At 45.6% G+C, this 115,343-nt stretch carries 98 protein-coding genes, 1 pseudogene and 1 riboswitch (1 of these 100 running past the window's edge); of the genes and pseudogenes, 74 read left to right on the top strand and 25 right to left on the bottom strand.

Annotation, left to right across the window (positions count from 1 at the left end):
- Positions 1–130: 130 nt before the first annotated feature.
- Positions 131–514: a hypothetical protein gene (locus C792_RS0103495; RefSeq protein WP_017548059.1), complete on the bottom strand. Its 384-nt coding sequence runs from the start codon at positions 512–514 to the stop codon at positions 131–133.
- An 87-nt stretch (positions 515–601) separates the two neighbouring features.
- On the opposite strand from C792_RS0103495, the gene C792_RS0103500 reads away from it, so the two are divergent.
- The 4 genes from C792_RS0103500 to galU are packed head-to-tail and all read left to right on the top strand — an operon-like array spanning position 602 to position 4,934.
- Positions 602–1,387 carry a gluconate 2-dehydrogenase subunit 3 family protein gene (locus tag C792_RS0103500; protein WP_017548060.1) on the top strand — a complete coding sequence of 262 codons (786 nt, stop codon included), beginning with the start codon at positions 602–604 and terminating at the stop codon, positions 1,385–1,387.
- Positions 1,388–1,390: 3 nt separating this feature from the next.
- Entirely contained in the window at positions 1,391–3,115 is a 1,725-nt protein-coding gene (locus tag C792_RS0103505) for a GMC family oxidoreductase (RefSeq protein ID WP_017548061.1), read from the top strand.
- A gap of 15 nt (positions 3,116–3,130) precedes the next feature.
- Positions 3,131–3,955: a twin-arginine translocase subunit TatC gene (tatC, locus tag C792_RS0103510; RefSeq protein ID WP_017548062.1), complete on the top strand. Its 825-nt coding sequence runs from the start codon at positions 3,131–3,133 to the stop codon at positions 3,953–3,955.
- A gap of 55 nt (positions 3,956–4,010) precedes the next feature.
- Positions 4,011–4,934: a UTP--glucose-1-phosphate uridylyltransferase GalU gene (galU, locus tag C792_RS0103515; RefSeq protein WP_017548063.1), complete on the top strand. Its 924-nt coding sequence runs from the start codon at positions 4,011–4,013 to the stop codon at positions 4,932–4,934.
- A 207-nt stretch (positions 4,935–5,141) separates the two neighbouring features.
- Here galU and tatC (C792_RS0103520) read toward each other — a convergent pair whose 3' ends face one another.
- On the bottom strand, positions 5,142–5,957 hold the full coding sequence (gene tatC, locus C792_RS0103520; RefSeq protein ID WP_017548064.1) for a twin-arginine translocase subunit TatC: 816 nt from the start codon (positions 5,955–5,957) through the stop codon (positions 5,142–5,144).
- A 290-nt stretch (positions 5,958–6,247) separates the two neighbouring features.
- Here tatC (C792_RS0103520) and C792_RS0103525 point away from each other — a divergent pair, with 290 nt between their 5' ends.
- Positions 6,248–7,240, top strand: coding sequence for a nuclease-related domain-containing protein (locus C792_RS0103525; RefSeq protein WP_017548065.1), 993 nt, complete (start codon positions 6,248–6,250; stop codon positions 7,238–7,240).
- Positions 7,241–7,375: 135 nt separating this feature from the next.
- Here C792_RS0103525 and C792_RS0103530 read toward each other — a convergent pair whose 3' ends face one another.
- Positions 7,376–8,659 (bottom strand): MFS transporter, encoded by a 1,284-nt coding sequence (locus tag C792_RS0103530; RefSeq protein ID WP_245537516.1) that lies wholly within the window; start codon positions 8,657–8,659, stop codon positions 7,376–7,378.
- Between the two features lie 133 nt (positions 8,660–8,792).
- On the opposite strand from C792_RS0103530, the gene C792_RS0103535 reads away from it, so the two are divergent.
- The 7 genes from C792_RS0103535 to C792_RS0103565 all read left to right on the top strand — a co-directional run bounded on the left by C792_RS0103535 (position 8,793) and on the right by C792_RS0103565 (position 17,383).
- Positions 8,793–10,286, top strand: coding sequence for a UDP-N-acetylmuramoyl-L-alanyl-D-glutamate--2,6-diaminopimelate ligase (locus tag C792_RS0103535; RefSeq protein ID WP_017548067.1), 1,494 nt, complete (start codon positions 8,793–8,795; stop codon positions 10,284–10,286).
- Complete coding sequence (locus C792_RS0103540) at positions 10,267–10,500, top strand: YueH family protein (protein ID WP_017548068.1); 234 nt, start codon at positions 10,267–10,269, stop codon at positions 10,498–10,500. The genes C792_RS0103535 and C792_RS0103540 overlap by 20 nt, the downstream gene beginning before the upstream one ends.
- 10 nt (positions 10,501–10,510) lie before the next feature.
- A complete protein-coding gene (locus C792_RS0103545; RefSeq protein ID WP_017548069.1) occupies positions 10,511–12,073 on the top strand; it encodes a peptide chain release factor 3 in 1,563 nt (520 codons plus the stop codon).
- A gap of 274 nt (positions 12,074–12,347) precedes the next feature.
- Positions 12,348–13,136, top strand: a complete 789-nt coding sequence (locus C792_RS0103550) for a TerC family protein (RefSeq protein ID WP_017548070.1) — start codon at positions 12,348–12,350, stop codon at positions 13,134–13,136.
- Between the two features lie 49 nt (positions 13,137–13,185).
- Positions 13,186–14,865 (top strand): S1C family serine protease, encoded by a 1,680-nt coding sequence (locus C792_RS0103555; RefSeq protein WP_017548071.1) that lies wholly within the window; start codon positions 13,186–13,188, stop codon positions 14,863–14,865.
- Between the two features lie 170 nt (positions 14,866–15,035).
- A complete protein-coding gene (locus C792_RS0103560; RefSeq protein WP_017548072.1) occupies positions 15,036–16,391 on the top strand; it encodes a TrkH family potassium uptake protein in 1,356 nt (451 codons plus the stop codon).
- A gap of 77 nt (positions 16,392–16,468) precedes the next feature.
- The gene (locus tag C792_RS0103565) at positions 16,469–17,383 is read left to right on the top strand and encodes a bifunctional UDP-sugar hydrolase/5'-nucleotidase (RefSeq protein WP_017548073.1); all 915 of its coding nucleotides are present in this window, start codon (positions 16,469–16,471) and stop codon (positions 17,381–17,383) included.
- A 428-nt stretch (positions 17,384–17,811) separates the two neighbouring features.
- Here C792_RS0103565 and C792_RS0103570 read toward each other — a convergent pair whose 3' ends face one another.
- The 3 genes from C792_RS0103570 to C792_RS0103580 all read right to left on the bottom strand — a co-directional run bounded on the left by C792_RS0103570 (position 17,812) and on the right by C792_RS0103580 (position 20,027).
- The gene (locus tag C792_RS0103570; RefSeq protein WP_017548074.1) at positions 17,812–18,855 is read right to left on the bottom strand and encodes a nuclease-related domain-containing protein; all 1,044 of its coding nucleotides are present in this window, start codon (positions 18,853–18,855) and stop codon (positions 17,812–17,814) included.
- 237 nt (positions 18,856–19,092) lie between these two features.
- Positions 19,093–19,290 carry a YkvS family protein gene (locus tag C792_RS0103575; protein ID WP_017548075.1) on the bottom strand — a complete coding sequence of 66 codons (198 nt, stop codon included), beginning with the start codon at positions 19,288–19,290 and terminating at the stop codon, positions 19,093–19,095.
- A gap of 152 nt (positions 19,291–19,442) precedes the next feature.
- A complete protein-coding gene (locus C792_RS0103580) occupies positions 19,443–20,027 on the bottom strand; it encodes a sigma-70 family RNA polymerase sigma factor (RefSeq protein WP_017548076.1) in 585 nt (194 codons plus the stop codon).
- Positions 20,028–20,197: 170 nt separating this feature from the next.
- On the opposite strand from C792_RS0103580, the gene C792_RS0103585 reads away from it, so the two are divergent.
- From C792_RS0103585 to C792_RS0103645, 13 genes are all read left to right on the top strand, one after another.
- A complete protein-coding gene (locus tag C792_RS0103585; protein WP_017548077.1) occupies positions 20,198–20,698 on the top strand; it encodes a competence protein ComK in 501 nt (166 codons plus the stop codon).
- 99 nt (positions 20,699–20,797) lie between these two features.
- The gene (locus C792_RS0103590) at positions 20,798–22,360 is read left to right on the top strand and encodes a hypothetical protein (RefSeq protein WP_017548078.1); all 1,563 of its coding nucleotides are present in this window, start codon (positions 20,798–20,800) and stop codon (positions 22,358–22,360) included.
- Positions 22,350–23,150: a hypothetical protein gene (locus tag C792_RS0103595; protein WP_017548079.1), complete on the top strand. Its 801-nt coding sequence runs from the start codon at positions 22,350–22,352 to the stop codon at positions 23,148–23,150. The genes C792_RS0103590 and C792_RS0103595 overlap by 11 nt, the downstream gene beginning before the upstream one ends.
- A 113-nt stretch (positions 23,151–23,263) precedes the next feature.
- Positions 23,264–23,683, top strand: coding sequence for a MarR family winged helix-turn-helix transcriptional regulator (locus C792_RS0103600; RefSeq protein ID WP_017548080.1), 420 nt, complete (start codon positions 23,264–23,266; stop codon positions 23,681–23,683).
- 183 nt (positions 23,684–23,866) lie between these two features.
- A complete protein-coding gene (locus C792_RS0103605; protein ID WP_017548081.1) occupies positions 23,867–24,847 on the top strand; it encodes an acyltransferase family protein in 981 nt (326 codons plus the stop codon).
- Positions 24,848–24,964: 117 nt separating this feature from the next.
- The gene (locus tag C792_RS0103610; RefSeq protein WP_017548082.1) at positions 24,965–25,774 is read left to right on the top strand and encodes an ABC transporter permease; all 810 of its coding nucleotides are present in this window, start codon (positions 24,965–24,967) and stop codon (positions 25,772–25,774) included.
- A 13-nt stretch (positions 25,775–25,787) separates the two neighbouring features.
- A complete protein-coding gene (locus C792_RS0103615) occupies positions 25,788–26,936 on the top strand; it encodes a glycosyltransferase family 4 protein (RefSeq protein ID WP_017548083.1) in 1,149 nt (382 codons plus the stop codon).
- The gene (locus C792_RS0103620) at positions 26,923–27,300 is read left to right on the top strand and encodes a hypothetical protein (protein WP_017548084.1); all 378 of its coding nucleotides are present in this window, start codon (positions 26,923–26,925) and stop codon (positions 27,298–27,300) included. The genes C792_RS0103615 and C792_RS0103620 overlap by 14 nt, the downstream gene beginning before the upstream one ends.
- Entirely contained in the window at positions 27,297–27,920 is a 624-nt protein-coding gene (locus tag C792_RS0103625; protein ID WP_017548085.1) for a hypothetical protein, read from the top strand. The genes C792_RS0103620 and C792_RS0103625 overlap by 4 nt, the downstream gene beginning before the upstream one ends.
- The gene (locus C792_RS14615) at positions 27,921–29,996 is read left to right on the top strand and encodes a hypothetical protein (protein WP_017548086.1); all 2,076 of its coding nucleotides are present in this window, start codon (positions 27,921–27,923) and stop codon (positions 29,994–29,996) included.
- Positions 29,997–30,011: 15 nt separating this feature from the next.
- Positions 30,012–30,920, top strand: a complete 909-nt coding sequence (locus C792_RS0103635; protein WP_017548087.1) for an ABC transporter ATP-binding protein — start codon at positions 30,012–30,014, stop codon at positions 30,918–30,920.
- 122 nt (positions 30,921–31,042) lie between these two features.
- Complete coding sequence (locus tag C792_RS0103640; RefSeq protein WP_017548088.1) at positions 31,043–31,252, top strand: hypothetical protein; 210 nt, start codon at positions 31,043–31,045, stop codon at positions 31,250–31,252.
- Between the two features lie 7 nt (positions 31,253–31,259).
- Positions 31,260–33,425, top strand: a complete 2,166-nt coding sequence (locus C792_RS0103645; RefSeq protein ID WP_017548089.1) for a glycosyltransferase — start codon at positions 31,260–31,262, stop codon at positions 33,423–33,425.
- Between the two features lie 19 nt (positions 33,426–33,444).
- Here C792_RS0103645 and C792_RS0103650 read toward each other — a convergent pair whose 3' ends face one another.
- From C792_RS0103650 to C792_RS14185, 3 genes are read right to left on the bottom strand one after another with little or no spacing between them, the layout of a single operon-like run.
- Entirely contained in the window at positions 33,445–33,867 is a 423-nt protein-coding gene (locus tag C792_RS0103650) for a GNAT family N-acetyltransferase (protein ID WP_017548090.1), read from the bottom strand.
- Between the two features lie 10 nt (positions 33,868–33,877).
- Entirely contained in the window at positions 33,878–34,345 is a 468-nt protein-coding gene (locus C792_RS0103655) for a DUF2538 family protein (protein ID WP_017548091.1), read from the bottom strand.
- Between the two features lie 12 nt (positions 34,346–34,357).
- Positions 34,358–35,737, bottom strand: a complete 1,380-nt coding sequence (locus C792_RS14185; protein ID WP_017548092.1) for an LCP family protein — start codon at positions 35,735–35,737, stop codon at positions 34,358–34,360.
- Between the two features lie 212 nt (positions 35,738–35,949).
- On the opposite strand from C792_RS14185, the gene C792_RS0103665 reads away from it, so the two are divergent.
- The 3 genes from C792_RS0103665 (at position 35,950) to C792_RS0103675 (ending at position 40,180) form a co-directional block, all read left to right on the top strand.
- Entirely contained in the window at positions 35,950–37,116 is a 1,167-nt protein-coding gene (locus C792_RS0103665) for a glycosyltransferase family 4 protein (RefSeq protein ID WP_017548093.1), read from the top strand.
- Positions 37,117–37,154: 38 nt separating this feature from the next.
- A complete protein-coding gene (locus tag C792_RS0103670; protein ID WP_017548094.1) occupies positions 37,155–38,336 on the top strand; it encodes a hypothetical protein in 1,182 nt (393 codons plus the stop codon).
- Positions 38,337–38,449: 113 nt separating this feature from the next.
- Positions 38,450–40,180, top strand: coding sequence for a hypothetical protein (locus C792_RS0103675; protein WP_245537511.1), 1,731 nt, complete (start codon positions 38,450–38,452; stop codon positions 40,178–40,180).
- A gap of 47 nt (positions 40,181–40,227) precedes the next feature.
- Here the strand turns inward: C792_RS0103675 and C792_RS0103680 are convergent, their stop codons facing one another.
- On the bottom strand, positions 40,228–43,362 hold the full coding sequence (locus C792_RS0103680; RefSeq protein WP_017548096.1) for a GW dipeptide domain-containing protein: 3,135 nt from the start codon (positions 43,360–43,362) through the stop codon (positions 40,228–40,230).
- 242 nt (positions 43,363–43,604) lie between these two features.
- Between C792_RS0103680 and C792_RS0103685 the strand changes: the two genes are divergently transcribed.
- From C792_RS0103685 to C792_RS0103695, 3 genes are all read left to right on the top strand, one after another.
- Positions 43,605–44,414 (top strand): ABC transporter permease, encoded by an 810-nt coding sequence (locus C792_RS0103685; RefSeq protein ID WP_017548097.1) that lies wholly within the window; start codon positions 43,605–43,607, stop codon positions 44,412–44,414.
- Between the two features lie 114 nt (positions 44,415–44,528).
- Positions 44,529–45,437 carry an ABC transporter ATP-binding protein gene (locus C792_RS14190; protein WP_017548098.1) on the top strand — a complete coding sequence of 303 codons (909 nt, stop codon included), beginning with the start codon at positions 44,529–44,531 and terminating at the stop codon, positions 45,435–45,437.
- A 26-nt stretch (positions 45,438–45,463) separates the two neighbouring features.
- A complete protein-coding gene (locus C792_RS0103695) occupies positions 45,464–46,639 on the top strand; it encodes a glycosyltransferase family 4 protein (protein ID WP_017548099.1) in 1,176 nt (391 codons plus the stop codon).
- Between the two features lie 71 nt (positions 46,640–46,710).
- Here C792_RS0103695 and C792_RS0103700 read toward each other — a convergent pair whose 3' ends face one another.
- Positions 46,711–47,871, bottom strand: a complete 1,161-nt coding sequence (locus tag C792_RS0103700; RefSeq protein ID WP_017548100.1) for an ATP-grasp domain-containing protein — start codon at positions 47,869–47,871, stop codon at positions 46,711–46,713.
- A 307-nt stretch (positions 47,872–48,178) separates the two neighbouring features.
- Here C792_RS0103700 and C792_RS0103705 point away from each other — a divergent pair, with 307 nt between their 5' ends.
- A complete protein-coding gene (locus tag C792_RS0103705) occupies positions 48,179–50,818 on the top strand; it encodes a glycosyltransferase family 4 protein (RefSeq protein ID WP_245537512.1) in 2,640 nt (879 codons plus the stop codon).
- A 7-nt stretch (positions 50,819–50,825) separates the two neighbouring features.
- On the opposite strand, the gene C792_RS0103710 is transcribed toward C792_RS0103705, so the two are convergent.
- Positions 50,826–52,028, bottom strand: a complete 1,203-nt coding sequence (locus tag C792_RS0103710; RefSeq protein ID WP_017548102.1) for a DUF6270 domain-containing protein — start codon at positions 52,026–52,028, stop codon at positions 50,826–50,828.
- 90 nt (positions 52,029–52,118) lie between these two features.
- Between C792_RS0103710 and C792_RS0103715 the strand changes: the two genes are divergently transcribed.
- From C792_RS0103715 to C792_RS0103785, 13 genes are all read left to right on the top strand, one after another.
- Positions 52,119–52,637: a hypothetical protein gene (locus C792_RS0103715; RefSeq protein ID WP_017548103.1), complete on the top strand. Its 519-nt coding sequence runs from the start codon at positions 52,119–52,121 to the stop codon at positions 52,635–52,637.
- An 11-nt stretch (positions 52,638–52,648) separates the two neighbouring features.
- Positions 52,649–53,287 carry an AAA family ATPase gene (locus C792_RS0103720; protein WP_017548104.1) on the top strand — a complete coding sequence of 213 codons (639 nt, stop codon included), beginning with the start codon at positions 52,649–52,651 and terminating at the stop codon, positions 53,285–53,287.
- A gap of 25 nt (positions 53,288–53,312) precedes the next feature.
- Entirely contained in the window at positions 53,313–54,566 is a 1,254-nt protein-coding gene (locus tag C792_RS0103725) for a nucleotide sugar dehydrogenase (RefSeq protein ID WP_026090209.1), read from the top strand.
- A gap of 42 nt (positions 54,567–54,608) precedes the next feature.
- Positions 54,609–56,348 (top strand): heparinase II/III domain-containing protein, encoded by a 1,740-nt coding sequence (locus C792_RS0103730; RefSeq protein ID WP_017548106.1) that lies wholly within the window; start codon positions 54,609–54,611, stop codon positions 56,346–56,348.
- Positions 56,349–56,377: 29 nt separating this feature from the next.
- The gene (locus tag C792_RS0103735) at positions 56,378–57,478 is read left to right on the top strand and encodes a coiled-coil domain-containing protein (protein ID WP_017548107.1); all 1,101 of its coding nucleotides are present in this window, start codon (positions 56,378–56,380) and stop codon (positions 57,476–57,478) included.
- Positions 57,479–57,529: 51 nt separating this feature from the next.
- Positions 57,530–60,151: a glycosyltransferase gene (locus C792_RS0103740; protein ID WP_017548108.1), complete on the top strand. Its 2,622-nt coding sequence runs from the start codon at positions 57,530–57,532 to the stop codon at positions 60,149–60,151.
- A gap of 635 nt (positions 60,152–60,786) precedes the next feature.
- Positions 60,787–63,276: a glycosyltransferase family protein gene (locus C792_RS0103750; RefSeq protein ID WP_017548109.1), complete on the top strand. Its 2,490-nt coding sequence runs from the start codon at positions 60,787–60,789 to the stop codon at positions 63,274–63,276.
- A gap of 34 nt (positions 63,277–63,310) precedes the next feature.
- The gene (locus C792_RS0103755) at positions 63,311–64,018 is read left to right on the top strand and encodes a hypothetical protein (protein ID WP_017548110.1); all 708 of its coding nucleotides are present in this window, start codon (positions 63,311–63,313) and stop codon (positions 64,016–64,018) included.
- A 30-nt stretch (positions 64,019–64,048) separates the two neighbouring features.
- Positions 64,049–65,608 (top strand): glycosyltransferase family 2 protein, encoded by a 1,560-nt coding sequence (locus C792_RS0103760; protein ID WP_017548111.1) that lies wholly within the window; start codon positions 64,049–64,051, stop codon positions 65,606–65,608.
- Positions 65,609–65,661: 53 nt separating this feature from the next.
- Positions 65,662–67,134, top strand: coding sequence for a hypothetical protein (locus C792_RS0103765; protein WP_017548112.1), 1,473 nt, complete (start codon positions 65,662–65,664; stop codon positions 67,132–67,134).
- Positions 67,135–67,187: 53 nt separating this feature from the next.
- Complete coding sequence (locus C792_RS14195) at positions 67,188–68,363, top strand: ATP-grasp domain-containing protein (protein WP_245537517.1); 1,176 nt, start codon at positions 67,188–67,190, stop codon at positions 68,361–68,363.
- A 941-nt stretch (positions 68,364–69,304) separates the two neighbouring features.
- On the top strand, positions 69,305–69,766 hold the full coding sequence (locus tag C792_RS0103780; RefSeq protein ID WP_017548115.1) for a hypothetical protein: 462 nt from the start codon (positions 69,305–69,307) through the stop codon (positions 69,764–69,766).
- A 72-nt stretch (positions 69,767–69,838) separates the two neighbouring features.
- On the top strand, positions 69,839–72,190 hold the full coding sequence (locus tag C792_RS0103785) for an acyltransferase family protein (protein WP_017548116.1): 2,352 nt from the start codon (positions 69,839–69,841) through the stop codon (positions 72,188–72,190).
- Positions 72,191–72,365: 175 nt separating this feature from the next.
- Here C792_RS0103785 and C792_RS0103790 read toward each other — a convergent pair whose 3' ends face one another.
- Positions 72,366–73,448: a glycosyltransferase family 4 protein gene (locus C792_RS0103790; protein ID WP_017548117.1), complete on the bottom strand. Its 1,083-nt coding sequence runs from the start codon at positions 73,446–73,448 to the stop codon at positions 72,366–72,368.
- A 118-nt stretch (positions 73,449–73,566) separates the two neighbouring features.
- Here C792_RS0103790 and C792_RS14200 point away from each other — a divergent pair, with 118 nt between their 5' ends.
- The 5 genes from C792_RS14200 (at position 73,567) to C792_RS0103815 (ending at position 78,021) form a co-directional block, all read left to right on the top strand.
- Positions 73,567–73,944 carry a hypothetical protein gene (locus C792_RS14200; RefSeq protein WP_017548118.1) on the top strand — a complete coding sequence of 126 codons (378 nt, stop codon included), beginning with the start codon at positions 73,567–73,569 and terminating at the stop codon, positions 73,942–73,944.
- Entirely contained in the window at positions 73,925–74,269 is a 345-nt protein-coding gene (locus C792_RS0103800; RefSeq protein WP_017548119.1) for an amidohydrolase family protein, read from the top strand. Before C792_RS14200 ends, C792_RS0103800 begins: the two co-directional genes overlap by 20 nt.
- Before the next feature lie 243 nt (positions 74,270–74,512).
- A complete protein-coding gene (bioB, locus tag C792_RS0103805; protein WP_017548120.1) occupies positions 74,513–75,502 on the top strand; it encodes a biotin synthase BioB in 990 nt (329 codons plus the stop codon).
- Between the two features lie 130 nt (positions 75,503–75,632).
- Positions 75,633–75,735, top strand: a riboswitch (TPP riboswitch).
- Positions 75,736–75,877: 142 nt separating this feature from the next.
- Entirely contained in the window at positions 75,878–76,630 is a 753-nt protein-coding gene (locus tag C792_RS0103810) for a 3-oxoacyl-ACP reductase (RefSeq protein WP_017548121.1), read from the top strand.
- A gap of 71 nt (positions 76,631–76,701) precedes the next feature.
- Positions 76,702–78,021, top strand: coding sequence for an LLM class flavin-dependent oxidoreductase (locus tag C792_RS0103815; protein ID WP_017548122.1), 1,320 nt, complete (start codon positions 76,702–76,704; stop codon positions 78,019–78,021).
- An 87-nt stretch (positions 78,022–78,108) separates the two neighbouring features.
- Here C792_RS0103815 and C792_RS14205 read toward each other — a convergent pair whose 3' ends face one another.
- Together C792_RS14205 and C792_RS0103825 are read right to left on the bottom strand one after the other, a co-directional pair.
- Positions 78,109–78,942: a hypothetical protein gene (locus tag C792_RS14205; RefSeq protein ID WP_017548123.1), complete on the bottom strand. Its 834-nt coding sequence runs from the start codon at positions 78,940–78,942 to the stop codon at positions 78,109–78,111.
- Between the two features lie 117 nt (positions 78,943–79,059).
- Positions 79,060–79,941: a hypothetical protein gene (locus C792_RS0103825; RefSeq protein WP_017548124.1), complete on the bottom strand. Its 882-nt coding sequence runs from the start codon at positions 79,939–79,941 to the stop codon at positions 79,060–79,062.
- A 214-nt stretch (positions 79,942–80,155) separates the two neighbouring features.
- Between C792_RS0103825 and C792_RS0103830 the strand changes: the two genes are divergently transcribed.
- On the top strand, positions 80,156–80,584 hold the full coding sequence (locus tag C792_RS0103830; protein WP_017548125.1) for a hypothetical protein: 429 nt from the start codon (positions 80,156–80,158) through the stop codon (positions 80,582–80,584).
- Between the two features lie 220 nt (positions 80,585–80,804).
- Here the strand turns inward: C792_RS0103830 and C792_RS0103840 are convergent, their stop codons facing one another.
- The gene (locus tag C792_RS0103840) at positions 80,805–81,284 is read right to left on the bottom strand and encodes a pyrimidine dimer DNA glycosylase/endonuclease V (protein WP_017548127.1); all 480 of its coding nucleotides are present in this window, start codon (positions 81,282–81,284) and stop codon (positions 80,805–80,807) included.
- A gap of 137 nt (positions 81,285–81,421) precedes the next feature.
- On the opposite strand from C792_RS0103840, the gene C792_RS0103845 reads away from it, so the two are divergent.
- The 4 genes from C792_RS0103845 (at position 81,422) to C792_RS0103860 (ending at position 85,013) form a co-directional block, all read left to right on the top strand.
- Positions 81,422–82,156 carry an MBL fold metallo-hydrolase gene (locus C792_RS0103845; protein ID WP_017548128.1) on the top strand — a complete coding sequence of 245 codons (735 nt, stop codon included), beginning with the start codon at positions 81,422–81,424 and terminating at the stop codon, positions 82,154–82,156.
- A 24-nt stretch (positions 82,157–82,180) separates the two neighbouring features.
- Complete coding sequence (locus C792_RS0103850; RefSeq protein WP_017548129.1) at positions 82,181–82,834, top strand: hypothetical protein; 654 nt, start codon at positions 82,181–82,183, stop codon at positions 82,832–82,834.
- A 146-nt stretch (positions 82,835–82,980) separates the two neighbouring features.
- Entirely contained in the window at positions 82,981–84,168 is a 1,188-nt protein-coding gene (locus C792_RS0103855) for a Bcr/CflA family efflux MFS transporter (protein WP_026090210.1), read from the top strand.
- A gap of 104 nt (positions 84,169–84,272) precedes the next feature.
- Positions 84,273–85,013 carry a tyrosine-protein phosphatase gene (locus C792_RS0103860; protein ID WP_017548131.1) on the top strand — a complete coding sequence of 247 codons (741 nt, stop codon included), beginning with the start codon at positions 84,273–84,275 and terminating at the stop codon, positions 85,011–85,013.
- A 670-nt stretch (positions 85,014–85,683) separates the two neighbouring features.
- Here C792_RS0103860 and C792_RS0103865 read toward each other — a convergent pair.
- The 4 genes from C792_RS0103865 to C792_RS0103880 are packed head-to-tail and all read right to left on the bottom strand — an operon-like array spanning position 85,684 to position 89,956.
- The gene (locus C792_RS0103865; protein ID WP_245537513.1) at positions 85,684–86,511 is read right to left on the bottom strand and encodes a WecB/TagA/CpsF family glycosyltransferase; all 828 of its coding nucleotides are present in this window, start codon (positions 86,509–86,511) and stop codon (positions 85,684–85,686) included.
- 46 nt (positions 86,512–86,557) lie between these two features.
- The gene (gene tagH / locus C792_RS15125; protein ID WP_017548133.1) at positions 86,558–87,904 is read right to left on the bottom strand and encodes a teichoic acids export ABC transporter ATP-binding subunit TagH; all 1,347 of its coding nucleotides are present in this window, start codon (positions 87,902–87,904) and stop codon (positions 86,558–86,560) included.
- A gap of 12 nt (positions 87,905–87,916) precedes the next feature.
- A complete protein-coding gene (locus C792_RS0103875) occupies positions 87,917–88,738 on the bottom strand; it encodes an ABC transporter permease (protein ID WP_017548134.1) in 822 nt (273 codons plus the stop codon).
- Between the two features lie 36 nt (positions 88,739–88,774).
- On the bottom strand, positions 88,775–89,956 hold the full coding sequence (locus tag C792_RS0103880) for a CDP-glycerol glycerophosphotransferase family protein (protein WP_017548135.1): 1,182 nt from the start codon (positions 89,954–89,956) through the stop codon (positions 88,775–88,777).
- A 172-nt stretch (positions 89,957–90,128) separates the two neighbouring features.
- Between C792_RS0103880 and tagD the strand changes: the two genes are divergently transcribed.
- Complete coding sequence (tagD, locus tag C792_RS0103885) at positions 90,129–90,533, top strand: glycerol-3-phosphate cytidylyltransferase (RefSeq protein WP_017548136.1); 405 nt, start codon at positions 90,129–90,131, stop codon at positions 90,531–90,533.
- Entirely contained in the window at positions 90,526–91,689 is a 1,164-nt protein-coding gene (locus C792_RS0103890) for a CDP-glycerol glycerophosphotransferase family protein (RefSeq protein ID WP_017548137.1), read from the top strand. The genes tagD and C792_RS0103890 overlap by 8 nt, the downstream gene beginning before the upstream one ends.
- Before the next feature lie 204 nt (positions 91,690–91,893).
- Here the strand turns inward: C792_RS0103890 and C792_RS15150 are convergent.
- Positions 91,894–92,226, bottom strand: a pseudogene (locus C792_RS15150) (CHAP domain-containing protein); the annotation flags it as partial.
- 2,415 nt (positions 92,227–94,641) lie between these two features.
- Here C792_RS15150 and C792_RS14230 point away from each other — a divergent pair.
- Both C792_RS14230 and C792_RS0103905 read left to right on the top strand, forming a co-directional pair.
- Entirely contained in the window at positions 94,642–94,923 is a 282-nt protein-coding gene (locus C792_RS14230; protein ID WP_017548139.1) for a helix-turn-helix transcriptional regulator, read from the top strand.
- Complete coding sequence (locus C792_RS0103905; RefSeq protein WP_017548140.1) at positions 94,907–95,122, top strand: hypothetical protein; 216 nt, start codon at positions 94,907–94,909, stop codon at positions 95,120–95,122. Before C792_RS14230 ends, C792_RS0103905 begins: the two co-directional genes overlap by 17 nt.
- A gap of 142 nt (positions 95,123–95,264) precedes the next feature.
- On the opposite strand, the gene C792_RS14235 is transcribed toward C792_RS0103905, so the two are convergent.
- Positions 95,265–95,645: a type II toxin-antitoxin system HicB family antitoxin gene (locus C792_RS14235; RefSeq protein WP_017548141.1), complete on the bottom strand. Its 381-nt coding sequence runs from the start codon at positions 95,643–95,645 to the stop codon at positions 95,265–95,267.
- Positions 95,629–95,898 carry a hypothetical protein gene (locus tag C792_RS14240; RefSeq protein ID WP_017548142.1) on the bottom strand — a complete coding sequence of 90 codons (270 nt, stop codon included), beginning with the start codon at positions 95,896–95,898 and terminating at the stop codon, positions 95,629–95,631. The genes C792_RS14235 and C792_RS14240 overlap by 17 nt, the downstream gene beginning before the upstream one ends.
- Positions 95,899–96,084: 186 nt before the next feature.
- Between C792_RS14240 and C792_RS0103920 the strand changes: the two genes are divergently transcribed.
- On the top strand, positions 96,085–98,208 hold the full coding sequence (locus C792_RS0103920; RefSeq protein WP_017548143.1) for an AAA family ATPase: 2,124 nt from the start codon (positions 96,085–96,087) through the stop codon (positions 98,206–98,208).
- Positions 98,209–98,361: 153 nt separating this feature from the next.
- Here C792_RS0103920 and C792_RS14245 read toward each other — a convergent pair whose 3' ends face one another.
- Entirely contained in the window at positions 98,362–99,087 is a 726-nt protein-coding gene (locus C792_RS14245) for a YkvI family membrane protein (protein WP_051021704.1), read from the bottom strand.
- Positions 99,088–99,100: 13 nt separating this feature from the next.
- Positions 99,101–99,295, bottom strand: a complete 195-nt coding sequence (locus C792_RS15055; protein WP_051021705.1) for a hypothetical protein — start codon at positions 99,293–99,295, stop codon at positions 99,101–99,103.
- A gap of 300 nt (positions 99,296–99,595) precedes the next feature.
- Between C792_RS15055 and C792_RS0103930 the strand changes: the two genes are divergently transcribed.
- The 14 genes from C792_RS0103930 to C792_RS0103995 all read left to right on the top strand — a co-directional run.
- Positions 99,596–100,711 carry an O-antigen ligase domain-containing protein gene (locus C792_RS0103930; protein WP_156811637.1) on the top strand — a complete coding sequence of 372 codons (1,116 nt, stop codon included), beginning with the start codon at positions 99,596–99,598 and terminating at the stop codon, positions 100,709–100,711.
- A 416-nt stretch (positions 100,712–101,127) separates the two neighbouring features.
- The gene (locus tag C792_RS0103935) at positions 101,128–101,805 is read left to right on the top strand and encodes a YveK family protein (protein WP_017548145.1); all 678 of its coding nucleotides are present in this window, start codon (positions 101,128–101,130) and stop codon (positions 101,803–101,805) included.
- An 18-nt stretch (positions 101,806–101,823) separates the two neighbouring features.
- Positions 101,824–102,537 carry a CpsD/CapB family tyrosine-protein kinase gene (locus tag C792_RS0103940; RefSeq protein WP_017548146.1) on the top strand — a complete coding sequence of 238 codons (714 nt, stop codon included), beginning with the start codon at positions 101,824–101,826 and terminating at the stop codon, positions 102,535–102,537.
- Positions 102,537–103,325: a tyrosine-protein phosphatase gene (locus C792_RS0103945; protein WP_017548147.1), complete on the top strand. Its 789-nt coding sequence runs from the start codon at positions 102,537–102,539 to the stop codon at positions 103,323–103,325. The genes C792_RS0103940 and C792_RS0103945 overlap by 1 nt, the downstream gene beginning before the upstream one ends.
- A gap of 21 nt (positions 103,326–103,346) precedes the next feature.
- Positions 103,347–105,140, top strand: coding sequence for a polysaccharide biosynthesis protein (locus C792_RS0103950; RefSeq protein WP_017548148.1), 1,794 nt, complete (start codon positions 103,347–103,349; stop codon positions 105,138–105,140).
- Between the two features lie 16 nt (positions 105,141–105,156).
- Positions 105,157–106,386, top strand: coding sequence for an oligosaccharide flippase family protein (locus C792_RS0103955; protein WP_017548149.1), 1,230 nt, complete (start codon positions 105,157–105,159; stop codon positions 106,384–106,386).
- Complete coding sequence (locus C792_RS0103960) at positions 106,383–107,720, top strand: O-antigen polymerase (protein WP_017548150.1); 1,338 nt, start codon at positions 106,383–106,385, stop codon at positions 107,718–107,720. The genes C792_RS0103955 and C792_RS0103960 overlap by 4 nt, the downstream gene beginning before the upstream one ends.
- A 24-nt stretch (positions 107,721–107,744) precedes the next feature.
- Positions 107,745–108,839 (top strand): glycosyltransferase family protein, encoded by a 1,095-nt coding sequence (locus tag C792_RS0103965; protein ID WP_017548151.1) that lies wholly within the window; start codon positions 107,745–107,747, stop codon positions 108,837–108,839.
- On the top strand, positions 108,839–110,935 hold the full coding sequence (locus C792_RS0103970; RefSeq protein WP_017548152.1) for a bi-domain-containing oxidoreductase: 2,097 nt from the start codon (positions 108,839–108,841) through the stop codon (positions 110,933–110,935). Before C792_RS0103965 ends, C792_RS0103970 begins: the two co-directional genes overlap by 1 nt.
- 4 nt (positions 110,936–110,939) lie before the next feature.
- Positions 110,940–112,874, top strand: coding sequence for an alginate lyase family protein (locus C792_RS14250; protein ID WP_017548153.1), 1,935 nt, complete (start codon positions 110,940–110,942; stop codon positions 112,872–112,874).
- An 8-nt stretch (positions 112,875–112,882) separates the two neighbouring features.
- The gene (locus C792_RS0103980; RefSeq protein ID WP_017548154.1) at positions 112,883–114,127 is read left to right on the top strand and encodes a glycosyltransferase family 4 protein; all 1,245 of its coding nucleotides are present in this window, start codon (positions 112,883–112,885) and stop codon (positions 114,125–114,127) included.
- Positions 114,108–114,716: a sugar transferase gene (locus C792_RS0103985; protein ID WP_017548155.1), complete on the top strand. Its 609-nt coding sequence runs from the start codon at positions 114,108–114,110 to the stop codon at positions 114,714–114,716. Before C792_RS0103980 ends, C792_RS0103985 begins: the two co-directional genes overlap by 20 nt.
- Positions 114,713–115,339 (top strand): acetyltransferase, encoded by a 627-nt coding sequence (locus tag C792_RS0103990; protein ID WP_017548156.1) that lies wholly within the window; start codon positions 114,713–114,715, stop codon positions 115,337–115,339. The genes C792_RS0103985 and C792_RS0103990 overlap by 4 nt, the downstream gene beginning before the upstream one ends.
- A 2-nt stretch (positions 115,340–115,341) precedes the next feature.
- Positions 115,342–115,343: a 2-nt sliver of a DegT/DnrJ/EryC1/StrS family aminotransferase gene (locus tag C792_RS0103995; protein WP_017548157.1), read on the top strand. It continues 1,141 nt past the right edge of the window; only 2 of the gene's 1,143 nt are visible here; its start codon straddles the right edge of the window (only 2 of its three bases are visible, at positions 115,342–115,343); its stop codon lies off the right edge, out of view.

Here is a 115,343-nt window from a genome sequence, read left to right on the forward strand (position 1 = left end):
GCTGATTTCGCCGTGTCCGGTATCCCGCTTTGACGGACACCGTCATTTTCGCCGTGTCCGGTGTACATCCCCGAAAAAGAAGACAAAAAACCGCTGCACCCGGTATGCCGGGCGCAGCGGTTTTCAATTTCTAATATCCGCCGAGCTGCTGATCCATCTTGTAGAGGAGTCTGTTGATCTCGACCTGGTTGATGGCTTCGACCACGAAATAGGCGAAGATGGTGAAGACGAAAATGCCGCCGAGGAGCAGAACGTTATCCTGGAATACGCTGATCAGGATGGCCGGCAGGAAGACGAAGACCATGTAGAGGATCAGCATGATAAGCCGGTTGCCGTTGATGGAACGCTGGGCGTCCCTCAGCGCGTCACGGTACTCTTTGTTGACGGCTTCCATGTCGACTTCGGGGCCGTCTTCATAGACTTTTGTAATGGTGGGTTTTGCATCATACTTGTTTTCTGTGTACCGGAGATCCATGTGCCTGTTGTCCCAGACGAGATACTTGAAAAAAGCCAAATGAATCACATCCCCTTCTTTAATATTCCAAATATTATGATATCATTATATAATGAAAGTATATTTTATTCAAAGGGGGAGTATCAGATGGCTGACAAAGATCAGAAAGAAAAGAAGTTTTCAAGGCGTGATTTCCTGAAGACGACCGGTGCGGCCACCGGGGGAATCATAGGTGGTTCGCTCCTCGGCGGATCGATCGGCATGAATTTCGGTTCGGACATGTCCACTGAAGAGGAAGAATCACAGCAGACCGGAGAGAGCGGCGGAGAGGAGTCCGGCGGGACGGAAAACCCCGGCAGGATCTTCTTCCATAATGATGCGGATTTCGAGACGATTTCCCAGGCGATGGAACGGATATTCCCCGAGGATGACCACGGCCCGGGCGCCATCAAGCTCGGTGTCCCGTATTTCCTTGACATGCAGCTTGCGGGTGCCTACGGCAACAACTCGAAGGAGTACATGCAGGGGCCGTTCCGCGAAGGAGAGGCGACGCAGGGCTATCAGTCCCGTCTGACACGTGCGGAGCTGTTCACGATCGGCATCGAGGCGCTGAACAGCGAATCGCAGAATGATTACGACAATGGTTTCGCAGACCTCGAAGACGATCAGAAGGATGAGATCCTTACCAAATTCGAGGGTGGGGATGCGGATTTCGGCATTCCGAGGGCGGCCGGCAAACCGGAGGATTTTTTCGGGCTGCTGCGCTCCGCCACTCTGCAGGGGGCGTATGCGGACCCGATGTACCGCGGAAACCGCGGCATGGAAGGCTGGAAGATGAAGGGTTTCCCGGGCCACCAGCACGCATACATCCAGCAGATCGATACGGACAGCTTCCAGGAAATAGAGCCACAATCACTTTACGGGGGGAAATAGCATATGGTAACAGAGTTGGATAAGGTAGATGTTGTAACCGTCGGCGTCGGCTGGACCGGCGGGATCATTGCCGCAGAGGCGGCGAAGGCGGGCCTCAAGGTGATGGGGCTTGAACGCGGCCATGAACGCGGGACGGATGACTACCAGAATGTGCACGATGAATACAAATACGCCATCCGCTATGAACTGATGCAGGATATGTCGAAGGAGACCATCACTTTCAGGAACACGCGTGACCAGAGGGCGCTGCCGATGCGCGAGATGGGCTCGTTCCTGCTCGGGGACAACCTCGGGGGTGCGGGGACGCACTGGAACGGACAGACGTGGCGCTTCCTGCCGTATGACTTCGAAATCCGTTCGATGACGGAAGAACGCTACGGTGCTGAAAAACTGAAGGATGATGAGGGCTACCGGATACAGGACTGGGGCATCACATACGATGAGCTTGAACCTTACTTCGACAAATTCGAGAAGACCGCCGGCATCTCCGGTGAGCCAAACCCGCTCGGGGGCGACCGTTCCGATGACTATCCGACCCCGCCGATGATCAAGACAAGGTCGCTCAAGATGTTCGAGGATGCAGCGAACTCACTCGGTTACAGCCCGATCATGATGCCTTCGGCCAACCTGAGCGAAGCGTTCGAGAATCCGGACGGGCAGACGATCCAGGCATGCCAGTACTGTGCATTCTGTGAACGTTTCGGCTGTGAATACGGTGCAAAGTCCTCGCCTGAGGTGACCGTCATCCCCGCCGCCCGCGACACCGGAAACTTCGAGGTGCGTCCGCATTCCAACGTCGTCGAGGTCATGAAGGACGATGATGACGACAGCAAGGTGACGGGCGTGCGCTTCATCGATACACGGAGCGGCGAGGAGTTCATCCAGCCGGCGGATGTCGTCGTGCTCACGAGCTATCTGTTCAACAACTACAAGCTGCTCAGAGTGTCCGAAATCGGCGAGCAGTACGATCCGGAGACCGAAGAGGGCACGCTCGGCCGCAACTACTGCTACCAGGTCTTCGGCGGCGCGGTCGGGTTCTTCGATGAGCAGTTCAATACATTCATGGGGGCGGGCGCACTCGGCATGGCGTTTGATGACTTCAACGGCGACAACTACGACCATTCCGATCTCGACTTCCTCCACGGCGGCAACATGGCGATCACCCAGACCGGTGCGCGTCCGATTGCGACCAATACGACACGCGAAGGGACACCGTCATGGGGCGCCCGGTTCAAGAAGGAATCCATAGAAAACTATACACGCACGCTGCGCGTCCAGGCACAGTGTGCAACACTGCCGCACCGGGACAACTACCTGGACCTCGACGAAGAGTATACCGATGCATACGATGTTCCGCTCGTGCAGCTGACATACAACTTCACCGACCAGGACAGGAACGTGCAGGGATATACCATCGACCGCGCGGCTGAAGTGGTCGAGGAGATGGGCGCGGGCGAAGTCAAGAAGGACACCGTTGTCGAAGACTACGACATCGTGCCGTACCAGTCCACCCACAACACCGGCGGCACCATCATGGGCGACGATCCCGAGACGAGTGTCGTGAACAACTACCTGCAGCACTGGGACCGTGACAATCTTTTCGTTGTCGGCGCAGGGAATTTCGCGCATAATGGAGGCTACAATCCGACAGCAACCGTCGGTGCGCTTGCCTACCGCTGCGCAGAAGGCGTCATCGAGTATGCGGAGGACAACAGGCGTCTTGAATAGGAACAGGTGATTTAAATGGATCCATTGCAGAAGCGGAATTCCGGATTTGGGGATGAAGACCCGGCGGCCGGCCAAAAGGGTGCCGCCCCAAAAGGGGGCGGGAAGCCGGGGAGCCCGTCAGAGGATCCGTTCGAACCGCTCGAGGACCAGCTCCTGGCTGTGCGCAGCCTGCTGATCAAGTCGGCTGTTGCGGCAGCCCTCTGGTTCATCATCATCTTCTTCACTGTTGAATGGTGGTTCTCGTTCGTTTCGAAAGGCTTTGAAATCGTCGTGATGGGGCCGTTCGAAGTCATCCGCTTCTATGTGCGGACCTCGGCGGCCATTGCGCTCGGCCTGTCGGTGCCGTTCATACTGTATTTCCTGTGGCAGTACGTACAGAAGGTGATGGGGCTCCGCGGCGTGAACGTCTCCATGCTGCGCGGCATGGTGCCCCTCATGATCGGGCTGTTCTTTCTGGGGCTCGTCTTCGGCTATTTCGTCGTGCACCCCGTGAGCTATTACTTCCTGATCCAGATGGGCGAGCAGAACTTCGATGTGCTGGTGACGGCGGACGAATACATGTCGTTCCTCCTGATGTCATCCATCCCGATGGGGCTCATCTTCCAGCTGCCGATGGCGGTTCTATTCCTCAATCACATTGAACTGCTGGATGCGGCGCTGATGGTGAAAGCACGCAAGTATTCCTATTTCGCACTCATCGTGCTCACCGCGCTGATTGCACCGCCGGACCTGTTTTCACACCTCATCGTGCTTGCGCCGATGATCGTGCTGTATGAGGTCAGCATCCATATTGTAAAAAGGAAAGAAAAAAAAGAGGCAGGACTCGGGGGCCGGGAGTAGATTCCGGCCCTCTTTTTGTTATAGTGGAACTTATAGATCAGTAGGAGGAGAATTTATGCAGAAAGTGAAGAAAGCAGTCATTCCGGCGGCGGGCCTCGGCACCCGCTTTCTGCCTGCCACGAAAGCGATGCCGAAGGAGATGCTGCCGATTTTGGACAAGCCGACGATCCAGTATATCGTGGAGGAGGCCGTCGCGGCGGGCATAGAGGACATCATCATCGTCACCGGCAAGCACAAGCGGGCAATCGAGGACCATTTCGACCAGTCGATGGAACTCGAAACCATCCTTGAGAACAAGGGGCAGGATGACCTTCTCGAAAAAGTCGAGCATGCCACCGGCCTCGCCAATATTTTCTACGTCAGGCAGAAGAAGCCGAAGGGGCTCGGCCATGCGATACATACAGCCAGGCAGTTCATCGGGGACGAGCCGTTTGCGGTGCTGCTCGGCGATGACATCGTCGACAACGGGGACGGCCCGCCCGCAATCGGCCAGCTGATCGAGCACTATGAAAGGCACCACAGTTCGGTCGTCGGCGTAAAAAGCGTGCCGGCGGATGCCACCTCGAGGTATGGCATCGTCGAATACGACAGCCACGAGGGCAACTGCTACCATCTCAACAACATGTATGAAAAACCGGCGCCGGGCGTGACCGATTCGCGGCTTGCCATCATGGGACGCTATGTGCTGACGCCGTCGGTGTTCAGCCACCTCGCCAGGGGCGAGGTCGGGGCCGGCGGCGAAATCCAGCTGACCGACGCCATCCGCGGCATCGCCCGATCCGGAGAGGACGTCTATGCAGTCGATTTCGAAGGCCGCCGGCATGACGTGGGCGCCAAACGCGGATTCGTGAAGACGACGATCGAATACGCCCTGAAGTCGGACATGAAAGAAGAGCTCCTCGATTTCATGGAAGAGCTGACCCGCAGGCACCGCAAAGAACCGGAAGATGGAGCGGAGACGGACGGGAAAATCAAATAGAGTATCTTTACACCTCCTGTCATTGATGTATAAGGGGTTGTGTGTCGCCGGTATTATGTTACACCATTTAAAAAATCAGATCGGCGATATTCATCCATATATAGTGAAGGAGGTTTTTTTAATGTTTTCTTCGCATATAAAAGCACCCCTGAAGTTGAATTTTGGAGTTCAACTTCAGGGGTGCATCACAAAGGATCCGGGGTCATCTTATTCGGCCGCTTTTTTGGCCCGCTTCGCCGCACGCCGTTCACGGATCCTCACGATGTAGATGCTGATCTCGTACAGCACGATCATCGGGCTGATGGTGATGAGGTGTGTGAAGAAGTCGGGCGGGGCGATCAGCGCGGTGATCACCAGCAGTGCGAAATAGACGTATTTGCGCACTTTTCTCATAAGCGCCGCATCCAGCAGTTCGATATGGTGCAGAAACAGCACGATGACCGGCAGCTGGAAGATGAGTCCCATCGGCATCGTCGATATCAGCAGGAACGACATGTATTCATCCGCCGTCACCAGTACGTCGAAGTTCTGCTCGCCCATCTGGATCAGGAAATAATAGCTCACGGGGTGCACGACGAAATAGCCGAATGACAATCCGCCGAGGAAGAGCAGGAACATCAGCGGGAAATAGGATTTCAAAAACTGTGTCTCCTTGTCGACGAGCCCCGGCCTCATGAACTGCCACAGGAACCGGCAGATGAACGGCAGGCTGAGGCCGATGCCGAGCGCTCCGGCAGTCCGTATGTAGAAGCGGATGACTTCGAACGGCCCCCGCACGATCAGGTCATGGCCCTTCGACAGATAGGGGAACCAGTACTGGATGGTCAGGAATATGAGCATGAAGAAAATTACGAACACGACCGCCGACTTTATCAGCATGCCGCGCAGATCATCCAGGTGCTCGACAAGCGTCGCATCCGGATCCTCTACCGTCACCCTGCTCCGCTTTGTCTCTTCATATCCGTCGTCGCTGATGGCTTTTATCGTATCTTTTCTGTCATTGTCATTGTCATTCGATGCCATCACGTTCACCTTCTTTTTCCGTTGATCCGCCAAAAGACATACACGGAAAATTTTCGTATATGTCCCACTATACACTATTTTCTGCCACCAAATAAAGTTAAGCGCCAGCAAGCGCGCCCGAACCATTTCGAAGACCGGCTCTGCGAAGAATTCCAAACAGAATATTCAGAGTGAATCTACACCTACCGCTGCTGATATGAAAGGCTTTGGGTGCGCCCGATTTCCTTTTACACTATTTTGTAAAATCAAATCGGCGCATTTTAAGCATATACAGTATAGGAGGTGTTTTTATGTTTCTGAACATACGGCAGAAACCGCAGGAACTGATCTATCATGAAGCATTGTCAAACCGTTCCATACTGTCGGATAAAGAGCAGCGGAAGCTTGCGGCGCTCTCCAGCGGTCATGCGGGCGAGTGCGAGTATGACAGGCTGTTCGATGCCGCCGGCCACGGGGGTTTATTAATCTACCGGGATATTTGGATGAAAGTCGATGAAGCCGTCATTCAGGCAGACAGCCTAATCGTCGCCGATGGAGTGGTTGCTGTGGATGAAGTGAAGAATTTCAGCGGGGACTACAAGTATGCAGGCGGCGAGTGGACAGTCCGCGGCCGTCCGGGCTATGAAGATCCGCTCGCCCAGGTCTCACGCACCGCCGGCAGACTGGTGCGGCTCGGCGGCAGGATGCCGTACCGTTTCGATGTGCAAAAAAAGGTGGTATTTGTAAATCCTGACATGAATCTAGAATTCAATTCGGAAGAGAATCAGCGTTTCATCGTCGGGCGGTCCCGGCTCCGGGACCATTTCAAAGCGCTCGGGCGGCTCAGTGCCGGACCCGCCGCCCATGAAAACGCCCGGGCGTTCCGCAGATTCTTCATCCGTAATCCGATGCCGCTGCCCGTGACGGATTTCAAACGGATACGGATGGGAAACTATTGTTATGCGTGTGGTGTGTTTGATCTTCATGTGGGGAAGTATAAAGTGGTGTGCCGCAGATGCGGCTATACGGAGACGACCGAGCGGATGTTCGTGCGTTCACTCATCGATTTCTCCGTGCTGTTTCATGATCGCAAGATGACCAGCGCCGGGATGTCTTTATTTGTCAGCCACGTGCTGAAGCCGCGGACGGTGCGCAAGTATTTAAGTAAGTATTGCCATGTGAGAGGGAGCAACAGGGCGACATATTATGTCATAAAGTCAATCCATCTGAAAAAGTTATTATCAGAGAATGGTTATGCATCAAAATATGAAACGGATGAGCGGTTTAGAGCGGCCGATGTTTGAGCCCGTGCCATGAAACTCATTTGGTGGCACCCGTTCAGCGCACCTGTGCCATGAAACACGTTTGGTGGCACCCTCGCACAAAGAGCACCCCCGCACAAAAAACCCGGAATCCCGTCAAAACGGGGGTTCCGGGTTTTACGCGCGGCGCCATCTGAACGCGAACAGCACGGCGTAATAGGCGAACAGCACGACGAAGATCAGGCCGCTCGCAAGCAGCGTGGCGTCGACGGTGCCGAACAGGTCGGCCGTCAGCCCGCCCAGGGCGGGGCCGATCATCGCGCCGATGCCCTGCACGGAGCTGATGACGCCCCATGATTCGGCGCGGCGGCCCTCCGCAATCGTGCCGGCGAGGTATTTATTCCACGCGGGCAGCATGATGCCGTAGGACAGCCCGATGAAGCTGGCGATCGCGAAGATGAGCCAGATCGTCTCGAGTGTCGAGAACCATATGATGCCGGCGGCATAGATGAAGAAACCGGCGCAGATGACGGCGGCCGTCAGCCGCATCGAATACGTATCGAGGCCGCGGCTCAGCACGGTCATGCTGAAAGCGACGAGGCCGAACACGATGAGGATGAAGAATGTGTACTGGAAATAGTTCAATGACAGCCCGGATGTGATATATGTCGGCAGCACGGGCAGCAGCATGCCGACGCCGAGCCCCTGCAGCATGATTCCCGGCATGTTCTTCATGTGGCGTTTCAGTATATGCCATGTATCACGGAGCGGCAGCCGCTTCTTCACGCCGCTCCTGTCGCGCCGCTTCGAGGACGACCCGCCCGCCTCACCTGTACTGTACACTTCCCGGCCGACCTTCTCCCCGACGGTCTCGGGGTCGCCGCCGACCGCGTCAACCAGCTCTTTCCGGTTGCCCGGCAGCACAAGGAAGGCCATCAGGTTCACGATGAACACGCCGGCCATCGCAAACACGGACTCCTCTGCGAATATCCCGATCAGGAAGTTCATCGCGACCATGCCGGCGCCGAGGCCGCTCAGCCACGAGAAGAACACGAGCCCCATGTCGCGGCCGCGGTTCTTCTCCTCGATGTTCGAGAGCGCCATGATCCATATCGGACAGACGCTTACACCGAGCAGGCAGGATGCAGCCGCGAGCGTCCAGAAGCTCTGGTCGAAGCCGACCGCCACCATTGCGCCGATGCCCAGAAGGTAGCTCAGCAGCATCGTCCACACCTCGCCGATCTTGCGTATCAGGAACCCGAGCCAGACATTGGTCACCGCATCGAGCACGTAGTGCATCGTGATCACAATCGAGCTCAGACCGATCGAAATCAGGCCGATCGTCGGCAGGGCGGGCAGATAGCTCAGTATGAACATCCCCCGGACCATCTCGGTCAGGAATAATATGAGAGCGAGTTTCCAAAATCGCTTCTTCTTCAAGTCATTTGTCATCATTTTCACCTTCGCCAATCAGAATCGACACCTAGGTCAGAACATGTATAACCATACTTTCCATAAAGTGCCACTGTCAATTATCTCTGTCAAACACTCCATTATTATTGTATAATATAAAAGTTGAAAGGTGGCAGGAAACATGAATTCGAGGACGCTGATTTCCCAGCTGAAAATAAAAACCGCATATGGCAATTTCCCGGAAAATGTTACGGATATCACGACGGATTCGCGCGAAGCGGGGCCCGCGTCCGTGTTCGTCGCGCTGCGCGGGCACCAGGTCGACGGGTACAGCTTCATCCCGCAGGCAGTCGAAGCGGGATGCCGGTTCATCGTCACGGACCGCTACATCGAACTCCCGGAAGACGCGGGGCTGCTCATCGTCAAAGACCCTTCCAAAGTGGCGTCGCTGTTCTCAGGGTACATATACGATTTCCCGCACGACAGCCAGACGATGATCGGTGTGACCGGCACCAACGGCAAGACGACGGTCGCGACGATGATCCACAACCTGAGCCGTTCTCTCGGCAAGAACAGCGCCTATCTCGGGACGAACGGATTCATGATCAATGAAGACCGCTACGACAGCATCAATACGACACCGGAGACGACGAAGCTCCACAAGCGGCTGAAAGAGGCGAACGATGCCGAGACGGAAGTCTTCACGATGGAAGTGTCATCCCACGCGCTGAAGCTCGGACGGACATTCGGCATCGACTATGACATAACGATATTCACGAATCTCACCCAGGACCATCTCGACTTCCATAACACGATGGATGAATACGGCTATGTCAAGGGGCTCCTGTTCTCTCAGATGGGCCAGGATGTGCGTGACCGTAAATACATCGTGCTGAACAACGATGATGGGTGGTCACAGCGCTACAGCGGCATGACGCCGCACGAGGTCATCACATACGGTTTCGACGCTACGGCGGATTTCTGGCCGTCGGACATCGAGGGGACGCTCGAAGGGTTCAACTTTACACTCAATACCCCGGACGGCCCTTTCCGAATCAATTCACCGTTCATCGGGTACTTCAACATACAGAACCTGATGTGCGCCATCATCAGCGAGTGGCTGCAGGGCTACAGCCTGGAACGCATTGCCGCCGCCGTATCCGCCATGGAACCGGTCGAGGGCAGGCTCGAAGTGCTCGATCCGCACCTCCCGGTCGACATCATCATCGATTTCGCCCATACACCGGACGCGCTCGAAAAGATCATCGATACTGTCGAGCCGTTCGTCACCGGACGGATGATCTTCCTGGTCGGTATGACCGGGGAGCGTGATATGACGAAAGCGGCCGAGATGGGGCGGATCTCAACCCGCGCGGACTACGCGATATTCACCCCCGACAATCCGGCCAACGACGATCCGCGGATGCTTGTCGAGGCACTCGAACAGGGGGCCTCACATGAAAATCACCGTTCATTCATCGACCGGGCCGAAGGCATCCAGCACGCCGTCGACATCTCGCGTCCCGGCGATACGATCGTGCTCGCATGCAAGGGCCGCGAACCATACCAGATCATGGCGGATTACGTCAAAGTGCCGCACCGCGACGACCTGCTCGCACTCGATGCCGCATACCGCAAGTACAGGAGCGAAGAATATGATTACGACGGGGATTGACGTCGGGGAACACACTGCCACAGCCTATATATACGACACCGGGACCGCATACATCATCAGCATCCCGTACATCAACTTCAGCCTGGAGCTCGATTGCTCCCTGCCGGCAGAAGACAGGGAGGATGAGATCATCGCCCATCTCTTCCACATGATGGACGAGGCGGGATGTGCCCGGGTCGCCCGCAGGATCACGGAAGCAACAGATAAACAGTAAGGAGATTTTTATGAATCTGACACAGGAAATAGAGAAAAGGAAGACGTTCGCCATCATCTCCCACCCGGACGCAGGGAAGACGACGCTCACCGAGAAGCTGCTGCTCTTCGGCGGCGCCATCCGCGAGGCGGGTACCGTCAAGGGTAAGAAATCGAGCAAATTCGCCACATCCGACTGGATGAAAGTCGAGCAGGAGCGCGGCATCAGCGTGACGAGCTCCGTCATGCAGTTCGACTTCGACGGCTACAAGATCAACATACTCGATACCCCGGGGCACGAGGACTTCTCCGAGGATACCTACCGTACACTCATGGCCGTCGACTCCGCCGTCATGGTCATCGATGCCGCGAAGGGCATCGAACCGCAGACACTCAAACTCTTCAAGGTGTGCCGCATGCGGGGCATCCCGATCTTCACGTTCATCAACAAACTCGACCGCGTCGGCAAAGAGCCGTTCGAACTGCTCGAGGAGATCGAATCCACACTCGAGATCGAAACATATCCGATGACGTGGCCCGTGGGCATGGGCCAGAGCTTCTTCGGCATCATCAACCGCAAGGACCGCACCATAAACCCCTACAGGGAAGAAGAAAGGCTCCAGTTGACGGATGACTACGAACTCAGGGACAATCATCCTATCGAAGCGGACGAAGCATTCCAGACAGCGGTCGAGGAGTTCATGCTCGTCGAGGAGGCGGGCGACGACTTCGACCGTGAGAAGATCGCAACAGGCGACCTCACACCGGTGTTCTTCGGCTCCGCACTGTCCACGTTCGGCATCGAGGAGTTCCTTGACACATATGTCGACTTCGCACCGATGCCGACATCGAGGCGGGCGACGGACGGCACGGAAATCGAGCCGACCGATGACGCCTTCCGCGGCTTCATCTTCAAGATCCAGGCCAACATGGACCCGCGACACCGCGACCGCCTGGCCTTCATGAGGGTCGTGTCGGGGAAATTCACGCGCGGCATGGATGCAACACTCGCCCGGACCGGCAGGAAGTCGAAAGTCACGCGCGCCACGATGTTCATGGCCGATGATACCGAGACGGTGAACGAAGCCTATGCCGGCGACATCATCGGCCTCTACGATACGGGCACCTACCAGATCGGCGACACGCTGCACAGTCCGGATGCCAGGAAGTTCGAGTTCGAGGCGCTGCCGCAGTTCACGCCCGAACTGTTCATGAAAGTGTCCGCCAGGAACGTCATGAAGCAGAAGCACTTCTACAAGGGCATCGAGCAGCTGGTGCAGGAGGGGACGATCCAGTACTACAAGACAACCCACACCAACCAGCCGATCCTGGGCGCCGTCGGGCAGCTCCAGTTCGAAGTGTTCGAACACCGCATGAAGAACGAGTACAACACGGACGTCATCATGGAGCCGATCGGCAAGAAGATCGCCCGCTGGATCGAAAACGAGGAGGACATCACGGAAGCGATGAACTCGCCGAGATCCAATCTGGTGCTGGACCGCTACGGCCGGAAGGTGTTTTTATTCGAAAATGAGTTTGCCACCAGATGGTTCACGGACAAATTCCCGGAAATAAGGCTTTACAGCATGCTGTAAGGATCCGCTTTACTTTTCCGGCCGGATGCTTTATATTTAATGATGACTTATGAAAAGAATGCTGCCTTTCCCGGCCCCCAGAGGCGGCCGAAGCGGAAAAGGGGAGTAACGAATGGGGCGACCCATCAATGCATCGTCACTACGGAGAAATCCCGGTGCATTGAGCAATGGCATCACATTGTATCGTGAGACCTTGACCGGATCTGTGTGCGTCACGGATCCTGGATCGGGGTCTCTTTTTGTTTTGTCAAAACAAACTTCAGGAGGAATTTTTATGGATTTTGCTGTTTTGCTCGAGTACTCATGGGTGCTCATCGTACTCATCGTGCTCGAAGGCCTGCTTGCAGCCGACAACGCTGTCGTGCTCGCAGTCATGGTCAAACACCTTGACCCGAAGAGGCGCAAGAGGGCGCTCTTCTACGGTCTGCTCGGCGCATTCGTCTTCCGCATGATCGCCATCCTGCTGCTCGTCTTCCTCGTCCAGTGGTGGTGGATGCAGGCGCTTGGTGCAATATACCTCTTCTACGTGTCGATTTCGCACCTCATCAAGATAAGGCAGGGGCAGAGCGAGGAGGAGGACCTGGAAAAGATGGAGAAGAAGCAGAAGGGCAGCGGCTTCTGGATGACGGTATTCAAAGTCGAGCTGGCCGACATCGCGTTTGCCATCGACTCGATACTCGCAGCGGCCGCAATCGCGCTCGCACTGCCTGAGATCGGCGGCGACTTCTTCGGTGTCAATGCCGGACAGTATACAGTGATGCTCATCGGCGGCCTGATCGGCGTCATCATCATGCGGTTCTTCGCGACGTGGTTCGTCGAGATCCTCCAGCAGAAGCCGGGACTCGAAGTGGCGGCTTTCGTCATCGTCGGCTGGGTCGGCGTAAAACTCGCCGTACTCACGCTTGCACACGACCAGATCGGCGTCATTCCGCACGAGTTCCCGCATTCGACAACATGGAAACTGATCTTCTGGGCAGTCATGGTCGTGGTCATCCTCATCGGCTGGTTCTCCAGTAAAAACACGGATGGACACGGCGGCAAAAGAGTGGAAAGCAACTATTAAAATCTCTATAATATAGTATAAGTTCATTTTTTGACAGGAGGCGTCGCACTTGGATAAGGGAGAGAAACATATCATTCCGAGGGAACAGTACCGCCGCAAACGCAGAGTCTTTTCGTCGGAAGACAGTGGCAGCAGGCGTGAATTTGCGCCTGATTCCGCGCGTCAGCAGGCAGAGCGCCAGCAGGAGGCAGAGCGCACACGTGAATTCCAGAACGGCCCCGAAGCCCGGCGGGCATCGTCCGGCGGGCATCCTCCGGAGTCCCACACCGATCCCGGCCTGAATCCGGACCAGAATCCCGCGCCGGCCGCGGCCGAAGATTCCGGCCGCGGCGCGGGCACAGACCCGGCGGAAAATGCTGCGCCGACACCGGCACCGAACCAGCCGGCCGGGGAACAGAAGGAAGATGCTGCGCCGGAGCGGGACCATCACCCGGGCGGAGGCGGCAGCACCGGTCCGGACGAACCGGACAGCCGTGGCGGCCCGCCCGGTGATGACGGTGGCCGGAAGGGGCGCGGGTGCCTGTTCTGGCTGGTGCCCCTCATCATGGGCGCAATCGGCGCCCTGGCCATGCTCCTCCTCTTCAGCGTCTTCGGAAATGATGACGAAGGCACCGGCATCCAGGAAGGCGAAGAGACGGCGGTCGAATCGGACCAGGAGGCCGTGCCGGAGGATGCCCGCAATGAGCTTGAAGACATCAAGCAGCAGCTCGAGGAAAACAGCGGGAACTCCGCAGAAGGCATCACCGATACGACCGCAGCCATCCAGAAGGCCAAAAAATCCGTAGTATCCGTCATCAACCTGCAGAAGGCGGAATCATTCATGCCGGGTACGGTAGAGAGCCCGGAAGCGGAACCTGAGGAAGCGGGCACCGGTTCCGGTGTCATCTACAAGCTGACGGACGACAAGGCATACATCGTCACGAACAACCACGTCGTGGAAGGGGCCGAAGAGCTCCAGATAAATCTTGAGTCCGGTGAACAGCTCACAGCCTCCATCGTCGGTGCGGATGTCTGGACCGACCTTGCCGTGCTTGAAGTCGACCGGGGTGACATCGGCAGTGCCATCGAATTTGCCGACAGCGATGAGCTGCTCGTCGGCGAGACGGCAATCGCCATCGGTTCACCGCTAGGGGAAGCATTCTCCGGCTCCGTGTCGCGCGGCATCGTCTCCGGCCTCGACCGCAGCGTGCCTGTCGACATCGACGGCGACGGGAACTACGACTGGGAATCCAATGTCATCCAGACTGATGCCGCCATCAACCCGGGCAATTCCGGGGGCGCACTCGTCAACGCGTCAGGCAACCTGATCGGCATCAACTCCATGAAGATCAGCATGCCGACCGTTGAAGGCATCGGCTTTGCAATACCGGCGAACGAAGTCAGGGAAATCGTGACACAGCTCGAGGAGAACGGCGAAGTCACAAGGCCATACCTCGGCATCCAGCTGCAGGACCTCTACACGGTGCCGACCGAAATACTGACCAGTGAGATGAACCTGCCGGAAGATGTCACAGAGGGCGTCATCGTCAGCAATGTGCAGCAGGGCACACCGGCTGCGGACGGCGGCCTCGAGCAGTACGACGTCATCGTGTCCCTCGACGGCGAGCCGATCCGGAACATGCTCGAGCTGCGCCAGTACCTGTACTATGAAAAGGAACAGGGCGAAGAGATGACAGTGGAATTCTACAGAAACGGCGAATCCCGGGAGACGACAGTCACCCTGGAGTAGCATTTTTGCCGGCCTTACGGGCCGGCTTTTTCTTTTGGGGATGAAAGTCTTATCCCCTCCTGAAAACGGGTATGGATGATGGCACGCGGATGTCCATGCGTATACAAAAAATGGGATGCCAACTGAAATGATTTTTTGTATACTGGTAGTAATTGAAAGAAGGTGCATTGATGCTTAGATGGCTGAAAGATTTTTTACACAAAATGAGTCCACAGCGTTGGATATTCGTCTACTACCTGCTGGCATTGTCCATTGCGACACTGCTGCTCAGCTTTCCTCTGTTCTACCGGGGAGACAAGGAAATACCGTTGATCGACGTGATATTCGTCGCCGCCTCAGCGCTGTCGGTCACCGGCCTCACACCGGTCGGCATTGCAGAGACGTTCAACACGGGCGGCTATATCATGATCATGCTGATCATGAACCTCGGCGGCATCGGCATCATGGCCCTCGGCACACTGGTCTGGGTGTTTTTCGGGTTCCGGATCGGCCTCCGCGAGCGCATGCAGATCATGGTGGACAACAACCAGACCAAGCTGTCCGGCGTCGTCCGTCTCGTCGTCGAAATTTTCAAGACGCTGATAGTCATAGAAATCGTCGGTGCATTCATATATATCATCTATTTCATGGCACAGGGCGGCAGCATCAGCCATTCGCTCATGACGGGAATCTTCCTGTCCGTCTCAGCGACGACAAATGCGGGGATGGACCTGTTCGGCAACTCGCTGCTTGACTACACGGAGAGCTATTTTCTGCAGTTCGTGGTCATGCTGCAGATCATGCTCGGGGCCATCGGCTTCCCGGTGCTGCTGGAAGCCCGCGACTATCTGAGCCGGCGGGAGAAGAATTTCCGCTTCTCGCTGTTCACCAAAGTGACGACATCGACCTACGGACTCCTGCTCGCAGTCGGCACATTCTTCATATTCGTCATGGAGTCCCAGAACTATTTCAGGAATGACACGTGGTTCAAGACGCTCTCGAACAGTTTCTTCGCATCTTCGACCACGCGGAGCGGCGGGCTCACCACCGTCGACCCCGCACAATTTGCCGACGGTACACAGGTTGTCATGAGCGGCCTCATGTTCATCGGCGCGAGCCCAAGTTCAGCAGGCGGCGGCATCCGGACGACGACACTCGCGCTCGTCATACTGTTCCTAGTCGCATTCAGCCGCGGGCGTGACCGGGTCAACGTCTTCAACCGCGAAATCGTGCGGGAGGACCTGTACCGGGCATTTGCCGTCATTTCGCTCGCCGTCGTGCTGGTATTTTCCGGCATCGTATCGATCACCGTTATCGAGGATAGCCGCTTCGACCTGCTCGACATCATATTCGAAGTGACCAGCGCCTTCGGCACATGCGGCCTGTCGACCGGAATCACGGATGATCTGAGTGCCCCGAGCAAAGTCATCATCATGATGTTCATGTTCATCGGACGCATCGGTTTCATCTCGTTCCTGTTCAGTATCGGCGGGCGCCATCAGGAGCTGCCATACCGCTTCCCGAAAGAGCGTCTGCTGATCGGCTAGGGGTTTTTATCCGCACGGTCCGTTTGAAGTTGAATTTCGTCTGATTTGATAGATTTTCGGAAAGGAAGGGGAATTCCATGCAGGAGTTTTTCAGCATCAGTCTCATCATCACCCAGCATCTGAACCGGTCGCTCGGCGGGCGGGCGGGGGTCAGCCTGTCGAAGGTGTCCAAATACAAGCGCGGGCTGTCGCTTGAGGAGAACACGCACATTCTGCTGTCGGACCTCGGCGGCTCGATGGGCATCGATCAGGATTTCTCGCAGCCGCGCAATCCGGCAATCACATGCATGAACTACATGCTGTATGATTTCGGCGTCTTCAACCACCAGGATCTTTCCAACGTGTCGAAACTGCGCCGTGCGCTGAGCTTTTCGAATTTCCCGTGGATGAACTGCAACGTCACCCATCCGATGACAAAGGAGCCGTTCTTCGGCGAGCCGTACCAGGTGTTTAAGATCAACGGCATGAAGCTCGTCGTTGTGAGCGGCTACGGCGGGGACTTCATCCCCGAGGAGGGCGACCGGGATTCGACACTTTACATCTCGGGGCTCGGCAGCTCGGTGAAACGCTGGCTGCGCTATATATACGATTCCGTCGACCCCGATTACGTCATCGTCTGCATCTCCGACTGGGACGATGAAGCAGCCGCCGTCCTCCAGGATATGGAAGGTGTCGGGCTGGTCGTCACCGGCAGCCCCGAGCAGGAGGCAGGTGACGGTGAGGCGGATGGAGCGGATGCGGGCAGTGCCAGCGCCGTTCTGGGGCCGCGCATTTCAGACTCGAAATACGAGACGTTCAGTGTGCCGGAAGACGGCCGCGTGCCGATGTACCATCACCACCACAACAGCCAGGTGATGCACATCTCCCTGAACTTCAAAACCCGCACCAGCACATACGAATATCTCGGCCACTCGGTCGCCTGTATCGATCAGGAAGTCTCCCGGCTCAGCGAAGACTACAACCTCCTGGATCTGGTGCACTATCATCTGTAAGACACCCCCGCCGGGGTGTCTTTTTGTTAATAAAAGCCGGGCGGCGGGGGGCCGCTCTTATCATCGATTGCGGATCGGGAATAAGCGACGGTCCGCTCTTATCATCGATCGCGGATCGGGAACAAGCGGCGGTCCGCTCTTATCATCGATCGCAGATCGGGAACAAGCAACGGGCCGGCTCTTATCGTCGATCGCGGATCGAGAACAAGCGACGGGCCGGCTCTTATCGTCGATCGCGGATCGAGAACAAGCGACGGTCCGCTCTTATCATCGATTGCGGATCGGGAATAAGCAAACGCCGGCTCTTATCATCGTTTTCGGATCGAGAACAAGCGGCGGCCGGCTCTTATCATCGATTCCAAAACAACAATAAGCAAACGCCGGCTCTTATCATCGATTCCAAAACAACAATAAGCAAACGCCGCCTCTTACAGATAATTCGCCTGCAGTTTATGCCTCCTTGGATGCGTTTCAAACATAAATTCCGGATCGTGTTCGTAATGTGAAGAATAGCCTCCGGCTTTTAAAGTTTTGACTGGATTATTATCAGCTATCCGGTAGTGGGTACGGGAACTGTTTGGGACAATGGGGAAATACTTTTTCATCAGCCGCTGGACCCTCTGCAGATCCACTGATCCATCGAGAAAGTCGGAAATCTTCTTTTTCGTCACCTCCTCACCCGGGAACAGCACTGCGAAATCGACCACGGTGCGGACGACCAGCCTTTCGACGGTCTCGGCATAGCCGCATCCGCGGCATATGGACACGAACCGTTTCATCTCCACGTCGAAACTTCCGCACCTAAAGCAGTTCACGCCCAGTCTGAGCCGCCCGTAATCAGTTTCCGGAACCGGATAGGGATCGGCGATGATGCGCCCCGCTATCTCCTCTGACAGGACTTTTGCGGAACGGCCGGATGTATGGTTGCCGAGGCTGCGGAAGTACTGCTTCAGACGGTTCCGCATGATGAAATGCCTGGAGCCGCCGGCACCATCACTATCCCCACCCTCACCACCCCCGAAAATGAAATACGGATTGATGAAGACGATCTCCTTCTCAATATCGAATGGGAACCCCGACTCATTGCGGAGTTTCACAAGTTTCCCGGCAGCGCGGCTGAGCTGACTGACGGGATCCTCGGAAATCTGCTGGCCGCGCACCCTCCAGACCCCGTTCTCATACGAATAATTGCCGCTGTAATTTTTGATCTCATTCACGGCCAAAACATTATCCGCCACGATCAGCGCATCGAACTGGACCTCACCGCCGCCGATCCGCAGCCATATATCCCGGAAAACGAAAAGATTGTCATGCCCGACCGCATCAAGCACCGCATCATATTCACACTCGCCCGAATATCCCGACCGGTGCCGCCTGAGGTCTGCCGACTCCTTCCTATCAAGCTCCGCACGTCCCGACAAAGTTTCAAAGTATACATGGTGCTTCGACCTGTTTCTCTCAGTAACGAACATATCTGCCTCCAAACTTCATGATAAAAAGCTCTTCACCCTATATATGCCTGAAAACGGCCGGTTTGATCTTTTCAGAATTAAAAAGGCAGATTTCGCAAAACCGGCACCGTTTCACTCCCATATCCCCGAATAATAGAAAAAATTGCCAAAACACACCGGAAATCCACCCTTGACACGAAAAAAATCCCGGCACCCTCACAACAGAGGGGCCGGGTCTCAACGCCAATATAAGAAATACTATTCTTCTATGATCGTGTACCGTTTGTGGTTGACCACCGTCTTCTCGAACATCTCATGCTCGTCGAAGCTGTCGTTGATCGTGATGTCGACAATGACGGAATTGTCATTCACCTTCTCAACCTTGCCTTTCATGCCGTCAAACGATACGATGTTGCCGACTTTCGCCGCAACTACTTCTTCATCTACATCTGCCATGCGTCATACCTCCACAACAATGATGTAAGACATTATACTACTTTTTGCAGCGTTTGTAATCAACATTCCGTCCGATTTACAAAATAATTGTTAACCGCTTACACCAATCCGGCGGGATGAAAACCCGCATCCGCTCGAAATACCGCCACCTGTCACCCGCGCAGCGCACCAAGCTTCGCCCGGGCACTCCGGCGCCAGTTCTTCACGCTCGACACGCTGAACCCGGAGGCTGCTGCTATTTCGACAACGGTGTAGCCGTCAAGTGTCAGCAGCAGCCACTGCCGTTCGCGCAAATCGAGCGTGCCCAGCATGTCGCGGAGTTCGCCGAGGAGCACCGCCTCATTCCCGGATGCACCCGTATTCTCCATCAGGACGTCGTCATCGGTCGCACTGACGTTGTTCGTATAGCGCGACACGCGGCGGATCTCATCGATCATCCGCTGGTAGATGCGGGTGTAGACGAACTGCGACTCGGTTGCGCCGCGGGCGGCGATGTCGTCAAAAGTGGATAATGCGTTGTACACCGCGAGCCGCCCGACCTGCATGTAGTCGTCCTGGTCGAAGCGGACATTCAGCCGTCCGATGATGCTCTGGATCATGGGTTCATACTCCATGATGCGCCGGTCGAACGCGCGGTCGTCCGCATCCATGTATTCTATGCCTTTATTATCAAAATCTGTCATCACAATCTCCTGTGATGTATCGATACATCTGAAAGTATTTCCGGATGCACCCATCATAGCGCCGCCGGACGCCGGAAACGAATGTCACAGCCGTCCGGAATGGTCCCCCGGATGCTAATGAGTTAACTATTTAAAATATTTTGTTAATTATATGTTAAATAACTTGGAGTTGGGTTATAATTATCCTGAGTAACGGGCTAGACATAATAACATTGAGGTGAACCATGAATCCTGAAAATCCGCTGAATGCCGGCGTGTTCTACATCGAACCGGTGCAGCATCCCGAGTTCCTCTGTCACATGGTATACAAGAACGGCCGCACACTGCCTTCGGCCAAACCGTCCGAATCACTGATCGATGCACTGCTGCTCCATACATACGGCTCGACCATCAAGGCGCGCCGCACCCACCTGAAAAAGGCGCATGAAATCCACAGGCAGGGGCCGATCATCCTCGATGAACAGCTGCAGTTCGTCCTGTTCCCGATTACGGTGAGCCGGCAGAGAAATCAGTTCTGGGTGAACCTGTACCACTTCCTGCGCTTCACGCCGGGGTCAGCCCCCGGCACGACCGTCATCCATTTCAGTGACGGGACGCGTGTGGACGTGCATGCGGATTTCGCATTTTGCGAGAAGCAGTACAGCAAGGCGCTTGTCGTCAACGACCGGCTGATCAAGATCAAGGAGCAGAACGCGATGTACGCCATCCGGCGAAGCTATACATGAAGCTGCCCCGAAGTCACGAAACTTTCTGTAAATTATGGGCAATCGCTTTTATTTTCACGGCCAGTTTAGGATAATGGGTACAGGTGAGGGGGTGGCGCGATGAAGATACTGGCGGCCGGCGGCATTTATATCGATATGGAAAACACGGACCACATCGAAACTGCCGGCGGATTCAAGATTGCATCACTCATCGGGCGATACTCCCGCAACGAAACTCATATACATACGAATTTCAGCACTGAAGAGACGAAGATCACAGGCGCCGTAAAGAAATCGCTGCATGCGGACGGTGTCGATACGCGGCGGGCCGGCAAGGTGTCGGCGGCATACGGACGCCTGTATGACAGCGGGTTTGACGCCGGCAGCAACAATTACGAAACGGTGAAGTCGGACCGGCGGTACGGCCACTGGTTCCGGGATGCCGATGTGTTCGTGCTGTCGACGGACATCGCCGAGCGGGATTTCCGGGTACTCATGGCCGTCGCAAACAACAACGATATCGAAACACATGTCTTCACATGCGGCGAGTACCCGGTCACAGGCCGGCGGGGAAATGTCCATATCCATGCGCTTGACGGCACGGAACACAAGAAACCGGACTACCACAACCAGCTCGACGCCATAATGGCCGTTCTGGCAGGTGCCGGCATCATCGGCCGGACCCCCGTTGAACGCGGCCCGGACGACATGCCGGGCACAGCGCTCCATGACGCGGGCCGCTTCTTTCTGCAGATTGTGTCCCTCGCCGTAGCCGCCGCCCTCGTCATACTCAGCGGGATGATGCTGCTCGAGCTGGGCGGGCCGGGGGAAGAATATGAAACCGACATTGACTGGCAGCAGCCGGTGGAGCATGCGGACTGTGCAACCATAGAAGAATGTAAGGAGACCGGCGACCGGTACCTGGATGATCTGTCGGAGTACATCGACATCGATGAGGAGCCGCATATCTTCATCGAGAACAGAAGCCGCACAGACTACATCACATACAGAGTGGACGACGAGCTGAGACTCGCGGATCCGGCGCATGAAAACACCCTGCCTGTCGGCACAGAGGAGGAATTCCGGGAGATCTGGGACATGTTCACGGCGATCATTCCGCCGGAACGCCTGGCCACGGTCACGGGCTTCGACCTGTTCTCGGACGGCGAGGGCAACACGCTCGCCTACGTCGACATACAAACAGACGGCACGACGCTCGGCGTCGATATCCGGGACAACACCAGCCGGGCGGCCCAGTACCGTACGCTGATCCATGAGTACGGGCATATCCATTCGCTCCCGGCCGGGGATTTCACGGACGGCTGCGGCACGGAACTAGACTGCCTGGAGCGGGACGCACTGCTCGGTGCCTACATCGAACGCTTCTGGAGCCAGTACGACGAAAAGTGGCTTGAGAACAAATACAAGTCGGATCCCGAAAAAGAGGCATTCTTCAACAACAACGCAGAAGACTTCTACGTGCCGTACCAGGCGCTGAACCCGAAAGAGGACTATGCAGTGACATTCACGGCATTCATCACAGGGACCATGCCGGAGACATCCCGGCCCGCGGACGTCAAAGTCCGGTCATTCTATGAAGACCCGGATCTCGCGGCGCTCCGGGTCGACATACTCAAAAACCTGTTAGCATACGAGGAAGAGAGGGCATCAGATGAAACTTAAAGTGAAGATCAGAGACACGAAGCTCACGATAGAGAAAGTGACCATCGGCACGGACAGTACAGTGGATGCACTCATCACGGCACTCGCCCGGAAAAATCTCGTGAACGAAAGTTTCACCGGCGGTCTCAGAGTGAAGGGGGCGGAGGATGAAGATCTCATGTCCGTGACCCTGCACCACCTGTTCGGGGAAAGTGGGCGGGCCGAGATATACAACTCGGATATGTCGATTACACTGACCGAGAGCCGGGCGGAAGAGAATAACCTTGCCGGCCGCAAGCTTCTGGACTACTCCATGTTCATGGAGACGGTGGACAGGTTCCATGAACTCACCCGGACGACATCCGTGGGGCCGGGGACCCTGTTCTACGTCCAGCAGCAGCAGAGGCAGTACTTCGTGCGTATGGATGGCACCGGGCTCGAGTTCTTCCATTTCAGGAACCAGTATGAGGATGCCTTCCGGAAATCGGACAGGCGGCCGTTCCTTGCGGTCGAACTGAAGACGCGTGAAGCACTGTCGCCGGATGAGCTCAGGTGGATCCGCTCCATCACTTTTCCGGCGAAGGAGAAGAAAAATCCGGTGATCCATTTTGACCCGGAGCGACTGAGCCAGGAAGTCATCGATGACATCAATGTGCTCATCCACCGGATTGTCGTCATCATCGGCCGTTTCAGGACCCGCGGCGAGGCGCTGGATGCTGCAACACCCCATATCCCCGCCTATGTGCAGGTCGGGGAGGAATGTTCGGTGGGCTATATCCCAAAGGCGCAGCTTGAGCAGATCAGGAAGTGAAAGAATTCAAAAATTCAAATCATTTTTCCCTAAAATGTTTTTTTGTGCATACAGGTTGTGTATAATGATAGTAGAGTTATCACGAGTAAAATGTAAAGAAAGTCGGGAAGCCTATGGACGTTACTATCGACACACGTAATCTGTGCAGATACATCTATCTGCTCAATGCGAAAATTGACCATCTTGCAGAGTTTGAAACCGACAGGGGAAACATCTCAAGGGATCAGCTGTACATCATAGAGATGATTTCAGAAGAACCTGGTATCACCCAGAAAAAGCTTGTGGAATGCTTCAAGAAGAAACAGACTTCCGTTTCCCGGGCGATTACGAGACTCACAGAGCGTGGTTTCATCGAGAAAGAGTCCAATCCACAGGACAAGCGTGCCACACACCTCAATCTGACGGGTCTGGGAAAAAGGACGCTTGAAAATCTCGAGGGGGAAATATGCAAGCTGTCCGACCGTATCGTCGAAGACCTCGATGATGAGGAGAAGGCGGCCTTCATCAGGGCGCTTAAGAAGATCCATATATAGGGAGCGGGAAAAGACTCCGGGGACTGTGTTCCCGGAGTCTTCTGATTCCGGAGCGATTGTAAAGATTACGTAAAGAAGCGCGTTCCGGCCGGCTTTTAAATGACAGCCGGTGATGAAAGATGGTAAGATTTATCAAGTCGAAAGTAAAAATAATTCATCATCTGGATGGGCGGGGTGAAGCGCATGGCGTCAAAAAGGATAGAGTGGCTGGACATCGCAAAGGCGCTCTCCATCATACTCGTCGTGCTGGGGCATGCAGGCCACCAGTACCTGGATGTCTATCTGGGATGGTTCAGGATCCCGCTGTTCTTCTTCCTGTCGGGCGTACTGTTCAAGCCGGTCTGGATCCGTGACTTCTTCAGCTGGGCTGCAGCCAAGATGCGCCGGCTGATGGTGCCCTATTTCGCATACGGCATACTCATATTCGCCGTATTCAACCTACATAACATGGACATGATATTCGAGCATATCGCCACGCTCCTCTACGGGGGCCGGGTGCTGCAGGGCCCTTACGGCGTGTTCTGGTTCATCACCGTGCTGCTCATGACGCAGCTGCTCCTGGGCCTCATGAGCCCGCTCAGAAGAGGGGTGCAGGTGGCGCTCATCCTGGCGCTGTTCATCATCGGGCACACTCCGGTGCTTTCATCCTACGACTTCTTCTGGAACGTGGACACTGTGCCGGTTGCGGTCTTTTATTATTCGCTCGGGTATTATGCGAAGGATTTCATCGTCAAATACAACAATTCCTTCTGGCTGGCGGTGTCATCCGCACTCATTGCGGCATTTTTCATCGTGCTTGATGCGAACGGCTTCATGACCCACGAAATGAATCTGAAGATGGGCCGGCTCAACAATGTGTTCATGGACATCATCATTCCGCTTTCGTTCTTCATGCCGGTCATCTATGTAAGCACGGTCCTGACCCGCTACAGGATCAAAGAGGTGTTCGAGACCGTGGGCAGATATTCCATCGTCATCATGTATCTGCACCTGCCGGTCAACATATTCTTCCGTACGGTGCTCGGCTACGATGTGACGGTGTTCGAATTCACGTGCTTCGGCGTGGTCATCCCGGTGATGCTCGGCATGCTGATGTCGCGTACGGGCGTCACGAGGAGACTGCTGCTCGGGGAGAAAAACAGAGTGCCGGAAACTGCGGGCTGAAGCGGAGGACCCGCTTTTGTCCGCTTTGTTCTGACGGCCCTGCCCTTTGGCACGCATCGATGGCAATTATGTAATATAATGATGGTTAATCATAAAAATACGCTTTGAGGGAATACAATGAATCATGTACTGAAGTTATTGAATGAGCAATACAGAAGCCTCCACCTGATATGGAAGCTGTCCCTTTACAACATCAAAAGTGAATACTCGAACCATTATCTCGGCTTGTTCTGGAACATACTCCAGCCGCTGATGCAGGCGGCGATATACTACATGATATTCGGCCTCGGGCTGCGCGGTGCCACGGCGCCGGATGCGGATATCCCGTTCATCGTCTACCTGATTTCGGGGCTATTCCCGTGGCTGTTCATCTCCCAGGCGATCAACATCGGCTCGAACGCGATCTATGCCCAGCTCGGGCTGGTGACCAAGATGCGGTTCCCGTCGAGTGTACTGCTGTCGATTTCCTACACGAACAGCCTGATCAACCTGTTCTTCATGACGGTCATCATCGGGCTGATCTCGCTTGCCGGCCAGTACAGCAACCCGCTCTATTTCCTGGGACTGCTCTATTTCCTGGTGGCATCATTTGCGCTGATCTTTGCGATCACGCTTGTGATGAGTACGCTCATCATACTGGTGCGCGACTTCAGGAATGTGCTGCAGAACCTCATCCGGATGGGCTTCTTCCTCACGCCGATCTTCTGGCAGGCGGGGGAGCGCGGCGGACTGCTGCAGGTGGTGTCGGATCTCAATCCGTTCGCCTATCTCGTCCAGACGTTCCGCAACGCTCTCATCTATGACGACGGGTTCCTATACGGCGACGGCATCGACCATCTGTATTTCTGGAGCATGACGTTCTTCCTGCTCATCATAGGGAGCTATCTGCATATGAAATTCAGATATAAACTGATCGATTACTTATAAAGGTGGTATTTTCATGCAGAAATATCTGCTGATCTGCAATGCATATCCGACTGTGGAAAAAGTCTATGCCAACGGCTTCCTCCACAGGCGCGTCAAGTCCTACCAGAGGGCGGGGCTTGACGTCGATGTCATCGTCATCACGACGAAGGTGCTGAAGGATAAGTTCTACGACGGCGTCCACATAAAATACATGGATGAATACCAGATTGCATCACATATGAAAGAGAATCACTACGGCACGGTGCTGTTCCATTTCATCAACCCGAAAATGTTTTACGGCGTGAGTGAGCTGCCGGAAGGGCAGCGGCCGAACATCGTCGTCTGGCTGCACGGCTTCGAAGCGGAAGCATGGCACCGGCGGTACTACAATTTCCTTGAGGACATCAAAAAGCTCGACACCCAGCTCGAAAAGAAGGATACGGCCTATGAGGCGCAGCGGCAATTCCTGCGTGAGATCATGACAGGCGGCTACAACATCAAATTCGTCTATGTATCCCGGGCATTCAAGGAGCTGTACGCCGATCCGTTTACAGGTGTCGTGCCGGAGCGCTTCTACATCATCCCGAACATCGTGGATGAGACACTGTTCCCGTATCACCGGAAGGAAAAGCGGGACCGGCTCAACATATGCAGCATACGGCCGTACACCGCACGGAACTACGCCAACGACCTGACGGCTGAATTCATACAGAAGATCAGCAGCAAGCGCTATTTCAAGAAGCTGACGTTCAACCTGTACGGCGACGGGCCTTTATTCGACAGGATCAACCAGCCGCTTAAAAAATACGATAATGTCCATCTGCACAAACGGTTCGTGCCGCAGGGCGAAATCCCTGAAATCCACCGGGCGCACGGCGTCTTCCTCGGCCCGTCCCGGCATGACTCCCAGGGGGTATCGATCGGGGAGGCGATGAGTAGCGGCCTCGTGCCGATCTCAAATGCCATCGGCGGCATCCCCGAATTCGTGGATCACGATAAGACCGGCATGCTTGCCGGGCGGGATGATGTAGACGCGATGGTCGCATACTACGACAGGCTGTACAGGGACCCGAAGAGATTTTTGAACATGTCAAAAAGGGCCTCTGCCGAAATAAAGCGGCAGGCGGGGGCTGATACAGTGATCAGAAAGGAACTGGAGGTGATTACAAGTGACTGGAGTTGACTGGGAAAAAGCATACCGGGACCTTGAAAGCCATATCGGACAGATCATGGAGGAGACGAGTGCGCTTGTAAACAACGCATCGCCGAAACTCCGCATCAACGACGTCCATGTCAGGGATGCGGGAGGCACGCTCGAAGTGATCATCGACGCCACCGGCAACCGGATGACCTACGCGGTCTATGTGACCGACCGCAAGGGCAGGATGGAGACGCTCAAACTGCCGTACCAGCTGTCCAACACATTCAACCTGGATGTGCCAAAAGGCAGGTATACCGTGCAGGGCTTTGCCCGCCAGCATGAGAACGACCTTGATATCGTGAGCGAAAAGGTGAGCATCAATTTCAAAAAGGATGATGGATCATGAGCAGACTGATCCGGGTCACGGACCTTGAAGGCGGCGGCACACGCCATATACTGGAAGCCGACAATGCGGCAACTTTCTGCAAAGATGTAAACTTGGCACTCGGCGAAGCGGACATGCTCCATGTCGATGTGGACAATCTTACCCACGGGGAGATCGGGGCAGCCATGGAGCAGATTCCACCGGAAGAGAGAGTGCGCATAAGGATCATGATCAGTCCGGATCACCTCAGTGAAGCCCTGCTCGAGTCGCTTGGGGCAGGTGACATCGCGGTGGAGGGCGGACGGTTCATCCTCGGAACCGGTACAGCCGGCCCGGACGTGAAAGAACGCTTCAGGATACTCTCACACAACCTCAGGCTCAAAAGCAGGACGTATGAGATGGAAATCATAGAGAGCCTGCTGAGTGATGCGGATGCTGAAACCCGGAAATATCAGGAACTGAAGTCGCGGTACGACAATCTGAAGGCTGTCTCGGGCATCAAACAGGATGAGGATCTCGCCAGCCGCTATCTGAATGTGATGGATAAGTACAAACAGGCGCTCGACCGCCTGGACCGGCTCCGCAAGTCGAAGCTCGGCCGCCTGCAGATGGCGTATTGGAACAGAAAGGGGAGGCATTAGATGAAGATTGATTTCAAGATTAACATGCAGGATGTCAACTCCGACTATATCAACAAAGAAATCGAGGCCTTCGGTGCCCCCCTCCCCCCCGGCGTCTCCGTCATCCAGCAGGTGGACGGGTGGAATGCATCTCTTGCGCATAATGTCAGCAGGGCGTCAGGCGATGTCCAGCTCATCGTCGCGTCAACAGATGACGAAGTGCTCGCAGGCGTCCCGGCGGATGACAACGTCATCCCCGTCAAGGGGACGGTGGAGGATGCAAAGCTTTATGTGAAGTTTTCGCACTTCATCATACTTGATGGGCATCAGACGCTCCGTTTCGAGGACGGGGGCACGGAATGGAAGCAGACGGACATCATACTGTGCGGCCTGAGCGACCCGAAATCCGTCGACGGTAAAATCTACAGGCATTTCCATCAGACGTTCGACCGGAGGGAGACGGCTGATGATTTCGGCGTCTATGACAAGCTGATCCGGGAGAACACCCTGCTGCTGCCGTCAAGGAAGCTGTTCGTCCACGAATTCGATCGGACCCTGAGTTTCCGCATGAACGCATGGCTCCAGCAGATCTTTGCCATTTCAACGTTCAGAGGCGAACTGAAGCGGACGGAGCGGGTCAGTATCCACGGCGAACCGGCCAGGGGCTTTCCGGACTCCGCCGATGCGCTGCTCACGGTCATCAGCCACATAGACCGGGCACTCGGGAAACGGTATGACACCTCGGCCACTGCGATGCTCGGGCATTTCAACGAACAGTTCACGGTGCCGCTTAAAAATATGCTGGACCGGGGTGAAATCGGCAAGGATGCGCTCATCGGCAGGATGAGGCAGATCGGCATCAAAAACATCCACTACAAGGCACTCAACAAAGGGGACGCCAAAAAACTGGTGCTCGCCTACTGCTTCCCGCCCTACAATGATACGAGCGGCAACGTCATGGCAAAACGCATCCATGAATCGGGCGAAATCGTGGACATCATCTCCAACAATATGGACCGCATACGTACGCGCGATGAAAAACTGCTCAACCTGGTATCCGGACTGCTCGATTCCCAGTTCATGCTGGACGGCCCCCAGGCCTTCAGCAGCTGGGGCAGCATCGAGAGCTATGTGCATGACGGTTACCGGCAGTTCATGAACCATCGCGAAAAGTACGGGGAAATCTATTCCCGGGCGATGTTCACGCAGTCCCATTTCCTGGGCTACGAGATCAAGCGGCACAACCCGGGCATCAAATGGGTGGCGGAGTTCTCGGACCCGCTCCACAAGGACGTGAATGCACTTCAGAGATACGCGCCAATCGAGGATGATGAGTATATAGAGAACCTGAAGCGGGATGTGGCCCCGGAATATCACGGGCTGCTGAGCGACAACGTCTTCAACCTGTGTGAAGTGCTGCCGTTCCTCTACGCCGACGAGCTGATCTTCACGAACACCCATCAGCTCAGATATATGATGGAACGCTTCGATCCGGAACTTCAGGAACGGATCAGAAAGAAGGCCACGGTAAGCCAGCATCCGACACCGCCTGCGGCACTCTACAGTCTGGTGCAGTCGTATTATGCTTTGGATGACACGGTGATCAACCTGGCGTACTTCGGCAACTTCTACGATACCCGCGGATTCAGGCAGATCGAGCTCGTGGCCAGGCAGCTGTATGATAAAGGCATCAACAATTTCAGGATCCACGTGTTCACGAACCTGAACGGCAAAACGATGCAGTTCCACAAAAGCAGCGACTTCAGGGATTACATCGTGCTGAACCCGTATGTGTCGTACTTCGAGTTCCTGAACCTTTCAGGCAGGCTCGATATACTGATGATCTTCGATGCACAGACGATCGGCATCAAGCCGTTCAATCCCTATGTGCCGTCGAAGCTCAGCGACTACCGGGGCAGTTCAAGCTTCGTGTGGGCATTCACGGAACCGGGCAGTGTGCTGGACCAGACAGTCGATGGCAATATTGCCATCACCCGTCAGCATGACTATCACGAATATGCGCAGGCGTTCGGAAATCTTGCCGGAAGGCTCGGCAAAGAGCTGTACAGGGCGGACATGATCACCTGCTCTAAATGACATGGATGTGAGAATATGGAATACAAAGTGCGTGTAGAGAATGTATCAAAAGTCTACAACGTAACCAAGAACAAAAAGAAGCTGTGGAATATGATCCTGCCGTTCATGGAGAAGAAGACGGAGTACTATCAGGCATTGAAAGATGTCTCCTTCGATGTGGAGCCCGGGGATTCCGTCGGCATCGTCGGCCTCAACGGCTCGGGCAAATCCACGCTGTCGAACCTGCTCGGCGGGGTGTCGGAACCTTCGACCGGCAGCATCGAAGTGAACGGGGAGGCATCGCTCATCGCGATTTCGGCAGGGCTCAACATGGAGCTGACCGGCAGGGAGAACATCCGCATGAAATGCCTGATGCACGGCATGAGCGAGCGGGAAATCGACGGGAAGTATGAAGACATTGTAGAATTCAGCGAGCTCGGGGACTTCATGGAGCGGCCGATCAAGAACTATTCGAGCGGCATGCAGTCGCGGCTCGGCTTCTCCATAGCCGTCCACACCGACCCGGATGTGCTCATCGTCGATGAGGCGCTCTCAGTCGGTGACGATACATTTGCGAACAAATGCATACGGCGCATGGAACAGTTCCGCGAAGAGGGCAGGACGATCTTCTTCGTCAGCCACTCCATCGGGCAGATCCAGAAGATGTGCAACAAGGCGCTCTGGATCCATTACGGTGAAGTGCGCGAATACGGCAACTGCATCCCCGTTGTCGGATTGTATGCGAGGTTCGTGCGCGGCTACAACCAGAAGCCCAAACATATCCAGCAGCGGTACAAGAAGGCCATGATCGAAGGGCAGCGGATATTCGAGTTCGAGACGCTGAAGGATGATACGAAATTCGGAATATGGAACAGCCTGGTCCTGGGCGGCGTGACGGTCAGCATGATTGTTGCTGCCTATTTTCAGATCATCGGGCATCTTTAGGCGGAATTTTTCATAATTTTCCCGGATTGACCGGGAATTTTAATCGAATATTAATGTACGTGTATTATACTGAATCTGCAATACGGTACCCGGGTGCCAAAAAAGGATGGAAGTGAGTCAATATGGACCAGTTGAGTTATGAAGAATTGAAGAAGATTGCCCTCGAAAGCCTGGAGCAGGAGGAGCGCGTACTCAGTGAGTTCAAAATAATTGACCAGGAAATGTCGGCCCTGAAGAATGACAATGCCCGATTGAACCGCGAACTCCAGAAATACAAGGAGTTCCTGCCGATAAAAGCCGCTCTGAAGGCGAAAAAGATGATGAAGAAGTAGGGATAAAATGGCTGAACTTAACATTCGAAAGAGATTGCAGGAAATTGAGGAACAAAAACGTGCCATCACTCTGGGGAAAAAAACGGCAGGCCGCCCCGAAAGCCATGAACTCCCTTTATCCGAAGGCATCAGTGTCATCATCCCCGTCCACCGCGGCGAGGAATACATCGAGCGGCTGATCGGCTCGCTCGAGGCACAGACGCTTGAGCGTGAGCAGTTCGAGGTCATCATCATCTTCAACGGGGAATACGTCCGGACCGAGGAGATATTCAACTCTCTCGAAACAAAGAAGCAGTACAGAGTGATCTATACAGAACAGGGCGTGAGCCGGGCGAGGAACGCAGGCATCGATAATGCATCCTATTCCAACATCGCCTTCCTGGATTCGGACGATACGATATCGGCCGACTACCTGGAGAAATCCCTCGAAGCGTGCGAGCCGTTCACCATACTGCTCAACCGGCTGTATGACGTGAAAGGGCAGAAACCGGACGGCGGTGCCAACCATATCAACCGGGAACTTACGGGCCGGGATACCTATCCGGAAAGCTACTACAGTGTCGTCAAAAACCTGTCATTGAACGGCGGCAAGGTGCTTCCGACGCACCTTCTGAAAAAGACGAAGTTCGACGAGACACTGAACAACGGCGAGGACGTGCTGCTCTATATGCAGCTCATCTCAGAGCACAAGCCCATCGTCAAGGTGAATCCGGACGAAGCCGTATACTACAGGCATCTGGTCGACAACTCGCTCTCCCGCACGAAATCCAATTACGAGTTCAGCATCACGGACCGCATTGCGGTACTCGGACGCCTCCAGGACATCCTCAAAGTCGAGGATGATGAGGAAGTGCGGACACTCATCATCGACCGCATGCGTGCCCAGGCCGGCTTCATGAACCGCTATCTGAAAGAGCACATGGAGGACTACGCACTTGTCGCAGGCGAAGTGGCGCACTACACGGATGAATACTTCCCGTATGCACGCATGAACGAGGATCTGGCAAAGCGGCTGTACATCAGCTACTGCTTCCCGCCGTACTCGGATACAAGCGGCATCGTCATGGCCAAGCGCATCGTCGAAAGAGGGGAGCCGTGCGACGTCATCCACAACAACATGTACGACGTGCGCAGCATGGATCTCACACTCGAGCGCCTGGCCGGCCCCTTCATAGCCAGCCGCCGGGAGATAAACACTACATCCTCATTCACCAACAGCAAGTACATCAGCCTGTTCGTCGAACGTGCGATGGAGAAGCTCGATATATACAGATACAGGGAGATCTATTCGAGGGCGCTCTGGCCGGCGTCACATGTCCTTGCCTACGAGATCTTCAAGGAGAGCCGGAATATCAGGTGGATCGCCGAATTCTCGGATCCGCTGTACCGGGATATAAAGAACAACATCCGCCAGGCGGGCTTCTATACAAAGAAGGACATCAAGGAGATAAAGAGGCACACCGCCTCCAACTACCAGAAATATCTCGATGGCAACCTGTTCAACATGGCCGAAGTCATCCCGTTCCTCTTTGCCGAAGAGCTGGTATTCACAAACGAACTGCAGCTTGAGTCGATGATCGAGCGCTTCGATGAGGATTTCAAGGAGATGGTCAGGCAAAAGTCGGTCATCGACCGGCATCCGACGCTTGCACCGGAGTACTACAACTATCAGAAGAACTATGTGGCGCTTGATAAAGACAAGATCAACATCGGCTATTTCGGCAATTTCTACGAGACGCGGAACGCAGAAGAGATCATGAACATCGCGCGCATCATCAAGGCGGAGTCGCTCGATGTGAAAATCCATGTCTTCACCAACAGTACCCGGCAGGTGAAGAGCCAGATATTCTCGAACGGCCTGAAGGACATCGTTGAGGTGAACCCGTACCTCAGATACTTCGAATTCCTGAGTGCATCAAAGGAATTCGACTACCTCATGCTGAGTGATGCACGGACGGGCGGATACAAGAGGCGGAACCCGTATCTGCCGTCGAAGTTCAGTGACTACCTGGGCTCCGGCACGAAAATATGGGTGCAGTATGAGCCCGGGAGCACCCTTGCTTCCATATGCAGTGAGAAAAGCGACAGCATCATCTGCAACCCGCTCAATGACCACGGGGCGATAAAAGAGAATCTGAAGAGAATCACACAAAAAGAGGAGAACCCGGTATAGGCGGGTTCTCCTCTTTTTCTCATAAACTGCGTTCCATATATACGTGCGGAATGCCCGCATCCTCGAATTCATCGGATACTATTTCGTATCCCAGCTTTTCGTAGAAGTCGGCGGCATGGGTCTGTGCACCGAGCCGCGCCTTCTCATAACCGTAGTGGCGGGCGTGTTCATGGACGAATTCCATGAGCCTGCGCCCAAGCTTCATGCCGCGGGCCTCCGGCAGGACGGCCATGCGTTCGACCTTGATGGTCTCCTTGGACAACGGGCGGTACCTGACGGTGCCGAGCGGCGTGTCATCCCGCAAAAGTATATGCGTTGAGAAATCTTCATGTTCATCGATCTCGAGGTCAAGGGGTACATCCTGTTCCTCGACGAATACGCGCTTGCGGATTGCCAGGCACTGTTCGTAAAGCTCTTTTGATTCTGCAACTGTGATTTCCATTGTGTCACCTCTACATTGCATTTTTGCGGCGGATCGCCGTGAACTGCCAGAATGTCTTCAGCTGCGCGATGTTCCAGTAGTTGAGGCCAAGGGACAGGGCGGGCTGTGTGTTGAAGCGGATGTTGCTCGCTTCCGCCGCAGCAAGCGCAATGTACTGCATGTGGGGCTTCAGCTGCTTGAATGAGTCAGAGAGCCTGCCCTCTGAATTCTTCACCCAGTCCATCGGGAACGTCAGCTCGAAGATGTCGACATTTTTGTAGATCTCCGGAATGGCCAGGATATAGCATGCCCCGTCCACTTCGGGATTCACGAGCGACTCGCTGAAATACCCCTTGATGGAGAGGTACATCTCCTTGTGTTCATGGTTGAGATAGAAATACTCATCCTCGATCTTCGGACGGCCGCTGTTTTTAATCTGATCTTCAAGGTAGTCGAACATCTCGTTGATGTTCGTCTCCTTGTCATACGTCTTTCTCATAGCAATCAGCTCCTAAACTCCGTTATAAGAACGACTTCCGCCTTCGAATCCGCCTGTACCCCCATTATACTCTTCTGTCGCCGGCTGTTCATCAAATTGAGCGCCCTGGCCGTCATCCTGGCCTGAGCCGTCATCGTAATATTCCTCGGAAGACTGTTCAGGCTGGGTTTCCCCGGCCGGTTCCCGAGGAACGTCCTCCCCGCCGGATTCCTCATTCTGTGGCTGCTCTTCGGGGCTGGTTTCGATATCCCCCTCTCCCTCTATGCTCTCTTCCGGATTGGATTCAGGGATGTCGAAGCCGTCACCGAACTGCGGCTCGTAGCCTTCCTGCATGAAGTACGGCGGCTGTTCCGGTTCGAATTCCTCGAGGTAATAGTCATCGAGGTACTGATACGGCGTGATGTAGTCCATCAGGCGGACGTTTATCATGTCGTATGGTTCCGGTTCCTCGAGGCCGAGTGTCTCCCGCAGTGTGCTTGAGATCGTATAGAGATGCTCCTCGTTCGCCCAGTAGAAGTAGGCGCCGTTGCCAGGGTTCCAGTAGTCGCTGCCGCGCAGCTGCGTGGAATTGAACTCCAGCTCGTTCGTCGAATAGTAGGCCGCAAGGCTCCGGATCGTCCCGGCTTCCATGTTGTGCTTCGTATTGTCCGCAACCACCTTGATCAGGTCATCGAGCTTTGTCAGTGCACCGGTCGATTTTGCCTTGCTGAGTATCGATTCGACCATCTCGAGCTGTCTCTGTCCGCGCCCGAGGTCTGTATCCACACGGCGGCTCCGGACGACGGCCAGCGCCTCCTCGCCGTTCAGGGTCTGTTTGCCGGCGTCCAGCCTGGTACGGCCGTCATCGTTCAGGTTCGGCTCGTTCATGTCGAACGGTACATCGAACTCCACGCCGCCGAGCGAGTCAACCACATCGACGACCGCCGACATGTTCACCCTCACGTAGAAGTCGACCGGTACATTGAGCAGCGATTCCACCGCCGCCATCGAGTTGTCCGGCCCGCCTTCGCGGTGGGCGTGTGTAATCTTGTCGAAGTAATTCTGTTCGGGGAAGTAGGTGAGCGTATCCCTCGGGATGCCGGTCAGCTTCACTTCATCCGCTTCCTTGTCGAACGTCGCGAGCATCATGGTGTCGGTGCGGAAATCATCAGTATCCATGTTGTTCTTTTCACTGCGGGCATCATTCTCATCTACACCGAGGATGAGCACCGTGAAGCTGTCCATCGAAGGATCGATATCCTCCTCGCGCAGCTCGGAGCCTTCCCGGTCCGTCCCTTCGTACGAACTGTCTACACCGCTCTGGAAAGCGTTGAACAGGTTGAACAGGTAGACACCGATGACAACCAGGGCGATGACCAGAAGGATGATCGCACCGTATAGAAATTTTTTCATAAATGAGTAACCTACTTTGATTGGATTTAGATGTAATGACTTTATACATAACTTTCATTATAATATGAGATAAAGGTAAAATGAAATATTAATGGATGCCAATTACATTTATTTTTGAAAACTGTTGTCCATGATACCGAAAACTGCGGTGAATCACAAGGAATTGTATGTTTACAGTTATGAATTTTTTATGAAAGCGATAGAGGTGCAGTATGAAGCAGATAACGATGTTCGTCTGGAACAACTTTGTAAACGATGCGCGCGTGCTGAGGGAAGCCGCCGCGCTCACCGAAATGGGGTATACAGTCACAGTCATCGCCAAAAAGGAGATGGACGAACGGCAACTCCCGTCGGCCGAAACAATCTCCCCCGGAGTAATCGTCAACCGGCCCCTGAAACTTGAACTGCCCGGGTTCATGCAGAGGAAGATGAAATCCGGTGTCCTGGACAAACACATCCCCAACATGCTCACGATGCTGAAGATGATGGCGCTCGGCAGGCGCCAGGATGCGGACATCTACCATTCCCATGATCTGAACACACTGCTGCAGGGAATCGCCGGTGCGAAACTGAGGCTGGACCGGAAGCCGCTGATCTATGACTCCCACGAAGTGCAGACCAGCCGGACGCACTACAGCTTTGAGAAGATATACAGGATAGAGAAATTCCTGCTCAAGTTCGCCGACCACGTCATCGTCGAGAACGGCACACGGGCCGACTACCACAGGAGGCTGTACAAAAAGCGCCCGACACCGGTACACAACTATTCGGAGTACTATGACATAGATGAAGTGGAAGCCTATCCGATCAGGCAGGAATTCGATATACCTGAAAGTGAGAAAATCGTCCTCTACCAGGGCGGCATGCAGGAGGGCAGGGGACTTTTCAAACTGCTCGATGCCTTCAAGGATACAGAAGGCGCCAGACTCATCATGATCGGCGACGGCAAGGAAAGGCTAAACCTCATCAATTACCATAAGGAGATCGGGCTCGGGCACAAAGTCCATTTCATCCAGAGGGTTCCCTATAAAGAACTCAGGCGCTATACAAAAGCCGCCGACCTCGGCATCCAGTTCCTGGAGAACACGAACTTCAACCATTATTCCGCCTCCAGCAACAAACTGTTCGAGTACATCATGGCGCATGTACCCGTCATCGGATCCAGGCTGCCCGAGATAGAGGCCGTCATCGAAGGGGAGCAGGTCGGGCTCACGGTCGAGCCCGAGAGCACCGGGCAGCTGGAAGAAGCCATCCAGACGCTTGTGGACGACGACGCACTGCGACAAAAATTCCGCGAAAACGCAAAACAGGCAAAAGAGAAGTATAACTGGGATAATGAGAAGGAAGTGTTGAAGCGGGTGTACAGGAAGTTCAGGTAAGACGTTTAGTAAAAGAGAGACAAAGGTGGAACGCTATAATGAAAAGCAGTGATCTGGAGTATCTGTTCAACAATATTCCATATACGGAAAGAAACATGTATCCGCAGGATATCGAAATTGAAAATGTAGCAATGTATAAGGATTATATGAAGAATAACGGATTTCATTATGAATATGAAAGACTGGGCACAGGATTCATGTCGGCGAACCTGTTGAGGCAGGACAATTCGAAGATTGCAGGAGTGAAGAATCCCTACTATCCGACCAATTCGAGACTGAGTTTCAGTATCGCAAGGAATAAGTTCGAGACAGAGAAGTATTTGAAGGCTGCCGGAGTGCCGACTACGAACTCAAAGAAATATACATTGGATCAGCTGGCAACAGCTAAAAGGGAAGCGGCTTCCTTCGCAGGCGATATTGTCATTAAACCGCTTAATCTCGCACTCAGCAAAGGTGTATATTCCAATGTGACTGCGGATACTTTTGAACATTATTGGAAGTTGTGTTCAAATATCATCAAAAAGAGTAAACGCAAAGGAAAACATATTCTTGTACAGGAATACATAGAAGGTTTCGAGGCCAGAGTGACTATACTCGAAGGCAAGGCCGTTTCAGTCATGACCAGGCTTCCCGGTAATGTCACCGGTGATGGACAGAGTACCATAGAAGAATTGATTGACGAGAAAAATGAACAGAAGAAACAGTGCGGATTCATGAGTAAATACCCGATCAAAAAAACCAAAGTGATTGAATCATTTTTAGAGAAGTCCGGGTACAGCTACGATAGTGTACCGGCGAAAAATGAACATGTACTGCTGCTTTCAGTTTCCAACTTGGTAAACGGCGGGGAAATTGTGGATATTTCCGACCTGGTTTCTGAGGAAATCAAAGAAACAGCATTGGATGCTTTGGCAGCGCTGCCAGGAATGAACTGCGGCGGGATTGATATCATGATCAAAGGGTTCGATGATACAACACCTAAAATCATCGAAGTCAATGCGTTTCCCCTGTTATCGCTGACGAAGTATCCGACATACGGAAAGCCTTCAAAGGCCATTGAATATTTCATTGATGCGACAATAGTGCGTGATCAATATTTGAACAACACCGATAATGGCTATGAAATTGTGAATAAAGAGGAGATCCTATCGAACTATTTCAATTTTTTTGAACGAAAACAAAGATTGGCAGTAAATCAGTTCATGGAAAACCGCAAATAACGACTTCAAGGAGATGTACTGACATTATGATTTTCAAATCCAACAATTACAGGAAAGGGTACTTACTAGTCCCTGATGATCTTCAAGTGCAAAGTGTTGAAAATGCTGCGCAAATGGAAATAGGAGAATATCAGTTTTACTTTTCCAACGAATTAACAGTTCATACAAAGTCTGTTGATTCCGGTACTGCGATATTGGCAGGATATGCTTTTGATATCAGGAACCCGAATCTTGCCGAACATGAAATTTTGAACAATATACTGACGTCAGTTGATGTGGTGGAGGAATTAGAGTACATAAATGGCCGGTATTTCGTTGTTATTCATAATACGGAGGGGACACAACTGTATTCAGATGCATCACAGTTGAGGCCACTTGTGTACCATGCAGCGTCAAAAGTGCTTGCCTCTCATGATGCAATGGTCCGGGACCTTCTGTCGGACCATGGGATTCATTTGGACAGAAGATCGAAGTTCAATCATAATGAGCTGGACTTTACAAGATTCCATGATGTTTTCAAATTCAATCCCAGTCTCTCGTTAGAGTTGAGCACTTTTGAATTTGAAAGGATATATCCAAGAACCGAATTAAAAGAAAGAACTCCAGGATACACATTCAGTGAAATGAAAGACTATCTGGACAACAGTATAAAATGGCTTAAGCAAAACCAGCAATATAAATTCTTAAGTATGACCGGTGGTGTGGATTCCCGGGTGTCAGCTGCGCTGACCAGGGAACTGAGCGATGACATCGAATATATGACATATACAAGGTCTCAAAGGAAGCTTAAAACCGAACTGGCAAAATTGATATATTCAAATGATGATAAAATTACTGGTCAGATGCAGAAGAATCTGGCTTGGAATCATACCATCTTCAATCTGGACGAATTTGAACCGGATGAACGTTTCATCGAAGAAAATGAAAAAGCACTCTATTCCAATCATTCCTATAAATTAGCCAACTATTACAGAAACCACAGGAAATTTGATGATGCACTTCATATCAAATCGACTGTGTTCGGTATGGGGAAGGCGGATTTCCCGGAAGATCTGGATAACAAAAGTGACGACTTAAAATTTTATGAGAAATGTATCCATGGGCTTTCTGTAGCATTCAAAAAGCTTTATAAACTTGATGAGGAAGCACCAAAGTATTTTGAAAGGAACCTGGTTACTGAGGGAGTAACCCTCAACCGCCACTATTTCGACCTGTTCCACCTGGAATCCAGGATGGGAAACTGGCACAGTGCACTGACATTGGAGACTGATCCGGAGACTGAGGAATTCATATTCACGAATTCGAGAAAAATGATCGATCTTATACAACAGCCATCCCTCAGGGAAAGGAAAGAGTTCATACTCTATAAGCTGATCATTGATAATTACTGGCCGCTGCTTCTCCATTTCGGCATAAACAAATACCATGACATCGGCCTGGAATTCCTTAAAGATATCAAAGACAGTATAGAAGTGAGAAAAAATATTTTTGTAGAATACAATCCAAGCGAAGCTGTTGTTGAAAGGCAGAAGGGGAAGTTTTATCTGCAGCCGTCTGATGAAAAGGCGTTTGCATCAAAAAACTACGAGTTCATCATCTCAAATGACAGTGAGCAGGGTAGGCTCGGATTGAAAAGCACCTATTCTAATGAAAATGGCCGGGGAAGGATTAAAGTGGTCATACGAGGACATGGATTTTACAAGGAGTATGATGTCCTGGATATGAATAAGGAAATTCTGCTGGATATTTCAGAAAGCCCTTTACTGATCAATATCACTTACGATAAGGATTATAAAAATACTTCCTGGCAATCCGCCGCAGGGTTATATTGTACTTTCAAGTAAAGAGCCATGGGGCGTATCAAAATGATACGCCCCATGGCTTTTCAATCTTAGAAAATGTGTTTTGTGTAGTATTGTCCGCGTATGCCGAGCTGCCTGTAGTAGTTTCTTAAGTTCTGTGCAGTAGCATATGCCCAGTTCACATCAGTGGCATATTGGTAAGTGCCCGGGTTTACCGGATTCCATCTCATGGAATAGAGAGTGGTCTGGCCTCTGTTGAAGTAACTTTGGGAGATGAATCGTGCCCCGCCGACTATTGCCTTAGCAGGTGTATCCCAGCCCATCTGCTGAGCATATCGTGCCCCTGCCAGTACAGCATTGTGATCATATGCGGCAATCCCGTACATATTGTAATATTTCTTGCCGCTTGAGGAGATGTTGCCATTGGAATCAAGTCTGACACCCTGGGCAAGTGTACTTGTGCCATTTCCAGTTTCATGCAAAGCATGGGAAATCAGGTAGACTTCGTTGATGCCATGTGTTTTTGAGGCATTCAGGAATGCACTGCCCTGTTGATTCAGAGTGCCTTTTCCATTTAGCAATTTACTGTTGATGGTTGAGCTCGCAATGTTCTGTGAACGATCAAGGTCAAGGAAAGTGTACATCCAGGTTTCTGAAGTTTGGTGGGATGTATCAAGGAAGTTTGCAACTTCACTTCTTGTCGCATTTCTCCAGCCACCGCCGGAAACCCATGCCTGGGGTTTGGATCTTAAGTTCATTTGAGTGTTCAGGACCTGGTTGAATGACTGATTATATTTTACTGTTTTGACGGAAGGGGATGGCGCAACCGGTGTGTATTCCTTCAGTCTGTTATCCTGGATCCATCCATAATCATTCCCGATCTTACCGTAATGGAAAGTCAGGAGCCCCAATTTTAATGATTTCTGTGCCTGGAATACCTGATTGCCGTATTTGCTCAGTTGTGAAACTCTTTGATATGACGTTCCCCATGGGTTAGTCAAAAGATAGTCGTTCTTTCTTGCGACAGTATATTTTTTGGTGTGATTGGTTGGATTCGTCAGTCTGTATAGAGTAAGGTCTTTTTCCTTAATCCATCCCTGCATGGCACCACCAAGATTTGAATGGACACGGTAGAATGTTGTTCCGTTGTATGTCGCCTTTTGGGTGATGTACAGTGTCTGATCTTCTATGACACCCATTTTTTTACTTGTTTTGCTGGTTACAGGACTGTAAATTCCGGAGTTATTCCCATCATCCACTCTAGCAGCAAACCTTGCAGATGTTACTACAGGAGTAGCATCTTTGATCCTTGTTTCTTCCAACCATCCATAGTCATTGCCAATTTTACCGTAATAGTAGGTCAGGACCCCAAGGTCCAGTTCTTTTTCAGCCTTGAATAGTGAGTTTCCGTAGGCGGACAGTTTTTTGACCGTCTGGGTTGAAGAGCCCCATGGATTTGTCAGCAGATATTCATTTTTACGGGCGATTGAATACTCTTTCCTGTGTGTTTTCGGTTCTCCGAGACTCCACAGATCCAGATCTTCCTTCTGAATCCAACCCTGCATTGCACCATCATAGTTCTGGTGGACGCGATAGAATATTGTGCCGTTATAGTCTGCTTTTTGTGTAATATACAAAGTTTTGTCCTTCAGGAAGTTGAGGCTGTGCGATTCTCTGCTGGTGACAGGGCTGTAGAGCCCGGAATTTTTGTTTGTATTAAGTTTCGCTGCATAGTTTTCCCTGGTAACTTTTGGTGAGGAAGCAGCTTTCAGCCTGGAATCAGCCAGCCAGCCGTAATCATCACCGATTTTACCGTAGTAGAAAGTCAGGGCCCCGAGGTTCAGAGTATCTTCTGCCCTGAAGAGTCTCGTATCATATTTATCAAGGCGTTTGACCATCTGTTCATCAGTTCCCCATGGATTAGTCAATAGGTATTCGTTGTCTCTGCTCACAGCATAGTCCTTGGTATGCTTTCTGGAATCCGAAAGATGGAACAATCTGAGGTCTTTCTCTTTAACCCATCCCTGCATTGCTCCTTCGTAGTTTTTATGGACGCGATAATAAGTGGTTCCATCGTGAACTGCTTTTTGAGTGATATAGACAGTCTTGCCATCCATGAAGTCCAGACTGACTCCTTCAGAGCTTGTAACTGGACTATAAAGGCCTGAATGCTTGCCGTCTGTAAATCTGGCAGCATACTGAGCTTTGGTTACAACGGGCTTATTGTTCTTTGCTTTAGTATCAAAAGAATACATTTTGATTGACTTGTCACTGCTCAATCTGAGTGTCTGTATTTCATGGATACCCGCGTCTTTCGTTTCTTTCTCTTTTTCATTCTCTGCAGTGTCATCTTCGGAAGCATTTGTTTCCGTGTCAGTTTTCTGTTCGTCATTCTCTGCAGAATCATCTTCATCATCGGATATTTCTGTCGATGGATCATCTGAATTTTCTTCCCCTGTGACCGTTGTTTCATTTGCCGCGGATTCTTCCTCAGTATCCTTGTTTACAGGGGCATCGGCTGTATTGACCTTTTGGTCATGATCCTGTTCTTTTTCAGAAACAGTTTCTTCATTATCTTTTGTTACAGGCGCTTTGGTTTCAGAACTGTCCGGAGTGTCCCGGCTTTCGTTTTCATTACCGAGGGATTCTTCTGATGGATCATCTGAATTTTCTTCCCCTGTGACTGTTGTTTCATTTGCCGCGGATTCTTCCTCAGTATCCTTGTTTACAGGGGCATCAGTTGTATTGACCTTTTGGTGATGATCCTGTTCTTTTTCAGAAACAGTTTCTTCAGTGTCTTCTGCCGACGATTCTTTGGATCCAGGTCCGTCTGATATTCCCTGTCCTGCTTCTTCAGATGAATCAAGAGCTTCGGTGTTTTCCTCTACTGCCTCAACAGTGTTATCTGAATCACTGTTATTCCCCGGCGGTGCTGAAGTTTCCTCTGTTGGATTATTCTGCTGTGATGTTTTGGATGGAAGTTCATCAAACTGCTGGTTTTCGGCACTTTCAACACTCTCATCTTCGCTTCCTGTTTCAGAAACTTGTGGCTGCTGTGCAGAAGTTTGGCCATCATATGTATTCTTATCATCCAATTGTGGATTTTCTTCAATGTTGGTATCGGGTGTACTCTCAGCGCCTTCCTCAGCACTGGCTGTTGAAGGGGTGAAAAGGAATACGGAAGTGGCGAGCATGGGAACAAATAAGAATTTGGAATTTTTCATTTGAATTTATGTTAGCCTCCTATTAGCTTACTTATTATAAGTTTAACTGATATTGTTCGGGAAAAGTATAAAATAATTGTAAAAATTTATATGTAATAAGATTGTAATAATTCGCATTACTAATGTGTGATTGGTAGAATGAAAATATCATTTTTGGTACGAATAGGGTAATATGCACACACATGAAATAATGGTACAATAAATAGGTTATAAATATAGTTTTTGTGGACTGAGGCATCATAATGAATAATTTATTTAACTTTTTAAAAGAACAGTGGATACATAGAAGGCTGATCTTCGGCCTGACGATATACAGTTTGAAATCCCAATATGCAAATCACTACCTTGGCCTCTTCTGGAATATTCTCCAGCCTGCAATGCAGGTTGGTCTTTACTATGTGGTTTTCGGACTGGGCTTGAGAGGTGACAGGGGGAATGTCGGTGAGCTGCCATTCATCATACACCTGATAACAGGGCTGTTCCCATGGCTATTCATCGCCGGTAATATAAATGCGGCTTCTGCCGCCATTCAGGGACAGTTGAGCCTGGTGACAAAGATGAAATTTCCATCGAGCACTCTTATTTCTGTGGCGATTGTCAACAACGTGATCAACTTGTTTATCACTTCAGCAATTGTACTGTTCATAAGTCTCGCAAATGGCTATTCATCGCCACTGCATTATCTGGGCTTTTTCTATTTCCTCTTTGCGTCAGTAGCCATCACAACTGCAATCGGCCTGATCATGTCTACGCTAGTAATCCTGATAAGGGATATGAAGAATATTCTGCAGAATGTCATTCGCATGTTCTTCTTTGTAACGCCAATTTTCTGGGCATTAAATGAATCAACTGGATTGATGCAAACAATCTCAGCATTCAATCCATTTGCGTATTTGGTAATGAACTTCAGAACTGCGCTCGTACTGCAGGAAGCACCATTGTACGGTGGCATGTCTGACCACATCTATTTCTGGTCGATCACATTATTCCTGTTTTACGTAGGGGTCAATGTCCATTACCGCTTCAGGGATAAATTGGTTGATTACCTATAGAAGAGCAGTTTATACAGAGCAATAAATGAGTTTAGGGCGTTACCATGTTCATGAAACTGCTTTATACGATATCTTGGTGAAAATTATCTTATTAAACCGGTAAGGACGATTAAAATGGATTATAAAGTCAAAGTTGAAAATGTATCTAAAGTCTATGACCTCAACAGAAGCAAACTTTCAAAAATAAGATCCTTGTTTACATTGGGGCACCTCTATAAGGAAAAAACTTTTTACGCATTAAGGGATATAGATTTCGAAGTGCAGTCAGGAGATTCAGTAGGGATCATCGGTTTGAATGGATCCGGGAAAACAACTCTATCTGATCTGCTCGGTGAAGTGACGGTTCCAACTTCCGGTTCGATAGATATTAATGGTAAAAGCTCATTGATAGCAATCAATGCAGGGCTGAACCAGGACCTCACCGGTGAAGAGAATATACGTATGAAGTGTCTGATGCATGGCATGACCAGGTCTGAGATCAAAGATAAGTATGATGACATAGTGGATTTCAGTGAACTCGGGGAGTACATTGAACAGCCGATAAAATCCTATTCCAGCGGAATGCGGTCCCGCCTGGGTTTTGCAATTGCAATTCATACAGACCCTGATGTACTTATCGTGGATGAAGCATTATCAGTTGGGGATTCCACCTTTGCGGATAAATGTCTGGATAGGATGAAAGACTTTCAAGAACAGGGCAAAACAATTTTCTTTGTCTCGCACTCTGCGGGACAGGTTGAGAAGATGTGCAACAAAGCTGTCTGGATCCAATATGGTGAGATGAAAGAATTTGGTGATGCATTGCCCATTGTTGAAAGCTATAATGAATTTATCAATGAATATAAACTGCTTACCAAAGAAGAGCAGTTACAATATAAAGAAAAAATGATGGAAAAACAGAAAGAAAAATCAAGAAGGGCAAAACCCAAGAAGGATAAAGCGCCAGTATCAAGTCTAGTCCCTGCCTTCATACTTTTTCTACTGGCATTGTTCGGAGTGTTCTTCCAGGTCATTAATCTTTAAAAAATATCAGATAAGTTAGGGTTTTTATGAAAATACTACTAATTACTCAAAATTTCTATCCGGAGATCGGCTCAGGTGCAAACAGGTTTAAAAATTTATATATTCAACTTTCCAAAAAACATGATGTGAAAGTTGTCACAACGATTCCGAGCTATCCGAATGAACGGATGTATAATGATGAAAAGTATTGGAATGATGATGAGATAACGCACTCCAATGATATTTTGAGGATACCAATGAGAATTGACAAGCAATCCAAGAGCATGTATTCCCGAGTCGGTTATTATTTGGAGTTAGCTTACAAAGTAAGGCATTTCATCAAGAGTTATCAGAGAGAATTCGATGTCATCTATGTTACTTCGCCAAACATTTTCCTTCCCTGGGCTACATTCTTTTTCCAAAAGCAAATAAGTTCTGTGACAAAGGTCTTGGAAATCAGAGACTTATGGCCTGATAGCGTTAAGGATATTGAAAAACTGCCTGTAGACCGCTTTTGGGGAACACTGAAATTTTTAGAAAAGCGGATGTATAAGAAGGCGGATAAAATTGTCATTAATAATGAAGGGTTCAGAGAACATATATTGAGCATGACACCCGGGAAACCGATATTTTTCCTACCTAATGCATTTAACAATGGAGAAATAGATTTTCATCCTCCAAGCAGTGATTTTAAAGTTATATATACCGGTAATATTGGTCATGCACAAAGTTACCACCAGTTGACCGAAGTCTCGGAACTTCTGGAAAAAGAACAGATACATTTCAATATTATAGCTTATGGAGCGAATGCACCTGAATTTAAAGAATTCATTGAAGATAACAATTTCAAGTATATAAATGTTTATGGTGAAAAGACCAGGGATGAGTGCCTCCATCTGATAAGGCAGCACAATGTTCAATTATCATTGTTGAAAGAAACTGACGTTTTTCTTAATGTACTCCCGGGAAAGGTGATTGATGGCATTGGATGTGGGGTGCCGGTAGTGACAAACCTGGGCGGTTTTACAAACGCATTGATAAATGATAATGATGTGGGAATTGCTGTTGAAAAAGGATCGTCTGAACAAATTGTAGAAGCGATTATAAAAATCAAAGGGAACTATGAACTTGAGGCACAATTCAGGGAGAATGCCAAAAAGCTTCTCAATGAAAAGTTTCTGTGGGAAAATAATACAGAAGAGCTTTCCCGCTTCATAAGATAGCGCGAGGAATGAAGCAAAAAGATTTCCTTTCAAATCAGAGGAGTCGGCCGACCTTGATTTGAAAGGTGTTTTTATATGTTCGTCAGTTCAAAAATACTGGTCATCTTTTTTGATTTGAGCGTATTGAACCGGGTAATCTCTTTTAAAATCTTTGTTTCTTCTTCCGTTAAAGACAGCCCGTTCCCCGTTTTGTATTTTATCAGGATGGATTGAACAAGGATGTCAAATGGATATTTCGGTTCCCCTTTCAATGGAACATGGTGCATTGTATAGTTTGCGTTCGTATTTATCTCAAGAATCTGCCCACCACCGTTTCTGAAGTCTTCACTCATCATATCAACACCGGCGGAGTATAGCTCGGGAATCGCAGCTGTAGCTTCCAGGGCGGCCTGCTTTATATCATCAGAGACCTCGTCAGTCACATCGATGCTGTCACCGCCAAGTGTCAGGTTTGAGATATCATTGAGGATGAGGACTTCACCTTTCTCAGGAACACTGTCAATGTCTAAGCCATCCTCTGCCAGTCGTTTTTGCAGTTTCAAATCAATGGGTATCAACTTATTTCTAAAGTAGGGCGTCATAGCTCTGATCTTGTTCTTTTGGCCAATCAACGCTTCAATTGATTGTTCTCCATCTCCGACAATATTTGGAGGCAGTCTCAACAAAGCAGAAACGAATCTGCCTTCGATGATGCTTATTCTAATATCGAACCCGTTGATATAAGGCTGTACTATGCAGGAAGGCTGTGCAACATTTTTCTCTTTTTGTATCTTGATGCTGTTGTCCCATGCTTCAGAAAAATTTGCCGAATCAATGTTCAACTCTATGCCGTCTCCTCCGGCAAGACCGACAGGCTTTAGTACATAATTATGTGAATGATCATTGTTTATCAATTCGTAGGCATGGGATTTCTCAAAAATATTCTGAGAGGTCAAAACAGGCAACTGCATGATTCTCAAAAAATTTTCAAGTCTGAATTTGTCGCTGCAGATTTGAAAGGCAATACTGCCTGTGGAAGAGGGCTTCAAACCTGTAAACTTCCCTACTTGTTTACCTCCCGCTAACAGATAGGAAAATTTCTTGCCGTTTACCTGTTTACAAGTAAGGTTATGTTTTTTGGCAGCATCGCCTATAAATCGTTTATAAGATGCAAAGCTTTCTTCGTATGTATTGAAAGGGACATGTTCGTACTTTAAAATTTCCTGTTTTATGAAGTCTTTTCCTTTGCTCATTATTTATGGCTCCCAACGTAGAGTAATTAGTGCTAATGTAAGTATTAGGGTTTCTATGTATATTATAATGTATTATGCTTGTATTATATTTATCTGCAAATAGTTAACAATGTTTCGACTGAGGGGACATACCATGGCATACATAATTGGTTTAATTTCTTATATCACTTTACAATTAAATTTTCAATCCATATCAAAATTCCTACTGCGTAAAAGTCTGACGAAAGAAATGGGCAGTAAAGAAAGCGGTATAAGCATATATTTACGTAAATCAAATCATTCAATGTTATTATATCAGATTAATAACATGAATTTGGACAGCGACTATAAAATGTTCTTGAATGCTCTTATCTTCAGACATGAAAAAAAATATGTCAAAGCATATAGAATGATAGAGAATATTGAAAATCCGAATATTCTAAGTTTGAAAGTGATGCTGCTATATGATTTGAAACTTCTCGACATCATCATCAATCTTTCAAACAAGGGTGTCGATGTACTGAAATATTTGAAGACTGATCAGCAATTCAATCTGGTCAGTTATTTAGTGAGCAGGAATCTTTATGATGAAGCTGAACAGTTGATTCAGATTACAGAGCAGGACAAAGACCATTTGATAGAGCAGTTTGAAGAAGATAAAAGCGATATATACTATAAATATACGTGGCGGCAGTATGCATCAAATTTCCTTGGCTTAAATGATACGAATGATGCAGACCTGCTGGAAGTCAAACGGAAGATTGATCTGTTGAATCTCCAAATGAAAAAACTTGGGTATGTTCTTGCAGTTAATGAATATTACAGTGATGAAAAGAATCTGGATCTGCTTGAACATGAGTATGTTCCATTCATCAAAGACAACAAAGACTTGTTCCAATACCTTGATTTTGAGGCGCTCCATACATTCAATATCACAGACAAATCCAATGATGATAAGAGCATCAAGCTGCAAAGGATATTGAATTATTATCATTCCAATAATTTTTCAAAGCAAATGCTGCAGACCATATATGAGTTGATTCCACAAGTCAACCTGAGCACTCAGCATATCATGTCTCTCAGAAGAATGATCATGGATCGCCAGCTTGATTTGGGAGATGAAAAATTCAACAGATTGCTTAAAAGGGACAGACGCCTCCACATCATATTCCATTATCCCCAATTGTTCATCAATAGTGAATTAAATGGTGAAGTCGATTATTTCATACATCATCAATTTACAAGACGGGAGCAGAAAAGAATTTATAATACAGTGATTAAAAAATTACTGCATTACAACATGAGAATTGACCTGCCGGAGCATTTCATCGAATATCTGAAAGTGACCTCCCCAAAAAGGATGTCCAATTCCCTTGTACTGGGCAGGTATTACTGTTCAAAAAGCGACCAGAAGCACCTTGACCAGCTGGTTAACACCAAACAGCCGGATAAACAGTTTAAACTCAGGATCAATTTTGCGAAATATTACTTTCAGCTCAAAGAATATGAACTGTCTCTGAAAGAGACAGAAAAAGCTGGAAAGATAAAATCATACCACCATGATGTTTTAAGGTCTTATATAAGGAACCACCATGTTGCTGGTAATATTACCGCAAGGTATAAAAACATCAAGCTCATGAAAAAATATTATCCCGCGCGCCTGTTCCCTGGTGAATACCAGATGGCCCTGCAGGAATTCCAGCTATCCAACAGTGAGTGGCAATTGCCAATTTCATTGAGGGAAAGCCATAATATCGATCCTGTCGATAAAAAGGTACTCTTTGTCCTGAACAAGGCGCTGCCTGTTACGAACGGCTATACAATACGTTCCAATGAAATTGTGAAACGCGTAAAAGCGCAAGGGTACGAACCGGTACAGACCACGAGGCTTGGCTGGTCTCCAAAACATGAAGGGTACGATATCCCCGAGAATGCAATCGATGGAATCAAGACGTATTATATCGATAAGTCAGATAAATACTTGACGAATAAGACGCCGATAAATGATTACTTCAATGTCTATGCGGAAGAGATACTCAAAATAGTCAAAGCAGAGCGTCCGCAGATGATCCATGCCGCATCCAATTTCCAGAATGCCCTGCCTGCATTGAGAGTGGGTGAGATGCTGGGACTTAGGACCATATATGAAGTGCGTGGCCTCTGGCATCATACGCAGACATCCAAGAATCCTCTTTTCTATCAGTCCGACCGGTTCAATTTTCAGGATGCATATGAAATACTTTGCTGCAACATTGCAGACGAGGTGTTATGCATCAGTGAGAGCCTGAAATCATATCTGGTGGATAAGGGAGTCGAGGCTGAAAAAATAACAGTTGTTCCAAATGGAGTCGATACAAATAGTATGTCGCCGTCAGAACCGGATTCTGATATTATAGAAAAATATGGACTGGAAGACAGCGTTGTCCTTGGTTTCATCGGCTCCATCACAGTATATGAGGGCATTGATTTTATACTGAGGGCAATTAAAAATATTAATGACTCAAAGAAGCTCAGGAAGAGATTGAAGTTCCTGCTTGTAGGCGAGGGACAGTATCTGCCGCAGCTGCAGGCACTGGTTACAGAGCTTGGAATCAGGGAAGATGTCATCTTCACGGGAAAGATTCCCCATGAGCAGGTCTCGAAATTCTATTCTGTCGTGGATGTTACGCCATTTCCAAGGACCAACGCACTGGTATGCCAGCTGGTCACCCCCATCAAAACCTATGAAGCGATGGCAATGGGCAAGAAGGTCATTGTCAGTGATGTGGCGGCTCTCAAGGAGATGGTGATCGATGGAGAGAACGGCACATACTTTGAAGCAGAGAACCCAGAGGCACTTGAGAAGGCAATTATAGAAATATCACAGAATGAAGAAATAGGAAAGCATGCGCGGGAATGGGTCGAACAGAACCGCGATTGGGAAGTGCTGCTGCAGGACATCGTGGATATATATGAAAAAGAGAGCTGATTGACTATCAGCTCTCTTTATTATTTGACAGATACTTTTCCAGTGTTTGCAGGAAAACCTGTTTCTTTTCAGGTTTTGGCACTGATGAATCATTGCCGCTTTGTTCATCGACCATCCGATTGAAGACATACTCGAACAGTTCTGCCTGATGGAGTGTCAGATCATCACTCGCCTCTGTCGACTGTATGACCGGTACACCGTGGTATCCGTCCGGAAATCTGAATGGATTGCCTATTATGGCTTCAATTGCCTCATGTTCCAATACGTAGTCCAGAAGCCATTGATCATAGGCAGGCGGCATCTCGGCAAAGTTTATCTTTCTTTCCCCAAGGGACGAAAATGGGTTGAATTTATACGTCTGGGTAAACCTTGGATTTACCGACTCATCCGTCAGATTGACACGAATGCGGTATCTGCCTTTTTCTTTTAAGTTGAACTTATAAAACCGCGATGTCGTCGGATCTGACATTTTCCAGGACTGCCCGTCTTTGTAGAGCTCGTAGACATACTCCCTTGGTTCAATATGGTTGATGAAAACAGAGAGTTCATCGTCTTCCAGCTTCTCATCAAACAGCATCTGATCATGATAATTATCTGAAGTGAATTTCTTAAGGTTGAAGTTGACGGAATCATAGTATTCGATCGGTGCATTGAAATAGTCTTTCCCTTCAGGCGGGGCGGGCAGAGTCAGCACGAGATGGTTATGGAACTCCTCCTGTATCATCCCATAGAGAGCATTCAGGAAATCCGCTTCGATATCATCAACGATATCGGGCTTGATGATGATGAGTCTTTCATACTGGTCAAGGAAGTTGAAAACCTCCCTCTGGTTATCCTGAAGTGCACGAAATTTCTGGATGTGTGATAGATTGGTGTAGTCGGGTACATCCCTTAACAGCTCCATCGATGTCTCGTTGAAATAGCCCTGGTTGAACCGGCACACAGTATTGAGTTCACTCAGCAGGTCAAGGATCAATACTTCTGATTCAGAAGTTCTGAAAGCATTGAACTGAGACTTGTTGAAGTCCCGGTATGCGGTTGAGATGATGTGTATGTCGTCCGTTTCAAGGTCCACCATATCTACAGGGTGGGGAGCGGAAATCAGGGACAGCAGACTCTGGCCGCTGACAAAATTATTTATCTTATATGGGAAATTTTTGAATTCGGTAAGCTTTTTGACCAAAGCACTCCCGATAATATCCACTTTCATATTTGCACCTCTTATTTATCGAATACGAATTTTAAAATGACACATATAATAGTATAATATATTATGAATGATGACTAGGGGAGAAATAATATGCACTTTCTGAAAAGGAACTTCAAAACGATCGTACTTTACACGCTGATCCTGGGTACAACGGGCACACTGGTTGCGTATTTTCTGGCCGGCAGTACATATGACTATGAAGAATACTATTCGCTATCGGAGCCGCTTACGACTACACAGGAAGACGAACTTTCGATAGGGCTGAACCAGGAAATCAATTCCCAGTACGAGGGACAGGCGGCTTCTATCGGGTATTCATCTGAATCACAATATTTATCACTTAATGTGGATTCGATGTCACAGAGTGAACTTTCAACTATTAAAACCCAATTCGATTCCATGCTGGAAGAGATGGGGATTCAGTACGAGGACGGGGTGGATGTAACAATCACTGCCGACTCAAATGCTGTTTTCAAACTTGTTATCATTGGAGTTTCACTGCTGGTGGGTGTTATCCTTGGCATAATCCACGGCATTTGGAACCGGCGGGTTGAAACTGATGAAGACGTCAGGTATTACCTGAACGAAAAGACACTGGGAATATTCTAGGAGGCAGATGGATGAAAAGAACAGATGCTATGACAGGAGAAGGCCGTGATCTGGATGCCAGAGCCCTGGATGCTTTATACAATTCTGCCAAGTCAATCCTCAACACAAGCGAAAAGAGAGGCTTGGGCACTGTGTTGTTCAGTTCCGTCAATGATGCAGAAGGAACATTCAAGGCTGCGAGCCACATCAGCTATATACTGACACAACTTGAGAAGAAAGTCCTGCTTGTGAATCTGGACTTGGGACATGTTGACGGCCTGGGCACCTATTTCGAGACTGATGGTGCAAAAACGCTGGTTGAAACAGTGTCCAACTCCTACTATTTGAGTGAGGCCATCCAGCAGACGCAATATGAGAACCTCGATGTCATTGCACTTGAAGAGGTGGGGGAGCCGGAATTCATTGAAGTATTGAATACGAGGGACATCAAATCAAAACTGAACCCTCTCAAAAATTATTATGATCTGGTGCTGATCATCGGACCGGAGGCCGAAAAGTTCGAGCATTATTCAAATATTTTTGAACTTGCTGATGGAACGGTAACGGTTTCAAAGGACAAAACGAGTGATTATAAGGCTTTAAAGCGCCATATCGACAAATTGGGTCTTTTTAATATAGTGTCTTTTGGTATAATTAGAAACAGCAAATAACATTCAGAAAGCAAGGTGTCTTTAAGTGAAACTAACTACTATTGGTCTTGGCTACATAGGTCTTCCAACTTCAATCATGTTTGCCAAACATGGTGTAGATGTACTTGGTGTCGATATCAAACAGGAAGCTGTCGACAGTCTAAACAGCGGCAAAATCCATATCGAAGAACCTGGTCTGCAGGAAGCATTGGAGGAAGTGATCGGGAAAGGTACATTCAAAGCTGCAACCGAGCCTGAAGAAGCTGATGCATACATCATCGCAGTACCTACCCCAAACAAGGACGATGAATTCAAGTCATGCGATATATCAATCGTCATGTCCGGCGTGAAAAGTATTGTTCCGCTGCTCAAAAAAGGAGATACTGTCATCGTCGAGTCGACAATCGCCCCAAGAACGATGGATGATCATGTTGCACCGTATCTTGAAGAGCAAGATTTCAAAATTGGAGAAGACATCTTCCTCGTGCATTGTCCGGAACGTGTGCTTCCGGGGCAGATCATGCATGAGCTGATCTACAATAACCGCATAGTTGGCGGAATGACACCTGCCTGTGTTGAAGCCGGCAAGAAAGTATACGGCACTTTCGTACAGGGTGAAATGATCGAAACAAATGCCAAAACCGCAGAAATGTCCAAATTGATGGAGAACACATATCGTGATGTGAATATCGCCCTGGCCAATGAACTGGCTAAAATCTGTAATGAACTGGATATCAATGTCCATGATGTCATCGAGATGGCAAACAAGCATCCGCGTGTAAACCTCCATACACCGGGACCTGGAGTCGGCGGACACTGCCTGGCGGTAGACCCGTACTTCATCATTGCGGAAGCGCCGGAGAAAGCGCCACTCATCCGGCTTGCACGGGATATCAACGTTTCAATGCCGCAATACGTAGTGGATTACACTAAGGAAATCCTTGATAAGCTTGAAGGGGATAAAGTGACGGTCTTCGGTCTCACGTATAAAGGCGATGTTGATGATATCCGTGAATCTCCTGCATTTGATATTTATGAACTGCTCAGAAAAGATGGCAGCATGAATGTCGTGGCATATGACCCACATGTCAAACTCGACTGGGTGGAGAAGGATGTCAAGAAAGCAGTCGCTGACAGTTCACTCGTACTCGTGCTGAGCGATCACAGTGAATTCAAGGAAATGGATGACTCTGACTTCTCAACTATGAAAGACAAAAATATCTTTGACACGAAGAATGTGATGAAAAACGACTTCAAAGAAGTTCAATACTACAACTACGGCAACATACAAAAACTTTAATTGGGAATTACAGCCTGATAGCATGTTGCTAGGACTGTAGACATGGTCTCGCAAAACATGTCTGCAGTCTTTTTATTATTTTATTATGAGAGGTATGTAGATAAGATGACTGGAGATTTTTTCTCAGAGTATAACAATAATAGTGACGATAATAAAATAGACATTTCCAGGGAGGATGTATTTCCATTATTAAAATACAGAAAGGATACCAAAAAGGTTGCGGATAAGGCGTTGAATAACAGTATTATCCCATTTCCAGGTTTTGATTCTGTACCATTTGATAAAAATTATTGGTATACAGATAAAAAGAAAAAATATGGGGACAGTTATCAGTTGTATCTTCAATCAATGAGGGTATGCGCAGAACTTTTAAATGAATATACAGAATCGGAAAATATAGATTATCTGAAAAAAGCAGAAGAAATTATTCAATCATGGATTAATTTTGTAAACAAAGGAACAAAAGAAAAGATGGTCTGGTATGATCATCCAACAGCCAACCGAACTCAGGTCATCATTCAATTCCTATATTTGGCTAAAAGTGCAGGTTTAAAAATTGATGAAGGACTATTTAAATCGGTGTTGAATAAACATGGGCAAGTCCTTAGCAACGATGCGAAATATAATAATAATAACCATGGTTTGATGATGGATAAAGCGCTAATGGTGCTAGGCAATGTTCTGGGTGATTTGCACTTATTCAGTAAAGGTTACTACCGGGCTATAGACACATTCTGGTACAGTTTCAGTTATTGTGGCATACATATAGAAAATTCTCCGGACTATCATAATATGGTAGTGAGGATGTATGAAGAAATTGAAACTTACCTGAAAAGCTCAGGTAGAACTTTTGGTGCAAATGTAAATGGATATTTGGATTTGGCTAAAATATACCCGCAAGTGTTGTTAAAACCCGATAGAACTTTCCCATCTATTGGTGATTCTGGAGATGGAAAAAGAAAGTTTCATAAACTATATAGTAACTTATATGATGAAGAAGCAGGTATTTCCATACTGCAATATAGGGATCCTAAACCGATCTATATGAGTTTTGTCTGTGGTTACAGCAGCAGAGTGCACAAACATAAAGACGACCTGAGTATTACATTGAATTATAATGGTGTCGACTTTTTTGAAGACCCGGGAAAGTATAATTACAGCAAATCAGAAGAACGCAAGTATATGATATCCAGAAGGGCGCACAGCAGCTTTTTCTTGAAACAATTCGATTACACTATCAGACCGGAAAACCGGTTCGAGAGAAAAGTGAAACTGACAGGATACTATGATAATAAATCTTACTCTCTTGTCCAGGGGGAGAACGGAGATTATGATGGAAGCAACGCTGTTCTATCAAGGAAAGCCGTACTTTTTAAGTCTGCTCCGGTTATCATATTGGTGGATGATGTGGATACAAGGGTCAGGCATAATCTAAAATTTGTTCAGAATTTTAATCTGGCCTCAAGCGTAAGCATCGAGGAGTCGGGTGAAGGCTACAGGTTGACCAACAAAGAGGAAGCCCTTAGCATAAAACAGTTTAATGCAATTGATACCAATGAAATTGTTGAAGGTGACTTTGAAAAGCCGGTGGCGATCAACACGACAGGTTTTGGTAAAGCTGAAAAGACGAACCAGCTAAGATTTGAAAGAGCATCAAACAAAGGCAATGTCTACTGTACTGCAATATATGATGATCGAGTGGTCAAGAATCTTAATATAACAATCGCAAACGATGTAATTAATATTGACATTGGTGGGAAGGCATATCAAATTCATCTGTAACAAAAAACTATTCATAAAGGAGCAAAACCATGAATAACACTTTAGACACATACAATTACTCCAGACAATTTATACTGGTTGAAAACCAGGATAAAAAGATCAGGAAAAGAATCAACTCTGACGTGGAACTTATTGATATCGACGATTATCTTTGGAAAGTTATAACGACAATCTCATTGCAAAGCTTTGAAGGGAAAATGTATCACCTGATACAGCATGAAGATAAGAAACTGGGATGGATCGAACTTGAAGATTCCATACAAATACTCAGATTCCCGGCACAACACTACAAAGTCATAGAGGAAAGATTCAACAATAACGAAATCAACAGCAATATGAATATTGAGAAAGACTTTATCTCACATTTCAAAGGCAAACTTCTGAATATTAAATCTCAAATAATATATAATGACGAAATATACTACAGCGTATTTATAAAGGACAAGTTCCATGGCTTTCACCACCATAGTGTGTTAGATCCAATGAGAGAATGCGATATTGAAATAGATAAGAATCAGTTGGATGATAATATTCAGTTATACAAAGTGAGTAACTTAACAAAGCCAGTCGAAGGTGAGTATGATATTGAAGCCTTGAAGCTGATTTCAGTTTTCCAGGAAACGAAGGTAGGCAAAGCAAGAGTGAATCAGCAGGATAATTTCTGGATAGATTTAGCGAGTATCGACAATTTAACGTTGGATTTAGGAGAAGAAGGGCAGAAATCAATAGAGGAATTAAAATTGGATGATATCTTCTATAGCATAAATTCTGAAAGAAAGAAAAGTAAGGAAATAGTTAAAACCGTGCTGAACGCCAAAGACTTTTTAAACGATAAGAAAAACAAAAAAATCAGTAGCAATCAGCTGAGGGCATCTTCACACCGTGATGAGGAACTGAATAGTAAATATAATGAGTTGAAAAAAGAACATCAGGAACGAGGTAAATTGCTCAGAAAAACTACAGGTGACCTGAAACTTGCTGAAAAAAGGCTGGATCAACAGAAAGACTATAGTTCACGACTGGAAGCCCAGAAAGACAAATATAAAAAACGTATGGAAACGGTAGAGGAAAAGTTGAAGAACCTCGATGCCAAATACAAAGAGCTGAAGGAAAAAACGACACAGAAATAGCAGCTATCGTTAATCAATTCAAACAATTATATTTAAAGGTGATGAACGATATTGGATAGAAAACAATTAAAAGCTAAACTGAAACAATATAACAAAGATCTGGATGATAATTTTTCAGTCACTTTAAATGAGATGATCAATGACCTGAACCCCAGCATCAATATTCACGAATACAGTCCAAACTATCTGTTCAAACAGGATTCCGATCCTTTCTACTATATGAAAGTGGAAGAGTTGAAGCGACATCAAGCTCTTGATGAATTTAAAGAAATCATTGATGAGATCCCCGCGAGCAACGGCAGCAGATTCTATAAAAAGCTGGACTATAAAATCGGAATCATCTCAGATCAATTCCTGTATGAATCTTTCAAGGATGTAGCGGATGTCGAATATATTAACAGGCATGACAGAGATAACATTAAAGATTATGATTTTGTCATCTTTGCAACGACCTGGAAGGGCATCGATCAGTCGTGGATGGGGGCTGCCACACCAAATGGTCCAATCAGACGGCAGATGATTCTATTGGCCGAGGAGTATAACCAACGGGGCATCCCGACTGTGTTCTACTCAAAAGAGGACCCGGTCAACTATAACCTCTTTAAGAGCCTGGCAAAACACTGTAAGTACATATATACAACAGCCCAGGAAGTGGTTCCGTTGTATAAAGAGTATACAGGGAACGAGAATGTAAAAGTGCTGCAGTTCGGTGTGAATCCCGAAATTCACAATCCAGTGGGGAGCAGGACAAAATATGCTGAAAAATATAAGGATAATATTCTGTTTGCAGGAAGCTGGCTGTCCAAATATCCTGTGAGAATGAGTGAGACAAAACGGCTCTTTGATTCAATCCTTTCAGAGAATGCGCCGCTTACTATTATTGACAGGAACCTGGAGTTAAAAGACCCAAGATATCAGTTTCCGTCACAGTTTATAGAGAACCTGACACCACCTGTAAGCCATGATTTCCTCATGAAGCTTCATAAGATAATCCGTTGGAGCATCAATATGAACTCTGTGAAATACTCGGAGACCATGTTCGCAAACAGAGTCTATGAACTGCAGGCATTCGGCAATATTCTGCTATCAAATTACAATACGGGCATCAATAACCAATTCCCTAATGTGCGAATGGTGCATGCGCCGGATGATTTCAAAGTGATCTACAACACCGAAGAAAAAGACTTGAAAGATTTACAGGCACAAGGCATCAGGTCAGTTATGAACGGTCACACGACCTATGAAAGAATACAGACGATTGCAGGCGATCTTGGTTTGGAAGTCAAGGAAGACAAAAACAAGATTCTGGTTGTGCTGGATGATCATTTGGAAGAGACCAGGAAAAGCTTCGACAGGCAGATTTATCATAATAAAACTGCAGTGTCCAAAGACGAACTTGAAAGTATCACGATGTCCGACTATGATTTCATCACGTTCTTTTCTGGCGACTATGTATATGAGGAATATTACCTGGAAGACATGATCAGTGCATTCAAGTATACTGATGTGGATTTTGTGACAAAGGATTCAGATGCTGAAGAGCATAACTTCATAAACCATCTGAGTAATGCTGACCGTTCACTAATCGACATAGAGAGCATCAGTTCTTTGGATGAAATTAAAAATCTTACCAACGGTTATAATCTCGATAGTGTGGAGATAGTCTCATCCCAGGAAAACAAGATGCTCCAAAACAAGACTTTCGGAACAAAAGAACTCAGCGTAATTGTACCTATTCATAATAATGGAACTTATCTCGAAGAAAAATGTTTTGCGAGTTTGAAAAGGTCCAGCAGTTTTGACAAAATGGAAATCATCTTTGTAAATGATGGAAGCACAGACGACACCACTATAAAAATAATCGACAGGCTGAGAAGAAGGCACCCGGATATTGTCTACTTCGAGTTCGACAGCGGTTCAGGAAGTGCATCCAGGCCGCGTAACAAAGGTGTGCATTTGGCGACTACGGAACTAATAACGTATCTTGACCCTGATAATGAAGCTTCTGGTGATGGTTATCATCGAATGCTTGAAGTGATGAAAAAGCAGGATGTTGATATGGTAGTTGGAAATATCATCAAAGAAGATAATCAGAAAAGAACTGCCGGTAAATACAGTGGTACAATCAAGAAGTATAACTTCAACAAATTGTATATATCAGATCCACGGGAGTATCTGATTAGAGCAGCGATGAGGGTGCAGAGTATCCAGGCACTCATAGTCAAAAAATCCGTTATTGTAGATAATGACATTATCATGGTTGAAGGTGCGGCTGGACAGGATACGATGTTCTTCCAGGAACTCGTGTTGAACTGCGATAAGATACAAGGAATAGATAAATTCATCCATATCTACTATGCTGCAGTCGCCGGCAGTGTTACAAACACAATTTCCAAATCATTCTTTGATAAATATTATAAATTGGAGATAGAACGCATACCATATCTGGAAAAGTATGATCTCATGGATGTCTATTTAAAAGAAAGATATAGTTTCTACATCAGGAAGTGGTATATGCCTCGTCTTGAACGCGTTAATCCAGAGCAGCGAAGTGAAGCAGTGAGAAGATTCCTGGATATTATTGAACTGTACGAAAAATATGAACCGGAATATGAATTGGAAGTTCAGGAATTCTTGGATGCTCTATACGAAGAAGTTAACAAGATAAAATAGTATCATATAAATCGAGTTTTAACATTGCCTTAAGTATTTGTTATAAATTACGTGTAGTATATTTATTAGGTATTTAACTTTTATTTATAAAAGATTGACTTCATATGGTTGTATAATAAGCATAAAAGCCGCACTTTCTCCCTACATTATATGTAAGACGGAGACAAGCATGGTTCCAAAAGACCATCAAACAAAATATGCAGTGAGATACTATGAATGAGACTGTTCATGTCTACTACCGTCCGAAGATTCTGTGACGAATGGAACGAAATACGAGATTGTATTCGGTACTCTCGAGTTTGGTTTTGAAGGATTGTTCATTTCATGATGGTACCTGAGTCTCGTTATATTTTATTGACGACGACAAATAAGCATTGAACGTTTCAATGAGGAGAACTAAAGGCTGTATTATAAGACATATAGTACTATATGTCTTATAATACAGAATCATGGAATAAACATGCTAAAATAAGAGCATGTCCTGGATTTGTTTAACTAGTTTGTCCGATATTATGGGCAGGTCTTTCACTATATATAAGAATTTTTTCATTAAATAAATTTTTCCTATGTCAATAAATCATAGTTTTTATAGAAACAATTTTAATTTTACCATTTGTAGAAAAAAGGTGAGATATATGCAAAAACAAACTAATAAAAAAATATTGAATAATATTATAAAGAATATTGATGATGAAAGTAAAATTGAAGAAGTAAAAAAAACCCCTGAAAAATATTACTCATTGGTTGATAATTATGGTATTTCAAATAAATTAAACAAGATTATAGATGATTTTGAAGAGGGAAATCCAGCACAAATAGAACTATATGAAAAACTAGATTTAAATATAGGAATAATCTGTGATGAGTTTTTATATTATTCTTTAAAAGATGCAGCTAATTTTATATATATACCGTATGAGGAGAAATTAGAAATAAATCAGGAAATAGATTTATTTTTGGTAGTGACCAGTTGGAGAGGTTTAGACCATTCATGGGATTATGTGGCTAATCCAAAAGGTAACAAACGTTATAAACTAATTGAGCTGATTCGAATGTATAGAGAAGAAGGTATACCTACTGTATTCTATTCTAAAGAAGATCCTGTCAGTTATAATGAATACCTTTCACTAGCCAAAGAATGTGACTTTATTTTTACTTCAGCACATGAATCTATTGAAAAATATAAAAGAGATACGCAAAACCATAATGTTGATCATTTAGAATTTGGTGTTAACCCGATGTACCATAACCCTGTGGGTAAGGATTTAACAGATAAGTATTTAAAAAAGCAAGTAACTTTTGCAGGTAGTTGGATGAAAAGGTTCCCAGAACGGAATCAAGAGGCTTTGAAGATGTTTGAAGGGGTTAATAAAACTAATTTTGAATTGTGTATTATAGATAGGCAGTATGAAAGACAGATGGAAAGGTACCATTATCCGCCATTTTTATTAAAACAAATATCTGCAACAATTCCTCATGAAAGATTGATGAAATTACATAAAGCAACAATGTGGGGGCTGAATTTGAATTCAGTTAAAAGCTCTAATACTATGTTTGCAAACAGGGTGTATGAATTACAGGCAATGGGAAACGTTGTGATTAGTAATTATAATGTTGGTGTTCATAAAAAGTTCCCTAATATTGTATTAGTGAATTCTCGCAGAGATGTCGAGGATGTTTTAAAAGGAACAACATTTAAAGAGCAAAAAAGACTAATTGCCAATGGATTGAGAAAAGTGATGTTAAACCAAACTTCATATCACAGATTAGCAAAGATAGCTAACGCTATAGGTATTGATTACCAAATTAAAAGGCCAAAAATTTTAGTGGTTGGATCAGGGGAAAACTCTAAGGAATCTTATAATAAACAAATGTATATGAATCTTGATTATATAGATCAAAAAAACTTCAATGAGGATAATATTAATTTAACCAATTACACCTTCATTTCTTTTTTTTCAGATAACATTGACTATGGTGAACATTATATAGAAAATTTATTATCAACTTTTGCATATACTAATGCCGATGTAGTATATATGAACAAAGATAAATTTAATTATACGGATAAAAGTGAATTTATAAAGAGCACATCCATGGTAAAGTCAACTTCATATTCGGGAAATTATAAATTGGATGACTTAAAATATTTCAATATACCGAGGACAGAAATTAAAAAAATTGAAAAGAAAGAATTTGATGATGAAAAAACGAAAGTTTTAACTGCGATAATACCTATTAATGATGACTATGAATACTTAGAAGATAAAATAATAAGCAGCTTAAATAAATATAAGATTAACGAATCGCTAGATGTGATATTAATTGATACAAAAAAACCAGATCCTAAAGAACAAGCAGTAATAAGAAGATTATTACAAAGCTATTCATTTATTAAATATTTTGAGGCAAAGAATGAGGATGATAATCTCTCAAAAGTTAAAAATAGGGCAATAGAACGTATAAAAACTAAGTTTGTTGTATTTCTAAATGCACAAAACCAAGTTTCTTCGTATAATTTTAAATCAATGTTAGAGAAGTTAAAAGTTAATAATGAAGTAGATATTATCCTCGGTAAAATAAGTGAATTATCCAATTCTAATTTTATTGATTCAAATTTTGATAATATCTTGAAAAAATACTATGAACTAAATGAAAGTATAGATTCAGTTATTATCAATAAATCATTTTTAGAAAGAAAAAACATACTATTTGATGAATCTTTAGACGATGACAAAGAGATTTTTACATTAAATGTTCTTTATCAAGCTAAAAATATAATAGAAATGAATAAAGCTGTATATAATAATTTTATTCATGATTATTACCCTGAGAAGTTTTCTGCAGATTATAAGTTAAATAATGAATGTATAATAGAAAGCAAAAAGAAAAAAATCATTGAAGATATAGAGCTCGCGGAATACTATGGTAATCAAATATTTCCGATTCAGTATTTAAATAATTATTTAGATTACTTTAATGATAAAAATATCGATAAAGTTAAGGGATTTATTAATTTACGTTATTTATTCGAACTATATAAACCATATTATAAAAATGTTAATAATGATTTTAATCAAATTATAAAACTAATGTTTGGATATGACATAAATAAAACGGAATAAGAACCTTGAAAATCTAAATAAAGGAAGTGTGAAAATGAAAGTAGATTTATATGGTAGTAGATCATTTCTTATAAATATACTGAAAGTAAAAGCGAAACTGGGTTTAGAGTTGAATGATGCATTTACTGGTACAACAATTGATAGCCAAATGAAAAAGGAGCTTCCTATAGATGAAAATCGTTTTGAAAATTTTATAAGTAATCACGAAGTGTTAGAAATTAAAACAGATTTCTTAAAGAGATTTAGAAAATGTCATTCTTTTACGAAAAGTAATATTCTATTAGTGGACCTTATGCATGAAGGTAAATTACTTATAAGATATAAAGATGGTACTGTGGCGAAACGTCCAGTACTAAATCGATATGGATATAAATGGGAAAATGGGAAAGAACTAACCTATGACGATAAGATTAGTAGAGTGGAAGAGTATGTGGATAACTTCATCAATTATTTATCAAGTTATGACTTAGTCATTATGAATAAAGCAAGAATCCCTAAATATAAACTTGATGAAAATGGTAAGTTAATCTTGAAAGATGGGATAAAAGATATAAATTTTTTGAATTATTATGCTGAAACTTTTGAAGATATACTACTTAGAAAGAAAAAAGATATTATTATTATACCGGAATATAAACGAGTGGATGAACTTCAAGACGATTACCTTAATGCCAAGGAGTATAGAACCTTTTTAACGGAAAACTTAGGACGGTTACTAGTCGATCATACTCAATATATTTAGGTGTTAGCACGTATGTAAGGAGGAAAATTTTTGGGAACAGATATTTTCGATTATAAAAATATAGATCGTAAAAATGTCGGAATAATTACCAATTTCTTTAGCAAACAGTTTTTAGAGAGAGAGTTTATGACATTTCAAATACCTTATGATAATTTCAGAGAATATTTAAAAATAAATAATATTTCAATAGTATTTATAGATAATGAAATTTATGAAACTGATCATGTATGGTTTAATAAAGAGCTTAATGGTTTGATGGCTTATTTAAAGCTTAATAATATTGATATTAGGATAATAAAAAACTCCAATAGAAATATACCTAATAGTTTAATGCAATATCCAATTGTTGAGATTGATATAGATCATAGAGCAAGGTCAGAGAAGAATATGTCTTTGCCTATAATTATAAATGAGAAAAGGTTCAACCCTATCAAGTCTATAAAAAAATTAGACGTATTGTACTTAAGAAAAGGAAAAATAATAAGACCACAATTGATCCAAAAATTTCATGATTCACTTAATCCTGCCAGAGAAGAAGTCGTGTATCATAAAATCACTCGTAAATTCCTTTTGGGATTGTTAGAAAAAATAAAAGAGTCAAAATTTTTGTATATTTATGATGCCCAACAGATGGATCCGGTGTTTCTTAGATACATTGAACTTATTTCGGTACTTCAAAACACAGTTGTTTTTTATACTGGAGAAAAGTTAGTTTCTGAATATGCTTTCACTAATAATATTTCTTACAACATTAATTATATGGCAATAATGAAAGAAGATACTCATTTTATAGACAAACTTCTTCTGCCTTTACAAAGAAAAGTATTTTTGAATCATACCTTCGTAAACCGTGATTCAATAGAAAAATTTCAATATGAGAGTGAAAACACCTTTATAAATAAGGAAATAAGTGTAATAACATCAACAAACCGCAAGAAAAATCTAAGTGATTATATCAAACAAATGAATGAACAAAGATTGGTTAAATTGCAAGTAATATTAGTAACACATGGTTTTACATTAACTGATCTTGAGATGGAGGAACTGAGTAACCAGGGCTTGAATTTTGAACTTGAAGTAATAGAAGCACCTGAACATTTGCCATTGGGATACTGTTTGAATACGGCAATCAGTAAAGTGAGATATCCTTATGTTGCTAAAATGGATGATGATGATTATTATTTTGAAAATTATTTAATTGATTCGTGGATAGCTGCTAAGTATACTGAAGCAGATCTCGTAGGAAAACTTTCGACATATACTTATCTTGAAGGAAGTAAGCTTATAATTAGTAAACATAAGAATACTAGAAGAAAATATAATGATTTCGTCATGGGTGCTACTTTTTTTAGTAAAACTTCACTTATGAAGAAGTATATGTTTTCTTATTTATCAACAGGTGAAGATAGTGACTTTTTAAAAAGAATCAATGAAGACAAAGTTGTAATTTATGCAGACCACCCATATAATTTCTGCATTTATAGATCAAATGATATTTCTGCTCATACTTGGAAAATTTCTGATTTAGAATTCATGAAAAATTCTAAAATAGAATCATATGATATTCCAGAAAAATTCTTATCATTTTAAGGTATTAATAGTATTGTACAGTATCTATGAGAATTATAAACAGGAGGCTACCTATGATTAATAACGCGAAATATTATCCATATGGATACATTTTTTCTGATGAAGAATTAAGCAATATTCCTGATTATTATGAAAAAGTATTAATAAATCGGTATTATTATTATCATGATAAGAATATTGATATCAGTATTTTTGAAGATGATAATAAATTTATTATCATACATGGAGAATTTGTACATGTAGGAATAAATGACCAAATGTCCAAAAAAGAGGTAACTGAAACACTTTTTAATTTATATCAAGAAGATTATCTACAGTTTTTAAACCTCCTTGATTTTATTGCTGGAAGATTTGTAATAATAATTGGAGATGATAATAAAGTATTAGTATATCCAGACGCCACTAATACGAGATCTACTTATTATTCGGAAAATAAGAATATTCTAGCTTCCCATGTTTTTCTTATTAGAGATCAATTGGTGTATAATAGAGTTGCTTTTTCTAAAGCTTTGCCAGATTTAACAAATGGTTTGATAAGTACTCCATTTAATCAAATAAAGAGTGTAGTACCTAACTATTCATTGGAGTTATTCAGTAAGAAGTATAAACGTTTTTTTCCAAGGGAAAATAATAAATATACAAAACTGTCGGAAGAAGAAAAGTTTTCTTTATTCGAAAGGTTCTGGAAAAAACAATTGGATTTTTACTTGAAAAAGTATAAGAACTTTATATTTTCTATCACTGGAGGAGGAGACAGTAGGTTCTCTCTTGCTCTTATAAAGGAACATATTAATGAAATACAATTCTTTACTTATGCAACTAAAGAGGGGATAGATAACAGTTCTTATGCAGGAAAATTATTAACACTTGATTACAAAATTGTAAAACAAATGTTGAATGATATTAACTTGAACCATAAATTTATATACTTTGTGGATGACAAAAAACAATTATCAAATGAAGAACTTAATTTATTAAATAAAAATACCATAGGTAGACATTCATCATTTCTTATACCTCATATTAAAGAAAACTATAATCAAGAAAATTTGAAGCATATTCGAGGTAATTTGTTAGAAATAGGAAAAACACGATATTTTAATAAACAATATAAAGAAAGTAATATTAATGAAGTTAAAAAAATATTTGACAGTCAATATAGAAAGGCTAAAGATGATAAGTACAATGCTTTAGCAGATGAAATGTTTGCTGACTATATTGACCGTTTAAATTATGGTGTGAATATATATGACTACCATATATTAGACTTATATCATTGGGAAGTTAGAATGGGAAGATGGCATCCAGAAATTTTAAATACCCACGATATAATTTTTGATACTATATCACCATTTAATCATAGAGCCATGATTGAGGTAAGCTTATCCTTTTCATATGAAAAAAGACGAGATGAATATTTATTTAAGGAGTTGATAAACCGAAATTATTCAATTTTGAATTTTTATGGTGATAATACTTTGAAAAATCTATATGAACAGAAACGTGATGAAAAGTATGAAAAATAAAGATATGAATTTTGTAATTTTTAAAAAATAAGGAGTTATACATATTGGAGAGTGTGGATTTAGAGTATATTTTCAATAATAGCCCGTTTAGTAGCATGAATATATATCCCCAAAACACTGTATTACATTTACCGGATATTCATTTAAAATTTTTGAAAAATAATAATATAAAATATAATTTCAACAAAGCTGAAGCTAGATATTTAAGATCGATAGATATACTACGGGTAGATGGAAGTATCATTAAGAGAATAGTTCCACCAAGATATCCATCAAACGCGTTAGTGAGTAATAGATTAGTTAGAGATAAGTTAAAAACAGAAGAATACTTAAAAAAATTTAATATAAGGACTCCGATGTCTAAGATTTATGACAAAGATGACTTTGAATTAGCAAAAATAGATGCGTTTAAAGAGTCACGGAACCCAGTTGTTATAAAACCACTTCATGGAACTTTGGGTAATGGTGTGATGGTTAATGTCTTTGAAGATAGGTTTATTGATAATTGGCACGAAATGTGTAATTATTTGCATGGTAGTAGAGAGGTAATGGTGCAGGAGTTTTTGAGAGGTTTTGAGGCGAGGGCTACTGTTATAGAAGGGGAACTTATTTCTATTACTGCGAGAATCCCTCCATATATTATTGGAAATGGTCAAGATAGTATAGAAGAATTGATAGATCAAAAAAATAAAGAGAGAATGAAATGTGGTGTTCTAACAAATTACCCTATTAAAAAGCATTACAATATGAATGAATTCTTACTATCAAATAATATTTCATTGGAACATAGGCCAGCTAAAGAAGAGTATGTTTTACTTGGTTCGGTTTCTAACTTTAGAAATGGTGGAGAACTTATGAATATTACTGAAATTGTACCGGAAGAAGTAAAAGAACTAGCCTTAAATACTATAGCTTCCTTTCCTGGTTTCTTTTCTGGTGGAATTGACATAATGATGGAATCTTTTTTGGATACTGAACCAGTGGTGTTAGAAGTAAATGGTTTTCCAGTATTATCTTTAGCTGCTTTTCCAACCTATGGAAAACAAACGAATCCATCAAAGATTTATATGGAGTCAATCATCACAATGGATCAATATATTAATAAACCAAGATACAAATATCACATAGAAGATCAAGAACGTTATATTGGAAATTATTTGAGTTTCATACAAAGAAGAAATAACTTGCTTGATACAAGCCATCAACAAATTTTTCAAAATCTACTATGAATGAGAATGCCTACAGCTGCTCAAAATTATCATCCTTGTCATCTTTTTGGACTTCTGTCAAGATTACGGACACATTAAATCGGGACAACCCCTCTAATGTGTCCGTATTCTAAATTATTAGACGGGCATCAAGTGCAGCGAAATGGAGATGCATGATTATCATTCCTTTTTACTGATTATACCCCGTTCTCCCCAAATTAGCGTAAGAACCGCTTTATTATTGCTATTTACATCAAGAAATCCTGCTTAATATGAACATGGTACTTTAAATCACGGCGTTTATATTATTGATAGGAAAAGGGATTGCTGGCACTAACCATAAACTTAATATTATTTCTCATTGGTGTTTCTACTTGCGAAACACAATATATGACTATTTGGAGAATAATATGAACAAATTCTTTTAAGTTTTTTATAGTAGCTGTTTTACCTGCTTTTGTTTTTATAGCATGTAATTTGAGAGATACTCAAGATTCTGATAATCTTATCGATTTAAGTAATGCTACAGAAGGTAGTTGGGTTGGATATGAGGGACAGATGTAAAAGATGAGGAAATGCTCACATCTGAATTAACTCCTCATGATGCAAGTATGAATTATGAAATCAATCGATCCAGTTATGTATCTTATTTCAATGGTGATGAGTTTATAGAAACCAAATTATACACTGATGACATACCTGCTCCTATTAAAACTGTCGAGAACGCTGATGGTATTAAAGTAAGCTTTAATCAGTATAATAAGGATGCTATAGAGATTAATGCAATAAACTGATGAATCCTCTGTAATTCTATTATTAATTACGAAGTAGGTTTATTATCTGTTCATTTAATCCGATATTTCTGTCTATTTCAAAATCTATGTACATTTTCTAAAGAGAATTTGGTATTATATATTTATGCTTGTAATTTTATACATATAATAAAGGAAGGGATATACAATATGAAATTTAAAGCTTTTTTACTTTTGGGAACAAGTTTGATGATATTATCTGCATGTAGTGGTGAAAGTTCTGAAGAAAATGCTGATGCAGAAACAGAGGAAACTACGGACTCTGCCGAGACGAGTGAGGGAAGCTCTGAAACAGGCGAAACAAAAGAGTCTGCTGAAGTTGAAGATGGTGGTTTGATTGACAAGGAAAGTACTGAACCGGGATGGATCAATTTTGGCGGAGAGCATGGTGGAAATCCAGAATACTTGACTACAAATACAATTGAATATGACCCATCCAAGCAGTATGAGTTGTCACAAGGGGCATATGTTGCTTACTATAGCGGTGAAGAATTTATAGAAACCTCACAGATGGAACATGGCGGAGAAATTCAAACAGTGGAAAATGCTGATAATATAAGGATAAGCTACCATAAGTCTTTCAATAATAAGATTAATTTATCTGAGCAATAAAATCATATAGCCCAGACACAATTAAAGATAATTGTGTCTGGGTGTTACTTTTGACTCAAGGGAGTTTTATGAATGGAGATAAAGAAACAATATCGCCCTGAAATAGAAGGGCTGAGATTAGTTGCTGCGTTACTCGTAGCTGTTTACCATATATGGATGATGCGTGTTTCAGGCGGGGTCGATGTATTTTTCGTCGTTTCCGGTTTTCTGATTACAACATCTTTACTATCAAAATATGCACGAAATGGTTACATAAAATTCTTCACATTTATCGGTGGTCTTTTAAAGAGGTTGTTGCCTCAGGCGATAACGGTTCTGCTTTTTATTACAGTTGCAGGTTATTTCATTCTGCCTGAATTCAGGCATGCCGGTACAATCAAGGAAATCTTTGCTTCATTGTTTTATTTTGAAAACTGGCAACTGGCCATAACGGGTACGGACTACCTGGACCAGGATAATGAGAAGAGTCCGGTCCAGCACTTCTGGGCGATGTCAATACAGGGTCAATTCTACATTATATGGTTTCTGATTATCTCAACTGCCATCATCTTGTATCAAAAGACGAAATTTGAACTGAAAAATATACTTCTGACTATTTTGATTGTGCTGTTTGGAGTATCCCTTTCGTATTCAGTCTATTTGACTGAGGTGAATCAACCACTGGCTTATTTCGATACACGCACAAGAGTCTGGGAATTTGCAGTGGGCGGTATACTGATGATTTTCATATTCAAACTAAAATTGCCTCAGTTAGTCAGTACGATAATAGGTTGGCTTGGCCTGGCGGCACTGGTAAGTACTGGTTTGATTATGGATGTTGAATCGAGTTTTCCGAGTTATGTTGCTTTATGGCCGGTTACAGCTGCCATACTGGTAATGTTGGCCGGGCAAAACCCGACTTCATTTGGTGTTGAGAAGTTTCTGGGGAGCAAACCGATGGTATATCTCGGAGGGCTGAGCTATGGTCTGTACTTATGGCATTGGCCATTATTGAGCTTTTATTACGTTATTTTCGGTACTTATGATGTCAGTCTCATACATGGTATTATTATCATCCTGCTGTCTCTGTTCCTCAGCTATTTGACAACTAATCTTGTAGAAAAACCATTGAATAAATTCATAACCTCAAGAAACCTGAATTTAAAATCTTTTACACCAATTATATCGATGGCGATACTGCTTGTTGTTCTTGCTTCGGGATGGTGGGCTTTCAATCAGTATAAGAGTGCCTATTCCATGGATCTGGTTGGAGACGAGGAATATCCTGGTGCAATGGCAAATACTGATGCCATTGACAGTCTCGAAGAAAAAGAACCTATTCCTGACTTGTCAACTGCTCCGAATGACAAAGCGGATTCTTATACAGACGGCTGCCATATTGGCCCCAAAACTACTGATGTGAAAATATGTGAATATGGTGTCGCTGACAACTATGATTATACAGTCGCTGTAGTGGGAGGTTCAAAGTCTGCACATTGGACGCCAAGCATTCAGTCATTTGCTGAAGAGGAATCGATCAGAGTATTGAATGTCACTAAAAGTGGCTGCCGCTTCTATCTTGGACAGGATCATAATGAAGCATGCATCGAATGGAACAAGAACGTAGTCGATGAACTGATGAAAGAAAAACCGGATCTGATTGTAACATTGGCCGATTATGCACGCACGCCGGAAAAAGTGCCAGAAGGATATGTAGAACAGTTTGAAGAAGTTGAAAAACATGATGTTCCTATACTGGCACTAAGAGACACTCCATATTTTAGTGAGGAAATTCCTAAGTGTCTGAGTGAAAATGGATTTGATACCAGTGAATGCGGTGTTGATCGTTCTGAAACATATCCAGAAGTTTCAGCTTGGGAAAAGGTGGAAAACCCACCAGAGAATGTACATTATGCAGACTACACGGATTATTTCTGTAATGAAGAAAAGTGTCCTCCGGTTATTGGTAATGTCGTGGCCTATCTCGATAAAAGCCATATGACCAAGACCTTTTCTGAGAGTTTTGGACCTATCATCCATAAAGATGTAATGGCAATACTATCCGGTAGAGAACCCACAGAATCACAGAATGCAACAGATACAGATGAAGACGGTTCTGAAGAGAAGGATAGTAAGAGTACAGAGCAGCAGGGAAACACTAATTTAATCGATAAAAACAGTACTACTGCAGGCTGGATAAATTCCAAAGGAGAACTTGGAGGCAATCCGGAATACGCAACTACCGATTATATAGAGTATGATTCAGATAAAGAGTATGATTTGAACCAAGGTGGCTACATCGCTTATTATGATGGGGACAAGTTCATCAAGACAGTTCAGGAAGAATTCGCAAGTACAATAGAAAATGTTCCTGAAGCGGATCAGATTCGTATCAGCTATCATACATCATTTGAAAATATGATTAAGCTGACGGAGAAAAATTAATGTGCAGACAAGACCAAACTGGTCTTGTCTGTATTTTTTGAATAAGTTTTCAGTTTCATCTATTTATACCAGAACAGGGCTAAGGGTATAACGACTACAATATGGACGAAATAAAACTTGTAGAGAAGTAATGAGAATGACCACAAAGGTTTTTAAATCTTTGTGGTCATAACATTTACTCACTCAGAAGAAGTATCCGGTACAGATTGTACAATTCCTGATTTATCCTATCCCCATCAAAAAACTGTTTTGCAATCTCATGACCAAACCTGCCGAGGCGATTTATATTGGCCTGGTCATCCAGCAGGTGATTCAGGTCGTACTCTATACTGCCAAGCTCGTAATCGACAAACCGTTTCCCTGCACCGCCGAAGTTGCTGTAAACGGCTGACTGCCAGTTCTGTTGTGTGATCAGGCCGATGTATATCTTGCTGCCGACCGCAATGACGGGTTTGCCGCATGCCATGCCTTCGATGGCGGATCTTCCCGGGGCGATGATGATGTCGCAGTCCAGATAGGCATTTTTCAGCTCTTCATCGACGAGCCAGCCTCTGAATTGGATGGTATGATCGGTGTCTTCAAGCATATTTTGACAAAGTTCCATGAATTCGTCTCTGTGTGTGCCGTCACCGATCATGTGTATATTGATCTTAATATCTGGTCTGGTTTTAATATGGTTCACAGCGAGGAGCAGTATGTCCATGATGAATTGCTTGTCCTTATCAAGGCGTGTGACGAATCCGACGGTGATTTCTTCGGCTTCCCCGTCATGATACTTCGGCTTATCGAACAGGCTGCTGTCGTACCCGTTGGGCATCACGTAGTACTTTTCATAGTGTGCATCAATCCGGTTCTGCAGATGGTTCTTTATCCCTTCCGATACTGTGACGATGGCATCCAGCTGATCGATATGGTCTTCGAGCCCGTCGAGCCATGTGCCGTGATAGGTCTCTATCAGGGGGGCGTTGTACTTTTCAGCGTATTTGAGTGCAGGATATTTGGAAGGCCCCGGATGGAAATGGACGAGATCGAATGCAACATCCACATTCTCTATGCTTTCGAGTGCCTGGTCTGCATCGGAAAAGTCTGTGGTGATTGTGTGTATGCCTTCTGCTTTCATGCGCTGCTCGAGACGTCCCGGCTTCAATACAACATGGACGGTGCAGCCCTGCTTTTTCATATATACTGCCGAAGCATAGACGTTCTCGTGCAGGCCGCCCATCGGCGCATGGAAGTTAACGATATACAGCAGGTTCATCATGATCCCCCCGAGTGGTTATTTGCCCTTGATTATACAGTTAATGCAATTCAAATAAAACTAAACGATGATGTGTTATCATGAAACCGTAAAGTACTCATACATACGGGAGGCAACTATGGATAAATTTTTGAAGCGTTTCATGATTGCAGTTCTATCTGTCTCTGTCCTGGCGGCATGCGGAAACGGAAGTGGCGACTCTGACAATCTCATTGATACCGGCAGTGTGACGAAAGGCAGCTGGGTGGGGTACAACGGTGATGATGTGGAAGATGAGGAGATGGTGACGTCTGAACTGATTCCCTACGATCCGGATGCTGGTTACGAAATCAACCGTTCCAGCTATGTTTCCTATTTCAACGGTGACGAGTTCATTGAAACGAAGTTATACGGGGAGGACCTGCCACTGACGATTGACCCGGTTGAAGAGGCGGACGGTATCAAAGTGAGCTTCAACCAGTACAACAGTGATGCGATTGAGCTGGTGGAAAAATAGTCCCGGCACCGATATATTACCGCTGGCATCCATCCGGTTTGCAGTGGAGCGGAAGACACGCAGGGGCGATGTGCTCGGTGCACACCAGAAGCTGACACGCCTCGAAGCCTACCGGAAAATGACACTGGACGCCGCACGTCTGAATGGCACGGAGGATGAAGCGGGCAGTGTGGAAGCGGGCAAATATGCAGACTTTGTCGTATTGAATGACAATCCGCTTGGATATGATGTAGAGCTGACGGATGATCTGGTGGAGATGACGATCGTGAACGGAAAAATCGTATATGGCAGCAGAAGCGGCGACCAAGGGGCTCCCCGGTCCTGAATATGATGTGCACTTCCTGAAGCAGGCGGCTGAAATATAAACTGCTTTCAGGGGGTGCATTTGTTTTTAAGTCTGCATTTAGGCACAAAGGTGAAAGGGTTAGCGTGCAATGCATATCACAGGATGGGCTGCGCATCCTTTTGCACATGATCATTGACAGTCCACGGTCTTATTGTTAACCTTAATAATTATATGGTTGACAATAATCGGGGAGAATATTCCCTGGACAAGGGGCGTATAGCATTGGACTTTAAAGCATTAGCAGACGAAGTGATAAAAGGTTATGAAATTGCAAATGAAGAAGCGATGCAGATTCTGGAATGTCCGGATGAAGAAATTCTGGAGCTGCTGAACAGTGCGTACATAATCCGGAAGCATTATTATGGAAATGAAGTCAAATTGAATATGATAATCAATACGAAATCCGGGGCATGTCAGGAAAATTGTGGATACTGTGCTCAATCAAGGGATTCTACCAATCCTATCGAGAAGTATCGGATGATGCAGAAAGATGAAATTGTAGAAGGGGCTAAAAGAGCATACCAGCTGCAGTCAGGCACTTACTGCATCGTTGCCAGCGGCCGGGGTCCAACCACCCGTGAACTGCACCAGGTCACGAGTGCCGTCAAAGAGATAAAGGAAAAGTATGATTTGAAAATATGTGCCTGTCTGGGAATACTCAAGCCTGGTCAGGCGGAGCAGCTCATGGAAGCCGGTGTCGACCGTTACAATCATAATATCAACACATCAGAGAACCATCACGATGCGATTACAACCAGTCACAGCTATCAGGACCGTGTTGGGACAGTCGGGAAAGTGAAAGAAGCAGGCATCTCACCGTGCTCCGGTGTGATTGTTGGGATGAAGGAGACGAAGCAGGACGTCATACAGATGGCTTTGGCACTGAAAGAATTGGATGCCGATTCCATACCTGTGAACTTCCTTCATGCGATGGAAGGGACCCTGCTCGAGGGGACTGATGAATTGACCCCGGTGTATTGTTTGAAAGTGCTGAGTCTTTTCCGCTTCATCAATCCAACTAAGGAGATCCGCATTTCAGGGGGCAGGGAAGTGAACCTGCGCAGTCTGCAGCCACTTGGGCTGTATGCAGCAAACTCCGTCTTTATCGGGGACTATCTGACCACAACCGGGCAGGAAGGGACGAAAGATCACCAGATGCTGAAGGATCTGGGGTTTGAAATTGACTATGTGGGCAGTGGCAGGCCGGTTTGACGTTTCGGATCGAAAGCATACCGGGGATATATCATCCAGCGGTTTAATCCGTGAAAGGCCGGCCGTCATTCAGGGCACTTATTTGTAACGCCCCCGGTATTATGATAATGTCTGGGGAGAAGAGACAATAAAATATCGCTGGGGGAGCCGATTGCAGGCTGAGACGGGCAAAGCCCGGACCCTTTGAACCTGAACTAGCTAAAACTAGCGTAGGAAAGTGCGTCACTGATACATACTCGAAGAATGGTGGTACCTGTTCTTAATATGTAACTATTTGTTTATACGCAGCTTTCCCTGGGGAAGGTTGCGTTTTTTATATTCTCTGGCACTTTTTATACGAGTGTCATCAAAATCAGAGACATAGGAGTTGTTATGATGAGTAGGACAGTATTGGTAACGGGCAGCAGCAGGGGTCTGGGAGCAGTTGTCGCAAAGACTTTGGCCGAAAAAGGATTCCGGGTGGTCATCAATTACTACAAAAGTGAAGAAGCTGCTGAAAAGCTTGTTCATGAGATTGGCCGGGAGAATGCTGTTGCAATCCGGGCTGATGTAACAGACCGGGAGGAAGCAGAGGGGCTCATAGCCAAGGGGACGGAATATTTCGGTCAAATTGATGTCGTCGTCAACAATGCCCTGGTGGGCTTCAAATTTAATCCGGACGAACAAAAGGCCTTCACAGAACTCACCTGGGATGATTATCAGAAACAGCTGGACGGTACGTTAAAAGCGGCGTTCAATGTTGTCCAGAGTGTCATGCCGCAATTCATCAGCAGACAGAGCGGAGACATTATAAGTATCGGCACCAATTTATATCAGAATCCCGTTGTACCCTATCATGAATACACGACTGCCAAGGCCGGACTGATCGGCTTCACGCGTAATATTGCTTCTGAACTCGGTGCGTACGGCATAAAAGCGAATGTAGTTTCAGGCGGATTATTGAAGGAGACGGATGCCAGCGCTGTTACGACACCGGAAGTGTTCGATCTCATTGCCCGCTCAACGCCGTTGCGGAGGGTTACGACCCCGCAGGATGTGGCCAATATGGTCGTCCATCTGGCTTCGGAAGATGCGAGCGGTATTACAGGTCAGAATATTACTGTGGATGGCGGTCTGACAATGAACTGACCGGCTGGATTGCCGTGGATAAGCCTTTAGGAAGAGCAGTGATCATAAACAATATATTGAGGTGTAGATAGATGACAGAGGCCAAAGAACAGAAATTGCATCTAGGTGTTTTGCTGTATGGGTGCGGGCATCATCAGGCAGCCTGGCTGATGCCGGATTCCAGCATTGAGCGCATTGGGGATGTTTCCTATTACCAGTATCTGGCCCGGTTGGCGGAGAAAGGCTGCTTTGATGCGGTGTTCTTTGCCGACAGCCAGTCATTCCAGGGTAAAAGCGCCAGTGATATGCCGGCGTTTTGGTTTGACCCTATAGTCAATCTGACCGCCATTTCCCAAGTGACCCGTCATGTAGGTCTGGTTTCAACGATCTCAAGCACTTTTTCCAATCCTTTCACAGCTTCCCGTCAGCTTTTAAGCCTGGACCATATGACAGGCGGGCGTGTGGGATGGAATCTTGTGACGTCAATGACGGACGCAGAAGCATTAAATCATAGCATGGAAAATCTGCCTTGCCATGACAGACGGTACGAAAAGGCAGATGAATTCGCTGCCCTGATGGACAAGCTGTTTCTTTCGTGGGACAGTCGCGGGTTTCTGCATCAGCGGGATGAAAGAAAGCTGATAGATGCTTCAAAAATCCATCCTTTTCATCACGAGGGCAAGTATTTTAAAGTGCGCGGGCCATCCACTACGCCGAAAAGTCCGCAGGGGAAGCCTGTATCAATGCAGGCAGGGGCATCCGGACAAGGTATTTCATTAGCTGTGAAATATGCTGATGCCGTCTATTCTGTTTCCTGGAATTTAAAGCAGGCCCGAAGATTCCGTGAAAAACTGGACGATAGGATCAGGCGGAGCGGGATGGGTGACAGACATATCAAAGTATTCCCGGGCCTGGTCACATTCGTTGGCCGTACTCATGGGGAAGCCCTGGCCAAAAAGGCAGCATTGGATGAGAAACTCCCCGTTGAAACAGCTTTGAAACAACTGGGTTTCTTCCTGCAGCAGGACTGTTCAAATTGGGAACTGGACGAACCGGTACCCAAGCTGCCTCCGGTCGAGGCCTTTAGCGGCCCTGTCGGCCGTTATGAAACGATACTTGAAATCATCAACGATACACAGCCTACTGTAAGGGATCTGCTGGGGTATCTCAATGCAGGGGGCGGCCACTTCACACTGATCGGCACACCTGAAGAGATCGTGGATCAGATGCAGGAGTGGTATAATGCCGGTGTGGCTGACGGATTTAACCTTATGCCGCCTGAACTCCCCGGCAGCCTGGAAGATTTTGTGAGTCTCGTTGTACCTGAACTGCAAAAAAGGGGCTTATTCAGGACAGAGTATGAAGGTGATACTTTGCGTGAACATTTAGGATTGCCATGCCCCGCACTTTAAAATGTCAATGAAGGTAGCCCCCTGTTGTCGAAAAAAGTCCGGCAGCCGGGTGGGCTGACGGACAAGTTTCTACGGGGGACCGGCCTTTTAAACTGGAAGGGCAAGTTCCCCGTTCAGTATTTTGTTGATGATATTCAACGTATCATTTTTACGGATCGGGTTATGCCCGAGCTGTTCGTCGAAATAGCTGATGATGTTGAGCCCTTTTGGATCGATGCCGTATGACTTCAGCGAGGCCATGAACGGATTGAGCTGGTTTTCAATATCACTCTCACAGCTCTGGTTCTGGAAGTAGTAGACCTTTTCGGGGAAGTACCCGTGATGTCTGATCGCTTCCGCGATGTCCAGCCTGTAGAGCAGGGAGTCCTCCACATCTTCAATCTCATCGATGCCGTATGAGTGCCTGACTATGCTTTTGGCATAGGGCCTCAAATAATTGAGCACTTTCGTCTGCGGATTGTTCACGACGGCAGTCGAGCCTTTTATCAGAACGGCGTAGTAGAGTGACATGAATCCGCCGGCGGATGAACCGAAGAAGTATGCGTCTTCAGCCGTGACATTCATCCTGGGCAGCAGGATGTTCAGGATGTCCGCAATCTCCTCCAGGTGGAAAGTTTCACGGCTGCCCTGCCCCCATCCGAGCCTGAGTTTCGTCCCGTGCAGTGTCGGGTCGTCGATGAAAATCGTCGATGCATCAATGTCTTCCGACCAGCTGTTCCGCATGTATACCGGCGGTGAATTCTTTTTTGGGTCCAGGGCGCCATTGCTGAAAATGACGCATTTTTTATGCGCAGGTTTAAAGTGCACTTTCATGCAGTAGGTGTGGTTCCCTCTCTTTATCTTCAGTTCCTGCATTTCATCTTTTTGCAGTGTAATGCCCACAAGGTCTTCATGTTCGTTGATCGTCTGGGATCCAGCCATAAAATTCTCCTTTGTCCGACACAGTCGGTTTCAGTCATGGAGATATATTAACACATCGGCCACCGGATTATGAACTGAAAACCCATTGGTATTTTCTGTATTGGCAGCAGCGGGGCCCTATTCGACCGGAGCGCTGCTCAGTTCTTCGTAGTTCTGGATGTAATAGTGCCCGTCACGTTCCACGACATCGTATTTTACGTATGCATCATGGACGCCGCCGGAATTTTCGTGTGAGTATTCCCTGTATGCATAGACGTTGTATCTGCCGTCCGATACGCTCTCCACCTCTTCGATGAAGACGGAGTAGGTCATGTGGTCCCTGAAGTTTCCTGATGCCTTGTTGTCGACGAGCTGGCTGTATGCATCAGAACCGGGGAGCAGATAGTCAAGCGTCCTTTCATTCGCCCCGTTATAATACTCTGGGAGTGAGAACAGGTAGGTGGTGACGAGGGATTCAGGGCTGCCGGTGTAGGTCTTTCCATCCTGCGGCACCTCACTTGTCTCCGCCTCGATATCCCGTGACTCACCGTATTTCACTTCGAATGAATACTTCACCGCACAGGGGAGACATCCGCTTCCCGGAGCCTGGGGCAGTGTGCCGTCTCGAGCGAGATCTTTGTATGCCTGGAACCGGTCGGCGGTGGGTACACCCTCACATTCCGTCAGCTGCGACATGATGCATTGCTCTGCGGCTGTATAGTTGTTGCCGGAAGTGTTCCGGTCAGCCCCGGGTTCAGTGCTGTCCTCTTCGGAGGGCTCTTCCTCTGTTTCCTCCTCCGTTCTCTCATGAGTGTCCTCTTCTGAGGATGTCTCCTCAGCTGTTTTCGCAGTGTCCGGTTCTGTTGTCTCTTCTGAAGATTCTTCCCCAGCCGGTTCCTCCGTCTCACCGGTGTCATTTTCAACATGTTCTTCACTGTCGTCTGCCGGACCCGCCACAAAGAAATATACGCCGCCTGCAATCAGCAGTAATGCAATGATGATGCCGATAGCCTTGCTCATGACACTGCCTCCTTGTCTAGACCGTTTGTCGTCTTACCTCAATGATATCTGTATATGCATTGGAGGGAAACAGACGAGCCGGGCAGGTGGGAAAGTAGTAGAGACTTATTCAGGCAGTCACTCTTCATTAAGGAATTGCATGATACTCCAGATATGTACGTAATGTACATTATGTGCTTTTGGTGGTATGATAAGTGTGAGAGGAGCGATTACCATGCAGAAGACTTTGAATGCTACTGATGTCAGGAAGGAATGGAGCCGCTTCAATGATGAGGTTATCCGTTACGGCCCCCGTTTTGTAAAAAGGAATAGGGATGAATGGGCAGCTTTGAACACAGATCATCTTGATTCGATATTAGAAGCTTTTGATTTTGAAGCTGAACTTTATACAGAGGATGATGGTTCAGTTACTGCCTCTTTGTCTGGATTTGACCTGGTAGAGAACGGTAAGACAAAATCAGAAGCATTGGAATTTCTGGCTGAAGAGCTGATGGATTATGCTGAAGAGTATCAGGGTAATTTCAATATGTACTTTAACTCCTCCAACAGGCGTTCCCACTTTCCCTATATCTTGAAAGTCTTGTCTCAAGATACTAAAGAAGGAGTAAAATCCCTGATTCAGTGCCGACCTGGAGAGAAATAGAAAGGTTTTGTCGGAGAGATGGATGGGAAGAATATAAAACTAAAACCCATCATTGGTACTTCAGAAAGCAAATGGACAATGGGGAAGTCAAAAGAACAAAAGTGTCCAGGGGGACAGGGGAAGTCAAAGGACATCTGTGGAAAGAGATATTGAAAAAACAATTGAAAGTAACGGAGGAATACTTCAATAAGACTAAATGAGGTCTTATTGGAGTATTTTTTTATGGGTCATATCTTACGCTGCATCTCGGAGCAATCCGATCCTTTTGCCATTTGTCGCATAGAAGTTCCCTGTACAATTCATATGCCTCTTCGCCGTATATGCGTGCATCCCCATAGGCGTAGAAGGGCGGGAGCGGATCGTGACACCAAATGTCATCTTCAGCATGATTCTCAACGAGTGTTTTCAGCGCATCCAGATCCGCTCTGAACTGCGCACTGCGTTTTCCGCCGCGCCGCCGGTGCTCTCTGTCGCAGGCGCGGATCAGCCGGGCGGTGTCGGTTATATAGGGCATGCCGGAGTTGTAGACGTGCTTTACAATCGGATGGTGCTGATACTGCGTGTTCGTATCCAGTACACCGATCAGGCTGAGGTTGACACGGATGATCTGGTACAGCTCGAGCACCTGTTTGGACAGGCGTCTGTTATCGAGATACCGGGCGCTTGTCCCGTGGTCGGGTGAGACTCTGAATATCTGCATGGACGTTCCTCCTCGTTCCCTCCATTCTATAGCAACGGAAATTTATCGACAACAGATTATCTTTCAGATGGAAATATGACATTTATTCCACGGAATAAGGGTACTGACCAGTAAACGGTAAAAAGGAGCGGATTGATATGAAGTGTACGATCGTCGGCATGTGGGGCGGTTTTCCGAAGCGGAACGAGCCGACTTCGGGCTATCTGGTGGAGAAGGACGGCTTCTGCATACTGCTGGATGCCGGGAGCGGGGTGGCGGCGCACGTGCAGAACTATGTGGATCTGAACGACCTGCACCATGTGTTCATCTCGCATTACCATTATGACCATTCGTGTGATCTTGGGTCTTTTCTGTTCGCGCGCATGATCAATACCCAGCTGGGCAGGGTCGACAGGAATCTGAATGTATACGGTCCGGCAGATGGTGATGTGGAGCGCCAGGTGGATAAAGTGAAGCACAATACGTTCTGTCCGTACGGGGAGGACAGTACTTTCCAGATCGGGCCGTTCAGTATCGTGTTCCATAGAAATGCGCATTCGGTAGAGACATATGCCCTGCGGATCACGGATGATGACGGGAAGTGCCTGGTGTATACGGCGGATACGAACTACAGGCAGAGCCTCGCAAAATTTTCAGAAGGTGCCGATGTGCTGATTACCGAGTGCAGCCTCTACGAAGATGAGGAGGGTGAAAGGGTGGGGCACATGAGCGTCGGTGATGTCTGTGTCCTGTCAGAGCGGTCCGGCGCAGGCAAAGTCGTGCTTTCCCATCTGCCGCATTACGGCAATCTGGAAGAACTGGCAGACTCATTCCGCAAATCGGGTGCCGGGGAAGCGGTGCTGGCCGAAGCGGGCATGGAGATAGAGGTGTAGAACAGAGAGACGGAGGTGGCACATATGAATGACCTGAAATTGCTGCTCGATCTGAATGGGGAAACGGCCGACCTGTATGCAGAGACGGACCGGCAAGCGCGGGCGATGTACCAGATATACGGTTTCGGTCCGCTGGAGGAGAAGGATATTGATGACGTGCCCCGGAAGATCATGTTTGAAGCGGGTGGGAGCAATGTGCTTGCCGGCATCCCGAAAGGGAATATCGACTATCTGCTCGGCGCCAACATCATCACTTTCGGGGCGGACGAAGTCTGCATATATGAATTTGAGAATAAAGACCCGTCCGAGCTTGAAAGAGCGGGGGAGGGTCTGTATGAGGTCATGCTCAAGGAACAGGCTTCCATTGAGAACGGGGCTGTTGCGGATATACTGGCCACCGGTCTCTACTCGTTGGAGTATGACGGCACAGAGGATGATTTCCCGCTGTCGACCAACCGGCTGCTGATGTTTTTATTCGGTGAAAAGGCGAGGATCTACCGGAACGGGATTCTGGATGACGGGAAGTATGATGGGTTCATCAAGGCGGCCGGCCGGTTCATGGAGGACTGCGATATCGAGTTCGAGCAGTCGGAAGGCAGGGAGCTTGTGCTCTGCACGATCTACCTGATGCGGGAGTATCTGAACCAGGATTGGGAGCGGATCAGCGGTCTGCTCTGAATGCAGGGGCCGGGGCTTTATACGGGGAACGCTTCAATACGGGCGGATGATGTCGGTTGGAGTGTTCTTTTTTTATTGTGCTAAACTATCCCGTATCATAGAATTAATCTGGAGGTGATACTGTGGACTATCAGAATGATAATCGTATATTACATAACCCCACCGGCAAAAAGCGGATGGGACTTGCTCTGCTCCTGGGGATGCTTGCAATCATGGGGCCGCTCAATATTGACATGTATCTGCCGAGTTTCCCGGGCATTGCACAGGATCTGGGGACTACGGCGTCACTCGTCCAGGTCAGTCTGACAGCGTGCCTGCTCGGTCTCGCATCCGGTCAGGTTGTCATCGGGCCATTCAGTGATGCACAGGGTAGGAAGCGGCCCCTGCTCGTCTCCACCTCGCTGTTTGTGGTCGCCTCGTTGCTCTGTGCACTGGCACCGAACATCCATGTACTGATTGCCGCGCGGTTCCTGCAGGGATTCACAGCGTCTGCGGGTGTGGTCCTTTCCCGGGCGGTTGTGCGCGATGTGTTCAGCGGCAGGGAACTGTCGAAATTCTTCTCCCTGCTGATGGTCATCAATGCTGTTGCACCGATGGCTGCGCCAATAGCGGGCGGCGCGATTTTACTGCTGCCGTTTGCCCGCTGGCATACCATATTCCTGTTTCTGGGCATTCTCGGGATCCTCATCGTAATCATAGTTGCAGTGAGCCTCAGGGAAACGCTGCCTCCTGAGAAGCGGATACAAAGTTCCGGCCCGGCGACCCTCCGTACGATAGGCGGGCTGTTTACCGACCGGTCGTTCATCGGCTATGCTGTTCTCGTCGGTTTCGTTCACGGCGGCAGCTTTGCATATGTGTCAGGTACACCTTTCATCTATCAGGGGATCTATGGCGTCTCGCCGCAGACCTTCAGCATACTGTTTGGCATCAACGGCATCGCCATCATCATCGGCAGTTTCATCATCGGACGCCTCGGTGCTGTCATCCACGAGAAAAAGCTGCTGAGGACTGCTGTCATCATTGCGGTCAGCGCCACCTTCATCCTGCTCATCATGACGATCATTGAAGGGCCGCTCGCTGCCATCGTCATACTGATTTTCATCTATATGACCACGATGGGGATGACGATTACCAGTACATTCACCCTCGGGATGTCCGAACAGGGGCACCGGGCAGGGAGCGCCAGTGCCGTGCTGGGCATGCTGCCCCTGCTGCTCGGTGCCGTATTCTCCCCGCTTGCCGGGGTGAACGAAGCCTCTGCGATACCTATGGGCGTCATTTTGTTCAGCACTTCGTCGGTCGGCCTGATCGCATATATCAGACTGATCAGATGAGGGCGTCCCATCGCTGCAGCATTCTGCAAGTGCATTTAGCTTAACTTTATATCACAAAATGTTATCATATGATGTGTAATAATATAATTTTGGAGCTGAATTCAATGATAGATATTCATAACCATCTGCTGATGAATGTGGATGACGGGCCTGTGAGCGAGCGGGAGGTACTGGATCTGCTTCACCAGGCAATCGACCAGGGGATCACGAATGTCATGCTGACGCCGCATCACTATGCCGGACCGTACATGACACCGAAAAGCACGGTGGTCGGGAAGCTGGCGGAAATCCAGAAGCTGATTGACGACAATGAACTCGACATCGCGGTGCATCACGGCCAGGAGATCCGCATCAACGAGAACATCATCGCAGATCTCGAGTCGGGCTTCGACACGTCGCTCAACGACTCCCGGTATATACTGGTGGAAATGCCGTTCACCGAACTGCCGCCGTTCTACGAAACGGTCATCGATGAGCTGATTGATAACGGCTACACGCCGGTCATCGCCCATCCGGAAAGGTGTGCGGAGATCGTCAGCGATCCAGGGATTTTATTGGAACTGGTGAATAAAGGCGTACTCGCCCAGGTGACCGCCGCATCCGTCACCGGAGACTTCGGCGAAGAGCTGCAGGAAACAGCGTTCAAGATGATCGAAAACGGACTGATCCATATCGTCGCAAGCGATGCACACCACGCAGAAGTGCGGCCGTTCATGCTCAGGAAGGCATTCGAAACCATCGACGCACGGCTGGGTGGGCAGGTTTCCGAAAAATTGAAAGACAACGCCCGTAAAATATTCGCAGACGAACCCGTCGTGGTCGAAGGTGTCGAGCGGATCAGATAAATATTGGTCCGGACCAGGCATGAAGATGCCTGGTCTTTTTTGTGCGTGCAAGGTGCCGTTTCGCATCTACGAACCCGTTTCGTGTACGCGTAAGTGCCGTTTCGCATCTACGGAATCGTTTCGTGTACGTGTAAGTGCCGTTTCGCATCTACGGAATCGTTTCGTGTACGTGCAAGTGCTGTTTCGCATCTACGGAATCGTTTCGTGTACGCGCAACGCCCGTTTCACATCTACGAACCCGTTTCGTGTACGCGTAAGGTGCGTTTCGCATCTACGGACCGATTTCGTGTACGTGTAAGTGCCGTTTCGCATCTACGGACCGATTTCGTGTACGTGCAGGGTGCCGTTTCGCATCTACGAACCCGTTTCGTGTACGTGCAGGGTGCCGTTTCACATCTACGAACCCGTTTCGTGTACGCGCAAGGTGCCGTTTCGCATCTACGGAATCGTTTCGTGTACGCGCAAGGTGCCGTTTCGCATCTACGAACCCGTTTCGTGTACGTGTAAGTGCTGTTTCACATCTACGAAATCATTTCGTGTACGCGCAACGCCCGTTTCACATCTACGAACCTGTTTCGTATCCCCGCAAACCGCACAAAGTCTCCGCAGCGCACAAAACAGCACCTGTCCGCTACTGGACAGGTGCTGTTCTCACATATTTTCAACGAAATCACGACTTACCCCGGGGTTTCGTCTTGCTGTAGCCGAACATCCGCAACAGATGTTTGATGACCGGGGTGTGCAGGAGCATGAATTCGAATACGCGCATGACACGTTTGATGCGCTTGGGTTCCTGGATCAGACGGTAGAGCCACTCGAGCTGGAGTCTGATCCAGAATTTCGGTGCGCGCTGGGCTTTGCCGCTCAGGACGTCGAAGCTGCCGCCGACGCCCATGAAGACACCTTTGTCGAACCGGCCGATATTGTCGGCGATCCACTTTTCCTGGCGCTGCATGCCGAGTGCGACGAAGACGATGTCGGGGGCACTTTCCACGACCATGTCGGCGATTTTCCCGTCGTCCGGGTCGAAGTATCCATCGTGGCGCCCGGCCACTTTGAGCCCCGGATAGAGTTTCTCCGCATTCGCCACAGCTTTTTTGTTGGAATCCTCCGATGCGCCGAGGAAGAATACACTGTAGCCGTTTTTAGCGGCGTGTTCAAGCATGCGGTACATCACATCGATGCCGCTGACCCGCTCGGGCAGCGGCCGGCCCATCAGCATCGCCGCATTGACGATGCCGACACCGTCAGCGAGCACATAGTCGGCGGACTGCACCACCTTCTTGAAATCGGGATGGTCCCGCGTCTCTATGACGAATTCGGGATTGGCCGTGACGATGAAATTTTTGCTTCCATTCGCCAGGTCAGGGTAGACGATGTATTTCAGGAATGAATTCATCGACGTGTTGAAAAAGTCGATATCCATCACCGTCACCGTCTTGTAGGTTCTGCCCATCGCGTTCACCTCGCTTCCTTCCGTGAACATGTAAACGTTCATCTTTTCCTTTTATTTCTATATTTTTGGTAATAAAAACCGGTTCCCCCTATAGATTCTCTTCATCTTCCGCCATGACGTTGTCCATGTGCGTCCACACGGGCGCTTCATCGCCTTCGATCAGGCCTCTGTACCAGACGTTGTTCCCGACGAGCACCGTCTGGTCCACATGGAATTTCATGCCGGCGTGGTGTTCCAAAGTTTCATGCACGTACTGCGCCGGACCACCCCACGGTTCGCTTGCGGCGAATCCGGTATCGTTCAGCATGAATTCCTTTTTGTCCCGATCCACGAATGTCAGCGCATGAGACGACGTCTCATCGGCCCGGATCCAGCCGATGACGCCGTCCTCTCCGCTCGGCTTCGTGCTGAGCAGGTAGAACACTTCGAAGTGGTACGTTGCTTCGCGTTTGACATAGTATACCCGTTTTTTGAATTTATGTGCATGCTCTTTATGGTCGTCGCTGTCCGGAGATGCGAAGATGTCAGTGCTGTCGCCCTTGAGATGGGCGAGGCGGCTGACGGGCCGGATGGTGTACCCGTGGGAGCGTTCCAGGTCCTGGTCGTCATCGAGCAGCGTCAGGTTGCCGTATTTCTTGTACTCGGCTTCAGCCGGATCGCGGTCCATCACTTTCTGGCGGTAGTCGTTACGCTCGTCCTTCGACATGGAACGCCACTTGGAGAGGAAGGATTCATACAGCGGCAGGACATCACGCACTTCGCCGAACGCCTTCACACGGCCGAATTCGAGCCACAGTATCTTGTTGCAGAACCGCTTCATCTGGCCGATGGAGTGGCTGACGAAGATCATCGTCTTGCCCTGGTCCCTGAATTCCATCATCTTTTTGAGGCTTTTCTCGGCGAATGCCTTGTCCCCGACGGACAGTGCTTCATCGATGATGAGGACGTCCGGGTCGATGTTGACGCTGATGGCGAATCCGAGGCGTGACTTCATCCCGCTGGAGTAGGACTTGACAGGCATGTCGATGAAGTTCTCGAGCTCGGAGAACTCGATGATGTCGGGCTCAAGCTCCTTGATCTCATCCTTTGAGAAGCCGAGCATCAGACATTTGAGTTCGATGTTGTCGCGGCCCGTCAGGTCTTCATTCAGCCCCGCGGCGACCGCAATCAGCGCTGTCTGGCCGTTGACCTGTACATCGCCCCGCGACTCGGGGACGATGCCTGCCAGTATGTTGGACAGGGTCGACTTGCCGGAGCCGTTGATGCCGATGAAGCCGACGACGTCACCTTTCTCCGCTTCGAAGTCGACGCCGTTCAAGGCGAAGAACTCCCTGCCGTGGCCCTTCGGGCTGACGAGATCCAGTATGCGCTCTTTCTGGCTGTCATACACTTTATATTTTTTAGCGACATCTTTCGCTACGATTGCTTTAGTCATACGAATCCCCTCTTATAGATAGTCAATGAAATTCCGTCTGAACATCACATGGAGCGTGGCGCCGATGAGCATCATGAGGAAGATGACACCCCAGAAGTAGAGTGACTGTTCCCAGTGCGTCACGATATACCACTCGGTCCCGAAGAACACGGAACGGTACCCTTCGATCAGGTACAGCAGCGGATTCAGCTGCATGAGCTTCATGATCAGCGGGAAATCCGACAGCAGCGACAGCGGCCACAGGACGCCCGATACATAGAGCAGCATGCGCAGCAGTGAGTTCAACAGCAGGTGCACATCACGCACGAGCGTCGACAGTGTCGATGTGATCAGTGAAAAGGCGAATATCAGGGCATAGGTCCCGATTACAAAGTAGATCAGCTGCAGGTAGTATATGTTGACGTAGTAGCCTGCCAGCTGGAACACCAGGAACGCCAGGAACAGCATGATGACGTGCGTATAGAACTTGGAGAATATCGTAATGTTCGGTATGGCACTGAGCGGGAAGCTCATCTTTGAGAGCATCTTGAGCCGCCGGTATATGGACTTCGACGCCTCGATGCTCCCCTGGAAGAAGAACGTCCAGACGATGAAGCCGATGGCGAGCCAGTAGAAGAACGGCACTTTTGTACCGCCCATCTCGATCGGCTCCCGCTGGCGCAGCGTCCCGAAGACGAACCAGTAGATCATGATGCTGATCACCGGTGTGAGCACTTCCCACACGATGCCGAGGTAGTTATTCTGGTTTTTGCTTTTCATGTCGTACAGGGACATCCTTCTTATAAGATAGAAGTTTTTGAACTGTTCCTGCAGGACGATCCATAAGGATTTCATTCTTTTCTCACAACCATTCCATTCATCGTTGTTGAATTATACAATTTTCTTTTTCAAATGACAAACGACATCCTCCATCACGCGCTGTGATGCGTTTCCGTCCTCGAGAGAGGTGAACCGTTCCCGGAATTCCCCCGTCTCAAACCTGTCCGTATCCGGGTGCTTTATCTCTCGGATCAGCGCATCCGTCGTCTGGACCAGCGGCCCCGGCGCCAGCCGTTCGAAATCGAAGTAGAAGCCGCGGAGCTTGTCGCGGTACTGGTCGATGTCATACGTATAGAAGATCATCGGGCGCCTGAGGTTCGCATAGTCGAAGAACACCGACGAGTAGTCGGTGACCAGCATGTCGGAGATGACATACAGGTCGCGGATGTCCCCGTGCTTTGAGAAGTCATACAAGAATCCATTATACTGCTTTATGTCGAGATTTTCACTTACGAGGTAGTGCATGCGCAGGATGATGATGTATTCACCGCCGAGTTCCCGCTGCATCTTTTCCACATCGAACTGCAGGTCGAACCTGTATCTGCCGCGGCCGTGGAAGCTGTCATCCCGCCACGTCGGCGCGTACAGGATGATCTTCCTGTCAGTCGGCAGGCCGAGCACCTTCTTGATATTATCCGTGGTCCCGGCATCACTGGCCGAGAATAAAAAATCATTGCGCGGATAGCCCGTCTCGAGCATTTCCCCGCCGAAGCCGAATGCGCGGCGGAATATGTCCGATGAATAGCGGTTGGGGGAGATGAGGTAATCCCACTTGGACGCCTCCTTCGTGAAATTCCTGCGGTAGCTCCTTGTATCCGTCCCCGGCATGTGGACGGTCTCTATATCCGTCCCCAGCTTTTTGAGGGGTGTGCCGTGCCATGTCTGCAGATATGTTGTACCATGGGGTTTTGGTATCCACAGCGGCAGACGGCTGTTCGTAATCCAGAGGGTGGCTTTATTCATCTGGATCATCCACGAAAGAGAGAAGCGTTTGATATAGGGGACGTCCGCTTCCTCGAACACATGTGCACTGTTCCTGTCCGCGCTCCAGACCAGTGTGTACTCCGGGTGCGCGATCGACATGTATTCGTAGAGCGCCCGCGGGTTGTCGCTGTACTGCCTGCCGAGGAAGCTTTCGAACATGATGAGCCTATGGTCTTTTTTTACTGTCCTGCCGCACAATGCGAACAGTTTACGATAGAGGAAAAATACTGCTTTCTTTAAAAATTTCACTGGAATCACACCTAATAATTATACTTTTTCTGATTTTATGTTATAATCATTAATAATCTTTACAAAAGATTAATCTTATCTTTACAATTATACCATGTCCACATGGACATTATACCAGAGGTAGAGAGGTATATTGGGAGGAATAGAAATGAAAAACCAAAATGTTAGACAAATGAAACCAAAAAGAAAAGTGATTACTTACGGCACATTCGATCTGCTCCATATGGGACATATCAATATCCTTCGCCGTGCTAAAGAACGTGGTGACTATCTGGTGGTCGCTGTATCTTCCGACGAATTCAACAAACTCAAGCATAAAGAAGCCTATTACTCATATGAAGACAGAAAAGCGATCCTTGAAGCGATCAAGTATGTAGACGAAGTCATCCCTGAGCACAACTGGGGCCAGAAGGTCAAAGACGTCCAGAAGCACGATATCGACGTGTTTGTCATGGGTGACGACTGGAAAGGCGAATTCGACTTCCTGAGGGAATACTGTGAAGTCGTGTACCTTGCGAGAACAAGCGGCGTATCCACGACGAAGACGAAGCAAGAGCTGTCCAAGAAACATGGTTAGGGAAGCGGCAATCAATCTGTATCTGGCCATAACGAAGGTGATCTTCAATCTGTTCAGGTCACTTCCGGTACAGGAAAAGACAGTGATGATTGCATCTTTCGGCGATAATATTCAGTACGTTTTGGATGAAGTGCATGCGCGCACTTCATCCAAAATTGTTTTACTGAAGGATTCCAGATGCAACTATGCTTTCAGGAACGCAGACGACAGGAACACCATACGCTTCGTGCCTGTTAATATCCCGGGAAGCATCAGGGGACTCTATCATCTTGCCACGGCCAGGCACATCTTCGTCGACAACTACCAGGTCGTGCTTGCTTCATGCGATTTCAGGGAGGGGCAGACATGCGTCCAGCTCTGGCATGCAGACGGGGCGGTCAAACTGTTCGGTTTCAAGGACAAGGCCACCATCGAACGCACACCATCCGCACAGAAGCGGTTCAAACAGGTGTATGAAAATTTCCATAAAGTCGTCGTCAGCTCCGACGACATGGGATGGATCTTCGAAGAGGCATTCGATATAAGCCATGAAAACCTGCTCAAGACCGGCATGCCCCGGACCGATTTCTTCTATAATGAAGATAAGATGCAGCGCGCCGCGGACAAACTCCACCGGCAGCTTCCACACCTTGCGGGCAGGCAGGTCATCCTGTACGCACCGACATTCAGGGAAGGGCGCTTCAAAGTCGATGAGCTCCGTCTCAACATCAGGAATCTCAAAAAGGGGCTGTCCGAAGACCATCATCTGCTGCTGAAACTCCATCCCGCCGTCACTTCGGGCGGCAGATGGGACGACGACTTCGTCACTGACGTCTCCCACGGCTTCGACATCTTCGAACTGCTGGCCATTACAGACATACTTGTCACGGACTACTCATCCATCCCGTTCGAATTCGCAATACTCGGCCGGCCGATGATCTTCTATCCGTACGACCTCGAAGAATACGTCAGCACCCGCGGCATCTGGTTCGACTACGAAACATTCGTCCCCGGTCCCGTCGTCTACCATTCCAGCGAAATGATCGACGTCATCCGCCGCGAAGCATTCCGGCTCGAGAAAGTCCTTCTTTTCGACGAAACATGGAACAAGTACGCCGACGGCAGATCCACAGAAAAGTTGATAACCAGACTATACAAAGATGCAGCCCCGAGATAGAGTCACGGGGCTGCTTTTTTGCGGCATAAAGAGCGGAATGCCTGGATGAAGGCCGCCATCATCAATGAGCGGCCCCCGTTTCAGTTACCAAGGCCGTCACACCGCTTTGCTGGCCGCCGTTTTCCGCGGGCGATGCCCATATAAAGATAGATGAGCATGCAAAAAGGGAATCACGACAACGTGATTCCCTTCATATATGTGTTATTAATGGATGAAGTTATGTGAAGAAACTTCGTAGGCATCGATGGTCCTCATCGTTTTGTTGCCCGGGCCGCCGCTCCAGTTCATTTCAGAAACTAGGATCGAACCGTCGGAATTGATCTTCTCAACTACAGCTACGTGACCTGAGCCCCAAGCGCCGTTAGTCCATGCATTGGACTGGACGATGGCACCGACAGAAGGGGAGTTGTTGACATTAAGTCCCTGGCTTCTCGCTGCACTAGCCCAGTTGGAAGCATCACCCCACTGATTGCTGACAGGTTTGCCCATTTGCTGGCGGCGTTCGTATACATACCAAGTGCAGTCCCCGTCGAGGTACCAGTTCTCACCGTATGAAGCAGGTGACGGTGCCTGAGCTTCCTCTTCAGCCTCTTCCTCGGCCGCTGCCTCTTCCTCAGCCTGACGCTGTGCCTCGGCTTCTTCCGCTGCGCGTTGCTCGGCTGCTTCCTGCTCAGCCTGGCGCTGCGCTTCCGCTTCTTCCGCCGCGCGTTGTTCGGCCGCTTCCTGCTCAGCCTGGCGCTGCGCTTCGGCTTCTTCCGCTGCGCGTTGCTCGGCTGCTTCCTGCTCAGCCTGGCGCTGCGCTTCGGCTTCTTCCGCTGCGCGTTGCTCGGCTGCTTCCTGCTCAGCCTGACGCTGTGCCTCGGCTTCTTCCGCTGCGCGTTGTTCGGCTGCTTCCTGCTCAGCCTGACGCTGTGCTTCCGCTTCTTCCGCCGCGCGTTGTTCGGCCGCTTCCTGCTCAGCCTGACGCTGTGCCTCGGCTTCTTCCGCTTCACGTTGCTCGGCTGCTTCCTGCTCAGCCTGACGCTGTGCTTCGGCTTCTTCCGCTTCACGTTGCTCAGCGGCTTCCTGTTCCGCCTGACGCTGTGCCTCGGCTTCTTCCGCCGCGCGTTGTTCGGCCGCTTCCTGTTCCGCCTTTTCCTGAGCTGCGATTTCCTCTTCAGTCGGTTCTTCTTCTACTGGTGGGGCCGCCTCTTCTTCGGTTGTCTCCTCAGTCACCGCTTCAGCCGTTTCTTCCTCGGCCGGTTCAGTTTCTTCAGTAGTCTCTTCTTCGACAGCCTCTTCTGTAGCTTCTTCTTCGGCCGCTTGTTGCTCAGCTTCAAGTTGAGCGGCTTCCTCGGCGGCCTGGCGTTCAGCTTCAGCCTGTTCCTCAGCTTCCTGCTGTGCAGCGGCTTTCTCTTCGGCAGCCCTTTGTGCTTCCGCTTCCTCGGCTGCAGCCTGTTCTTCTGCTGCACGTTCTTCTTCAGCCTGTTCTTCCGCCTCAGCATCAGTGTCCTCTTCAGCCGGTGCTTCTTCTTCGGTTGTCTCCTCAGTCACCGCTTCAGCCGTTTCTTCCTCGGCCGGTTCAGTTTCCTCAGCAGTCTCTTCTTCGACAGCTTCTTCTGTGGATTCCTCTTCAGCCGCTTGTTGTTCAGCTTCAAGTTGAGCGGCTTCCTCGGCGGCCTGGCGTTCAGCCTCAGCCTGTTCCTCAGCCTCCTGCTGTGCAGCGGCTTCCTCTTCGGCAGCTCTTTGCGCTTCCGCTTCCTCTGCTTCCGCCTGTTCTTCCGCCTCAGCATCAGTGTCCTCTTCAACCGGAGCTTCCGTTTCCTGTTCGACAACCGCATCAGGATTAACATTCAGTTCCTGACCCGGGAAGATGAGATGATCTGTGATGCCATTCAGGCTCATCAGCGTACGGTAGCTCATGCCGAACTCGCTCGCCACGCGGCCGATGGTATCGCCCGGTTTGACTGTATATGTGTCGGCGTCTGTATCAACTGCCGGAGTCTCTTCGGCTTCAACTTCCTCGCTGGCATCAGCCTCAGGTTCAGCTTCCTCTGCGGGCTCGGCTTCAGGCTGTTCAGTTTCGACGGGTTCTTCGGCAGGCTCGACTTCAACAGCCGGTTCAGCCGGAACCCCGGATGCCGGTTCTTCTTCAACTTCAGTATCAGCTGCAGGTTCAAGCGTCTGAGCAGGTGTCTTCACCTCAGGTACTGATGTCTGTTCTTCAGAACTTTCACCGATGGTAAGTTCCTGGTTCACCAAAATGAGATCAGTAGTCAGATTGTTCCAACCCTTCAATTCATCAACTGTAACATTGTTCTTCAAAGCAATGCCCCATAGGGTGTCACCGGACTTTACCTTATATGTAATAACTTCCTTCTCTTCCTCAAGTTCGAGCGTCTGATTCACTAAAATAACATCTGAAGACAGGTTGTTGTATTGCTTCAGCTGGTCCACCGTCAGATTGTTGTCGTTACCGATCTTCCAGAGGGAATCCCCCGGCTGGACCGTGTAGCTTTTCGCAGATGCGTCGTCGGATAACCCATACGCTGAAATTGCTGCTGTCGCTGTGAGTGCCGTAACTAATTTTTTCATAGATTGCTTATCCCCCAGATTTGTTAGTTTTTGCGCATAACTTTATCAAATTTTCAAATTACTATAACACTTTACATACTAACAAAGTTAGTAGGAGGAAAAAGCGTTGTAACACAAATGTAATATAATTAAAATATTATATTCATATAACAAAAGGAAATTTACCAAATGGCAATGTTTGGGGGAATGAAAACCATACCCTGCCGTATCTCTCTTAGGCACAGCGGGGCGCTCACCGCACCCCGAAACGTTTGGAATATGCCTCAAAAGGTATATTGAAAAGAAAAGGCGCCGTCCAACCAGAAAGAGGCAGGTAAAATGGATTTTACAGAACGTTATGTCTAACAGAGATCTTCGACAGAGCCGGAGTTCAAAAAGTTGCAGGATGATCCGTTGGTCGTCCGAAAACAGGAACTCCGCGCGCAACTGATTGCACTGAGACTCAGCCTGGACCTTACTCAAAAAGAGTTTGCAGACCTGACAGGGGTCCAGCAGTCACTGGTCTCCCGTTTGGAGAACGGCAGCCACAACATCATCATAGAACGGCTTCAGGAAATATTGGTAAGGAGCAACACAGGTGCCAGATTGAAGAAGAAAAGGATTGAAATGACTGAATATAATTTTAAAAAGGGGAGTTGTAAGAATGAGGATTGGAAATGAAAGGTCGATGTATGTTTCTGATTTTGAACGTACTTCGATGAATGCATTTGACAAAGCCCCGGAGAGTGGAGATGCTGTCTTCATCATGGATGGGCAGGAAAGCAGAGGGGTCGTCCTGACAAAGGAGAAGTACGAATCTCTGCAAAGCGAAATCGAAGGTCTGTATGGAATCCATAGTCAAAGAACGCCTGGCGAATGATGATCGGGAGGCTATCCCCGTAGCCGATGTCATAGGACATGATTTGAAAGATGTCGAAATGGATGAAAACGATGGTTCGGAGTAATACAGAGGCCCTGGCGGCAGTTTTTATCTGCCGCCAGGGCCTCTGTATTACTTTAAATTATTTAATTGCTTTATGAGATTCAAGCGATTGCGCCACTAATAGGTTAATCGCTTGGTTTTTTGAAACGCCTTCTTCCTTCATGTATTTCTCGATATCCTCATTTATAGAGGTTGGAATCCTGTATGTGATTTTCACAGGCTTCTGTTCTTCATAACTTTTTGGGAAAGGGATATCAAATTCATTTTCCAGCATTTTTTCAAACCAAATTTCTTTGGCTATATTTAAATCGGCAATCGATTCTTCGATTGTATCTCCTACTCCTTCTAGTCCCTTTAATTCTTCAAAATAGGCAACAAAATATTCAGAAGCATCAAAGTCCTGTTTAGGTACAACACTTAATTTATAGTTCATTTTCATATAATCATTTACTGTTCTCATGATTAGTCACTTCCTCAATATCATTGATTAACGTTTTTACAATGTGGTAGCGCATGGGGCGAGTAAAGTTTACAGTTCTTTGAGGAATGGCAATAGGTGATAACTCGTTGTGGAAGTATACTTGATGACCACCTTTACCTTTCTTACTATCAAGTTTAAATCCATACATCCTTAAAGCAGATTTGAAGTCATGTTCGCTCACATTTTTAGGATTGTTTTTAATTTTTCTGTACAACTTCTCTTTACGACTCAATATGCCACCACCTACAGTGTCTTTTAATTATTGTATAATACCTTTTGTAATATGTAAATTGGTTAGCTTGTTTACAACGAAGTTCAAAATTAATTAGTAATTAAGATAATCTATTATTTGGCAATTAATGATAAAATAAACATAGTATTCAAAATAATATAAATGCTAACGGGGGTTATAATTATTATGATAGATAAAGTTAATAATATATCTAATAAATCTTTTAAAGATTTCACAGGTCCATCTGAAAGTTTTAACGAAAAGAATCTTATTTTTGGATATAACGGTAGAGGGAAAAGTTCGTTGGCTAAAGGTATAATAGAAGAAGGTTTTAAAGTTTCAAGTATAGCAGATAGCCAAGCACGATTATTTGATAAAGATTACATAAAAAAGAATCTGTATTTAGAAGATAATGAAAAAATCAGGGGTGTAGTAGCAAACTTTGGAGAAAAAACTATAGATGCAGAAGAAAAAATCAATGAATTAATAGAAATGAAATATGATACCTCAGTGTTGGTGTCTAAAAATAGTGAATTAAAAGATGAAATTAGAAGTTTGATAGATGAAATTCACAACCGAAGAAAAGGGAATACAAATATAACAAGAAAAAATTCTTCATATACATTAGATCAGTTAATAGATAGTTATGAAAATGATTTAAAAAAAGCATCGAAAATAGAAGGAAATGAAGAAGCTCTTATAGAAATAAAAGGAGATAATAGTTTAGAAAGAGAAAAGAAAGAATTAACTGCAATTGAAATTGAAAAATTAAATGTTGAAGGACTAATGCCTAAGTTGGAAAATATTAATAATATATTCAAGAAGGAATTTGACGACATAGTAATTCCTTCTTCAGAAATAATAGAATGGTTAAACAAAGGAGTAGTTATTCACAACGAAGACGAGGAGTGTAAGTTTTGTGGTAATCCATTAGATTTGACAGCTATTAAGAGGAAAATAGATTTATATAATATTAATGAAAAGCAGAAATCTATTATAGCATTAAAAGAATTTAAAGAAGACCTTACTTACTTTATAAATACTGTCCAAAATTTGATTGAAAATAAAACTAAACTAGAATTATTTCTTCACCTAGAGGATAAATTTGAAATTTTGAAAAGTAAAAACTATCTGCTCAAAGAAAGCATTGTATCGATTGATGAAAAAATTAAAGATATACATTTTTGTGAAACTTTCCCCATAGACGAAGTTAAAAATAGTTTAACCATAATTAAATCAACACGCGAAGATATAAGTAAAATGAAAAAGGAAGTAATTGACGGTTTTGAAATGAAAATTAGAAATCAAGAACAATTGGTTAAGGGAGCTATCGCTTTAGAGATAGATAACAATCAAGTTATTCAAGAAAAAATAAAGTCTTTTAGGTTAAAAGAACAAGAAATAAAAAGTAAAATGGATGAAAACGATGGTATAGATACAGAAATACAAAATTATGAGGAAGAAAAGTCGGATATCACAGATTTTGCTATCCATCTTAATCATGTTTTAGAAGATATAAATGTAGCTTTAAGGTTGGAACTGGACGAATCTAAAAAGAACTACATATTGAAACATGCTTATACAGATGAGTTTTTAGTTGTGGATGATATAAGCGAAGGGGAAAAAAACCTATTGGCATTATTGTTCTATTACTTTGATCTATACTACGATGATAATCAAGAGGAGTTGAAGAGAGAGATAAAATTAATAGTTATTGACGATCCAGTTTCAAGTATGGACGAGCAAAATAGATTTTATGTGATGGAATTAATGAAAAACATACTTGATGAAGCCGAGGTTCAGATATTTATTATGACACATGTATGGAATGACTTTTGTGATCTTGCTTTTGGAAAAGAAAAAAAGCATGATTATAAATTTTTTGAAGTATTTAAAAATATCAATGGTGAAAGTTTGATCAGAAGTTTAAAAATACACGATAAGCCATATAAAAAACTGTTTAAAGAAATTTATTTTCTTTCAGAAAAAACTCGAGATGAAATCTTAAGCGATTGTGAAGTTTACCATTTGCCTAATAGTATGAGAAGAGTTTTAGAGGAATTTTTATCATTTAAATCACCTAATGGTATAACTCCTACAAAACAAAAACAAAAGGCTATTGAAAATATATTTAAAATAACATCAAATACCCAGAAAACAAAACTGGGTCAGCTATTAACGCTTTGTAACGTTATGTCGCACAGTACTCGTCATAATCCCGAAGAGATATGGAAGTCTGCCAAGTTTTTAATGAATCAAATAAAGGAAATTGATCACTGCCATTATTTAGCTATGAGGGGCACAAACTAAAAAAATTTTAAGTATTTAAACCTAGTTATACTGAGCTTAAATTTGATAGAAAAATTATTTGTAGTAATAGACTAATAGTATTAAAACCGGCAATCAAGAAGAATTCGTTGATTGCCGGTTTTACATGTTTTAATATTTTGATGTTTTTACTTCCTATATCAATTTCTTCTTCGTAAACTTGTTCCGCAGCCACCTGACAGCGAGCATGATGCCCATGAGGATGCCGAGATAGCCGAGCAGCGGATAGACGAGGTTCACAAGGTCGACGAAGCCGACCAGGCTCAGTATATACCCCGCGACAAGCGCCACTACGAGTGCGACTTTGTACTTGCGGCTGTACGGCACCCAGAACCGGCTGAGGAACGGGTACAGCATGCCGACTGCGGTATTGTAGATGATCAGCAGCATGACGAGCGTCAGCACGAAATGCAGCACGGGATGGATCTCATATGCAAGCATCAGTGTCGGCAGGTCTGCCGTATTCGTCTTGTCGAACTTGGATACGAGTCCGGCATTCATGAAGAGCATCAGTACGAGCAGGATGATGCCGCCGTACATGCCGCCGCGGCGCGCGACTTTGTGCGTGGACTGTGCACCGACAATGGACAGTATGCTGAATGCCATCGCGATCACGATGCCGCTGTATGTGATGGCCTCGAGCCACCATATGCCGGTCGGTGTCTTGCTCAGATCGGCAATTTCGTTGATTTCACTGAAAGAGACCGTCGGCGTGAAAAAGCTGTACACTGCGATGATCGCCACAATCAGGATCAGGAACGGTGTGACGAATCCGAGTGCCGACAGGATCTTGCTGAAGCCGAGCGTCAGTGTGATCATCACTGCAATCATGACGACCAGAGAGCCGAGCCATGCCGGCACACCGAAACTCTGCTCAAGTGCCGAACTTCGCCACCTGCCGGCCCAGAAACATGATGACGAGCGCCGACAGCAGCACCGCCCAGTAGCTCATCGTGCCAAAGTTGCTGAAAAACTGCAGTATTTCCTGGCCCGTCGAGAAGCCCGCGCCGAGAACCACCCCGACATAGGCAAAACCGATTTTGATGGATTCCTGTTGTCCTTTACTCAAACAATCAACTCCGGATTAAAAGATTTTCAAAATACATACGTAAGTCACCAGACACAGAACGAAAAAATCACAGAACCCCGATGGGAGGAAGCGGGCAGTTCAAAGAGGCATAGGGGCGTACAGGGGAATTGGGGATAGACCATCGTTTGAAAAATTATTCACAAGTATATATTTAAACATAGTGACAAAATCCTGTCAAAACAGCGAAACATAGTGATGCAGGACGTTCAGCACATAAATGCAAGCCTTTTGCCGCCTGCCATGTTATCATGACCTTTCATAATGGAAGGGATGGAATCCATGGATAGACTAAGAATGAAACAGGCCTTCCTGTCCCACGAAGGCCTCGTATTCACAGCAATGTTCACACTCATCTTCACCGTGACCAGCCTGATCATGATCGACTACAGAGGACTGCAGAGCCATGTGGCAGGCATGGACCCGTTCACCATCCTCACACTCGGCGCAATCCTCGCCTACCTATATAAGAATTCGAAGTTCAGTTTCAGCAGGAGGAAGATCTTATTCCTCATTGTATGGGGCCTCTATGTACTGTCCGTTTTTGCCAGCATGCTGGTTGCGGGACACTTCGTGTGGACGGAAGCGGCGGTGTGGGTGATGCTGACGGTCATGCTGCTGTACCGGATGCCGGCGGCACTCTTCATGTATATTGCAGCGGGTGCCCTCATCAGCCTGCCGTCACTGCTCCTGGCCGGGACGACACTGAACGAATCGGGTGCCACGCTCGTGATGGTCTTTGCAGCGGGCCTGATCTTCATGCCGAAGACGAACCGCGCGCTGCTCTGGTACATGCTGCCGACACTCGCACTGCTGGTCGTCATCACGACAAGCCGCACGGCGATGGCCCTGTATCTGCTCGCGGCCGCCGCCCAGTCCGCCCATATCAATATGTACAGGACGGGCAGACGGCAGCGGAAGAATTTCCTGATGACGGCGGGTGCCGTCATCCTTGTCCCCCTCATCATGTTCGGAAGGCGGCTGTACAGCTATTTCATCCAGGGTAGTCTCGATCGAGGAGGAATCAATTTCGACAGACTAACATCGGGAAGATATGAACCGTGGCAGACAGTCGTCTCAGGCAGCACATGGTTCGGACAGGGGCATGACTATGTCGACTTCACGCACCTTTTGCACGTCCATAACATCATATTCGACACCCTCGGCAGGTACGGCATCCTGACCGCGGTATTGTTTATCGCCCTTCTATCCTTAACAGTCCTGATTTCAGTGATTGCCGTAAAAAATTTCAATATCACACTGTTTTTCATAATCTTCATCCTGGCCGGCATGTTCGAGTACAATTACCTGTTCATGTTCGTGTACTTCTCACCGGTCATACTGTTCTTCGCCCTGATCGGGCTGATGATGGATGACAGGGACTCCGGACATATCTAGTCCGGAGTTTTTTAGTACGACGGAAAAACTAACTGGATTCCCACTGTTTAAAGTGAAATTATTATACATATAATTATATGTTAAATTGAAATATGAAGAAAATTGTACAGATTTAAACTAATATGATCAATTATTTTTATAGCCGGGGAAATGGTGTGATGATTGATATTTCCAGAGGGTCTCATCATTGCCGTAACAACTGTTGGTATATATTGTATATGATTTATAAATGCTTTTATATCAATGCTTGAAAGGGGAATGTATACAGATTGACTATAATTGCCCTTCAATGAGTTTCAAAATATTTACTGGAAAATATTAAAAAGGTGTATATTTAACACTCATATGATGTTACAATTCTATGTGATTGAAATTACATATTGTAACCCGCTGTGGGTTTAGCATGGAGGAAGCACATGGAAGAAACATTGAATCTGGAAGATATTCTGGATGTGATCAAAAGGAATCTGGTCATGATTCTGAGTCTTACTTTACTCTTTGGTGCACTGGCGGCATTTGCCACTGCCTTTTTGATGACACCCCAATATGAAGCGAACACCCAGATACTGGTCAGCCAGTCGCAGGATGATGATGCAGGCGTCAACAATCAGGAGATACAGGCGAATCTCCAGCTGATCAATACATACAGGGACATCATCAAGAGTCCCACAGTCCTCGACGATGTCGTAGGGAACCTTGGCCTTGAACAGACGACAGCGGCACTGTCCAATCAGATCACGGTGAACAATCAGGACCAGTCGCAGGTGATCACAGTGACCGTGACGGATGAAATGGCTGAAAATGCGGAGACAATCGCCAACGAAGTGGCGACGGTCTTCCAGGAGAGAGTGGCGGAAGTGATGAGTGTGGATAACGTATCGATACTCGCACCGGCGGATATCGGAGACAATCCATCACCGGTCTCACCGCAGCCGCTGATCAACATCGCAATCGGTCTGATCTTGGGAGCACTGCTCGGCCTCGGCATCGCGTTCATGCGTGCATTCCTGGACAAGCGTGTGACGACGGAAGAGGAAATGGAAAAGCATCTTGAACTGCCCGTACTCGGTACGGTGGCGAAGTTCCATAAATAGGGAAGGAGGGGACACGTTATGTTTGGCAAGAAAAACAAGCATCTGGACTATGCATCCGGACCGCGGGATCTGATCGTGGCAAAAGAGCCGAAATCCCCGATCAGTGAGCAGTACCGGACAATCCGTACGAATATTACATATGCGGGTGTGGACACACAGATCAAGTCCGTGCTGTTCACGTCGGCGACACCGAGCGCCGGAAAATCGACGACCGCAGCAAATGTTGCGATCGCATACGCACAGGCGGGCAGGAAGACATTGCTGCTGGATGCGGACCTCAGACGTCCGACGACGCACTACACTTTTGAAGTGAACAACCAGAGAGGTCTGTCGACGGCAGTCGTCAATGAAATGCCGCTTGAGAATGTCATCAGGGAAACAGAGATAGAAAACCTCGACATAGTGACGTCCGGTCCGGTGCCACCGAATCCGTCCGAACTGATTGCATCGAACAAGATGGAACATTTCTTCAAGACGGTATCCATGGAATATGACATGGTCATCGTGGATTCGCCGCCCATTCTTGCAGTGACGGACGGCCAGCTGTTAAGCAAACTGGTCGACGGCACAATCCTTGTGACGAACGTGGAGGCAAATAACAGGGACAGCCTCACCCAGGCGAAGGACCTTCTCAAAAAAGCGGATGCGAACCTCATCGGCACCGTGCTCAACAACAAGAAACAGAAGGAATCAAAAGACAGCTACTACTATTATTACGGAGCGGAGAAATAATGATAGATATCCATAACCATGTACTGATTGGCGTGGATGATGGACCCGAGAGCGAAGAGGAAACGCTGGATCTGCTCAGGCAGGCGATCGACAATGGAATTACTGACATCATAGCGACCCCACATCATTACAGTGGGGATTTCATCAATCCCAAAAGTCAAATAGTGTCAAAAATGGTAGAAGTTATAGACATCATTGAAAAGCATCAGTTGGATATCAATATTTACCCGGGTCAGGAAATCCGCATCAATGGAGATCTGGTAAATGAGCTTGAAACTGATGTGAATCTTCCGCTCAATCAATCGCAATATGTGTTGGTTGAGTTTTCTTTTACGGAAATTGCGGGGTATACAGAAAATCTGTTCTTCGATCTGCAGATGAATGGCTACACGCCGGTCATTGCCCATCCGGAAAGGTGCCGTCCGCTGGCGAAAGATCCGGATAGGCTGTATGAACTGGTTGGGAAGGGTGCAATTGCACAAATTACGGCAGGATCTGTCTCCGGGGCGCTGGGTGAGGGGCTGCAGGAAACGAGTCTGAAGATGATTGAGAATCACCTCATTCATGTGGTCTCGAGTGACGCCCACCATGCGACGATGCGCCCGTTCATGCTGAAGGAAGCATACGAAGTGATTGATGAAAAGCTCGGATCAGAGTATGTGGAATATCTTCAGAAGAATGCTGAGGCGGTTCTGAATAACAAAGAGGTCAAGGTAAGGTCGCCGAAGCGGATTGAAATGAAGGATAAGGGTGCGAAAAAGAGAAGAAGATTTTTCGGGTTATTTTAAAGGAAAGAAGTGTGTTGATAGATGGGAGCAAGAAAAAGATATTTTCTCCTGCTTTTTATAGATTCAATCATAGTTACATTTTCGGTGTTTCTGGGATATTACATCCTGGCGCCATTCTTTCTGCAGTATACATGGCCGTCGCTGGTAATCACGGCAGTAATTCTGTTGGTCAGTCACCATATATACGCCTACATCTTCAATTTATATCACCGGGCATGGGAGTATGCGAGCGTCCGGGAGCTGATATCCATCACCCAGGCCGTGACAGCCTCGATTGTGACGACGTACATATTGAACTTTCTGCTTTTCCAGACCACTTTCACCAGATTGATGCTCATTACATGGATGATGCATCTGATTCTGATCGGAGGGTCCAGACTTTCCTGGCGGGTGATGAGGAAACAGATTGTAGGCAAGAATGCGAAAGACTCGCGTCATAAGAAAACACTGATCGTCGGTGCAGGAAAAGGCGGCTCCATGCTGATTAAGCAGATCATGGACACACCGGCAATGGAAATGAATCCAATTGTAGCAGTAGATGATGATTCAGCAAAACAGAGAATGGAACTCGCTGGAAGAGTCAAAGTTGAAGGTACGAGAGAAGACATACAGAAACTGATTGAGAAGTATGGCATTGAAAAAGTGGTCATCGCCATACCGTCGCTTACAAAATCAGAGCTGAACGAAATCCATGCCCTTGCGAACCGTGATGGAGTGGAAGTCCTGACAATGCCGAACATTGATGATGTCATGTCAGGAAGGGTAGAAGTCAATGCACTGAAAAAAGTGGAAGTCGAGGACCTCCTGGGAAGAGAACCGGTTGAACTCGATTCAGAGGGCATAGAAGATCAAATCAGGGACAAAGCAGTTCTTGTGACAGGTGCAGGCGGAAGCATCGGCTCCGAACTCGTCCGGCAGATATCCAAGTTCCAGCCAAGACAGGTAATACTCCTTGGCCACGGAGAAAACAGCATCTACACCATTTTGGAAGAAATGTCAGGTATGAAAAGTAGTGTCGAATATATCCCCATAATTGCAGATGTGCAGGACAGGGAAAGAATCTTTGAAGTGTTTGAAGAGTATAAACCGAGTATCGTATATCACGCAGCGGCTCATAAGCATGTACCTTTGATGGAGTATAACCCGAAAGAAGCGGTTAAAAACAATATTATAGGTACGAAGAATACAGCAGAAGCGGCCTGTGAATATAAAGCTGATAAATTTGTACTGATCTCTACGGATAAAGCAGTTAACCCACCAAATGTCATGGGAGCAACGAAACGAGTTGCAGAAATGGTAGTGCAGGCACTGGATGCAGAAACAGAAGATACAACACTGGTTGCGGTAAGATTCGGAAACGTACTTGGTAGCCGAGGTTCCGTAATACCTAAATTCAGAAAGCAGATAGAAGCTGGAGGACCGATCACAGTTACTGATGAACGAATGACAAGGTATTTCATGACAATACCTGAAGCATCAAGATTGGTTATACAGGCAGGGAGTTTAGCAAAAGGCGGAGAGGTATTTGTACTTGATATGGGTCAACCAGTCAAAATTGTTGATCTCGCCAAAAATATGATTAGGTTGAGTGGATATTCAGAAGATGAAATTGAAATACAATTCAATGGTATAAGACAGGGAGAAAAATTGTATGAGGAACTATTAAGTGAAGATGAGATATATCCGGAGCAAGTCTTTGAAAAAATATATATTGGTAAAGTGAAGGATATGAAAAAGATTGATATCAACAATTTTATTACAAAATGTATGAATTCAAAAGATATTAAACAAAAGTTACTATTATATGTAAAGTGAGAATGGTCGTTTTAAAATGAACAAATATAAAGTAGTTTTAATGAGCCTTATACTACAAACAATTGGAATAGCTGGAAACTTAATTTCAAGAATAGTGTTTGGTAATTTTCTGAGCGAAGAGGAATTTGGTGTATATAATATCTTAATTCTGATGCCAAATCTTTTAGCTCTATTGGTAAATATTGGTATGGGACATGCTATCAGTATTAAATCTGCAAGAAGCAAAATAATCAGTATAAATTTAATTAAAATAATTTACTTATATTCACTAATTATTGGTGGTATTACTTCAATAGTCGGGGGGTATATTTTTCAAGAGATATATAATGATATTCATATTCCACTAATTATAATAGGAAGTACCTTGACTACCATTTTTTTGTTAAATTATTTATTGTCATTTTTATTTTTGGGCCTACAGAAATCCAACATTTATTTTCTCAGTACCAATTTAGTTCATATGCTTTCCCCCTTAATTTTTATAATTATAATTATAATGTTTAACGTGAATATTTATAGTGCGGTCCTTGCTTATAGTATTGCATTGTTATTGGTAACTCTTTTTTTGAAATGGAAATTGTATAGAAACAAAGATGTAATTAGAAAAAATGAAATAAAGATGACTGAGGAATTCAAAGAATTAGCATCTCTGGGATTGCCACTATATTTTACATCTTTATTTAATTTTCTAAATTATAGAATTGATACATTTATTATAGGAGCAATGCTATCTTTTGCATTATTGAGTAATTATACAATCGCTGTATTATTTATTGATAGTGTTGGAAAGATTAATCAAATCATAAATATACTCATATTCCAAAAGACACCAACTATTACTAGTGAAAAGAAGAAAGAAAAGCTTATGGCACAAGGTGTTATCATCAGCATGTTTATATGTTCTGTTGCATCTCTTATACTTGTTATCTTCGGTAGGCAGTTGATATCTATCATATTTCCAGGGAAGTTTGAGTTAGCATACCAAATAATCCTCTATCTTATACCAGGTATGTTTTTCATCAGTTTATTTAGAATAGTTTATCATAGGCTTGCAGCTGATGGTTATGGAAAATACTCATCCATTGGATCCTTAATATGTGTAATATTCACTATTGTTTTTAATTTAGTCCTAATACCGATTTATGGTATAACAGGGAGTGCTATCGCCTCTAGCTCAGCTTATTTTATTATGTTTTTGTACATAATTTTCATATATTTTAAAGTGAGGAGGAGGTTCTATTTATGAGCTATTTAATTATACTCGTATCATTAATATTGATAACTATAATAAGTGCAGTAAATTTCTATCTTTTACCTCCTCTAGTTTTCAGTATAGCCTCCGTGTTAATCGCATTGTATTATAGAAGTAAATTCCAGACATGGTTGAATTTATATACATTAATTAGTTTTGTATATATAATGGGTTTTTGTGTTAGGTTCATAACGTTAATGTTTGGATATAACCAATTTAATATACCTAAAAATAATATGATTATTTCTTTAATTTTCTCTTTTTTAATATATTTAATTTTTATTTTCGGAGGTATTTTAGGTGATAAAATTACAACCCGAACTGACATCAAAATATTAAATATAACAAAAACTGAAAAAAATATAATCTTGGCACTCAATTTTATTATAAGTTATGGGTCAGTATTAATTTTATTTGTATTATTTGGAGGTTGGAATGGCCTCGTGAGCTCTTTCTCAGAAAAAACTAATGAATTTTCTGGATTAGGTATAGTGTTTACTTTTATTCCCTCTTTCAGTGTGGCCATTATACTTTTACTATGTGTAAAAGCTATGAATTTCAATTTTTATACATTTTTCTTTTTTCTTTTTTCACTGTTACCGTTATTTACAGTAGGAGGAAGAATCCTCTTTTTCTTAGTGCTCTTATCACTTCTATTGGTTTATGAAATTCGTAGAAAGCCTATAAATTTTAGGCAGTTCTTAACCTTTTGTTTCTTAGGTTTTATTTTTTTCATATCTTATTTTGCTTATTTCAGGTCATTCAGCAGATTTGGCAGCTGGGAGCATTTTAAAGCAAATTGGTTTGATTTACTTTATAACACTGTCATTAATGGCGCTTTAAGTTTCATTGATGGTTTAAATGTAATAATGTATTATGTTCCGAATAGCGTAGATTACCTAGGTGGGTTTAGTATTCTAAGTTCTTTATTAATTTTTATACCAAGTATTTTAATTCCATACAAACCCGATAATACTGCATTAATATACAATGAGATCTTTAACAAATCCCAATACATTTCAGGCACTGGCCAAAATCCTAGTTTAATTGGTGAAATCTATTGGAATGTGGGGTCACTTAATACAGTTTTATTGTTTTTCTTTCTTGGGATATTAATAGGACTATTATATAAAAAAGTTTTAGAAACTAACTATAATAGCCAATATCTTTCAGTAATAACGATGATGTTCTTACTACCTATTTTTTTATTTTTGATTAAAAGTGGTATAAGTACTGGTACTCCATACAGAATAATATTTCCGTTAATAATTAACTTAATGCTCCTAGTATCATTTAACAAAATAAGATTAATTAAATCTAGTAATTAATAATTTTAGACAGGATGAATGGCTGTGAAAAAAGTACTATGTATTACGTTAGCATTCCCACAACAAAGAGTAGTTAAAACAATAGACAGTTTAGCCAATAATGGATACGATGTGTCATTACTAACGATGAATCTTGATGAATCAAAAAAAGATATGTTCAGTTATGACAATGTCGAAATTATAAATTTGAATATAAAAGGTATTACTAAGTTTTTACCTATAAAACATTTTCTACTTAAACCTAAAATAAGAAGACTTCGTAAACAAAAATTTGATTATATAATTTGTAGAGATATTTTCACGTATGATCTTGGTCGTTTTTTTTCCAAAAATAAAAGAGTTATTGTAGATATTGCAGATAATTATCCTGAAGTTTTTTCTTCTTTCCGAGATAATAAAATAATAGGTTCAATGTTATACAATTTCTTTAATATTTACGAAAAACTAGTGGTTAAAAGTGCATATAAAATTATAGTTGTGACAGCGAACAGTAAAAAGCTAATAATGAATAAACATAAAACAAATTCGGAGAAGATTATTGACATAAGCAACTTTCCATTAAAACGTGATGTTTTAAAAAATAATAACTTAAATTCTAAGAAATCTTTTAACAATAGATTAGTCTATATTGGAACGGTTGATGATAAAGTTAGAGATTTGAAAAACTTCATGAAAAGTATCAAGGGGAGTACTTACTTACTTACTATATATACTTTTAATTTTGAGTATACATTAAAAGTTGTAAACCAGTATGATGTAGCTGAAAATGTCATCGTCAGGAAGCCGGTAAATCGAAATAATCTAACACAAGAATTATCTTTTTATGATATTGGAGTTATCCCCCATAAGTTAATAGAAGGAACTAGATACACTATTCCAAATAAACTTTATGATTATGTGCATGCAGGTTTAGTAGTCTTATCATCGAATAACCAAGCGCTAGCACAAGAAGTTAATAAATTAGAACTTGGAGAAATATATAGTGATTCACTAAAAATTATCGAAAGCTTAAATAGTATAGAAGATAATTATGAAGATTTGAGAAAAAAAGTATTAAAGGCGAAAAATTCTTGTTTTTGGGACAAAGACTTTAATAAACTTTTGGAGGTATTAAATTAGTGAAACAACTTTTAAATTCATTTGGTGATGGAACTATAAAATTAGAAGATATATCAAAGCCTAAAGTCCCTAATAATGGAGTCTTGATAAAGAACTATTACAGCGCTGTTTCTGTTGGTACTGAAAGAATGCTAGTCGACTTTGGAAAAGCGAATTATCTTCAAAAAGCACGGCAACAACCCGAAAAAGTAAAGGAAGTTATTAATAAAGTTAAGACTGATGGTTTTAACACGACTTATAATGCTGTGAAATCGAAATTAGATCAACCTATACCGTTAGGATACAGTTCTTGCGGTGAAATAATCGCAGTAGGAGATGATTGTAACGATTTTGAAATAGGGGATTTGGTTATTTCAAATGGTGCGCATGCTGAAATTGTTGCAGTAAATAAAAACTTGGTTGCTAAAATTCCTGAAGGTGTCAGTCTAGAAGATGCGGCTTTCACTGTGATTTCTTCGATTCCTTTACAAGGGGTTAGGCTTTTAGAAACAGAAATTGGTGACACTGTTGTGATAACGGGGCTTGGACTGATGGGTTTAATTGCCTCTCAAATTCTTGTTGCAAGTGGGTGTCATGTAATCGCAACTGACTTTGACGAATCTAAAGTGGAAATGGCCAAAAGCTATGGTGTCGATGCTATTAATGCAAAAGATGGTATTGATATTGTCGAATATGTAAAAAAGAAAACTACTAATCAAGGTGCAGATAAAGTCCTGATTACTGCCTCTACTAAGAGTAATGAACCAATAATGCAAGCAGCTCATATGACACGTAAAAGAGGCAAGATTGTACTTGTTGGAGTGGTTGGGCTAGATATTGATCGGACGCCTTTTTATGAAAAAGAAATCACTTTCCAGGTTTCATCTTCATATGGTCCAGGAAGGTATGATGCTAACTATGAAGAAAAAGGTGTAGATTATCCCTATGGCTATGTAAGATGGACGGAAAATAGGAATTTCCAGGCAATTTTAAATATGATAAAAACAAATCGACTTTCTTTTAATAGTTTGATCACCCATAAGTTTAAGTTTGAAGAAGCAGAAAAAGCATATGAAGAGTTGAGTAATACAGGTAATGTTATTGGCGGATTATTTGAATACAACCATGAACAAGTTGATGATCAGGACATAGTTGAGATAGGAGATAGAAAGCTTTCTGTTAAATCTAATGTCACGGTCGGTGTCATAGGAGCTGGAAATTATACTAGCCAAACATTATTGCCAAAAATAGATCAGGAATACAGATTGAAGACTATCGTCAGTTCTGCAGGATTAAGTTCGACAGTAGTAGGGAAAAAGCGTGGATTTGAGTTTTCTACGACTAATATTGACAAAGTACTATCAGATGATGAAATCAATACAGTAATTATTACGACAAGACATGATACGCATTTTGAATATGTGAAATCTGCACTTAAAAATAATAAGGCTGTTTTTGTGGAAAAACCATTAGCTTTAACCCACAAAGAGTTGGATGAGTTGGAAGCAATATATACTGACCAGCATATAATGGTTGGTTTTAACAGAAGGTTTTCACCTCTGATTGAAAAAATGATGGGTTTATTAGAATCAACAATCTCAGCTAAGTCAATAATGATAAATGTTAATGCAGGAAAAATTCCAGTAGAACATTGGACTCAAGATCCTAATGTTGGTGGTGGCCGCTTAATTGGAGAAGCATGTCATTTTATCGATTTGGCCAAATATATTTCTGGATCAGAAATATCAGACTATGAAATAGTATCAATGAACGACCGAAATGATACATTCGATACATTTTCCATTATATTAAAATTCAAAGATGGATCTATCGCGAATATAAATTATTATGCGAATGGTAATAAATCATACCCTAAGGAAAATGTACAGGTTAACTGTGAAGATAAAATACTTGAAATTGATAACTTTAAAATCCTTCGTGGTTACGGGTTTGATAAATTCAGTAAATTGAAATCTCCGAAACAAGATAAAGGTCATGCTAAGTGCATCAATTCGTTTTTAAATAGTACAAAAACTAATACTCCGCTTATTTCTTTTGAAGAACTGATTGAAGTATCAAGAATCAGTATTGATCTTGATCAGATTATAAGGAATTGATTATATGCAATTAGAAATTATAAAAAACATGGGGATTCGCTGGACATTGTACCGTATCCAATACGAAATCAAGAAGAAATTTGGATACCTGGAAAGAGCTTATAAACCTATTGATTTAGAGGATATCGATATTGGTGCAAAAATAGATAAAGAATTAGTAAGTAGTACCTTAAAAGCTAATTTATCAAATTTGAATACCTCATTCTCAATCAATGAATTTGATAAATTAGCTTTGCTTGAAAGAGCTGATAATATTCTTGAATCGAAATTCTATTATTTCAATGATGAAAAATTCGAATTTAGAGGGTGGAACTACTCTCCCAAAACTGAAAAATTTGCACCCTCCAAACTTCATTGGAGTAAGATTTCTGATTTTAATAGTGATTTTGGAGATATCAAATGGATATGGGAATTGAGTCGATTTACTTTTGCATATGATCTCACCAGAGCATATCTATATACAAAAAACGATATATATGTAGAAAAATTCTGGCAACTATTCGAAGATTTTATACAAAAAAACCCACTCGAAATTGGTGTCAATTATAAATGCAGTCAGGAAATGTCATTCAGAACTAATGCGTGGGTTTTTGCGCTATATCACTTTGTGGACCACCCGGCTACAACTGATGACAGGCTTATAACGCTGCTGAAATGTATTTCTCATTATGCTAATCACATTTATAAACATATCAACTTTGCAGTGGAAGCTGTGAAGAATAACCACAGTATTTCAGAAGCAACGACCCTTACAGTATTAGGTAATACATTTGACTTTTTGCCCTCCAGTAAAAAACTCTATAAAAAAGGTATTAAAGTGCTTGAAAGAGAAATCGGCTGGCAGGTCAAAAAAGATGGGACCTTCATACAACATTCGCACAATTACCATCGTTTAGTTCTACAAAATATATCATGGTATATAGCAAGCACACAAAGTTTAAATAAAAGACTGTCTTCAATAGTAAGAGATAGAGCACAACTTTCCCTCAATTATTTTATGGATGTAATTTCAGAGTCTGGAGAAGTTCCGAATTACGGCATGAATGATGGATCGTATATAATGCCGTTGACAGAAAGAGAGTATGGTGATTATCGACCAGTACTGCAATGCTTAAATTACCAACTGAATAAAGACCTTCTATTTAATGATGATTCTGTTAATGAGATACTCTATTTACTAAACCCGGCCAATATGGACGAAAAACATTCTGTATGTAAAACAACAGATGATAAATCATTAATTGTAAATGAATATGGTGGGTATCATATATTAAGAAAAGGCAATTTTAAAGTATTTATAAAATCCAAGACCTATAAAGAAAGACCTGTGCAGGCGGATATGAACCACGTAGAAATATGGTATGGAAATCAGTGTATTTTCGGTGATGCCGGAACTTATAGTTACAATGATGAAGAAAAAGTATTGAACTATTTCAATGGGACATTCTCTCATAATACAGTATTAATCAATGATAGCAATCAAATGACTAAAGGCAGCCGATTCATTTGGTTTAACTGGTCAGAGTCAAAAACCCCGAAAGTAACACATCAAAATAATAAATCATCAATTGAAGTAGAGCTTTCTAATTATAAGGAGTATCGTCACATCAGAACTCTGACTCTTTATGAAGATAAGCTGGTTATAGACGATGAGATAGTTAATGAAGCTGAATCGGATACTGATATTAAAGTACAATGGTTAACTGAGTTGAAGGCTATCATCAAAGGTAATGCGGTAAGATTGGATTATGACAATTGGAGCTTGGATATAGTTGGTGATACTGAATCTGTAATTGATCTATATTCTGGTGATGAGGAAAACTTTAGAGGGTGGATGTCGTCAACATATGGTGAAATACATCCAGCCAATCAAATTGTTTATCATACCAAGTCAGACAGAAAAAATATAAAAGTTAAAAGTATACTTTCCAAAGGATGAAAAGTAAAATGCACATGCTTTTAGTACACCAATTCTTTTTAAATCAAAATGGATCGGGAGGTTCACGCTTCAACCAGTTTGTGAAATATTGGGAAGAACAGGGACATACAATTACTGTTCTTGCAGGCACCGTAAACTATACGACGGGCATGAAAGACTCAAAATACAAAGGTAAATTTATAACTGAGGAGAGGATTTCGCCTTCAGTTAAAGTGTTGAGATGTCATGTTTCAGAAGGTTATAACAAAAACTTCATAGGACGCCTTTTTGGTTACTTCTCATTCAATTTGTCATCAACATTTGCTTTATTTAAAGTGAAAAAAGCAGACGTAATCGTAGTGACATCCCCACCATTATTTGTGGGTATAACAGGTATAATTGCGAAAACACTGAAAAGAAAACCATTAATTTTTGAAGTCAGGGATCTTTGGCCTGAGTCTGCAATAGATACAGGTATACTTACAAGCAGACCAATTATTCAATTGGCTTACCTGATTGAAAAATTTTCTTACAAAGCTGCTGATAGAATTAATGTGCTTACACCAGCATTCAAGAATAAATTAGTGGTTGATAAAGAAGTGTCAGAGGATAAAATAATATATATTCCTAATGGGGCAGATAGTGATATTTTCATACCAAAAGAAGACGTAGGTTGGGTGAGGGAAAAATATCAGTTAAAAGATAAGTTCATAATCACATATATGGGCGCTCATGGTTTAGCAAATAATCTCATTAGTCTTTTAAAAGCAGCCAAAAAGATCAAAAATATAGACCAGGATGTTCACTTCATGCTGATCGGTGACGGTATGAAAAAGAAAGAACTAGTTGAATATGCGAATCAGCATGGACTAGATAATGTTACTTTTATTGACGCGCAACCTAAAGAATCGATGCCTGATTTTTGTAATACTTCAAACTTATGTACGGCAATATTACAGGACAATGATACATTTAAAACAGTATATCCAAATAAAGTATTTGATTATATGTCGTGTAAAAAGCCCATTTTACTTGGAATTGATGGTATCGCTCGAGACCTTGTTGAAAAAAATGATGCCGGTATATATGTGAGTCCCAATAATACTGATGAAATGGTAGATACAATTTTAAGTTTAAAAGGAAATCGAAAAAGATTAAACGAGATGGGTATCAATGGTTATAATTTTGTCGTGGAGAATTTTGAACGAAAGACTCTCGCTAAAAAGTACATTAGCCACATGGAGGAACTAGTCAATGATAAAAAGAATGTTTGATTTATCTACTTCTTCAATAGGTGTTGCTGTTGTTACTCCTATAATTGTTGGAACTGCAGTAGTCGTTAAGAAAAAGCTTGGTTCTCCTGTTCTCTTTAAGCAAGTAAGACCCGGTCTTCATGGCAAACCATTTGAATTGTACAAATTTAGAACGATGACCGATAAAAAGGATGAGAATGGTGAGTTATTACCTGATTCTGTTCGTCTGACTGAAACAGGTAAGTTTATCCGCAAATACAGTTTAGATGAACTGCCTCAATTAATTAATGTTGTGAAAGGCGATATAAGTCTGGTTGGCCCTCGGCCATTGCTTAAGGAATATATGGACTTATATGATGAGAGACAAATGAAGAGACATGATGTCAAGCCGGGAATTACCGGCTGGGCACAGGTCAACGGCCGCAATGCTATTTCGTGGGAAGAAAAGTTTGAACTGGATGTGTGGTATGTTGAGAACCAATCTTTTCTTTTGGATATGAAAATACTCTATATGACTCTTATGAAGGTTATAAAGAGTGAGGATATTAATCAATCCGGTCAGGCGACCATGGAAAAATTCACAGGTTCGAAGAAAGTGGAATCATTATGACTGAAATTGTATTGATAGGCAATGGTGGTCATAGTAAGGTTATTCAAGCGATGATTGAACGTACTGATGAGTATGTGTTGCGAGGCATATTGGATGACTCGATAGAAAAATACACTGAAACAAATGGTGTTTTTTATGATAATAGCAATACCATTGAAGACTACAAAGGGAATTATTCTTTTGTGGTTGCTATTGGAGATAATGAAACGAGAAAAAATGTTATTGAAAAGAGTACACTTACAGATAATGATTTTGTATCTGTACTGGACACTACCTCAATCATTTCTCCAGATGTTCAAATAGGTGTTGGCACAGTGATTATGCCTGGAGCAGTTGTAAATCCAGGGGCTAAAATTGGTAAACATTCGATTATCAATACACGCGCGGTGGTGGAACATGATAATACAATTGATGATTTTGTTCATATATCACCGGGTGCAACTTTAGCAGGTACTGTAACTGTTAAGGAAGCAACACATGTCGGTGCCGGTTCGACTGTCATACCTAATACAACCATACATCAAAATACTGTTATTGGAGCAGGTTCAGTAGTAACCCACGATATACAGCATAATTCTGTTGTAGTAGGAGTGCCGGCAAAAGTTATTAAAAGGAGATCATAGTTAT

Origin of the sequence: Salinicoccus carnicancri Crm, assembly GCF_000330705.1 — a bacterium.
GTDB classification, from domain to species: domain Bacteria; phylum Bacillota; class Bacilli; order Staphylococcales; family Salinicoccaceae; genus Salinicoccus; species Salinicoccus carnicancri.

Coding starts and splice junctions, on each gene's coding strand:
- C792_RS0103500 (WP_017548060.1), top strand. CDS start 602: ATGGCTGACAAAGATCAGAAAGAAAAGAAGTTTTCAAGGCGTGATTTC.
- C792_RS0103505 (WP_017548061.1), top strand. CDS start 1,391: ATGGTAACAGAGTTGGATAAGGTAGATGTTGTAACCGTCGGCGTCGGC.
- tatC (WP_017548062.1), top strand. CDS start 3,131: ATGGATCCATTGCAGAAGCGGAATTCCGGATTTGGGGATGAAGACCCG.
- galU (WP_017548063.1), top strand. CDS start 4,011: ATGCAGAAAGTGAAGAAAGCAGTCATTCCGGCGGCGGGCCTCGGCACC.
- tatC (WP_017548064.1), bottom strand. CDS start 5,957: ATGGCATCGAATGACAATGACAATGACAGAAAAGATACGATAAAAGCC.
- C792_RS0103525 (WP_017548065.1), top strand. CDS start 6,248: ATGTTTCTGAACATACGGCAGAAACCGCAGGAACTGATCTATCATGAA.
- C792_RS0103535 (WP_017548067.1), top strand. CDS start 8,793: ATGAATTCGAGGACGCTGATTTCCCAGCTGAAAATAAAAACCGCATAT.
- C792_RS0103540 (WP_017548068.1), top strand. CDS start 10,267: ATGATTACGACGGGGATTGACGTCGGGGAACACACTGCCACAGCCTAT.
- C792_RS0103545 (WP_017548069.1), top strand. CDS start 10,511: ATGAATCTGACACAGGAAATAGAGAAAAGGAAGACGTTCGCCATCATC.
- C792_RS0103550 (WP_017548070.1), top strand. CDS start 12,348: ATGGATTTTGCTGTTTTGCTCGAGTACTCATGGGTGCTCATCGTACTC.
- C792_RS0103560 (WP_017548072.1), top strand. CDS start 15,036: ATGCTTAGATGGCTGAAAGATTTTTTACACAAAATGAGTCCACAGCGT.
- C792_RS0103565 (WP_017548073.1), top strand. CDS start 16,469: ATGCAGGAGTTTTTCAGCATCAGTCTCATCATCACCCAGCATCTGAAC.
- C792_RS0103570 (WP_017548074.1), bottom strand. CDS start 18,855: ATGTTCGTTACTGAGAGAAACAGGTCGAAGCACCATGTATACTTTGAA.
- C792_RS0103575 (WP_017548075.1), bottom strand. CDS start 19,290: ATGGCAGATGTAGATGAAGAAGTAGTTGCGGCGAAAGTCGGCAACATC.
- C792_RS0103580 (WP_017548076.1), bottom strand. CDS start 20,027: ATGGGTGCATCCGGAAATACTTTCAGATGTATCGATACATCACAGGAG.
- C792_RS0103585 (WP_017548077.1), top strand. CDS start 20,198: ATGAATCCTGAAAATCCGCTGAATGCCGGCGTGTTCTACATCGAACCG.
- C792_RS0103590 (WP_017548078.1), top strand. CDS start 20,798: ATGAAGATACTGGCGGCCGGCGGCATTTATATCGATATGGAAAACACG.
- C792_RS0103595 (WP_017548079.1), top strand. CDS start 22,350: ATGAAACTTAAAGTGAAGATCAGAGACACGAAGCTCACGATAGAGAAA.
- C792_RS0103600 (WP_017548080.1), top strand. CDS start 23,264: ATGGACGTTACTATCGACACACGTAATCTGTGCAGATACATCTATCTG.
- C792_RS0103605 (WP_017548081.1), top strand. CDS start 23,867: ATGGCGTCAAAAAGGATAGAGTGGCTGGACATCGCAAAGGCGCTCTCC.
- C792_RS0103610 (WP_017548082.1), top strand. CDS start 24,965: ATGAATCATGTACTGAAGTTATTGAATGAGCAATACAGAAGCCTCCAC.
- C792_RS0103615 (WP_017548083.1), top strand. CDS start 25,788: ATGCAGAAATATCTGCTGATCTGCAATGCATATCCGACTGTGGAAAAA.
- C792_RS0103625 (WP_017548085.1), top strand. CDS start 27,297: ATGAGCAGACTGATCCGGGTCACGGACCTTGAAGGCGGCGGCACACGC.
- C792_RS14615 (WP_017548086.1), top strand. CDS start 27,921: ATGAAGATTGATTTCAAGATTAACATGCAGGATGTCAACTCCGACTAT.
- C792_RS0103635 (WP_017548087.1), top strand. CDS start 30,012: ATGGAATACAAAGTGCGTGTAGAGAATGTATCAAAAGTCTACAACGTA.
- C792_RS0103640 (WP_017548088.1), top strand. CDS start 31,043: ATGGACCAGTTGAGTTATGAAGAATTGAAGAAGATTGCCCTCGAAAGC.
- C792_RS0103645 (WP_017548089.1), top strand. CDS start 31,260: ATGGCTGAACTTAACATTCGAAAGAGATTGCAGGAAATTGAGGAACAA.
- C792_RS0103650 (WP_017548090.1), bottom strand. CDS start 33,867: ATGGAAATCACAGTTGCAGAATCAAAAGAGCTTTACGAACAGTGCCTG.
- C792_RS0103655 (WP_017548091.1), bottom strand. CDS start 34,345: ATGAGAAAGACGTATGACAAGGAGACGAACATCAACGAGATGTTCGAC.
- C792_RS14185 (WP_017548092.1), bottom strand. CDS start 35,737: ATGAAAAAATTTCTATACGGTGCGATCATCCTTCTGGTCATCGCCCTG.
- C792_RS0103665 (WP_017548093.1), top strand. CDS start 35,950: ATGAAGCAGATAACGATGTTCGTCTGGAACAACTTTGTAAACGATGCG.
- C792_RS0103670 (WP_017548094.1), top strand. CDS start 37,155: ATGAAAAGCAGTGATCTGGAGTATCTGTTCAACAATATTCCATATACG.
- C792_RS0103675 (WP_245537511.1), top strand. CDS start 38,450: ATGGAAATAGGAGAATATCAGTTTTACTTTTCCAACGAATTAACAGTT.
- C792_RS0103680 (WP_017548096.1), bottom strand. CDS start 43,362: ATGAAAAATTCCAAATTCTTATTTGTTCCCATGCTCGCCACTTCCGTA.
- C792_RS0103685 (WP_017548097.1), top strand. CDS start 43,605: ATGAATAATTTATTTAACTTTTTAAAAGAACAGTGGATACATAGAAGG.
- C792_RS14190 (WP_017548098.1), top strand. CDS start 44,529: ATGGATTATAAAGTCAAAGTTGAAAATGTATCTAAAGTCTATGACCTC.
- C792_RS0103695 (WP_017548099.1), top strand. CDS start 45,464: ATGAAAATACTACTAATTACTCAAAATTTCTATCCGGAGATCGGCTCA.
- C792_RS0103700 (WP_017548100.1), bottom strand. CDS start 47,871: ATGAGCAAAGGAAAAGACTTCATAAAACAGGAAATTTTAAAGTACGAA.
- C792_RS0103705 (WP_245537512.1), top strand. CDS start 48,179: ATGAATTTGGACAGCGACTATAAAATGTTCTTGAATGCTCTTATCTTC.
- C792_RS0103710 (WP_017548102.1), bottom strand. CDS start 52,028: ATGAAAGTGGATATTATCGGGAGTGCTTTGGTCAAAAAGCTTACCGAA.
- C792_RS0103715 (WP_017548103.1), top strand. CDS start 52,119: ATGCACTTTCTGAAAAGGAACTTCAAAACGATCGTACTTTACACGCTG.
- C792_RS0103720 (WP_017548104.1), top strand. CDS start 52,649: ATGAAAAGAACAGATGCTATGACAGGAGAAGGCCGTGATCTGGATGCC.
- C792_RS0103730 (WP_017548106.1), top strand. CDS start 54,609: ATGGTCTCGCAAAACATGTCTGCAGTCTTTTTATTATTTTATTATGAG.
- C792_RS0103735 (WP_017548107.1), top strand. CDS start 56,378: ATGAATAACACTTTAGACACATACAATTACTCCAGACAATTTATACTG.
- C792_RS0103750 (WP_017548109.1), top strand. CDS start 60,787: ATGCAAAAACAAACTAATAAAAAAATATTGAATAATATTATAAAGAAT.
- C792_RS0103755 (WP_017548110.1), top strand. CDS start 63,311: ATGAAAGTAGATTTATATGGTAGTAGATCATTTCTTATAAATATACTG.
- C792_RS0103765 (WP_017548112.1), top strand. CDS start 65,662: ATGATTAATAACGCGAAATATTATCCATATGGATACATTTTTTCTGAT.
- C792_RS0103780 (WP_017548115.1), top strand. CDS start 69,305: ATGAAATTTAAAGCTTTTTTACTTTTGGGAACAAGTTTGATGATATTA.
- C792_RS0103785 (WP_017548116.1), top strand. CDS start 69,839: ATGGAGATAAAGAAACAATATCGCCCTGAAATAGAAGGGCTGAGATTA.
- C792_RS0103790 (WP_017548117.1), bottom strand. CDS start 73,448: ATGAACCTGCTGTATATCGTTAACTTCCATGCGCCGATGGGCGGCCTG.
- C792_RS14200 (WP_017548118.1), top strand. CDS start 73,567: ATGGATAAATTTTTGAAGCGTTTCATGATTGCAGTTCTATCTGTCTCT.
- C792_RS0103810 (WP_017548121.1), top strand. CDS start 75,878: ATGAGTAGGACAGTATTGGTAACGGGCAGCAGCAGGGGTCTGGGAGCA.
- C792_RS0103815 (WP_017548122.1), top strand. CDS start 76,702: ATGACAGAGGCCAAAGAACAGAAATTGCATCTAGGTGTTTTGCTGTAT.
- C792_RS14205 (WP_017548123.1), bottom strand. CDS start 78,942: ATGGCTGGATCCCAGACGATCAACGAACATGAAGACCTTGTGGGCATT.
- C792_RS0103825 (WP_017548124.1), bottom strand. CDS start 79,941: ATGAGCAAGGCTATCGGCATCATCATTGCATTACTGCTGATTGCAGGC.
- C792_RS0103830 (WP_017548125.1), top strand. CDS start 80,156: ATGCAGAAGACTTTGAATGCTACTGATGTCAGGAAGGAATGGAGCCGC.
- C792_RS0103840 (WP_017548127.1), bottom strand. CDS start 81,284: ATGCAGATATTCAGAGTCTCACCCGACCACGGGACAAGCGCCCGGTAT.
- C792_RS0103845 (WP_017548128.1), top strand. CDS start 81,422: ATGAAGTGTACGATCGTCGGCATGTGGGGCGGTTTTCCGAAGCGGAAC.
- C792_RS0103850 (WP_017548129.1), top strand. CDS start 82,181: ATGAATGACCTGAAATTGCTGCTCGATCTGAATGGGGAAACGGCCGAC.
- C792_RS0103860 (WP_017548131.1), top strand. CDS start 84,273: ATGATAGATATTCATAACCATCTGCTGATGAATGTGGATGACGGGCCT.
- C792_RS0103865 (WP_245537513.1), bottom strand. CDS start 86,511: ATGAACGTTTACATGTTCACGGAAGGAAGCGAGGTGAACGCGATGGGC.
- tagH (WP_017548133.1), bottom strand. CDS start 87,904: ATGACTAAAGCAATCGTAGCGAAAGATGTCGCTAAAAAATATAAAGTG.
- C792_RS0103875 (WP_017548134.1), bottom strand. CDS start 88,738: ATGAAATCCTTATGGATCGTCCTGCAGGAACAGTTCAAAAACTTCTAT.
- tagD (WP_017548136.1), top strand. CDS start 90,129: ATGAAACCAAAAAGAAAAGTGATTACTTACGGCACATTCGATCTGCTC.
- C792_RS0103890 (WP_017548137.1), top strand. CDS start 90,526: ATGGTTAGGGAAGCGGCAATCAATCTGTATCTGGCCATAACGAAGGTG.
- C792_RS0103905 (WP_017548140.1), top strand. CDS start 94,907: ATGAGGATTGGAAATGAAAGGTCGATGTATGTTTCTGATTTTGAACGT.
- C792_RS14235 (WP_017548141.1), bottom strand. CDS start 95,645: ATGAGAACAGTAAATGATTATATGAAAATGAACTATAAATTAAGTGTT.
- C792_RS0103920 (WP_017548143.1), top strand. CDS start 96,085: ATGATAGATAAAGTTAATAATATATCTAATAAATCTTTTAAAGATTTC.
- C792_RS0103930 (WP_156811637.1), top strand. CDS start 99,596: ATGGATAGACTAAGAATGAAACAGGCCTTCCTGTCCCACGAAGGCCTC.
- C792_RS0103935 (WP_017548145.1), top strand. CDS start 101,128: ATGGAAGAAACATTGAATCTGGAAGATATTCTGGATGTGATCAAAAGG.
- C792_RS0103940 (WP_017548146.1), top strand. CDS start 101,824: ATGTTTGGCAAGAAAAACAAGCATCTGGACTATGCATCCGGACCGCGG.
- C792_RS0103945 (WP_017548147.1), top strand. CDS start 102,537: ATGATAGATATCCATAACCATGTACTGATTGGCGTGGATGATGGACCC.
- C792_RS0103950 (WP_017548148.1), top strand. CDS start 103,347: ATGGGAGCAAGAAAAAGATATTTTCTCCTGCTTTTTATAGATTCAATC.
- C792_RS0103955 (WP_017548149.1), top strand. CDS start 105,157: ATGAACAAATATAAAGTAGTTTTAATGAGCCTTATACTACAAACAATT.
- C792_RS0103960 (WP_017548150.1), top strand. CDS start 106,383: ATGAGCTATTTAATTATACTCGTATCATTAATATTGATAACTATAATA.
- C792_RS14250 (WP_017548153.1), top strand. CDS start 110,940: ATGCAATTAGAAATTATAAAAAACATGGGGATTCGCTGGACATTGTAC.
- C792_RS0103980 (WP_017548154.1), top strand. CDS start 112,883: ATGCACATGCTTTTAGTACACCAATTCTTTTTAAATCAAAATGGATCG.
- C792_RS0103985 (WP_017548155.1), top strand. CDS start 114,108: ATGATAAAAAGAATGTTTGATTTATCTACTTCTTCAATAGGTGTTGCT.
- C792_RS0103990 (WP_017548156.1), top strand. CDS start 114,713: ATGACTGAAATTGTATTGATAGGCAATGGTGGTCATAGTAAGGTTATT.